The organism is Ramlibacter tataouinensis (genome assembly GCF_027941915.1).
GTDB classification, from domain to species: Bacteria; Pseudomonadota; Gammaproteobacteria; order Burkholderiales; family Burkholderiaceae_C; genus Ramlibacter; species Ramlibacter tataouinensis_C.
The window spans coordinates 2,797,156-2,907,205 of the sequence record NZ_CP116009.1; the positions used below are offsets into that span (position 1 = coordinate 2,797,156).

General features: G+C 69.2%; 117 protein-coding genes and 2 tRNA genes (2 of these 119 running past the window's edge). 82 read left to right on the forward strand and 37 right to left on the reverse strand.

Translation table 11 applies throughout. The annotated features are described in order from the left end of the window. On the reverse strand, positions 1-855 hold the 5' portion of the coding sequence (locus tag PE066_RS13265) for an MBL fold metallo-hydrolase (RefSeq protein ID WP_271233006.1). The gene continues 216 nt to the left of window position 1, outside the view; only the first 855 of its 1,071 coding nucleotides appear in the window; its start codon is at positions 853-855; its stop codon lies beyond the left edge, outside the window. Between the two features lie 113 nt (positions 856-968). On the opposite strand from PE066_RS13265, the gene PE066_RS13270 reads away from it, so the two are divergent. The 14 genes from PE066_RS13270 (at position 969) to PE066_RS13335 (ending at position 13,487) form a co-directional block, all read left to right on the forward strand. Continuing rightward, positions 969-1,382: a MerR family transcriptional regulator gene (locus PE066_RS13270; protein WP_271233007.1), complete on the forward strand. Its 414-nt coding sequence runs from the start codon at positions 969-971 to the stop codon at positions 1,380-1,382. 31 nt (positions 1,383-1,413) lie between these two features. After that, positions 1,414-1,875: a PaaI family thioesterase gene (locus tag PE066_RS13275; RefSeq protein ID WP_271233008.1), complete on the forward strand. Its 462-nt coding sequence runs from the start codon at positions 1,414-1,416 to the stop codon at positions 1,873-1,875. 150 nt (positions 1,876-2,025) lie between these two features. Beyond that, positions 2,026-3,204, forward strand: coding sequence for an isovaleryl-CoA dehydrogenase (locus PE066_RS13280; protein ID WP_271233009.1), 1,179 nt, complete (start codon positions 2,026-2,028; stop codon positions 3,202-3,204). A 117-nt stretch (positions 3,205-3,321) separates the two neighbouring features. Further along, entirely contained in the window at positions 3,322-3,975 is a 654-nt protein-coding gene (can, locus tag PE066_RS13285; protein ID WP_271233010.1) for a carbonate dehydratase, read from the forward strand. Between the two features lie 31 nt (positions 3,976-4,006). Continuing rightward, positions 4,007-5,803 carry a bifunctional isocitrate dehydrogenase kinase/phosphatase gene (gene aceK, locus PE066_RS13290; RefSeq protein WP_271233011.1) on the forward strand — a complete coding sequence of 599 codons (1,797 nt, stop codon included), beginning with the start codon at positions 4,007-4,009 and terminating at the stop codon, positions 5,801-5,803. Continuing rightward, complete coding sequence (locus PE066_RS13295) at positions 5,800-6,288, forward strand: hypothetical protein (protein WP_271233012.1); 489 nt, start codon at positions 5,800-5,802, stop codon at positions 6,286-6,288. The genes aceK and PE066_RS13295 overlap by 4 nt, the downstream gene beginning before the upstream one ends. Before the next feature lie 21 nt (positions 6,289-6,309). After that, a complete protein-coding gene (locus PE066_RS13300) occupies positions 6,310-7,491 on the forward strand; it encodes an acetyl-CoA C-acyltransferase (protein WP_271233013.1) in 1,182 nt (393 codons plus the stop codon). A gap of 55 nt (positions 7,492-7,546) precedes the next feature. After that, positions 7,547-8,215, forward strand: a complete 669-nt coding sequence (locus PE066_RS13305) for an SDR family oxidoreductase (RefSeq protein WP_271233014.1) — start codon at positions 7,547-7,549, stop codon at positions 8,213-8,215. Positions 8,216-8,245: 30 nt separating this feature from the next. Next, on the forward strand, positions 8,246-9,376 hold the full coding sequence (locus PE066_RS13310) for an acyl-CoA dehydrogenase family protein (RefSeq protein ID WP_271233015.1): 1,131 nt from the start codon (positions 8,246-8,248) through the stop codon (positions 9,374-9,376). Beyond that, positions 9,373-10,050 carry an HAD family hydrolase gene (locus tag PE066_RS13315; RefSeq protein ID WP_271233016.1) on the forward strand — a complete coding sequence of 226 codons (678 nt, stop codon included), beginning with the start codon at positions 9,373-9,375 and terminating at the stop codon, positions 10,048-10,050. Before PE066_RS13310 ends, PE066_RS13315 begins: the two co-directional genes overlap by 4 nt. A gap of 62 nt (positions 10,051-10,112) precedes the next feature. Next, positions 10,113-10,799 carry a response regulator gene (locus tag PE066_RS13320; RefSeq protein ID WP_271233017.1) on the forward strand — a complete coding sequence of 229 codons (687 nt, stop codon included), beginning with the start codon at positions 10,113-10,115 and terminating at the stop codon, positions 10,797-10,799. Beyond that, the gene (locus PE066_RS13325) at positions 10,796-12,190 is read left to right on the forward strand and encodes a sensor histidine kinase (RefSeq protein WP_271233018.1); all 1,395 of its coding nucleotides are present in this window, start codon (positions 10,796-10,798) and stop codon (positions 12,188-12,190) included. The genes PE066_RS13320 and PE066_RS13325 overlap by 4 nt, the downstream gene beginning before the upstream one ends. 163 nt (positions 12,191-12,353) lie before the next feature. Beyond that, complete coding sequence (locus PE066_RS13330) at positions 12,354-13,058, forward strand: TerC family protein (RefSeq protein WP_271233019.1); 705 nt, start codon at positions 12,354-12,356, stop codon at positions 13,056-13,058. A gap of 9 nt (positions 13,059-13,067) precedes the next feature. Further along, complete coding sequence (locus PE066_RS13335) at positions 13,068-13,487, forward strand: universal stress protein (protein ID WP_271233020.1); 420 nt, start codon at positions 13,068-13,070, stop codon at positions 13,485-13,487. Between the two features lie 149 nt (positions 13,488-13,636). On the opposite strand, the gene PE066_RS13340 is transcribed toward PE066_RS13335, so the two are convergent. Then, a complete protein-coding gene (locus PE066_RS13340) occupies positions 13,637-14,851 on the reverse strand; it encodes a hypothetical protein (protein WP_271233021.1) in 1,215 nt (404 codons plus the stop codon). Positions 14,852-14,974: 123 nt separating this feature from the next. Beyond that, the gene (locus PE066_RS13345) at positions 14,975-15,574 is read right to left on the reverse strand and encodes a Mut7-C RNAse domain-containing protein (RefSeq protein ID WP_271233022.1); all 600 of its coding nucleotides are present in this window, start codon (positions 15,572-15,574) and stop codon (positions 14,975-14,977) included. A gap of 73 nt (positions 15,575-15,647) precedes the next feature. Here PE066_RS13345 and PE066_RS13350 point away from each other — a divergent pair, with 73 nt between their 5' ends. Next, a complete protein-coding gene (locus PE066_RS13350) occupies positions 15,648-15,986 on the forward strand; it encodes a four-helix bundle copper-binding protein (RefSeq protein WP_271233023.1) in 339 nt (112 codons plus the stop codon). 183 nt (positions 15,987-16,169) lie between these two features. Here the strand turns inward: PE066_RS13350 and PE066_RS13355 are convergent, their stop codons facing one another. Beyond that, entirely contained in the window at positions 16,170-16,880 is a 711-nt protein-coding gene (locus tag PE066_RS13355; RefSeq protein WP_271233024.1) for a TraX family protein, read from the reverse strand. A gap of 1,000 nt (positions 16,881-17,880) precedes the next feature. Here PE066_RS13355 and PE066_RS13360 point away from each other — a divergent pair. Both PE066_RS13360 and PE066_RS13365 read left to right on the forward strand, forming a co-directional pair. Continuing rightward, complete coding sequence (locus PE066_RS13360) at positions 17,881-18,015, forward strand: hypothetical protein (protein WP_271233025.1); 135 nt, start codon at positions 17,881-17,883, stop codon at positions 18,013-18,015. A gap of 107 nt (positions 18,016-18,122) precedes the next feature. After that, a complete protein-coding gene (locus tag PE066_RS13365; RefSeq protein ID WP_271233026.1) occupies positions 18,123-18,629 on the forward strand; it encodes a hypothetical protein in 507 nt (168 codons plus the stop codon). On the opposite strand, the gene PE066_RS13370 is transcribed toward PE066_RS13365, so the two are convergent. Continuing rightward, on the reverse strand, positions 18,571-20,442 hold the full coding sequence (locus tag PE066_RS13370) for an ABC transporter ATP-binding protein (RefSeq protein ID WP_271233027.1): 1,872 nt from the start codon (positions 20,440-20,442) through the stop codon (positions 18,571-18,573). The genes PE066_RS13365 and PE066_RS13370 overlap by 59 nt on opposite strands. Before the next feature lie 260 nt (positions 20,443-20,702). Next, the gene (locus tag PE066_RS13375) at positions 20,703-21,098 is read right to left on the reverse strand and encodes a hypothetical protein (protein WP_271233028.1); all 396 of its coding nucleotides are present in this window, start codon (positions 21,096-21,098) and stop codon (positions 20,703-20,705) included. 130 nt (positions 21,099-21,228) lie between these two features. Here PE066_RS13375 and PE066_RS13380 point away from each other — a divergent pair, with 130 nt between their 5' ends. The 7 genes from PE066_RS13380 to PE066_RS13410 all read left to right on the forward strand — a co-directional run bounded on the left by PE066_RS13380 (position 21,229) and on the right by PE066_RS13410 (position 28,297). After that, positions 21,229-22,860, forward strand: coding sequence for a long-chain fatty acid--CoA ligase (locus PE066_RS13380; RefSeq protein WP_271233029.1), 1,632 nt, complete (start codon positions 21,229-21,231; stop codon positions 22,858-22,860). 192 nt (positions 22,861-23,052) lie between these two features. Continuing rightward, entirely contained in the window at positions 23,053-23,835 is a 783-nt protein-coding gene (locus PE066_RS13385; RefSeq protein WP_271233030.1) for an ABC transporter ATP-binding protein, read from the forward strand. After that, positions 23,832-24,545, forward strand: a complete 714-nt coding sequence (locus PE066_RS13390; RefSeq protein ID WP_271233031.1) for an ABC transporter ATP-binding protein — start codon at positions 23,832-23,834, stop codon at positions 24,543-24,545. The genes PE066_RS13385 and PE066_RS13390 overlap by 4 nt, the downstream gene beginning before the upstream one ends. 13 nt (positions 24,546-24,558) lie before the next feature. Beyond that, positions 24,559-25,428: a branched-chain amino acid ABC transporter permease gene (locus PE066_RS13395; protein WP_271233032.1), complete on the forward strand. Its 870-nt coding sequence runs from the start codon at positions 24,559-24,561 to the stop codon at positions 25,426-25,428. 5 nt (positions 25,429-25,433) lie between these two features. Further along, positions 25,434-26,453: a branched-chain amino acid ABC transporter permease gene (locus PE066_RS13400; protein WP_271233033.1), complete on the forward strand. Its 1,020-nt coding sequence runs from the start codon at positions 25,434-25,436 to the stop codon at positions 26,451-26,453. A gap of 57 nt (positions 26,454-26,510) precedes the next feature. Continuing rightward, positions 26,511-27,719 carry an ABC transporter substrate-binding protein gene (locus PE066_RS13405; protein WP_271233034.1) on the forward strand — a complete coding sequence of 403 codons (1,209 nt, stop codon included), beginning with the start codon at positions 26,511-26,513 and terminating at the stop codon, positions 27,717-27,719. Positions 27,720-27,841: 122 nt separating this feature from the next. Next, a complete protein-coding gene (locus PE066_RS13410) occupies positions 27,842-28,297 on the forward strand; it encodes a MaoC family dehydratase (protein ID WP_271233035.1) in 456 nt (151 codons plus the stop codon). A gap of 165 nt (positions 28,298-28,462) precedes the next feature. Here the strand turns inward: PE066_RS13410 and PE066_RS13415 are convergent, their stop codons facing one another. Together PE066_RS13415 and PE066_RS13420 are read right to left on the reverse strand one after the other, a co-directional pair. After that, positions 28,463-28,924 carry a tRNA (cytidine(34)-2'-O)-methyltransferase gene (locus PE066_RS13415; RefSeq protein ID WP_271233036.1) on the reverse strand — a complete coding sequence of 154 codons (462 nt, stop codon included), beginning with the start codon at positions 28,922-28,924 and terminating at the stop codon, positions 28,463-28,465. Between the two features lie 5 nt (positions 28,925-28,929). After that, positions 28,930-29,631 (reverse strand): ComF family protein, encoded by a 702-nt coding sequence (locus tag PE066_RS13420; RefSeq protein WP_271233037.1) that lies wholly within the window; start codon positions 29,629-29,631, stop codon positions 28,930-28,932. A 27-nt stretch (positions 29,632-29,658) separates the two neighbouring features. Here PE066_RS13420 and PE066_RS13425 point away from each other — a divergent pair, with 27 nt between their 5' ends. The 8 genes from PE066_RS13425 to PE066_RS13460 all read left to right on the forward strand — a co-directional run bounded on the left by PE066_RS13425 (position 29,659) and on the right by PE066_RS13460 (position 35,837). Then, positions 29,659-30,558, forward strand: a complete 900-nt coding sequence (locus tag PE066_RS13425) for a class I SAM-dependent methyltransferase (protein ID WP_271233038.1) — start codon at positions 29,659-29,661, stop codon at positions 30,556-30,558. Positions 30,559-30,625: 67 nt separating this feature from the next. Continuing rightward, positions 30,626-31,105, forward strand: a complete 480-nt coding sequence (locus PE066_RS13430) for a DUF2244 domain-containing protein (RefSeq protein ID WP_271233039.1) — start codon at positions 30,626-30,628, stop codon at positions 31,103-31,105. Positions 31,106-31,153: 48 nt separating this feature from the next. Next, positions 31,154-32,305, forward strand: coding sequence for a cytochrome c oxidase subunit II (gene coxB, locus PE066_RS13435; protein WP_271233040.1), 1,152 nt, complete (start codon positions 31,154-31,156; stop codon positions 32,303-32,305). A gap of 21 nt (positions 32,306-32,326) precedes the next feature. Next, positions 32,327-34,006, forward strand: a complete 1,680-nt coding sequence (ctaD, locus tag PE066_RS13440; protein ID WP_271233041.1) for a cytochrome c oxidase subunit I — start codon at positions 32,327-32,329, stop codon at positions 34,004-34,006. 14 nt (positions 34,007-34,020) lie between these two features. Then, positions 34,021-34,137 carry a cytochrome oxidase small assembly protein gene (locus PE066_RS13445; protein ID WP_271233042.1) on the forward strand — a complete coding sequence of 39 codons (117 nt, stop codon included), beginning with the start codon at positions 34,021-34,023 and terminating at the stop codon, positions 34,135-34,137. A gap of 4 nt (positions 34,138-34,141) precedes the next feature. Further along, complete coding sequence (locus PE066_RS13450; protein ID WP_271233043.1) at positions 34,142-34,744, forward strand: cytochrome c oxidase assembly protein; 603 nt, start codon at positions 34,142-34,144, stop codon at positions 34,742-34,744. Continuing rightward, on the forward strand, positions 34,741-34,917 hold the full coding sequence (locus PE066_RS13455; protein ID WP_271233044.1) for a DUF2970 domain-containing protein: 177 nt from the start codon (positions 34,741-34,743) through the stop codon (positions 34,915-34,917). Before PE066_RS13450 ends, PE066_RS13455 begins: the two co-directional genes overlap by 4 nt. A gap of 38 nt (positions 34,918-34,955) precedes the next feature. After that, positions 34,956-35,837 (forward strand): cytochrome c oxidase subunit 3, encoded by an 882-nt coding sequence (locus tag PE066_RS13460; RefSeq protein WP_271233045.1) that lies wholly within the window; start codon positions 34,956-34,958, stop codon positions 35,835-35,837. 99 nt (positions 35,838-35,936) lie between these two features. Here the strand turns inward: PE066_RS13460 and PE066_RS13465 are convergent, their stop codons facing one another. Continuing rightward, a complete protein-coding gene (locus PE066_RS13465; protein WP_271233046.1) occupies positions 35,937-36,158 on the reverse strand; it encodes a twin transmembrane helix small protein in 222 nt (73 codons plus the stop codon). Between the two features lie 24 nt (positions 36,159-36,182). Between PE066_RS13465 and PE066_RS13470 the strand changes: the two genes are divergently transcribed. The 5 genes from PE066_RS13470 to PE066_RS13490 are packed head-to-tail and all read left to right on the forward strand — an operon-like array spanning position 36,183 to position 40,194. Beyond that, a complete protein-coding gene (locus PE066_RS13470) occupies positions 36,183-36,905 on the forward strand; it encodes an SURF1 family protein (protein WP_271233047.1) in 723 nt (240 codons plus the stop codon). After that, positions 36,856-37,569, forward strand: a complete 714-nt coding sequence (locus PE066_RS13475) for an SCO family protein (RefSeq protein ID WP_271233048.1) — start codon at positions 36,856-36,858, stop codon at positions 37,567-37,569. Before PE066_RS13470 ends, PE066_RS13475 begins: the two co-directional genes overlap by 50 nt. Beyond that, a complete protein-coding gene (locus tag PE066_RS13480; protein ID WP_271233049.1) occupies positions 37,566-38,723 on the forward strand; it encodes a COX15/CtaA family protein in 1,158 nt (385 codons plus the stop codon). Before PE066_RS13475 ends, PE066_RS13480 begins: the two co-directional genes overlap by 4 nt. Then, positions 38,720-39,595, forward strand: a complete 876-nt coding sequence (cyoE, locus tag PE066_RS13485) for a heme o synthase (RefSeq protein ID WP_271233050.1) — start codon at positions 38,720-38,722, stop codon at positions 39,593-39,595. Before PE066_RS13480 ends, cyoE begins: the two co-directional genes overlap by 4 nt. Positions 39,596-39,597: 2 nt before the next feature. Next, positions 39,598-40,194 (forward strand): SCO family protein, encoded by a 597-nt coding sequence (locus tag PE066_RS13490; protein WP_271233051.1) that lies wholly within the window; start codon positions 39,598-39,600, stop codon positions 40,192-40,194. Positions 40,195-40,254: 60 nt separating this feature from the next. Here the strand turns inward: PE066_RS13490 and PE066_RS13495 are convergent, their stop codons facing one another. The 3 genes from PE066_RS13495 to PE066_RS13505 form a co-directional block, all read right to left on the reverse strand. Next, positions 40,255-41,916: a sensor domain-containing diguanylate cyclase gene (locus tag PE066_RS13495; protein ID WP_271233052.1), complete on the reverse strand. Its 1,662-nt coding sequence runs from the start codon at positions 41,914-41,916 to the stop codon at positions 40,255-40,257. 142 nt (positions 41,917-42,058) lie between these two features. Continuing rightward, positions 42,059-42,994 (reverse strand): RNA polymerase sigma factor RpoH, encoded by a 936-nt coding sequence (gene rpoH, locus PE066_RS13500; protein WP_271233053.1) that lies wholly within the window; start codon positions 42,992-42,994, stop codon positions 42,059-42,061. A gap of 186 nt (positions 42,995-43,180) precedes the next feature. Beyond that, positions 43,181-43,642 (reverse strand): Mpo1 family 2-hydroxy fatty acid dioxygenase, encoded by a 462-nt coding sequence (locus PE066_RS13505; RefSeq protein ID WP_271233054.1) that lies wholly within the window; start codon positions 43,640-43,642, stop codon positions 43,181-43,183. Between the two features lie 50 nt (positions 43,643-43,692). Between PE066_RS13505 and cutA the strand changes: the two genes are divergently transcribed. Further along, positions 43,693-44,031 (forward strand): divalent-cation tolerance protein CutA, encoded by a 339-nt coding sequence (gene cutA, locus PE066_RS13510; RefSeq protein ID WP_271233055.1) that lies wholly within the window; start codon positions 43,693-43,695, stop codon positions 44,029-44,031. On the opposite strand, the gene selD is transcribed toward cutA, so the two are convergent. Together selD and ftsY are read right to left on the reverse strand one after the other, a co-directional pair. Continuing rightward, on the reverse strand, positions 44,028-45,080 hold the full coding sequence (selD, locus tag PE066_RS13515) for a selenide, water dikinase SelD (protein WP_271233056.1): 1,053 nt from the start codon (positions 45,078-45,080) through the stop codon (positions 44,028-44,030). The genes cutA and selD overlap by 4 nt on opposite strands. A 10-nt stretch (positions 45,081-45,090) precedes the next feature. Further along, positions 45,091-46,248 (reverse strand): signal recognition particle-docking protein FtsY, encoded by a 1,158-nt coding sequence (ftsY, locus tag PE066_RS13520; protein WP_271233057.1) that lies wholly within the window; start codon positions 46,246-46,248, stop codon positions 45,091-45,093. A gap of 29 nt (positions 46,249-46,277) precedes the next feature. Here ftsY and PE066_RS13525 point away from each other — a divergent pair, with 29 nt between their 5' ends. From PE066_RS13525 to coaD, 4 genes are all read left to right on the forward strand, one after another. Next, on the forward strand, positions 46,278-47,729 hold the full coding sequence (locus PE066_RS13525) for a M16 family metallopeptidase (RefSeq protein ID WP_271233058.1): 1,452 nt from the start codon (positions 46,278-46,280) through the stop codon (positions 47,727-47,729). Further along, positions 47,726-49,087: a M16 family metallopeptidase gene (locus tag PE066_RS13530; RefSeq protein ID WP_271233059.1), complete on the forward strand. Its 1,362-nt coding sequence runs from the start codon at positions 47,726-47,728 to the stop codon at positions 49,085-49,087. The genes PE066_RS13525 and PE066_RS13530 overlap by 4 nt, the downstream gene beginning before the upstream one ends. A gap of 263 nt (positions 49,088-49,350) precedes the next feature. Next, complete coding sequence (gene rsmD / locus PE066_RS13535; RefSeq protein ID WP_271233060.1) at positions 49,351-49,950, forward strand: 16S rRNA (guanine(966)-N(2))-methyltransferase RsmD; 600 nt, start codon at positions 49,351-49,353, stop codon at positions 49,948-49,950. A 36-nt stretch (positions 49,951-49,986) separates the two neighbouring features. Continuing rightward, positions 49,987-50,493, forward strand: coding sequence for a pantetheine-phosphate adenylyltransferase (coaD, locus tag PE066_RS13540; RefSeq protein ID WP_271233061.1), 507 nt, complete (start codon positions 49,987-49,989; stop codon positions 50,491-50,493). A 51-nt stretch (positions 50,494-50,544) separates the two neighbouring features. Here coaD and PE066_RS13545 read toward each other — a convergent pair whose 3' ends face one another. The 8 genes from PE066_RS13545 to PE066_RS13580 all read right to left on the reverse strand — a co-directional run bounded on the left by PE066_RS13545 (position 50,545) and on the right by PE066_RS13580 (position 59,272). Next, positions 50,545-51,243, reverse strand: coding sequence for an alpha/beta fold hydrolase (locus tag PE066_RS13545; protein WP_271233062.1), 699 nt, complete (start codon positions 51,241-51,243; stop codon positions 50,545-50,547). After that, positions 51,240-52,577, reverse strand: a complete 1,338-nt coding sequence (locus tag PE066_RS13550) for a tetratricopeptide repeat protein (protein ID WP_271233063.1) — start codon at positions 52,575-52,577, stop codon at positions 51,240-51,242. The genes PE066_RS13545 and PE066_RS13550 overlap by 4 nt, the downstream gene beginning before the upstream one ends. Beyond that, positions 52,567-54,006 (reverse strand): amidase, encoded by a 1,440-nt coding sequence (locus PE066_RS13555; protein ID WP_271233064.1) that lies wholly within the window; start codon positions 54,004-54,006, stop codon positions 52,567-52,569. The genes PE066_RS13550 and PE066_RS13555 overlap by 11 nt, the downstream gene beginning before the upstream one ends. A 13-nt stretch (positions 54,007-54,019) precedes the next feature. Then, complete coding sequence (locus tag PE066_RS13560; RefSeq protein ID WP_271233065.1) at positions 54,020-55,516, reverse strand: ABC transporter substrate-binding protein; 1,497 nt, start codon at positions 55,514-55,516, stop codon at positions 54,020-54,022. Positions 55,517-55,618: 102 nt separating this feature from the next. Continuing rightward, on the reverse strand, positions 55,619-56,440 hold the full coding sequence (locus PE066_RS13565; protein ID WP_271233066.1) for an ATP-binding cassette domain-containing protein: 822 nt from the start codon (positions 56,438-56,440) through the stop codon (positions 55,619-55,621). Then, complete coding sequence (locus PE066_RS13570) at positions 56,437-57,444, reverse strand: ABC transporter ATP-binding protein (protein WP_271233067.1); 1,008 nt, start codon at positions 57,442-57,444, stop codon at positions 56,437-56,439. The genes PE066_RS13565 and PE066_RS13570 overlap by 4 nt, the downstream gene beginning before the upstream one ends. Before the next feature lie 5 nt (positions 57,445-57,449). After that, positions 57,450-58,325 carry an ABC transporter permease gene (locus PE066_RS13575; RefSeq protein WP_271233068.1) on the reverse strand — a complete coding sequence of 292 codons (876 nt, stop codon included), beginning with the start codon at positions 58,323-58,325 and terminating at the stop codon, positions 57,450-57,452. Further along, on the reverse strand, positions 58,322-59,272 hold the full coding sequence (locus tag PE066_RS13580) for an ABC transporter permease (RefSeq protein WP_271233069.1): 951 nt from the start codon (positions 59,270-59,272) through the stop codon (positions 58,322-58,324). Before PE066_RS13580 ends, PE066_RS13575 begins: the two co-directional genes overlap by 4 nt. 63 nt (positions 59,273-59,335) lie before the next feature. On the opposite strand from PE066_RS13580, the gene PE066_RS13585 reads away from it, so the two are divergent. Next, positions 59,336-59,653: a YfhL family 4Fe-4S dicluster ferredoxin gene (locus PE066_RS13585; protein WP_271236575.1), complete on the forward strand. Its 318-nt coding sequence runs from the start codon at positions 59,336-59,338 to the stop codon at positions 59,651-59,653. Here PE066_RS13585 and PE066_RS13590 read toward each other — a convergent pair. From PE066_RS13590 to PE066_RS13625, 8 genes are all read right to left on the reverse strand, one after another. Next, entirely contained in the window at positions 59,643-60,119 is a 477-nt protein-coding gene (locus tag PE066_RS13590; protein WP_271233070.1) for a hypothetical protein, read from the reverse strand. The genes PE066_RS13585 and PE066_RS13590 overlap by 11 nt on opposite strands. Positions 60,120-60,153: 34 nt before the next feature. After that, on the reverse strand, positions 60,154-60,765 hold the full coding sequence (gene pth / locus PE066_RS13595) for an aminoacyl-tRNA hydrolase (protein ID WP_271233071.1): 612 nt from the start codon (positions 60,763-60,765) through the stop codon (positions 60,154-60,156). A gap of 83 nt (positions 60,766-60,848) precedes the next feature. Further along, positions 60,849-61,499 carry a 50S ribosomal protein L25/general stress protein Ctc gene (locus PE066_RS13600; protein WP_271233072.1) on the reverse strand — a complete coding sequence of 217 codons (651 nt, stop codon included), beginning with the start codon at positions 61,497-61,499 and terminating at the stop codon, positions 60,849-60,851. A 102-nt stretch (positions 61,500-61,601) separates the two neighbouring features. Beyond that, the gene (locus PE066_RS13605) at positions 61,602-62,582 is read right to left on the reverse strand and encodes a ribose-phosphate pyrophosphokinase (RefSeq protein WP_271233073.1); all 981 of its coding nucleotides are present in this window, start codon (positions 62,580-62,582) and stop codon (positions 61,602-61,604) included. A 105-nt stretch (positions 62,583-62,687) separates the two neighbouring features. Then, positions 62,688-62,764, reverse strand: a tRNA-Gln gene (locus PE066_RS13610). Positions 62,765-62,784: 20 nt separating this feature from the next. Then, positions 62,785-63,645, reverse strand: coding sequence for a 4-(cytidine 5'-diphospho)-2-C-methyl-D-erythritol kinase (ispE, locus tag PE066_RS13615; RefSeq protein ID WP_271233074.1), 861 nt, complete (start codon positions 63,643-63,645; stop codon positions 62,785-62,787). 3 nt (positions 63,646-63,648) lie between these two features. Further along, positions 63,649-64,146 carry an outer membrane lipoprotein LolB gene (locus PE066_RS13620; protein ID WP_271233075.1) on the reverse strand — a complete coding sequence of 166 codons (498 nt, stop codon included), beginning with the start codon at positions 64,144-64,146 and terminating at the stop codon, positions 63,649-63,651. Next, on the reverse strand, positions 64,143-65,927 hold the full coding sequence (locus tag PE066_RS13625) for a tetratricopeptide repeat protein (protein WP_271233076.1): 1,785 nt from the start codon (positions 65,925-65,927) through the stop codon (positions 64,143-64,145). Before PE066_RS13625 ends, PE066_RS13620 begins: the two co-directional genes overlap by 4 nt. A 28-nt stretch (positions 65,928-65,955) precedes the next feature. Between PE066_RS13625 and mutM the strand changes: the two genes are divergently transcribed. The 3 genes from mutM to mutY are packed head-to-tail and all read left to right on the forward strand — an operon-like array spanning position 65,956 to position 69,808. Then, positions 65,956-66,768: a bifunctional DNA-formamidopyrimidine glycosylase/DNA-(apurinic or apyrimidinic site) lyase gene (gene mutM, locus PE066_RS13630; protein WP_271233077.1), complete on the forward strand. Its 813-nt coding sequence runs from the start codon at positions 65,956-65,958 to the stop codon at positions 66,766-66,768. A gap of 50 nt (positions 66,769-66,818) precedes the next feature. Then, positions 66,819-68,774 carry a dynamin family protein gene (locus PE066_RS13635; protein ID WP_271233078.1) on the forward strand — a complete coding sequence of 652 codons (1,956 nt, stop codon included), beginning with the start codon at positions 66,819-66,821 and terminating at the stop codon, positions 68,772-68,774. After that, positions 68,771-69,808, forward strand: coding sequence for an A/G-specific adenine glycosylase (gene mutY, locus PE066_RS13640; RefSeq protein ID WP_271233079.1), 1,038 nt, complete (start codon positions 68,771-68,773; stop codon positions 69,806-69,808). The genes PE066_RS13635 and mutY overlap by 4 nt, the downstream gene beginning before the upstream one ends. A gap of 19 nt (positions 69,809-69,827) precedes the next feature. Here the strand turns inward: mutY and rapZ are convergent, their stop codons facing one another. From rapZ to PE066_RS13655, 3 genes are read right to left on the reverse strand one after another with little or no spacing between them, the layout of a single operon-like run. Then, positions 69,828-70,712, reverse strand: a complete 885-nt coding sequence (gene rapZ, locus PE066_RS13645; RefSeq protein WP_271233080.1) for an RNase adapter RapZ — start codon at positions 70,710-70,712, stop codon at positions 69,828-69,830. Beyond that, positions 70,709-72,358: a DNA repair protein RecN gene (gene recN, locus PE066_RS13650; protein ID WP_271233081.1), complete on the reverse strand. Its 1,650-nt coding sequence runs from the start codon at positions 72,356-72,358 to the stop codon at positions 70,709-70,711. The genes rapZ and recN overlap by 4 nt, the downstream gene beginning before the upstream one ends. Further along, entirely contained in the window at positions 72,355-73,251 is an 897-nt protein-coding gene (locus tag PE066_RS13655; protein ID WP_271233082.1) for an NAD kinase, read from the reverse strand. The genes recN and PE066_RS13655 overlap by 4 nt, the downstream gene beginning before the upstream one ends. Positions 73,252-73,369: 118 nt before the next feature. On the opposite strand from PE066_RS13655, the gene hrcA reads away from it, so the two are divergent. The 16 genes from hrcA (at position 73,370) to PE066_RS13735 (ending at position 86,876) form a co-directional block, all read left to right on the forward strand. Next, positions 73,370-74,386, forward strand: coding sequence for a heat-inducible transcriptional repressor HrcA (gene hrcA, locus PE066_RS13660; protein ID WP_271236576.1), 1,017 nt, complete (start codon positions 73,370-73,372; stop codon positions 74,384-74,386). Between the two features lie 55 nt (positions 74,387-74,441). Continuing rightward, a tRNA-Ile gene (locus tag PE066_RS13665) sits at positions 74,442-74,518 on the forward strand. A 197-nt stretch (positions 74,519-74,715) separates the two neighbouring features. Further along, positions 74,716-75,687 carry a tyrosine-type recombinase/integrase gene (locus PE066_RS13670; RefSeq protein ID WP_271233083.1) on the forward strand — a complete coding sequence of 324 codons (972 nt, stop codon included), beginning with the start codon at positions 74,716-74,718 and terminating at the stop codon, positions 75,685-75,687. 133 nt (positions 75,688-75,820) lie between these two features. Next, on the forward strand, positions 75,821-76,579 hold the full coding sequence (locus tag PE066_RS13675; RefSeq protein ID WP_271233084.1) for a hypothetical protein: 759 nt from the start codon (positions 75,821-75,823) through the stop codon (positions 76,577-76,579). Positions 76,580-76,729: 150 nt separating this feature from the next. Beyond that, positions 76,730-77,158 (forward strand): hypothetical protein, encoded by a 429-nt coding sequence (locus PE066_RS13680; protein ID WP_271233085.1) that lies wholly within the window; start codon positions 76,730-76,732, stop codon positions 77,156-77,158. 2 nt (positions 77,159-77,160) lie between these two features. Next, entirely contained in the window at positions 77,161-78,021 is an 861-nt protein-coding gene (locus PE066_RS13685; protein ID WP_271233086.1) for a hypothetical protein, read from the forward strand. A 56-nt stretch (positions 78,022-78,077) separates the two neighbouring features. Continuing rightward, positions 78,078-79,175: a ParB N-terminal domain-containing protein gene (locus PE066_RS13690; RefSeq protein WP_271233087.1), complete on the forward strand. Its 1,098-nt coding sequence runs from the start codon at positions 78,078-78,080 to the stop codon at positions 79,173-79,175. After that, complete coding sequence (locus tag PE066_RS13695) at positions 79,172-80,707, forward strand: DEAD/DEAH box helicase (protein WP_271233088.1); 1,536 nt, start codon at positions 79,172-79,174, stop codon at positions 80,705-80,707. The genes PE066_RS13690 and PE066_RS13695 overlap by 4 nt, the downstream gene beginning before the upstream one ends. Continuing rightward, entirely contained in the window at positions 80,704-81,570 is an 867-nt protein-coding gene (locus PE066_RS13700) for a hypothetical protein (RefSeq protein WP_271233089.1), read from the forward strand. The genes PE066_RS13695 and PE066_RS13700 overlap by 4 nt, the downstream gene beginning before the upstream one ends. 240 nt (positions 81,571-81,810) lie before the next feature. Next, positions 81,811-82,491, forward strand: a complete 681-nt coding sequence (locus PE066_RS13705; RefSeq protein WP_271233090.1) for a hypothetical protein — start codon at positions 81,811-81,813, stop codon at positions 82,489-82,491. Positions 82,492-83,018: 527 nt separating this feature from the next. Next, positions 83,019-83,402 carry a hypothetical protein gene (locus PE066_RS13710; protein WP_271233091.1) on the forward strand — a complete coding sequence of 128 codons (384 nt, stop codon included), beginning with the start codon at positions 83,019-83,021 and terminating at the stop codon, positions 83,400-83,402. A gap of 382 nt (positions 83,403-83,784) precedes the next feature. Further along, on the forward strand, positions 83,785-84,063 hold the full coding sequence (locus PE066_RS13715) for a hypothetical protein (RefSeq protein ID WP_271233092.1): 279 nt from the start codon (positions 83,785-83,787) through the stop codon (positions 84,061-84,063). Beyond that, complete coding sequence (locus tag PE066_RS13720; protein WP_271233093.1) at positions 84,060-84,413, forward strand: helix-turn-helix domain-containing protein; 354 nt, start codon at positions 84,060-84,062, stop codon at positions 84,411-84,413. Before PE066_RS13715 ends, PE066_RS13720 begins: the two co-directional genes overlap by 4 nt. 5 nt (positions 84,414-84,418) lie before the next feature. Further along, positions 84,419-85,435 (forward strand): ImmA/IrrE family metallo-endopeptidase, encoded by a 1,017-nt coding sequence (locus tag PE066_RS13725; protein WP_271233094.1) that lies wholly within the window; start codon positions 84,419-84,421, stop codon positions 85,433-85,435. 2 nt (positions 85,436-85,437) lie between these two features. Further along, complete coding sequence (locus PE066_RS13730) at positions 85,438-86,082, forward strand: C1 family peptidase (protein WP_271233095.1); 645 nt, start codon at positions 85,438-85,440, stop codon at positions 86,080-86,082. After that, the gene (locus PE066_RS13735; RefSeq protein ID WP_271233096.1) at positions 86,082-86,876 is read left to right on the forward strand and encodes a hypothetical protein; all 795 of its coding nucleotides are present in this window, start codon (positions 86,082-86,084) and stop codon (positions 86,874-86,876) included. Before PE066_RS13730 ends, PE066_RS13735 begins: the two co-directional genes overlap by 1 nt. Here PE066_RS13735 and PE066_RS13740 read toward each other — a convergent pair. From PE066_RS13740 to PE066_RS21380, 3 genes are read right to left on the reverse strand one after another with little or no spacing between them, the layout of a single operon-like run. Continuing rightward, positions 86,873-87,547: a uracil-DNA glycosylase gene (locus PE066_RS13740; protein ID WP_271233097.1), complete on the reverse strand. Its 675-nt coding sequence runs from the start codon at positions 87,545-87,547 to the stop codon at positions 86,873-86,875. The two genes, PE066_RS13735 and PE066_RS13740, sit on opposite strands and share 4 nt — an antisense overlap. Continuing rightward, positions 87,544-88,800 (reverse strand): nucleoside triphosphate pyrophosphohydrolase family protein, encoded by a 1,257-nt coding sequence (locus tag PE066_RS13745; RefSeq protein WP_271233098.1) that lies wholly within the window; start codon positions 88,798-88,800, stop codon positions 87,544-87,546. The genes PE066_RS13740 and PE066_RS13745 overlap by 4 nt, the downstream gene beginning before the upstream one ends. Further along, positions 88,769-89,200 carry a DUF4031 domain-containing protein gene (locus PE066_RS21380; RefSeq protein WP_336298425.1) on the reverse strand — a complete coding sequence of 144 codons (432 nt, stop codon included), beginning with the start codon at positions 89,198-89,200 and terminating at the stop codon, positions 88,769-88,771. The genes PE066_RS13745 and PE066_RS21380 overlap by 32 nt, the downstream gene beginning before the upstream one ends. On the opposite strand from PE066_RS21380, the gene PE066_RS13755 reads away from it, so the two are divergent. The 16 genes from PE066_RS13755 to PE066_RS13830 all read left to right on the forward strand — a co-directional run bounded on the left by PE066_RS13755 (position 89,166) and on the right by PE066_RS13830 (position 105,360). Next, the gene (locus PE066_RS13755; protein WP_271233099.1) at positions 89,166-89,435 is read left to right on the forward strand and encodes a helix-turn-helix domain-containing protein; all 270 of its coding nucleotides are present in this window, start codon (positions 89,166-89,168) and stop codon (positions 89,433-89,435) included. The genes PE066_RS21380 and PE066_RS13755 overlap by 35 nt on opposite strands. An 878-nt stretch (positions 89,436-90,313) precedes the next feature. After that, positions 90,314-91,495 (forward strand): M24 family metallopeptidase, encoded by a 1,182-nt coding sequence (locus PE066_RS13760; RefSeq protein ID WP_271236578.1) that lies wholly within the window; start codon positions 90,314-90,316, stop codon positions 91,493-91,495. Beyond that, positions 91,495-92,136 carry a flavin reductase family protein gene (locus PE066_RS13765; protein ID WP_271233100.1) on the forward strand — a complete coding sequence of 214 codons (642 nt, stop codon included), beginning with the start codon at positions 91,495-91,497 and terminating at the stop codon, positions 92,134-92,136. Before PE066_RS13760 ends, PE066_RS13765 begins: the two co-directional genes overlap by 1 nt. Beyond that, positions 92,133-92,753 carry a GTP cyclohydrolase II gene (gene ribA, locus PE066_RS13770; RefSeq protein ID WP_271233101.1) on the forward strand — a complete coding sequence of 207 codons (621 nt, stop codon included), beginning with the start codon at positions 92,133-92,135 and terminating at the stop codon, positions 92,751-92,753. The genes PE066_RS13765 and ribA overlap by 4 nt, the downstream gene beginning before the upstream one ends. A 105-nt stretch (positions 92,754-92,858) precedes the next feature. Further along, positions 92,859-93,818 carry a tripartite tricarboxylate transporter substrate binding protein gene (locus tag PE066_RS13775; RefSeq protein ID WP_271233102.1) on the forward strand — a complete coding sequence of 320 codons (960 nt, stop codon included), beginning with the start codon at positions 92,859-92,861 and terminating at the stop codon, positions 93,816-93,818. Between the two features lie 39 nt (positions 93,819-93,857). Beyond that, positions 93,858-94,868 (forward strand): LLM class flavin-dependent oxidoreductase, encoded by a 1,011-nt coding sequence (locus tag PE066_RS13780; protein ID WP_271233103.1) that lies wholly within the window; start codon positions 93,858-93,860, stop codon positions 94,866-94,868. A 23-nt stretch (positions 94,869-94,891) separates the two neighbouring features. Beyond that, positions 94,892-97,264: a 5-amino-6-(D-ribitylamino)uracil--L-tyrosine 4-hydroxyphenyl transferase CofH gene (gene cofH / locus PE066_RS13785; RefSeq protein WP_271233104.1), complete on the forward strand. Its 2,373-nt coding sequence runs from the start codon at positions 94,892-94,894 to the stop codon at positions 97,262-97,264. An 11-nt stretch (positions 97,265-97,275) separates the two neighbouring features. Beyond that, entirely contained in the window at positions 97,276-97,941 is a 666-nt protein-coding gene (gene npdG, locus PE066_RS13790; protein WP_271233105.1) for an NADPH-dependent F420 reductase, read from the forward strand. A gap of 6 nt (positions 97,942-97,947) precedes the next feature. After that, the gene (cofE, locus tag PE066_RS13795; RefSeq protein ID WP_271233106.1) at positions 97,948-98,709 is read left to right on the forward strand and encodes a coenzyme F420-0:L-glutamate ligase; all 762 of its coding nucleotides are present in this window, start codon (positions 97,948-97,950) and stop codon (positions 98,707-98,709) included. Then, positions 98,706-99,659 (forward strand): 2-phospho-L-lactate transferase, encoded by a 954-nt coding sequence (gene cofD / locus PE066_RS13800; protein WP_271233107.1) that lies wholly within the window; start codon positions 98,706-98,708, stop codon positions 99,657-99,659. Before cofE ends, cofD begins: the two co-directional genes overlap by 4 nt. Before the next feature lie 7 nt (positions 99,660-99,666). Beyond that, positions 99,667-100,296, forward strand: coding sequence for an NTP transferase domain-containing protein (locus PE066_RS13805; RefSeq protein ID WP_271236579.1), 630 nt, complete (start codon positions 99,667-99,669; stop codon positions 100,294-100,296). Further along, the gene (locus PE066_RS13810) at positions 100,293-101,411 is read left to right on the forward strand and encodes a Re/Si-specific NAD(P)(+) transhydrogenase subunit alpha (protein ID WP_271233108.1); all 1,119 of its coding nucleotides are present in this window, start codon (positions 100,293-100,295) and stop codon (positions 101,409-101,411) included. Before PE066_RS13805 ends, PE066_RS13810 begins: the two co-directional genes overlap by 4 nt. Continuing rightward, positions 101,411-101,722, forward strand: coding sequence for an NAD(P) transhydrogenase subunit alpha (locus PE066_RS13815; RefSeq protein WP_440480603.1), 312 nt, complete (start codon positions 101,411-101,413; stop codon positions 101,720-101,722). Before PE066_RS13810 ends, PE066_RS13815 begins: the two co-directional genes overlap by 1 nt. Beyond that, entirely contained in the window at positions 101,719-103,146 is a 1,428-nt protein-coding gene (locus PE066_RS13820; protein ID WP_271233110.1) for an NAD(P)(+) transhydrogenase (Re/Si-specific) subunit beta, read from the forward strand. The genes PE066_RS13815 and PE066_RS13820 overlap by 4 nt, the downstream gene beginning before the upstream one ends. Positions 103,147-103,205: 59 nt before the next feature. Further along, the gene (locus PE066_RS13825) at positions 103,206-104,309 is read left to right on the forward strand and encodes a trans-sulfuration enzyme family protein (protein ID WP_271233111.1); all 1,104 of its coding nucleotides are present in this window, start codon (positions 103,206-103,208) and stop codon (positions 104,307-104,309) included. A gap of 37 nt (positions 104,310-104,346) precedes the next feature. Further along, entirely contained in the window at positions 104,347-105,360 is a 1,014-nt protein-coding gene (locus tag PE066_RS13830; RefSeq protein WP_271233112.1) for a M14 family metallopeptidase, read from the forward strand. Between the two features lie 82 nt (positions 105,361-105,442). Here PE066_RS13830 and PE066_RS13835 read toward each other — a convergent pair whose 3' ends face one another. Further along, positions 105,443-106,264: an IclR family transcriptional regulator gene (locus PE066_RS13835; RefSeq protein ID WP_271233113.1), complete on the reverse strand. Its 822-nt coding sequence runs from the start codon at positions 106,262-106,264 to the stop codon at positions 105,443-105,445. A gap of 121 nt (positions 106,265-106,385) precedes the next feature. Here PE066_RS13835 and PE066_RS13840 point away from each other — a divergent pair, with 121 nt between their 5' ends. The 4 genes in view from PE066_RS13840 to PE066_RS13855 are tightly spaced (at most 7 nt apart) and all read left to right on the forward strand, a layout consistent with a single transcriptional unit that may run on beyond the window. Continuing rightward, positions 106,386-108,617 (forward strand): xanthine dehydrogenase family protein molybdopterin-binding subunit, encoded by a 2,232-nt coding sequence (locus tag PE066_RS13840; protein ID WP_271233114.1) that lies wholly within the window; start codon positions 106,386-106,388, stop codon positions 108,615-108,617. A gap of 1 nt (position 108,618) precedes the next feature. Next, positions 108,619-109,149: a CoxG family protein gene (locus tag PE066_RS13845; protein ID WP_271233115.1), complete on the forward strand. Its 531-nt coding sequence runs from the start codon at positions 108,619-108,621 to the stop codon at positions 109,147-109,149. A gap of 7 nt (positions 109,150-109,156) precedes the next feature. Further along, the gene (locus tag PE066_RS13850) at positions 109,157-110,032 is read left to right on the forward strand and encodes an FAD binding domain-containing protein (protein ID WP_271233116.1); all 876 of its coding nucleotides are present in this window, start codon (positions 109,157-109,159) and stop codon (positions 110,030-110,032) included. Beyond that, on the forward strand, positions 110,029-110,050 hold the 5' portion of the coding sequence (locus PE066_RS13855; RefSeq protein ID WP_271233117.1) for a (2Fe-2S)-binding protein. 449 nt of this gene lie beyond the right edge of the window; 22 of the gene's 471 nt are visible here — the first part of the coding sequence; it begins with the start codon at positions 110,029-110,031; its stop codon lies beyond the right edge, outside the window. Before PE066_RS13850 ends, PE066_RS13855 begins: the two co-directional genes overlap by 4 nt.

A 110,050-nucleotide genomic window follows, 5' to 3' on the forward strand; every position in this document is an offset into this window, starting at 1 on the left:
GTGCTCATGCAACTGGTCGATGCGGCGGTGCAGGCCGGTGAAGGGCTTGCCGTGCGAGGGCAGCACCCGCGTGTCCTGCGGCAGCCGGCGCAGCCGCTCGATCGAAGACAGGAACAGCTGGAGCGGGTTGGACTCCGGCTCCACGTCGTAGACGCTGATGTTGGTGGAAATGCGCGGCAGCACCATGTCGCCGCTGATCAGCAGCTTCAGCTCCGGGCAGAACAGCGAGATGTGCTCGGGCGCGTGCCCGTAGCCGGCGATGCACTGCCAGTCGCGCCCGCCGATGCGGACCTGATCGCCGTCCTGCAGCCGCCGGAAGCTGCGCGGCACGTCCGGCACCATGCTCGGGTAGTAGCTGGCGCGCGCGCGGATCTTCTCGATCGATTCCGGGTCGCTGAGGCCATGCGAGGCGAAGAAATCGGCCGCGGCCGCGCCGCCGAAGCCGGTGGTGCTCTGCGAGGCGACCCGGGCGGCGTTGAAGTCGGTGGCGCTGATCCACAGCCGGCAGGTGTGCTCCGACGTGGTCCAGCGCTGGCACAGCCAGTGCGCCAGGCCGATGTGGTCGGGGTGCATGTGGGTGACCATCACGCGCAGCACCGGCAGGCCCTCCAGCGAGGAGGCGAACACCTCTTCCCACTGTGCCTTGGCTTCGTCGCGGGCGATGCAGCAGTCCACCACGGTCCAGCCGGCCTGCCCGTCCAGTTCGTCGCGCAGCAGCCAGAGGTTGATGTGGTCCAGGGCGAACGGCAACGCCATGCGGACCCAGCGCACACCCGGCGCGATCTCCAGCGTGCGCCCGGGCGCGGGCAGGGTGTCGCCCAGGGGGTAGTTCAGCTCGGCTTCTTGGAGATTCATGGAAAGGGGTCCTGCGGTACGGCGGAATTGACGTTGACGTAAACGTCAGATGTAATCGGCCATTCTAGGGACCCCGGCCGCGGGCCCCTGTCTCCCGCCGAACAGCCCTTCGAATGGCCACCACCTACACCATCAGCGACCTGGCGCGCGAGTTCGACCTCACCACCCGGGCGATGCGCTTCTACGAGGACATGGGGCTGCTGCAGCCCGAGCGCTCGGGGCCGGGCGGGCGCAACCGCGTCTACAGCGCGCGCGACCGCACCCGGCTGAAGCTGACGCTGCGCGCCAAGCGACTGGGTCTGTCGCTGTCGGAAGCGCGCGAGCTGATCGACATGTACGACAGCCCGCGCGACACCGGCCCGCAACTGCGCAAGTTCCTCGCCATCCTGGCCCAGCACCGCAAGCAGCTGGAAGAGCAGCTGGCCGACCTGCAGGCCAACCTGGACGAGGTCAAGGAGCACGAGCGGGAGGCCAAGGCCCTGCTGGGGCGCATCGGCAAAGAGGCGCCGCGGGCCCGGCAGGCATAATTGACGTTTACGTAAACGTCAACTCTTGCCCATGGCCAAACCCGATTTCAAGGCGCCGGATCCCGACTTCGAGGCCCGGGTTCGGGCCAGCTTCGCGCGCCAGAGTGCGATGGAGACGATCGGCGCCCGCATGGTGCGCGCCGAGGCGGGCGAGGTCGAGATCCAGCTGCCGTGGGCGCCGCACGTGACCCAGCAGCACGGCTTCCTGCACGGCGGCATCGTCGGCGCCGCCCTCGACTCGGCCTGCGGCTATGCCGCGTCCACGCTGATGCCGGCCGACGTGGGCGTGCTGAGCATCGAATACAAGGTCAACTTCGTGGCGCCTGCCCGCGGCCAGCGCTTCCGCATGGTCGGCACGGTGATCAAGCCCGGGCGCACGATCAGCGTGGTCGAAGGCCGCGCCTATGCGATCGACGAAGGGCGCGAGAAGCTGGTCGCCACCATGAGTGCCACGATGATGGCGATCAGCGGCCGCGAGGACATCAAGCACTAATGGATCATCCCGAAGCGGCCTTCGGCCGCTCCCCTCAAAGGGGCGCCACCAGCGGCCCGGCAGAGCCGGTTCCGCGGTGGCACGCGACCCGACCGCGCGCAGGCCGAGAACCTCGAAGGGCACGGGAATTTCGAGCAACAGGAGACTGAAATGAATCTGCCAGGGCTGAACTTCCAGTTGGGCGAAGACATCGACGCGCTGCGCGAGGCGGTGCGCGCCTTCGCCGATGCCGAGATCGCACCGCGCGCGGCCGAGATCGACCGCAGCGACCAGTTCCCGATGGACCTGTGGCGCAAGATGGGCGAGCTGGGCGTGCTGGGGATCACCGTGCCCGAGGCCTACGGCGGCGCCAACATGGGCTACCTGGCGCACATGGTGGCGATGGAGGAGATCTCGCGCGCCTCCGCCTCGGTCGGCCTGTCCTACGGCGCCCACAGCAACCTGTGCGTCAACCAGATCAAGCGCAACGGCAGCGAGGCGCAGAAGAGCAAGTACCTGCCCAAGCTGATCTCCGGCGAGCACGTCGGGGCGCTGGCGATGAGCGAGCCCGGTGCCGGCAGCGACGTGATCTCCATGAAGCTCAAGGCCGAGGACAAGGGCGGCTACTACCTCCTGAACGGCAGCAAGTTCTGGATCACCAACGGCCCGGATGCCGACACGCTGGTGGTCTATGCCAAGACCGAACCCGAGCTGGGCGCGCGCGGCGTCACCGCCTTCCTGATCGAGAAGGGAATGAAGGGCTTCTCCATCGCCCAGAAGCTCGACAAGCTGGGCATGCGCGGCAGCCACACCGGCGAGCTGGTGTTCCAGGACGTGGAAGTGCCGGCCGAGAACGTGCTGGGGTCGCTCAACGGCGGCGCCAAGGTGCTGATGTCCGGCCTCGACTACGAGCGTGCCGTGCTGGCGGCCGGCCCGATCGGGATCATGCAGGCCGTGCTCGACAACGTGGTGCCCTACATCCACGACCGCAAGCAGTTCGGCCAGAGCATCGGCGAGTTCCAGCTCATCCAGGGCAAGGTCGCCGACATGTACACCGTGCTGCAGGCGGCGCGCGCCTTCTGCTACACGGTCGGCAAGAACCTGGACATGCTGGGCGCCGAGCACGTGCGCCAGGTGCGCAAGGACTGCGCCTCGGTCATCCTGTGGTGCGCCGAGAAGGCCACCTGGATGGCAGGCGAGGGCATCCAGATCTTCGGCGGCAACGGCTACATCAACGAGTACCCACTCGGTCGCCTGTGGCGCGACGCCAAGCTCTACGAGATCGGCGCCGGCACCAGCGAGATCCGGCGCATGCTGATCGGGCGGGAGCTGTTCGCGGAGACGATGTAGCGCGCGGCGCTGCCTCGGCTCGGAGGCCGGGGCCGCGAGCAAGGCCCCGGGTCCTCGCCATACGCAGAACTCCCTAGCCAGTAGCTTTCAATCCCCCAGCCACTCGAAAATACCCCGATGCCCGATATCAAGGACCTGTTCGCCCACAACCGCGCCTGGGCCGCGCAGATGGAGCGCGAGCGCCCCGGCTTCTTCACCGGCCTGCAGCAGCAGCAGCGGCCCCAGTACATGTGGATCGGCTGCAGCGACAGCCGGGTGCCGGCCAACCAGATCACCGGGCTCGAGCCGGGCGAGGTGTTCGTGCACCGCAACGTCGCCAACGTGGTGGTGCACTCGGACCTCAACGCGCTGTCGGCCATCCAGTTCGCGGTGGAGATGCTCAAGGTGCGCCACATCATGGTGGTCGGCCACTACGGCTGCGGCGGCGTGCAGGCAGCGCTCGAAGACATCCGCGTCGGCCTGGCCGACAACTGGATCCGCCACATCCAGAACGTGCGCGACCGGCACCGCGGCATCCTGGAGAACACGGCGCCCGAGCGGCGCGTCGACACGCTGGTCGAGCTCAATGTGATCGAGCAGGTGGTCAACGTCTGCGTCAGCACGGTGCTGATCGATGCCTGGGCCAAGGGCCAGCCGGTCGCGGTGCACGGCTGGGCCTACGGCATCAACGACGGGCTGCTGCAGGACCTGCGCATGGACGTGGCCGGCCCCGACGAACTGGAGCCGCAGTACCGGGCCGCGCTGCGCGCGGTGGTCGACGCGCAGCGCTGAAGCGCACGGGCAGCCACGCGAACAGGGTCCCATGTTTCCGCAGCGGCTGGACTCCACCCTTGCCTATGACATCGCCAAGGCGATGCTCGACGGCTTCAACCGCCACTACCGGCTGTTCCGGCTGGAGTCGCAGCGCGCCAAGCACCGCTTCGAGACCGCCGACTGGCACGGCCAGCAGCGGGCCCAGCGCGAGCGCATCGAGTTCTACGACCTGCGGGTCAAGGAAGCGGTCGCGCGGCTGGAAAAGGAGTTCAGGGCCGGCGAGCAGCCGATGGAGGTCTGGCACCAGGCCAAGCTGCACTACATCGGCCTGCTGATCGACCACCACCAGCCCGAGTGCGCCGAGACCTTCTTCAACTCGGTCACCACCAAGATCCTGCACCGGACCTACTTCCAGAACGACTTCATCTTCGTGCGGCCGGCCGTCTCCACCGAGTACATCGAGAACGACGAGCCGGCCGCCACGCCCACCTATCGCGCCTACTACCCGAGCCGCGACACGCTGCACGAGAACATCGTGCGCATCATCACCAACTTCCAGCTGCGCCGCCCGTTCGACGACCTCGAGCGCGATGCACGCCAGGTGCTGGAGGCGATGAGCTCGCGGCTGGCGCACGTGAAGCTGCGCGCCAACTTCCAGATCCAGGTGCTGTCGTCGCTGTTCTTCCGCAACAAGGGCGCCTACGTGGTGGGCAAGCTGATCAACGGCTTCAACGAGGTGCCGTTCGCGCTGCCCATCCTGCACGATGAGAACGGCAAGCTGGTGATCGACGCCTGCCTGTTCGGCGAGGACGAGCTGCTGATGCTGTTCTCGTTCGCCCGCGCCTACTTCATGGTCGACATGGAAATCCCGGCCGCGTACGTGCAGTTCCTGCGCTCGCTGATGCCGCGCAAGCCGCGCTCGGAGCTGTACAACGCGCTCGGACTGGCCAAGCAGGGCAAGAACCTGTTCTACCGGGACTTCCTGTTCCACCTGAAGCACTCGAGCGACAAGTTCCGCATCGCGCCGGGCATCAAGGGCATGGTGATGCTGGTGTTCGACCTGCCGTCGTTCCCCTACGTCTTCAAGCTGATCAAGGACTACTACCCGCCGCAGAAGGACACCACGCGCGAGCAGATCAAGGGCAAGTACCTGCTGGTCAAGCAGCACGACAGGGTCGGCCGGATGGCCGACACCTGGGAGTACAGCGAGGTGGCGTTCGACCGCGACCGCTTCGAGGAAGGCCTGCTGGAGGAGATCCGCCGCTTCGCGCCCAGCCAGCTCGAGATCGGCGACCGCGACCGCGACGGCCACGAGGAGGTGGTGATCAAGCACCTCTACATCGAGCGGCGCATGATCCCGCTGAACATCTACCTGCAGGAAGCGCTGGACGCCGGCGCGCACGAGCAGGTGGAGCGCGCCGTCATCGAGTACGGCAACGCGATCAAGGACCTGGTGGCCGCCAACATCTTCCCGGGCGACATGCTGTGGAAGAACTTCGGCGTGACCCGCAACGGCAAGGTCGTGTTCTACGACTACGACGAGATCGAGTACGTCACCGACTGTCGGTTCCGCGAGGTGCCGGCGGCGCGCAACGAGGAGCAGGAGCTGTCCGGCGAGGTCTGGTACCCGGTCGGGCCGCGCGACGTCTTTCCCGAGACCTTCGGCCCCTTCCTGCTGGGCAATCCGGCCGTGCGCGAGGTCTTCATGCGCCACCACGGCGACCTGCTGGACGCGCGCTTCTGGCAGGCCCACCAGCAGCGCATCCGCGCGGGCCACGTGCACGACGTCTTCCCCTATGAACAGGACAAGCGGTTCGAGCACGTCGCCGCTGCCACGGTGGCATGAGCATGCGGGACGCCTGGGAACTGGCGAGCTATGTCGTGACCGCGCTCGGCCTGCCCTTCGCCATCCTGTTCTTCGCCTGGGAGCAGCGCAAGGAACGCGACAACGAGGAAGAGCACCAGTACCAGCTGCTCTCGGATGCCTACAACGACTTCCTGCAGGTGGTGCTGCAGCACCCCGACCTGAGGCTGCGCAGCAACGAGCGGCTGGATAACCCCACGCCCGAGCAGCGCGAGCGCATGCTGGTGATCTTCGATATGCTGATCTCGCTCTTCGAGCGAGCCTACCTCGTGGCCTACAAGCCCCGCATGGGCGAGGACGAGCGCCGCCGCTGGAACAGCTGGGACGACTACATGCGCGAGTGGTGCCGGCGCGAGGACTTCCACAACACCCTGCCGCTGCTGCTGAGCGGCGAAGACCCCGAATTCCAGAGTTACCTGCGGCGCATCGCCTCCGAGGAGCGTGGCGCCATCCTCACGGCCACCTGATTTTTCGACAAGGAGTGAACCATGGCTGAATCCATCGTCATCGTCAGTGCCGCCCGCACCCCCATGGGGGCGTTCCAGGGCGACTTTTCCACGCTGTCGGCCCACGACCTGGGCGGCGCGGCAATCCGCGCCGCCGTCGAGCGCGCCGGCATTTCGGCCGACGCGGTCGGCGAGGTGCTGTTCGGCAACTGCCTGATGGCCGGCCAGGGCCAGGCGCCGGCCCGCCAGGCCGCTTTCAAGGGCGGGCTGCCCAAGAGCGCCGGCGCCGTGACGCTGTCCAAGATGTGCGGCTCGGGGATGAAGGCCGCGATGTTCGCCCACGACATGCTGCTGGCCGGCAGCCACGAGGTGATGGTCGCCGGCGGCATGGAGAGCATGACCAACGCGCCCTACCTGCTGCTCAAGGGCCGCGGCGGCTACCGGATGGGCCACGACAAGGTCTATGACCACATGATGCTCGACGGCCTGGAAGACGCCTACGAGCCCGGCCGCGCCATGGGCACCTTCGGCGAGGACTGCGCCGCCAAGTACAAGTTCAGCCGCGAGGCCCAGGACGCCTTCGCCACCGAGTCGGTCACGCGCGCCAAGAAGGCGACCGAGTCCGGCGCCTTCGCCAGGGAGATCACCCCGGTGACGGTCAAGACCCGCGCCGGCGAATCCGTGATCTCGACCGACGAGGGCCCGGGCAAGGTCAAGCTCGACAAGATCCCGACGCTGCGGCCGGCGTTCAAGAAGGACGGCACCATCACCGCCGCTTCCTCCTCCAGCATCAACGACGGCGCCGCGGCGCTGGTGATGATGACCGAGAGCACCGCCCAGCGCCTGGGCTGCAAGCCCATCGCCCGCATCGTCAGCCACGCCATGCACTCGCAGGAGCCCGAGTGGTTCACCACCGCCCCGGTGGGCGCCACCCAGAAGGCGCTGGCCAAGGCCGGCTGGAAGGTGGCCGACGTCGACCTGTGGGAGGTCAACGAGGCCTTCGCCGTGGTGCCGATGGCCCTGATGCACGAGCTGAAGGTCTCGCACGACATCGTCAACGTCAACGGCGGCGCCTGCGCGCTGGGCCACCCGATCGGCGCGTCCGGCGCCCGCATCATGGTCACCCTGATCCACGCCCTGCAGGCGCGCGGCGGCAAGCGCGGCATCGCCACGCTGTGCATCGGCGGCGGCGAAGGCACGGCGGTCGCGCTGGAACTGGCCTGAGGCGCAAGCTTCCGGCCCGGCGCGGCGAAGATGCGTTTATCCGGGCGAGGGTGATGTGAGCACCGTGCTCGTCCTCGGCGCCTCGCGCGGCATCGGGCTGGAGTTCGTGCGCCAGTACCGCGCCGCCGGCGACAAGGTGATCGCGACCGCGCGCACCGACGAGGGGCTGCAGAAGATCGCGGCCCTGGGCGCCGAGCCCGTGCAACTGGACGTGGCGGCGCCGGCCAGCATCGGTGCGCTGGCCGGGCAGCTCGACGGCGAGAAGCTCGACATCGCGCTGTACGTGGCCGGCGTGTACAGCACGGCCGGCGCGAAAGAGCCGCCGACCCAGGCCGACTTCGACCAGGTGATGCGCACCAACGTGCTGGGCGCCATGCAGGCGATCCCGAAGGTGGCCCCGCTGGTGGAGGCCGCGCACGGCCGCTTCGTCTTCATCAGCAGCGAAATGGGCCACATCGCCGGCGCCCATTCCAGCTTCGGCTGGCTGTACCGGGCCAGCAAGGCGGCCCTCAACATGACCGTGCGCGCGGCCAGCTACGACTATCCCCGCGCCACGCTGGTGGCCCTGAGCCCCGGCTGGGTGCGCACCGCCATGGGCGGGCCCGGGGCGCCGCTCAGTCCCGAGCAGAGCGTCGCCGCCATGCGCCGCACCATCGCCTTGCTCGCCGCGCCGCAGAGCGGCGCGTTCCTCGACCACGACGGCACGCCGTTCGACGGCTGGTAACCGCAACGATCCACACCCAAGACCCTCGAGATGCTGCTGACCCCCGACCAGGAAATGATCCGCGACGCCGTGCGCGCCTTCGCCCAGGAACAACTGTGGCCCCATGCCGCCCGCTGGGACAAGGAGCACACCTTCCCGCGCGAGGTGCACCAAGGCCTGGCGGCGCTGGGCGCCTATGGCATCTGCGTGCCGGAGGAATACGGCGGCGCCGGCCTCGACTACGTCAGCCTGGCGCTGGTGCTGGAGGAAATCGCCGCCGGCGACGGCGGCACCAGCACGGCGATCAGCGTCACCAACTGCCCCGTCAACGCCATCCTGATGCGCTACGGCAGCCGGGCGCAGAAGCAGCGCTGGCTCACGCCGCTGGCGCAGGGCGAGCTGCTGGGCGCCTTCTGCCTGACCGAGCCGCACGTCGGCAGCGACGCCTCGGCCCTGCGCACCACCGCCCGCCGCGACGGCGATGCCTGGGTGATCGATGGCGTCAAGCAGTTCATCACCAGCGGCCAGAACGGCCAGCTGGCGGTGGTGATCGCCGTCACCGACAAGGGCGCCGGCAAGCGCGGCATGAGCGCCTTCCTGGTGCCCACCAATACGCCGGGCTACGTCGTCGCCCGGCTGGAGGACAAGGTCGGCCAGCATTCCAGCGACACCGCGCAGATCCGGTTCGACGGCTGCCGCATCCCGGCCGACCACCTGATCGGCGAGGAAGGCGAGGGCTACAAGATCGCGCTGTCGTCGCTGGAGGGCGGGCGCATCGGCATCGCCGCCCAGAGCCTGGGCATGGCGCGCAGCGCCTTCGAGGTGGCGCTGGCCTACGCCAAGGAGCGCGAGAGCTTCGGCAAGTCCATCTTCGAGCACCAGGCGGTCGGATTCCGGCTGGCCGAGTGCGCCACCCAGCTCGAAGCCGCGCGCCAGCTGATCTGGCATGCCGCCAGCCTGCGCGATGCCGGCCGGCCCTGCCTGAAGGAAGCGGCCATGGCCAAGCTGTTCGCCAGCGAGATGGCCGAGCGGGTCTGCAGCGCCGCCATCCAGACGCTGGGCGGCTACGGCTACGTCGGCGACTTCCCGGTCGAGCGCATCTGGCGCGACGTGCGCGTGTGCCAGATCTACGAGGGCACCTCCGACGTGCAGAAGATCATCATCCAGCGGGCGCTGGCGTGAGGCCGGCGCACCGCTTCGATGCGGTCCTGTTCGACTGCGATGGCGTGCTGGTCGACAGCGAACCCATCACCCACGGCGTGCTGCGCGACATGCTGGCCGAGCGCGGCTGGGAGCTCACGCCGGCCGAATGCATGCGCATCTTCCTGGGCAAGGCGGTGAAGGACGAGCGCGAGCGGATCGAAGCCGCCACCGGCCGGCCGCTCACCGACGATTGGCTGGCCGACTTCCGGCGCCGCCGCAACGAGCAACTGGAGCGCCGCGTCGGCCCGATCGCGGGTGTGCCGGCGGCCGTGGCCGACGTCCACCGGCGCTTCGGCGGGCGCGTCGCCTGCGCCACCGGCGCCGACCGCGGCAAGGCCGAAATGCAGCTGGCCAAGTGCGGCCTGCTGCCGTTCTTCGACGGGCGCGTGTTCAGCGGCCACGAGATGCCCCGCTCCAAGCCGGCCCCCGACGTCTACCTGGCCGCCGCGGCGGCGCTGGCTGCGCAGCCGCGGCGCTGTGCCGTGGTGGAGGACACCGTCGTCGGCGTGACGGCCGGCGCGGCCGCCGGCGCGACCGTGTTCGGCTACAGCCCACCGGAGGCGGGGCACGACGGGGCCGCCGCCCTGCGCGCGGCCGGTGCCGTGCACGTGTTCACGCGCATGGACGAACTGCCGGGCTTGCTCACGGACTGACCGGGCCGGCGCCGTCGGCGGCCCGGCGCGACAATGGCAGGGCAAGCCGACCCGCCCACCCCATGCGAATCCTGCTGGCCGAAGACGACAAAGTGCTGGCCGACGCCCTGTCGCGGGCGCTGGCGCGCGCCGCCCACGCGGTGGACGTCGCAGCCACCGGCGAGGAGGCCGACCAGGCGCTGCGGGCCGCCGCCTACGACCTGGCGATCCTGGACATCGGCCTGCCCGGCCTGAGCGGGCTGGACGTGCTGCGCCGGCTGCGGGCGCGGCGCGCCACCACGCCGGTGCTGATCCTCACGGCGATGGATGCGCTGGCCGACCGGGTGGCCGGGCTCGATGCCGGCGCCGACGACTACCTGACCAAGCCGTTCGAGCTGGCCGAGCTGGAGGCGCGGGTGCGGGCGCTGCTGCGGCGCGGCGCCGCCGCCGTGTCGCCGCTGCTGCACCATGGCCGCCTGACCTTCGACACCGTGGGCCGGCGCGTGGCGTTCGACGGCAAGCCGATCGAGCTGTCGGCGCGCGAACTGGCGGTGCTGGAGCTGCTGCTGCTGCGCGCCGGCCGGGTGGTGAGCAAGGAGAACATCGTCAGCCACCTGTACGGCTGGGGCGACGACGTCGGCCTGAACGCCATCGAGGTCTATGTCTACCGCATCCGCCGCAAGCTCGAGCCGCTGGGCTGCGAGATCCGCACGGTGCGCGGCATGGGCTACCTGATGGAACGCAGCCACGAGGAGGGCGAGGCATTGTGAGCACGCGGCTCAAGGGCGTCCTGCTGCGTTGGCTGCTGGGGCCCTTGCTGGCGCTGCTGGTGCTGGACACCGCGCTGGGCTGGTGGAGCGCCGCCCGGCTGGCCAACCAGGCCTACGACCGCGGGCTGCACGAGATCGCGCGCGAGGTCGCGCTGCACGTGCACGCCGGCACCGACGGGCCGCGGCTGGACCTGTCGCCGGCGGCCGAGCGCGCCTTGCAGGTGGACCAGGACGACCGCCTGTTCCTGCGGGTCTGGGACGCCGGCGGGCGCGCGCTCGGCGGCGACGCCGCGCTGGGGCCCCCGCCGCGATGGCCGCCCAGGGACGGCCGGCCGCTGTTCCATTCGGACCGCATCGCCGGCGAGGACGTGCGGGTCGCCGTCTCCTGGCTGCCCTACGACGCGCAGGATGCCTCCCGCCAGGTGCTGGTGACGGTGGCCGAAACCACCCACAAGCGCCAGCGCCTGGCGTGGGAGATCGTGGCGAGCCTGCTGCTGGCGCAACTGGTGCTGATCGGCATGGCGGTGGCGGCGGTGTACTGGGGCGTGGGGCGCGGCCTGCGTCCGCTGGGCGCCCTCGGCCGGGCGCTGGCGCGGCGCTCGCACCAGGACCTGAGCCCGCTCGACGCCGCCCATGCGCCCGAGGAAGTGCGCCCGCTGGTGGAGGAGGTCAATGCGCTGATGCTGCGGCTGGGCGCGGCGCTGGACGCGCAGAACCGCTTCGTCGCCGACGCCGCGCACCAGCTCAAGACGCCGGTGGCCGGCCTGAAGGCACAGATCGACCTGGCCCTGGGCGAGAGCGATCCGGCCCGGGTGCGGCACTCGCTGGCCCAGTTGCACCTGAGCGCCGAACGGCTGTCGCGCATCGTGCAGCAGTTGCTGGCGCTGGCCCGCAACGAACCCGGCGCCGCCGGCGCCGTGCGCCTGCAGGCGCTGGATCTGGAGGCCTTCGCGCTGGAGATCAGCATGGAGTGGGCGCCGCAGGCGCTGGCGCGGGACATCGATCTCGGCTTCGAGGGGCAGGGTGCGCCGCTGACGATCGACGCCGACCCTGACCGGCTGCGCGACCTGCTGAACAACCTGGTCGACAACGCCGTGCGCTACAGCCGCGAAGGCGGGCGCGTCACGGTCAAGGTGGGCCGTGCCGGCGAGGCGCGCACGCTATCGATCAGCGACGACGGCCCCACCATCCCGGCCGAGGAACGCAGCCGCGTGTTCGAGCGCTTCCACCGGCTGCTGGGCGGCCGCGCCGAAGGCAGCGGGCTGGGGCTGGCCATCGTCAGCGAGATCGCCGCGCTGCACGGCGCCCGCATCACGCTCGGCGAGGACCACGACGGCACCGGCAACACCTTCACGGTGCACTTCCCGCCGCCGGAAGCCGTTCCCCACTGACGGGCCTGTCCGCGGCCGCCGGAATCCTCGGGGCGAGGCGGTCGCCGGCGGCCGGCCGTGTAAGCCTGCAGACAGCTGGCCGAAAAGGCCGCGACAGCGGCTCTTCCTAAGCTCGGATGCGAGCGCAGGCCTCCGCCGGCGCCTCCGCCGCACGAAGGAAGCCATGGCCCTGCTGACCTCCCCCGAGTTCTGGATCGCGCTGATGCAGATCATCATGATCAACATCGTGCTCAGCGGCGACAACGCCGTGGTCATCGCCCTGGCCTGCCGCGACCTGCCGGCGCACCAGCAGAAGAAGGCCATCCTGTTCGGCAGCGTGGGCGCCATCGTGCTGCGGCTGGTGCTGACCTTCTTCGCGGTCTACCTGCTGACGCTGCCCTACCTCAAGCTGCTGGGCGCGGTGCTGCTGCTGTGGATCGGCGTCGGCCTGCTCAAGGGCGACGACGAGGGCGACGAGCTGGCGGGCAACTCCAACCTGGTCGGCGCCATCAAGACCATCGTGGTGGCCGACCTGGTGATGAGCCTGGACAACGTGATCGGCGTCGCCGCGGCCGCCAAGGGCGACGTGCTGCTGCTGGTGGTGGGCCTGGTGATCAGCATCCCGCTGATCATCTTCGGCAGCACCCTGATCCTGAAGCTGATGACGCGCTTCCCGGTGATCGTCACCATCGGTGCCGGGCTGCTGGGCTGGGTGGCCGGCGAGATGGCCCTGACCGATCCGGCCATCAACGTCTGGGCCAAGCAGCAGCACACCCTGCACCTCGTCGCGCCGGTCGCCGGCGCGCTGCTGGTGATCGCCGCCGGCAAGTACCTGGCCCGGCTGTCGGCGCAGCAGGCCCTGGATGGCGGCCGCCGCCCGGCCGGTTGAGCAGAGGCCATGGCCCAGGTGCTGCTGCCGATCGACGGTCATGGCCCGCAGGCGCAGCGCGCCCTGGCCGAGGCCATCCGCATCCACCGCCGCGAGGAGGTGCCGGTCTACCTGCTCAGCGTGCAGCCGCTGGTGTCCGGGCATGTCGCTGCGTTCTTCGGCCCGGGGGAGCTGGCGCGGCTGCAGCACGACGCCGGGCTGGAGGAACTCGAGCCGGCGCGCGCGCTGCTGCAGGCCGCCGGGGTGTGGCACCGGCTGGTGGTCCGGGTGGGGCGCCGGGCCGAGACCATCGCGCGCACCGCGCAGGAGCTCGGCTGCGACCGCATCATCCTCGGCGATGCCGGTGACAGCGCCGGCGGCTGGCTCGGAACCATGGCCGAGCAGGTGCGCCACCTGCTCGCCGGCACGCGCGGCTGCCAGGTGATCTGACCACCCCCGAAGCGGCCTGCGGCCGCTCCCCCTCAAGGGGCGCCACCAGCGGCCCGGCGAAGCCGGTTCCGCGGTGGCACTGGAACCTCAACTCATGATGCATCGCGTGTGTCGAGTGCAACTCAAGTGATGAGCTCTCCAGCGCTGGGTCACCAGCTGGCGGCCATCGAGTCGGGCGAGAAGCGCGGGTCGCGGGTGATGGCGCCGAGGTCGACGAACTCCATGTCGGACAGCGCGATGCCGCGCAGGTCGCGGAACATCTGCTCGCTCCAGCGCGCGTCGGGCTCGCCCTGCACGTAGAAGTCCATGCCGATGTCGGCCACGTACAGGCCGTAGCGCTGGGCCGCGGTGGCGATCGCCTTGGCCTGCGGCGTCCAGTGCGCGGGGATGGCGAAGCCGGCCTTGAGCCGCAGCACGGCGCCGAACGGGATGCCGCCGGGCGTGTCGCCGCCGGCGCCGTGGCGCGCCGGCCAGCTGTAGCCGCGCGACAGCACGGCGTCGCGGAAGGTCACGCGCAGCGCATGGCGGATCTCGCCGCTGCCGGCCTCGGCCGCCCTGGCCAGGAAGGGCGTGATCGGCAGGCCGGCGGCATCTGCGGCGGTCCAGCCGTCCGGCCGCAGCGCCAGCGACTTCAGGTCCCAGCCGGCGCTGGCCAGCGTGTACCACTGGTTCGACAGCTTGTAGGTGGCGAACCCCTCCCACAGCCGGCAGGCGCCCTGCTCGACCACCAGCACGTGGTGGTCACCGCAGGTGTTGGGGTCGTTGCAGGTGCCGCCTTCGTTCTTCAGGCCGCTGCGCGGGAACGGGAAGCGGCGCTCGCCGGCCGGCACCGCGCTGCAGCCGCGCGCCAGCGAGTGGCCGCCGGCGCCGTCGGCCACCGCGCAGTCGCTTTCGTGCGGCCAGCCGACTTCGCTGCTTGCGCCCGAAGGGCGGAAGTCGTATTGCAGGCCGGCCCAGTCCGTGTCGGCGGCGCCGCCGCTCACCACGTTGACCGGCATGCCGTAGTAGGCGTCGCGCTGCGACGGGTCCTCGCCCAGCCACCAGTCGGCGCGGAACGGCGTGGCGGCGCCGATCGAGGCGATCCAGCGCGCGCTCTGCGCATGCGCCGGGAACCGGCTGGTGTCGTCGATGCGGGTGTTGAACACCGCTTGCGGCGGGAACATCTCGCAGCTGCCCAGCACCGGGGCGCTGCCGGCGCCCGCACCGGAATCGCCGCCCGGTGTCGAAACCACGCTGGTGCCGGTCGGGGTGTCGCCGATGGCGCCGGCGGCGCCGCCACCGCCACCGCCGCAGGCCACCAGCCCGGCGGCCACGATGCCCACCCACAGCAACCCGCCCACGGCGGCCCTCGTTCTCGTGTTCATGCCGTCCTCCTGCTCGACAGTTCGGACGGGGCATCTTGCTGTGGCTCAGCCGTTTACAACCGTGTCGAGGTGCAAAGGCTGGGCGGCGCGGCTTACATGCGCCGAGCGCGGCCGGCTTGCGGATCAGGGCTCGCGCCGCAACCAGCCGGGCAGGGCCCGCTCGAGGGCCGCGCGCATGCGGCGGGCGTGCGAGCCGCGCCAGTAGAGGCGGCCGCAACCGGGGCAGTGGCGGGCCGGACCGGGCAGTTCGCGCACGTCGGCCGGCAGCAGGGCGGCCCTCGCCTGCGGCGGCAAGGGGGCCGACAGCGCGGTGTTGCAGACGGTGCACCGGGTGAACAGCTCGGCCGGCGGCGCCAGGGCCAGCTGGCGCACCACTTGCGCGAGCTGCTGCAGCGGATCGTCATGCTCGATGCGCAACGCGCGGTGCGGCCGCAGCTCGCGCAGGAGGTGGCGGTCGCGGGTGAGGAGCACGCGGTCTTCCTGCTCGGCCTGGCGGACCAGCTTGCCGTCGTGCAGCGCGGCATCCAGCGTGGTGTCCCAGCCCAGCAGGCGCAGCCAGCGCGCCAGCCGGGCCAGCATGGCGTCGGCGGCGAAGCGGGGGGCAGTCTCGCCCGTGGCGGGGGCGGCGGAAGGCAGGCAGGCCACCGCGGGATTCTCGTGCGCGGCCGGCCAAGCGCGCGCACTGGCACGGGCGACCAGCAGCCAGGGGGCGCACTTCGGCAACAGCTGTCACCTTCGGCCCCACATCGCCGTGCGGAGCGGTGCCTAAGCTGCCGGTTTGCCCCGGAGCAAGCTCATGTCCCAGGACGCCCTGACCCGCTACCTCGACTGCATCGCCGCGTGCAACGCCTGCGTCGTGTCTTGCCAGCACTGCGCCGCTTCCTGCCTGCAGGAGCCCGACGTGAAGGCGATGGCGCGCTGCATCGCGCTGGACATGGACTGCGCCCAGTTGTGCCAGGTGTCGGTCGCGTTGATGGCCGGTGCCAGCGAGCTCGCGCCGGCGCTGTGCAAGGTCTGCGCACAGGCCTGCCGCGCCTGCGGCGAGGAATGCGCACGCCATCCGATGGACCATTGCCAGCAGTGCGCCGAAGCGTGCCAGCGCTGTGCCCAGGCTTGCGAGCAGATGGCCGCGTGAGGTGATCGCCGTCTTCTGGCTGGACGCGGCCAACGAGTGAAGCCGCAACGGCGCGGCTCTGCATGCTTGGTGGCGAATGACTTCCGCATGACCTTCCCGCGGACGTTGCCAAGCAGCTGCGTCGAGCCGCAGCAAGTCTGTCGGTGCTCGGCGTCTCGGGGCGGCGCTTCGCCGGCCGCGCCGTCACCCGGCCGCCTTCAGGGCGCCGATCACCGCCAGGTGCACCGGGTAGGTCAGGTAGAACAGCCATTGCCAGCGCGGCACCCGCAGCGGCAGCCGCTGCGCCAGCCAGGCCACCGGCAGCGCGGCCAGCGTGCCGAAGAACGCCGGCCAGCCGCCGAAGATCGCGTTCAGCCAGGCGGTGGCGAGCAGCAGCACGATGACCACCGTGGCCAGGCCGCCTCCGCGCCGGATCGCATACAGGTAGGTCGCGGCCACCAGGAATACGCCGCCGGTGCCGAACTCGACGAACCAGCTGGCGGTGGCGATCGCCAGGCAGGCCAGTGCGCGCCAGGCGGCGTGGGCCGGGCTTTCCAGCATCCAGCACAGTGCCGCGCCCAGGCCCAGCGTGAACAGCACGTTCAGCAGGGCGGGGTCGCCGCGCGCCCAGATCGACGGCAGCACCGAGACCGCGCCCCAGGCGAGCAGGCGCCAGGTCACGCGGACGCAGCGCGCGGCCCGATCACCTTCGCGCGCCAGGTTCAGCCCCAGCACCAGGGCGAACAGCGGGAAGGCCAGCCGGCCGGCGATGAAGGCCCAGCTCTCGTGCGGCATCCCGAGCAGGTGGCGACCGATGTGGTCGCAGAACATGGCCGCCATGCCGACCCACTTGAGCGCCTCGAGCTGCCCGTCGGCAAAGCCGAGCGGAGCCTGGGGGCGTAGTGCGGTGGCCATGGACGATGCTAGGGCGTACCGCCCGTGCATGCGTGTCGGCAACCAACGGCTGTGCCAACGCGCGAAGTCAGCGCAAGGCGCCGCCGACGCACGTGTCGGACAACGTCCGACCAGCCCGGCAGATGGGAAACGGGAACATGGCTGCCGGACTGAAAGGCAAACCATGAAAGCTCAGGCAAGCAGGATGGTGGCCGCGCTGCTCGTCACGGCGGCAGCGGCCACTTGCGGGGCGCTGTGGCCGCACCAGGCCTGGGCCAAGGGTGGTGGAGGCGGCGGCGGTGCCGGCGGTGGTGCAGGCGGCGGCGCTGGAGGCGTGGGTGGCGGTGCCGGCGCAGCGGGAGTTGGTGGTGGCGGCGGTGGTGGCGTGGGCGCAGGGGTAGGTGGCGGGGGAGGCGCCCCGGGCGGCGGTGCCGGCGCCGGTGTCGGCGGCGGTAGCGGCGCGAGCGGCGGTGGGGGCGGCGGTGGCTCCGGTGGGCCCGGCGGCTCGGGTGGCTCGGGTGGGTCCGGTGGGTCCGGTGGGTCCGGTGGGTCCGGTGGTTCCGGTGGGTCCGGTGGGTCCGGGGGGTCCGGCGCAGGCGGGACAGGTGGCTCAGGCGGTGCAGGGGCAGGTGCAGGCGTCGGTGTAGGTGTAGGCGGATCGGGTAGCGGTGGGGCCGCCGCGGGAGGCGGCCCAGGCGCTGGCGTTGGCTCAGCAGGAGCCGCCGGATCCGCGGGCGTGGGCGGCGGCAGCGCGGCGGGCGGCACCAGCGGCACGGCCGGAGCCAGCGGATCGCCGACTGCAGCCGGGGCCGGCGCTGGAACCGCTTCGGGCGCATCCGCCGGCGCCGGATCCGCGGCGGTCGGCTCGGTGGGGACTGCGTCCGTCGGGGCCGGCCAGGGCCCCGGCGGCGGCCCCGACGTCGGCCCGACAGCGGCCCCGACTGGAACGCCGCCTTCGGTCGCGGTGATCCGTCGCGCGCCCCCGTCGCCTGTCCTCGCGGCCAGGGTGGGCGAATCGGCGGTGACCTCTCCGGTGACGGCCACCATGGGCGGACCGCCGGAGGTCAGCGCCTTGCCGCCGATGGCGCCGCTGCCGCGGGCGCGCCGCACGGACGAAGCCGACAGCCAGGGGCTGGTGGCTCCATCGGGCCAGTGACGTCCCGCCGTGGCTGACGAGCGGGGCGGCTGCCCTCCTACCGCCGAACCGCAGGCTGGACTGGATCATTCCGGCCTGTGTGCAACTTCCGCGCGGAGGCCGGCGCCATGGGTGTGATCGAGCGGGTTCCGGGGACGGCTGCCTGGGTGCTGGCCGCCGTGCTGGGCTGCGCGGCGGCGACGGTCGCTCCCGCACATGCATCGGCGCAGGCCACCGGCAAGCTGCCCCAGGCGAACGCGTCCGGCACGGCCGTGCCCCCCGCCGTGAAGAAGAAAAAGTCCGCGCTGCGCAAGAAGGTCCGCCCGTCGGGCAAGGCGCGCGCCACCGGCAAGCACTCGCCACCGCGCCTGCAACGGCGCAGCAAGCCGGTCCTGTCCACCCGCGGGCCGCAAACCCGGAAGGCGCCGTCAGCGAGGGTCGGGCGCGCGGCGCCCTCGACGCTGCCGCCACCGGTGGCCTGGACGCTGCCGCCGCTGGGACCCGAGCGCTTCTATCCGAACGGCATCCCGGAGCTGCGGCCGGAATTCCTGCACCCGCTGCCGGGCGCGCCAGCGGTCAGCGCGCAGGCCGTCGCGCCGCGCGCGCCGGGTGCCGAACCCGAGTGGCTGCCTTGACGGGCGTCCCCTTGGACGCCGACCGGAACAGCTGCGCGTAGTAGCCGCCCTGGGCCATGAGTTGTGCATGGCTGCCGATGGCCTCGACCTGGCCGCCGCGCAGCACCACGATGCGGTCGGCATCGACCACGGTCGACAGCCGGTGCGCCACCACCAGCGTGGTGCGCCCGCGCGTCAGGCGCTTGAGGGCCGCCTGCACCAGCGCCTCGCTCTCGTTGTCCAGGGCGCTGGTGGCTTCGTCCAGCACCAGGATCGGCGGGTTCTTCAGCAGCGCGCGGGCGATCGCGATGCGCTGCTTCTGGCCGCCCGACAGGCCGGCGCCGCGCTCGCCGACCACGGTGTCGTAGCCGGCCGGCAGCCGCTCGATGAACTCGTGCGCGTTGGCGTTGCGGGCCGCCGCCTCGGTCTGCTCGCGCGTCGCGCCGGGCGTGCCGTAGGCGATGTTGGCCGCGATGGTGTCGTGGAACAGGTGCACGTCCTGCATCACCGTGCCGACCTGGCTGCGCAGCGACTGCCCGGTGCAGCCGGCCAGGTCCATGCCGTCGATGCGCACGCGCCCGGTGGTGGGCGCATGCAACCGCTCCAGCAGCGACACCAGGGTGGTCTTGCCGCAGCCGCTGGGGCCCACCAGGGCCACCGTTTCGCCGGGCGCCACCGTGAGCGACAGCTCGCGCAGCACCGGGCGGCCATCGCCGTAGTGGAATCCCACGCGCTCGAACGCGACCTCGCCGCGGCCGACCACCAGCTCGCGCGCGCCGGGTGCGTCGGCCACCGGGTCGGGCGCGTCCAGGATGGCGCCGACGGCTTCCAGCGACACGCGCGCGCGGCGCGCCGTGGCATAGACGTTGGTCAGGCCCTGGATCGGCGCGAACAGCCCGCCCACGTACTGCAGGGCGGCCACCAGGGTGCCGACGGTGCCGTGGCCGCGCAGCACCAGCCAGGCGCCGATGGTGGCCACGCACAGGCGGGCGGCGGCCACCGACAGCGCTTGCCGCGACGCGGTGCGGGCATCCAGGCGCGCGCCGCGCTTGACGCGCGCATTGCCCTGGGCCACGGCGCCCAGGAAGCGGCGTTCCTCGGCGCGCTCCATGGCGAAACCCTTGACGGTGCGCATGCCGCCCAGCACCTCGGTCCAGCGGCCGAAGGTGGCCGACCAGTGGTCCAGCAGGTCGCGGTCGCGCCGGGCCTGCTCGGGCGCGGCCCGCATGCCGATCAGGGCGGGCAGCGGGGCGAACACGCACACCGCCAGCGCCAGCCGCCAATCCAGCTGCAGCAGCGCCGCCAGCGCCAGCAGCAGGTAGAAGGCCGCCGGCAGGGCCTTGAAGGCCAGTTCGGCCACCGCGCTGACGAAGCCGTTGATGGAGGTGTTGACCCGGCTGACGGTGCCGCCCACGGTCTGCTGCTGGTGCCAGGACAGCGGCAGCTGGTGCAGGCGCTCGGTGACGCGCTGGCGCAGGGCGAAGTCCAGGTCCAGTCGCACCCGGGCGCTGCGTGCCTCCAGCAGCCGCGACAGCCACACCGGCGCCAGCTCGGCCAGCGCCACCAGCGCCAGCGCCAGCAGGATGGCGCGACCGGTGCCGGGCCCGATCGACTGCGGGTTGGCCGCCACCCGCCCCAACTGGTCGATCAAGCCCATCACGGCCAGCGGCGCCGCGGCGCCGGCGGCCGCCAGCAGCAGGGCCAGCGCCAGCACCTTGGCGATCGGCCGGCCGAACCCCCGTAGCCAGGGCAGGGCGCGGCGCACGAGTGCGCGGGCCGGGTGCAAGGCGGGCGCCCGTGCGCCCGGGGCATCGAGAGTCAGGGAACGCAACATCGTGGGAAGGAAGCCGGCGTGGATCGGCGCGCGGAGGGCCGGGTTGCGGGCGGGCGTACGGTTGGGATGGGAGGTCCGGGTACTGCGGAGGCAGCCTCGACTTTGCCGGCCACGCGACCGTGGCGAAGTGGCCCGGCGCAACGCAGCGCCGATGGATGAGCCGATCCGGTGCCATTTCCCGCGTCCGTGGGGACGCGGCAACACTCGACCGCTTTCGGCAGCCGCGTGCCGAATGGGCGTCGTTGTGCAGGCAAGCCGGCTTACGGGGACAGGATGCTGCCCAGGGGCGCCGCGCACACGTTGTGGCGGTTTTCCAGGCCGGGCGGACAGACCTTGTGCGATCCGGACCGGCGGTCCCAGGCCGGTGGCGTGCCGCTGTTGAGCACGTTCTCCAGCCCGGGGCCGGCCGGATTGGTGCCGAACGAGCCACCGCCGAGCAGCGAGGTGCGCGGGCGGTCGACGCCCGCCACCGGCGCTGCGGCCTCGGGCAGGGGTGCACCGGCCGCCATCGGCGTGCTCGGCACGCTCGGGCGGCTGGGGACCGAAGCACGTTCGGCGGCGCCGTCGATCCGCTCCGCGGCCCCCTCGGGCGCGGGCTGCGCCTGCACCGCCAGCGCCACGGCGGCCACTCCCAGCAAGCTCCAGCGGATCGGCATGGGCGGATGCTAGTGAGCCGCGGCGACGCGCTGTCGCCGGTGTAACCGGATGCAGCAACACCCGGGCCGTTCCGGATGGCTGGCCCGGCCGGCGCCGTCTTAGAGTGCCGGCGTCCTTGCAGGAGACGCCATGAAGACCACCATGATGGAAGTGCCGCTCTCGCTCAACCACCTGCTGGAGCGCGCGGGGCAGCTGTTCGCCGGCAACGAGATCGTCTCGCGCCTGCCCGACAAGTCGCTGCGCCGGCACACCTACGGCCAGTTCCATCGGCGCACCCGCGCGCTGGCCAGTGCGCTGCAGCGGCTGGGGCTGCGCAAGGGCGAGCGTGTGGCCACGCTGTGCTGGAACCACCACGCGCACCTGGAAGCGTATTTCGGCATCCCGGCGGCCGGCGGCGTCATGCACACGCTGAACCTGCGGCTGGCGCCCGAGGAGATCGGCTGGATCGCCGGCCATGCGAACGACCGCTTCCTGGTCGTCGACGACGTGCTGCTGCCGCTGTACCGGCAGTTCGCCGCGCTGCACCGGTTCGAGCGCGTGATCGTGTTTCCGTTCTCCGGCCAGCCGGTGCCGGCGGGGTTCGACGATTACGAAGCGCTGCTGGCCGATGCCGATCCGGAGCGCTTCCAGTACGCGCCGCACGACGAGAACGACCCGGTGGCCATGTGCTACACGTCCGGCACCACCGGGCGCCCGAAGGGCGTGGCCTATTCGCACCGCTCCACCGTCCTGCACACGCTGGTGGCCAGCCTGGGCGACTTCTGGGGGCTGCGCGGCACCGACGTGGTGCTGCCGGTCACGCCCATGTTCCATGCCAACAGCTGGGGCATGCCGTACGGCGCCGTGATGATGGGCGTGAAGATGGTCTTTCCCGGGCCGCACCTGCATCCCGACGACCTGCTCGACCTGATGCAGCAGGAGCCGCCCACGCTGGCGCTGGGCGTGCCCACCATCTGGATGGCGCTGATCCAGGCCTACGAGGCTTCGCTGGCGCCGGACTCGCCCCACCACGGACGCTGGCGCTTGCCGCGCGGCATGCGCTCGCTGGTCGGCGGCGCCGCGGTGCCGGAGGCCCTGATCCGCGCTTTCGACAAGCACGGCATCTGGATCCTGCAGGGCTGGGGCATGACCGAGACCTCGCCGGTCTGCACCATCTCCTACCCGCGGGCCGAGTTGCGCGAGGCCGGCATGGACGAGCGCTACCGGCGCGCCGCCATGGCGGGCGTGCCGGTGCCGCTGGTGGACCTGCGGGTGCAGGGCGACGGCGGCAGCGACCAGCCCTGGGATGGCAGGAGCGTGGGCGAGATCCAGGTGCGCGGGCCGTTCATCACCGGCCGCTACCACGAGGTGCCGGTGGAGCCCGAGAAGTTCACCGCGGACGGCTGGCTGCGCACCGGCGACGTCGCCTCGGTCGATCCGTTCGGCTTCGTGCGCATCACCGATCGCACCAAGGACCTGATCAAGTCCGGCGGCGAGTGGATCAGCTCGGTCGACCTGGAGAACGCGATCATGGCCCACCCGGCGATCGCCGAAGCGGCGGTGATCGCGGTGCCCGACGAGAAGTGGGGCGAGCGCCCGCTGGCCTGTGCCGTGAAGAAGCCGAACCACGCGGTGACTGCCGAAGACCTCAACACGCACCTGCTGGGCAACGGGTTCGCCAAGTGGCAGTTGCCCGACCGCTACGAATGGCTGGACGCGGTGCCGCGCACCTCCACCGGCAAGTTCTGGAAGCTCAAGCTGCGCGAGCGTTTCGCGCGCTGAGGGTTTTCCCGCCGCCGGCGGCCGACCGGGCGTCGGTGCCTCCGGGCAGTGCACCCGCGCCAAGGCGCCGCCATGGATGAGCCCTCAAGGCGCACGTGAGGCGACGAGTTCGCGCCGGGTTAACACGGTTGTTTGCATGGGGGCGGCGGTTCGATAAAGGCGAAAGGACTTCCCCTCTGCCGCGCGCCGACCATGCCCATCGCCGATGACCCGCCGCTGCTCGATGTCCGCGGCGTGACCGTGCGGTTCGGCGGCATCACGGCGCTCGACCGGGTGTCGTTCCAGGTGCGGGCCGGCACCATCGCCGGGCTGATCGGTCCGAATGGCGCCGGCAAGACCACGCTGTTCAATTGCCTCTCGCGGCTGTACGGCTTCAGCGAAGGCTCCATCCTGTTCGAGGGCCGGCCGCTGCAGGAGCACGCCGCCCACCGGATCGCCGCGCTGGGGATCAGCCGCACCTTCCAGAACCTGGCGCTGTTCCGCACCATGAGCGTTCGCGACAACGTCATGGTGGGTGGCCATTGCCGCAGCTCGAGCGGCTTCCTGTCCAACGCGCTGCGCCTGCCGGCGGTGCGGCGGGAGGAGCAGGCGCTGGGCGAGCAGGCCAACCGCATGATCGAGCTGCTGGAGCTGGGGCCGGTGGCGCGCCGTCCCGTGTCCGACCTGCCGTTCGGCACCCAGAAGCGGGTCGAGTTCGCGCGCGCCCTGCTCAGCCGGCCCACGCTGCTGCTGCTGGACGAGCCGGCCGCCGGCCTCAACCACGAGGAGGTGGACGAGCTGCGCCAGCTGCTGCGCCGCATCCAGGCGGAACTGGCGCTCACCATCCTGCTGGTGGAGCACCACATGAACCTGGTGATGCGCGTGTCCGACCAGGTGGTCGCGCTCGACTTCGGCCGCAAGATCGTGGACGGCACGCCGGCGCAGGTGCAGGCCGACCCCGACGTGGTGCGCGCCTACCTCGGGGTGGAAGCATGACCGCGATGCTGCAAGCCAGCAACCTGCACGCCCAGTACGGCCCCACCCGCGTGCTGCACGGCATCGACTTCGAAGTGCGGCAGGGCGGCATCACCACCATCCTGGGCGCCAACGGCGCCGGCAAGACCACCGCGCTGCGTGCGGTGTGCGGCATGGTTCGCGCGCAGGGCGAGGTCCGGCTGGCCGGCGAGCGCATCGACGGCAAGACCACCGAAACCATCGTGCGGCTCGGCGTGGCGCACGTGCCCGACGGCCGCGGCACCTTCCTGAACCTGACGGTGGAGGAGAACCTGCGCCTGGGCGCGTACACGCGGCGCGACCGCGCGCAGGTCCAGGCCGATTTCGACCGCATGTACGGGTACTTCCCGCGGCTGCGCGAGCGGCTGCGCCAGCAGGCCGGCACCCTGTCGGGCGGCGAGCAGCAGATGCTGGCGGTGTCGCGCGCGCTGATGCTGCGGCCGCGCCTGCTGCTGCTGGACGAACCCTCGTTCGGGCTGGCGCCGCTGGTGGTGCAGGAACTGTTCGAGATCCTCGCCGCCATCAACAAGGCCGAGGGCACCAGCATGCTGCTGGTCGAGCAGAACGCCTCGCTGGCGCTGAAGCTGGCCGACCACGCCTACCTGCTGGAGACCGGCCGCGTGGTGATCTCCGGCACCGCCGAGTCGATCCGCGACGACGAGTCGGTGCGGCGCTCCTACCTGGGCTACTGAAGGGAAAGCGCGCGTGGAACTGCTGCTGCACCAGATCCTGGCCGGCCTGGCCACCGGCGGCATCTACGCCAGCGTGGCGCTGGCGCTGGTCATGATCTACCAGGCCACCCACCTGGTGAACTTCGCCCAGGGCGAGATGGCCATGTTCGCCACCTACATCGCCTGGTCGCTGATGCAGGCGGGGCTGCCGTACTGGGTCGCCTTCTTCCTGACGGTCGCCATCGCCTTCGCCGCCGGCGTGCTGATCGAGCGGGTGATCATCCAGCCGGTCGAGAACGCGCCGGTGCTGTCGGTGGTGATCGTCTTCATCGGCCTGCTGGTGATCTTCAACAGCCTGGCCGGGTGGATCTACACCTACACGATCAAGCCCTTCCCGAGTCCGTTCCCCTCGGGCAGCTTGCTGGACAACAGGTATCTGTCCTCGCACGAACTCGGCTCGATGGCCGTCACGCTGGTCGTGCTGGGGCTGGTGTTCGCCTTCTTCCGCTACACGCCGCTCGGCCTGGCGATGCGGGCGGCGGCGCAGAACCCGGCCTCCAGCCGGCTGGTGGGCGTGCGGGTCGGCTGGATGCTGGCGCTCGGCTGGGGTCTGGCCTCGGCGATCGGCGCGGTGGCCGGGATCATGGTCGCGCCCATCGTGTTCCTGGAGCCCAACATGATGGGCGGCATCCTGCTGTACGCCTTTGCCGGCGCGCTGCTGGGCGGCATCGACAGCCCGGGTGGCGCGGTGCTCGGCGGCTTCCTGGTGGGCGTGCTGGAGAACGTGGTCGGTGTCTACCTGGGCACCGAGCTGAAGCTGACCGTGGCCCTGGTGATCATCGTCGCGGTGCTGGTGGTGCGGCCCTCGGGGCTGCTGGGCAAGGTGCACGTGGCGCGGGTATGAGCAGCATGGAAACGCCTCCCTCGGTGCCGGTGATGCCGGCGCGGGCCACCGGCGACCGGCCGCCTGGCGCGCTGTCCGTCGACCGGCAGCAGACGATCGGGCTGGTGCTGCTGGCCATCGGCGCCTGCGCGCTGCCGTTCGTGCTGGGCAACTACCAGGTGTTCCAGATCACGCTGGCGCTGTCCTATGCGATTGCGCTGCTGGGGCTGAACATGCTGACCGGCTACAACGGCCAGATCTCGCTGGGCCACGGCGCGTTCTTCGCCATCGGCGCCTACACCGCCGCGATCCTGATGGAGACGGCCGGCGTCCCGTACTGGGCGGCCATCCCGGTGGCCGGACTGGTGTGCCTGGTCGCCGGCTTCCTGTTCGGGCTGCCGGCGCTGCGGCTGGAGGGCCTGTACCTGGCGCTGGCGACCTTCGCGCTGGGCGTGGCGATGCCGCAGATCCTCAAGCACAAGGCGCTGGAGCACTGGACCGGCGGCTCCATGGGCGTGGTGCTGATCAAGCCCGACCCGCCGGCCTGGGCGCCGCTGTCGCAGGACCAGTGGCTGTACTTCTTCACGCTGGCCTGGACCGCGGGGCTGTTCTGGGCCGGCTGGAACCTGCTGCGCGGCCGCGTGGGCCGGGCGCTGGTGGCGATCCGCGACCAGCCCATCGCCGCCCAGGCCATGGGCGTGAACACCGCGCTGTACAAGTCGCTCACCTTCGGGGTGTCGGCGCTGTACACCGGCGTGGCCGGCGCGCTGGCGGCCATCGCCGTGCAGTTCGCCTCGCCGGATTCGTTCACCATCTTCCTGTCGCTCACGCTGCTGGTCGGCGTGGTGGTGGGCGGGCTGGCGTCGATCTCGGGGGCACTGTACGGCGCCCTCTTCATCCAGTTCATCCCCAACATCGCCGACCAGATCTCCAAGGCGGCGCCGTGGGCGATCTACGGCATCTTCCTGATCGGCTTCATGTACCTCATGCCCTCGGGCGTCGCGGGCCTGATCCGGCTCGTTCGGCACCGGTTGGCAAACCGGTAGCGACCCTCGCGGCCGCTTGTGTGCAAGCGTGACTGTGTGAACTGGAAAGGAAGGACCATGACATCCACCAAGATTCCCCGCCGCTCCCTCGTGCTGGGCGCCGGCGCCGCGGTCGGCGCCTCCCTGCTGCCCATGCGCTCGTTCGGCCAGGCCAAGGAGATCAAGCTCGGCCAGACCATGCCCTACAGCGGGCCGGCGTCGGCCTACGGGACCATCGGCAAGGTCGAGCAGGCCTACTTCAGGATGATCAACGACGGCGGCGGCATCAACGGCCGGATGATCAACCTGGTCTCGGTCGACGACGGCTACAGCCCGCCCAAGGCGGTGGAGCAGGTGCGCAAGCTGGTCGAGCAGGAGCAGGTGCTGGCGCTGTTCCAGACGCTGGGCACGCCGAGCAACTCGGCGATCCACAAGTACGTCAACGCCAGGAAGGTGCCGCACCTGTTCGTGGCCACGGGCGCGACCAAGTGGAACGATCCGAAGAACTTCCCCTGGACGTTCGGGCTGAACCTGAGCTACCAGACCGAAGGCGAGATCTACGCGCAGTACCTGCTGAAGAACAAGCCCAACGCGAAGATCGCGGTCCTCTACCAGAACGACGACTACGGCAAGGACGTGCTGGCCGGCGTCAAGCAGGTGCTCAAGGGGGACAAGGCGAAGATGATCGTGGCCGAGCAGACCTATGAAGTGACCGACCCGACGATCGATTCGCAGATCCTCACGCTCAAGGCCTCGGGCGCCGACACCTTCATCAACATCACCACCCCCAAGTTCGCGGCCCAGGCCGTGCGCAAGGTGCCCGATTCCGGCTGGAAGCCGCTGCACCTGTTGAACAACGTGGGTGCCTCGGTCGGGTCGGTGCTGACGCCGGCGGGGCTGGACAAGTCGGTCGGCCTGGTCACGGTGAACTACTACAAGGACGCCAACGATCCGCAGTGGAAGGACGACCCGGCCATGCTCAAGTGGCGCGGCTTCATGGGCAAGTACTACCGCGACGGCGACGTCGCCGACGCCAGCAACATCTACGGCGTGCTCGCGGCCGAGCTGATGGTGCAGGTGCTCAAGCAGTGCGGCAACGATCTCTCGCGCGACAACATCCGCAAGCAGGCCGAAAGCCTGAAGAACTTCAGGTCGGAACTGCTGCTGCCGGGGATCACCGTCAATACCAGCCCCACGGACCATGCCCCGATCGAGCAGGCCCAGCTGGCCCGCTTCGACGGCAAGCAGTGGGTGCTGTTCGGCGAGGTGCTGGGCGGCGCGCAGTGACGGCTGCGCAGGCGCGCTCGCCCCGCGCCACGCGTCCCGCGCATGACTGCCATGGCCGAGGTCGCCGGTTAGAGTCGCGACCCAGCGGCCCCGAGCCGGCCGCGGATTGCCACTGCCCGCCCATGAGAACTTTCGCCTCCCTCGAAGAGCTGGCCGCCCTGGTCGGCCAGGACGTCGCCGTCAGCGACTGGATCACCATCACCCAGGAGCAGGTCAACCGCTTTGCCGAGGCCACCGGCGACCACCAGTGGATCCACGTCGATGTCGAGCGGGCCAAGGCCGGGCCGTTCGGCGCTCCGATCGCCCACGGCTTCCTGACCCTGTCGCTGCTGCCCCGGCTGTTCGAGAGCGCGGTGCGCATCGAAGGCACGCGCATGGGCGTGAACTATGGGCTCAACAAGGTGCGGTTCACCGCGCCGGTGCCGGTGGGCAGCCGGGTGCGCGGACACATGGCCCTGCTGGCCTGCGAGCCGCTGGAAGGGCGCGGCATGCAGATCACCTGGAAAGTGACGGTGGAGCTCGAAGGGTCCGACCGTCCGGCCTGTGTGGCCGAGTCGATCGCGCGTCGCTACGCCTGAGGCGTCCCCCGAAAAAATGGCCGGCGCACGGGCGCCGGCCACAAGGGAGTGATGATCACGAGCGGCCGCGCGGACGCGGGCCGGCCTTGGACTTGGCTGCCGCCGCGCAGGTCTTCAAGCCCGGCCGCGTGCAACCGTCCTGGGCAAAGTGTGTGGCTTCGCCGCTCAGGCAAAGCCGTTCTGGCGCCAGGCCTCGAACACGGTGACGGCCACGGCGTTGGACAGGTTCAGGCTGCGCTGGCCCGGCCGCATCGGCAGGCGCAGCCGCTGCGCCGGCGCAAAGGACTCGCGCAAGGGCGATGGCAGGCCGCGCGTTTCGGCGCCGAACACCAGCCAGTCACCGGCCCGGAATCCGACCTCGTGCACCAGGCGCGTGCCATGGGTGGTGAGGGCGAAGGTGCGCTGGGGATCGGGCCGTTCCGAGGCGAGCAGGGTGTCCCAGCCGGCGTGCCGCCGGACCTCGGCGTACTCGTGGTAGTCCAGCCCGGCCCGGCGCAGCAGCCGGTCGTCCATGGAGAAGCCCAGCGGCTCGACCAGGTGCAGGGTGCAGCCGGTGTTGGCGGCCAGCCGGATCACGTTGCCGGTGTTGGGCGGAATCTCCGGCTCGACCAGGACGATGTGGAACACGGGCTTCAAACCTCCTCGGTGCGGGCCAGCACCACGGCCGACACCTGCGATGCGCCGGCGGCGCGGAACACCCCGGCCAGCGCGAACAGGGAAGCGCCGCTGGTCATGACGTCGTCGACCAGTACGATGCGGCGCCCGCGCGCCTCGTGCGCCCGGGCCGGCTCCAGCGCGAAGGCGTGGCGCAGGTTGGCCAGGCGCGCCTCGCGGTCGAGCCGCGCCTGCGCCGGCGTATCGCGCAGCCGCAGCGCCAGCGTCGCGTCGGCACGCCCGGGCGCCAGCCGCCGCGCCAGTTCATGGGCCTGGTTGAAGCCGCGCGCCGCCAGCCGCTCGCGCGCCAGCGGCATCGGCACCACGCGATCGGCGCTGTCCAGGCAATCGCGCACCGCGCCGCGCGACAGCAGCAGGCGGGCAAAGCAGTCGGCCCAGCCGGGCTGGCCGGCAAACTTGAACTGCCCGATCAGCCCGGCCCAGGGATAGCCGTAGCTGACGGCGGCGTGGCAGGCATCGAGCACCGGCGGCTGCCCGGCGCAGCGGCCGCAGCGTTCGACGCCGACCGGCAGCGCCAGGGCACACAGGCGGCAGCGGGGACGCGGCTCGGCGAACCGCTCCAGGCACGGCCCGCACAGCGGCTGCGCCGGCCAGGCGCGGCAGGCCTCGCATTGCGCGGGCGCTGCCGCCGAAAGGCCTTGCACGAGCTGCCGGAACATGGCGGTCAATATACTTTGCAGCCTTCCGTGTCCGCCGAACTCCCCCCCACGATCGACCCCGCCGCGGCTGCACGCTGGGTCCGCGCGGCGCCCGCGCGTTCGCCCTGGCTGCACGACGAGGTCGCGCGCCGCATGGCGCAGCGGCTGGAGTGGATCCGGCTGGCGCCGCAGCGCTGGGCGCACTGGGAGCCGGTGCGCGGCGGCCTGGCGGCCCAGCCCCTGCTGGAGCAGCGCTACCCGCAGGCCGTGTGCCTGGCCGTGGAGCCGGACGAGCAGCGGCTGGCGGCGGCGCGCCAGGCGCTGGGCCAGTCCTGGTGGCAGCGCTGGGGCGGGCCGCGGCGCGAACTGGCCGGCTCGGTCGCCGACGCGTCGGTGCAGATGCTGTGGGCCAACATGGCGCTGCACTTCGAGCCCCGTCCGGCCGGCCTGCTGGCCCGCTGGCTGCGGGCACTGCAGACCGACGGCTTCCTGATGTTCTCCTGCTTCGGCCCGGACACGCTGCGCGAGCTGCATGCGCTGTACCGGGAGCTCGGCTGGCCGCCGCCCGGGCCGCAGTTCACCGACATGCACGACTGGGGCGACATGCTGGTGGAGGCCGGCTTCGCAGAGCCGGTGATGGACATGGAGCGCCTCACGCTGACCTGGGAGACGCCGCAGCGCCTGCTGGCGGAGCTGCGCGAGCTGGGCGCCAACCTGCACCCGGGGCGCTTTGCGGCCCTGCGCGGCAAGGCCTGGCGCACGCGCCTGGAGCAGGCCATCGAGCGCCGCCTGCGCAACGCCGAAGGGCGGCTCGCGCTCACGTTCGAGATCGTCTACGGCCATGCGCTGCGGCCCGAGCCGCGCGTGCGCGTGCAGGCGCAGACCGCTTTCAGCCTCGATGACATGCGCGGCCTGCTGCGCGGTGGTGCACAAAAGCTAAATCCGTAGTTCATGCGCGGAATTGATGCACATCAACGGGGCTACAATGCCCTGTTGATTTGTGTCAGTGCCGCCGATGCCGGTTTTTCGTTTCGCGACAGTCCAGGGGCAGGCCATCGTCTGGTTCCTGCGGCGTAACTGCTCGGTCACGCCGACCCAGCTGGGGTGGTTCTATGCCGCCCTGTGCGCCGTCTCGATCGCGATCGCTGCGTACTTCTGGCTGCGTGGCGCACCACTTGCAATGCCTTTTGCCTGGTTCGAGCTCGGTGCGCTGGGCCTGGCCTTCCTGGCCTATGCCCGGCACGCCGCCGACGGCGAGCGCATCTGCCTGCAGGGGCGCCGGCTGGTGGTCGAGCTGGAGAGCGCCGGTCAGCTGCAGCGCACCGAGTTCGATCCCGATTGGGTGCGGGTGGAGCCGCGCTCGGGTGGACGCTCGCTGATCGAGGTCTCGGGCCGCGGGCGCTCGGTGCGGGTGGGGCGCTACCTGCGGCCGGAGCTGCGGCCCCTGCTGGCACAGGAAATCAGGAGCGCGCTGCGCGAACGGGCCGCGGCCTGAGCGGCGCCGGCGGCGGATTGTGTGATTGAACAGACGGAACCAAGAACGATGAAGAGCCTTTCGATCAAGTCCGCCGGCCTCGCGGCCGCGCTGGCGTCCGGCGCGGCGCACGCGGTCAACGACCTTCCCGGCGGGCCCGGCGTGCGCCAGCTCAACCTGCACGAGGCGGCCACCCGCATCGCCGCCGAGATCTCCTGGCTGCACTGGTTCATGCTGATCACCAGCACGGTGATCTTCGTGCTGGTGTTCGGGGTGATGTTCTATTCGATCTGGAAGCACCGCAAGTCGGTCGGCCACAAGGCCGCCAACTTCCACGAATCGGCCACCGTCGAAGTGGTCTGGACGGTGATCCCCTTCATCATCGTGATCCTGATGGCGCTGCCGGCCACCAAGGTGCTGGTCGCCTCCAAGGACACCGGCAACGCCGACCTGACCATCAAGGCCACCGGCTACCAGTGGAAGTGGGGCTACGACTACCTCAACGGCGAGGGGTCGGGCCTGGCTTTCCTGTCCACCCTGGACAGCTCGCACCGCGCCATGTCCAACGCAGGCGCCGCCGGCGCCGTGCCCGACGACTACCTGCTCAAGGTCGACAACCCGCTGGTGGTGCCGGTCAACAAGAAGGTGCGGATCATCACCACGGCCAACGACGTGATCCACTCCTGGGGCGTGCCGGCGTTCGGCATCAAGCAGGACGCCATTCCCGGCTTCGTGCGCGACACCTGGTTCCGCAGCGAAAAGACCGGTGACTTCTACGGCCAGTGCTACGAGCTGTGCGGCAAGGAGCACGCCTACATGCCCATCCACGTCAAGGTGGTGAGCGCGCAGGAGTACACCGCCTGGGTGGCCGACCAGCAGAAGAAGCTGGCGGCCAAGCAGGACGATCCCAACAAGGTCTGGACGCTGGCGGACATCGGGGCCCGCGGCGCCAAGGTCTATGCCGCCAACTGCGCCGCCTGCCACCAGGAAAACGGCAAGGGCGCCGGCCCCATCAAGCCGCTGGACGGCTCGGCCATCGTGCAGGACGCCGACAAGGGCAAGGCGCTCGAGGTGGTGCTCCATGGCCGCGGCGCGATGCCGGCCTGGAAGCAGCTGTCGGACACCGACCTGGCGGCGGTGATCAGCTTCACCAAGAACCACTGGTCCAACAAGACCGGCCAGATCGTCCAGCCGTCCGAAGTGCTGGCGGCGCGCAAATAAGAAAGCACCCGAGGTAACGCCATGAGCGCAGTTCTCCCCACCCCCGGCCTCGCGCACGAGCACCACGACGACCACCACGCCCCGACCGGGTGGCGCCGCTGGGTCTATGCCACCAACCACAAGGACATCGGCACCCTGTACCTGCTGTTCTCGTTCACCATGCTGATGGTGGGCGGGCTGCTGGCCATGGGCATCCGCGCCGAGCTGTTCCAGCCCGGCCTGCAGCTGGTCAACCCCGAGCTGTTCAACCAGCTGACGACCATGCACGGCCTGATCATGGTGTTCGGCGCGATCATGCCGGCCTTCGTCGGCTTCGCGAACTGGATGATCCCGCTGCAGATCGGCGCCAGCGACATGGCGTTCGCGCGGATGAACAACTTCAGCTTCTGGCTGCTGGTGCCCGCCGGCATCGTGCTGATCGGCTCGTTCTTCATCCCCGGCGGCGCGCCGGCGGCGGGCTGGACGCTGTACGCGCCGCTGACGCTGCAGATGGGCCCGTCGATGGACGCCAGCATCTTCGCGATGCACATCATGGGCGCCAGCTCGATCATGGGCTCGATCAACATCATCGTCACGGTCCTCAACATGCGCGCCCCCGGCATGACGCTGATGAAGATGCCGATGTTCGCCTGGACCTGGCTGATCACCGCCTACCTGCTGATCGCCGTGATGCCCGTGCTGGCCGGCGCGATCACCATGACGCTGACCGACCGCCACCTCGGCACCACCTTCTTCAACCCGGCCGGCGGCGGCGACCCGGTGATGTACCAGCACATCTTCTGGTTCTTCGGCCACCCCGAGGTCTACATCATGATCCTGCCGGCCTTCGGCATCATCAGCCAGGTCGTGCCGGCGTTCTCGCGTAAGCGCCTGTTCGGCTACGCCTCCATGGTGTATGCCGTCGCCGCCATCGCGATCCTGTCGTTCATCGTCTGGGCACACCACATGTTCACCACCGGCATGCCGGTGACCGGCCAGCTGTTCTTCATGTACGCGACCATGCTGATCTCGGTGCCGACGGCGGTGAAGATCTTCAACTGGACGGCCACCATGTGGCAGGGCTCGATGACCTTCGAGACCCCGATGCTGTTCTCGGTCGGCTTCATCTTCGTGTTCACCATCGGCGGCTTCACCGGGCTGATCCTGGCCATGGCCCCGATCGACCTGCTGCTGCAGGACACCTACTACGTGGTGGCGCACTTCCACTACGTGCTGGTGGCCGGCTCGCTGTTCGCGCTGTTCGCCGGCTTCTACTACTGGTCGCCCAAGTGGAGCGGCGTGATGTACAACGAGACGCGAGGCAAGATCCACTTCTGGTGGTCGCTGATCTCCTTCAACGTCACCTTCTTCCCGATGCACTTCCTGGGGCTGGCCGGCATGCCGCGCCGCTACGCCGACTACCCCATGCAGTTCGCCGACTTCAACATGTGGGCCTCGCTCGGCGGCTTCGCCTTCGGCCTGGCGCAGGTGTACTTCTTCTTCTTCGTGGTGCTGCCGGTGATGCGCGGCCAGGGCGAAAAGGCCCCGCAGCGGCCGTGGAACGACCCGGACGGCAAGGGCGCCGAGGGCCTGGAGTGGGAAGTGCCGTCGCCGGCGCCGTTCCACACCTTCGAGACGCCGCCCAAGCTGGACGCCAGCGCCACCCGCATCCTGGACGGCCACATCAACCCGCACGCCGCGCCGGGCGCGGTGCCCCACTGAGCATGCCCGCGGCCATGAACGACGACGAGCGCAAGAAGGCCAACCGCCGCCTGGGCCTGATCCTGGCGTCGGTCGCGCTGGCCTTCCTGCTCGGCTTCATGGCCAAGATGATCCTCATGGGAGGAGGCTGAAGCCATGGCCGCAGGCGGGGAGAACCGCAAGATGGTGGGCAAGCTGGCGGTGGTGGCCGCCGGCATGTTCGTGTTCGGCTACGCGCTGATCCCGATCTACAAGCACATCTGCGAGCTCACCGGCATCAACATCCTGGCGCTGAGCGAAAAGCAGGTGCCGGGCGGCTCCACCGCGGCGGCCAACTCGCAGGTCGACCTGGCCCGCACCATCACCGTGGAGTTCGACGCCAACGCGCGCGGCCCCTGGCAGTTCAAGCCGGCGGTCTCCAGCCTGAAGGTGCATCCGGGCGAACTGGCCACGGTGGTCTACGAGTTCCAGAACGTGCAGGACCGCCGGATGTCGGCGCAGGCCATTCCGAGCTACGCGCCGCGCCAGGCCGCCGCGCACTTCAACAAGCTCGAGTGCTTCTGCTTCAACCAGTACACGCTGGAGCCGGGCGAGAAGAAGGAGTGGCCGGTCGCCTTCGTGGTGGATCCCAAGCTGTCCAAGGACGTGACCACGATCACGCTCTCGTACACCTTCTTCGAGGTGGGGTCGTCCACGCCGGCGGCGCCGGCCGCGGTTTCGTCGGCCGGGCCCGAGCCGGCACCCGGAGAGCGGTCATGAGCTTCCTGCGCACGGCGCGCGCGGTGGCCTGGTCCTTCTTCGGCGTGCGCAAGCGCAGCGGGTGGGAAGACGACGCCCGCCGCGCCAACCCCCTGCACGTGGTGGCAGTCGGGCTGGTGGGCATCGTCCTGGTCGTGGCCGGCCTGATCGCGCTGGTCAACTGGGTCGTCTAGGAAATCACACAAGAATCGAAAGCAGGAGTCGACAAACCATGAGCTCAACCGCCGGCGGCAGCCAGCCCTACTACTTCGTGCCGCATCCTTCGCGGCACCCGTTCTTCGCCGCCTTCGGCCTGTTCTTCGTCATCTTCGGCGCCGCCGCATGGATCAACAGCATCGGCTGGGGCAAGTGGACCTTCTTCTTTGGCCTGGTCTGGCTGCTGGTCGTGCTGTTCCAGTGGTTCAGCGACGCCGTGGGTGAAAGCGAGGCGGGCCAGTACAGCCGCCGGGTGGACCACTCGTACCGCTGGAGCATGAGCTGGTTCATCTTCTCGGAGGTGATGTTCTTCGGCGCATTCTTCACTGCCCTGTGGTGGATGCGCGCCCACTCGGTGCCCGCGCTCGGCGGTCTGGAGAACTCGATCCTGTGGCCCGACTTCAAGGCGGCCTGGCCCAGCACGGCGCCGGGCATCACGGCCTCGCCGGCCGGCACGGTGGAGCCGTTCCAGACCATGGGCCCGCTGTGGCTGCCGACCATCAACACGGCGCTGCTGCTGAGTTCGGGCGTGACGCTGACCATCGCCCACCACCTGCTGCGCGTGGGCAAGCGGGCCCCCACCATCGCCTTCATGTGGCTGACGGTGCTGCTGGGCTTCACCTTCCTGTGCGTGCAGGGCTATGAGTACTACCACGCCTACACCGACCTGAACCTGAAGCTGACGTCGGGCGCCTACGGCTCCACCTTCTTCATGCTGACCGGCTTCCACGGGTTCCACGTGCTGGTCGGCATGCTGATGCTGTTCTTCATCACGCTGCGGCTGATGCGCGGCCACTTCACGCCCGATCGCCACTTCGGCTTCGAGGGCGCGGCCTGGTACTGGCACTTCGTCGACGTGGTCTGGCTGGGCCTGTACGTGCTGGTCTACTGGATGTAAGGACTTCGTCGGGAAGAATCGCGTCGCGACTTCTCCCGGCGGCCCGATCGGAAGCGACAAGGCGCCCAGCGGGCGCCTTGTGCATTTTCGCGAGGCGCGTCAGGCCCCGGCAGGGATTCCGGTAGGCTGGATGTAACCCAGCTTCCAGGCGATCAGGATGCAGATGAACAGCAGGATGGAAAAGCCCACCCGGAAGGCCAGCGCGCGCGCCATGCGGCCGGTCCGCGGCCGGCCGTCCTGGCCGTCGCGCATCATGAAGTACAGCGCCGAGCCGAGGCTGCCGATGATCGCCACGAACGCCAGCAGCACGAGGTATTTCATGGCGCCGATTATCGGCGCGCCCCGATGAAGCGGACCCGCTTCTGGCTGCTGACCCTGGCCGCGCTGCTGGGCATCGGCACCACCTTCGCGCTCGGGCTGTGGCAGCTCGGCCGGGCCCACCAGAAGGACGCACTGGCAACCGCGATCCAGTCGCGCAAGGACATGACCGCCCTGGACCAGGCCGCCCTGCTGTCCGGCGATCGGCGCGCGCTGCTGCACCGCCCGGTGCAGCTGCGCGGCCAGTGGGTGCCCGAGCGGACCGTCTTCCTGGACAACCGGCAGATGGAAGGGCGCGTCGGCTTCTACGTGCTCACGCCGCTGCGGCTGGCCGGCAGTGACAGCGTGGTGCTGGTGCAGCGCGGCTGGGCGCCCCGCAACTTCGAGCAGCGCGAGGCGTTGCCACGGGTGGAGACGCCGCCCGGCGAAGTGGTGGTGCAGGGGCGCATCGCCCCGCCCCCGGCGAAGCTTTACCAGTTCGGCCCATCGGGCAGCGGGCCCATCCGGCAGAATCTCGACTTGCTGCCGTACGCTGCCGAGACGGGCCTGAAGCTGCTGGCCGACGTCTCGGTGCAGCAGACCGGCCCCGCCTCGCAGGGCCTGCGGCGCGAATGGCCCGAGACCGGGGGCCGTGGCTCCGAAACCAATTACGGCTACGCCTTCCAGTGGTGGGCCCTGTGCGGCCTGATCGCCTTCCTCTATGCCTGGTACCAGTTCATCCAACCCCGCCGCCGAGCCCGGTCATCTTGACCAGCCGCTGGACCTGACGGTGCATGCGCTGCCCGGTCCGCGCGAGCTGGAACAAGCCCAGCGCACGACGCGTGGGCGCTTCAAGATGCTTGGGGTCCTGCTGATCTGCGCCGCGCCGGTCATCGCCTCTTACTTCACCTACTACGTGGTGCGGCCGGACGCGCGCCGCAACTTCGGCGAGTTGATCCAGGCGCAGCCGACCCTGCCGGCGCTGACCGCTCGCACGCTGGCGGGGCAGCCGGTGGCGCTGCCCTCGCTGGCCGGCCAATGGCTGCTGGTCAGCGTGGCCGGCGGCGCCTGCGACGCGCGCTGCGAGAACCACCTGTACCTGCAGCGCCAGATCCGCGAGGCGCTGGGCAAGGACAAGGACCGGCTCGACTGGGTCTGGCTGGTGGACGATGCCGCGCCGGTGCGACCGGAACTGGAGCCGGCGCTGGCGGCCGCGACGGTGCTGCGTGCGCCGCGCGAGCAGCTCGCGCAATGGCTGCAGCCGGCCGCCGGCCAGGCGCTGGAGGACCACCTGTACCTGGTCGATCCCATGGGTCACTGGATGCTGCGATTTCCCGCCGGACTCGACCGGCCCGGCGCCGCCAAGGCCAAGGCCGACCTCGACCGCCTGCTGCGGGCGTCGGCCGGTTGGGACCAGCCGGGGCGCAACCGATGATGGACCTGGTTGATCTTTCGCCGGCGCTGCACATGATGGCCATGGGCGCCGTGCTGGCGGCCGGCCCGCTGGGCTGGCTGTGGCTGCGCAGCCGCAAGGCCTTGCCGGTGCACCGGCTGGCGCTGCTGACCGGGCTGACGCTGTTCCTGACGCTGGACCTGGTGCTGTTCGGCGCCTTCACCCGGCTGACCGATTCGGGCCTGGGCTGCCCCGACTGGCCGGGCTGCTACGCCAGCGCCAGCCCGATGGGCGCGCATGCGGAGATCAGCGCGGCCCAGGCCGAGATGCCGACCGGCCCCGTGACGCACACCAAGGCCTGGATCGAGATGGTGCACCGCTACCTCGCCACCGCGGTCGGCGTGCTGATCCTGACGCTGGCGGTGGCGACCTGGGTGCTGCACCGGCGCCATCAGCTGCCGGTGGGCCCGTGGTGGCCGACGGCCACGCTGGCGTGGGTCTGCATCCAGGGCGCGTTCGGCGCGCTCACCGTGACCATGAAATTGTTCCCGGCCATCGTCACCCTGCACCTGCTGGGCGGGCTGGTCCTGCTCGCGCTGCTGGTGCGCCAGACCGTGGGCTACCGCCAGGCCGAGCGCGGCGGCGGCCGCATGCGGCTGGATGCCGGCAGCTACGCCCTGCTGGCCGCCACCACGGCAGCGCTCTGGCTGCAGGTCGCACTCGGCGGCTGGGTCAGCACGAATTACGCCGTGCTGGCCTGCCAGCAATTCCCCACCTGCCAGGGCAGCTGGTGGCCGGCGATGGACCTTGCGCAGGGCTTCGAGCTGTGGCGGCCGCTGGGCCTGAGCGCCGCCGGCGAGCACGTGAGCTTCGCCGCACTTACCGCCATTCACTACGTGCACCGGCTCGCGGCCTACATCGTGCTGGCGCTGCTGCTGGCACTCGCCTGGCGGCTGCGGTCTGCCTTGCCGCGGCAGGCCAGGCTGCTGGCGCTGCTGGCCGCATGGCAGTTGCTCAGCGGCTTGTCCAACGTGGTGCTGGGCTGGCCGCTGGTGGCGGCACTGGCCCACACCGGCGGCGCCGCCCTGCTGGTCATGGTGCTGACCTGGGCGCTGTGCGAGGTCCGCATGGCCCGGGCGGCCGAACGAGCCGGTGTCCCGACCGCGGCGCGCACGCGCCAGGGAGCGCGGACATGACCCGCGTGGCCCAGTTCTACGCGTTGACCAAGCCGCGCGTGGTGCAGCTGATCGTCTTCTGCGCGGTCATCGGCATGGTGCTGGCCGTGCCCGGGCTGCCGCGGCTGGAGGACCTGCGCGTCGCCGCGTTCGCCGCGCTGGGGATCTGGCTGGTGGCCGGCGCCGCCGCCGCCTTCAACTGCCTGGTGGAAAAGGGCATCGACGCCAAGATGCGCCGCACCGCCTGGCGCCCCACCGCCAAGGGCGAGCTGTCGGATACCCAGACCCTGCTGTTCTCGGTGATCCTGTGCGCCGCCGGCTCGCTGCTGCTGTACTGGACCGTCAACCCGCTGACCATGTGGCTGACGTTCGGGACCTTTGTCGGCTATGCGGTGATCTACACCGTCGTGCTCAAGCCCCGCACCCCGCAGAACATCGTGATCGGAGGCGCCTCCGGCGCCATGCCGCCGGTGCTGGGCTGGGCGGCCATGCGCGGCGACGTCGGGCCCGAGGCGCTGGTGCTGTTCCTGATCATCTTCCTGTGGACGCCGCCGCACTTCTGGGCGCTGGCGCTGTACCGGGTGGAGGACTACCGCAAGTCGGGCCTGCCGATGCTGCCGGTGACCCACGGCAGCGAGTTCACGCGGCTGCAGATCCTGCTGTACACGCTGGTGCTGGCGGCGGCCTGCCTGCTGCCGTTCGCCATCGGCATGAGCTCCTGGCTGTACCTGGCCGCCGCGCTGGCGCTCAGCGCCGGCTTCACCTGGTACGGGTTCCGCCTGTGGCGCGATTACTCCGATGCGCTCGCGCGCAAGACCTTCCGCTTCTCCCTGGTCCACCTGAGCGTGCTGTTCGCCGCGCTGCTGCTGGACCACTATCTTTTCGTGAGGTGACCATGAACCGCCGCCATGTCCTGCAGTTGATTGCCGCCGCCGCGCTGCCGCCGGTGCTGGCCGCCTGCGGCGAGCGCAAGCCGCAGTTCTCCGCCGTCGACATCTCGGGCGTCGAGTACGCCAGAGGGTTCCAGTTGCCCGATGCCGACGGGAAGGTGCGCAGCCTGCAGGATTTCCGCGGCAAGGCGGTGGTGGTGTTCTTCGGCTACACCCAGTGCCCCGACGTGTGCCCCACCACCCTGAGCGAGATCGCCCAGGCCAAGCAACTGCTGGGCGCCGACGGCGCCCGGGTGCAGGGCATCTTCATCACGGTGGATCCGGAGCGCGACACGCCGGAAGTGCTCAAGGCCTACATGGCCAACTTCGGCCCCGACTTCATCGCCTTGCGCGGCACGCCCGAGCAGGTCGAAGCCACCGCCAAGGACTACAAGGTCTACTACAAGAAGGTCGAGGGCAAGACGGCGGGCAGCTACACCATGGACCACTCGGCCGCGAGCTTCGTCTATGACCCGCAGGGGCGGCTGCGCCTGTACACCCGCTACGGCACCGGGCCGCAGGCACTGTCCGAGGACCTCAGGCAGTTGCTGCAGTCGGCCTGAGGGCCCGCCTGCGAGGCGGCTCCTGGCGCACGGTTCGCGGAAGCGACGACACGGTCGCGGCTAGAAGTTGATCGGCCGGATCTGCTTGCGCGAATCCGGCCGCATCGCCGCCAGCGCCGCCAGCGCCCACTCCAGCGTCTCCGCGGCACTGGCCTGCCGGTCCGGCAGCAGTGCCATCGCCACCTGCAGGCGCAGCGTCAGCCCGCCGGGCAGCGCCGGCGCCGGCCGCAGCCCGCTGGCGACGACCTGCTGGGCGCGGGCGGTGGCCGCTTCCGCCGTCGTCGGCCCCTCCAGCAGCAGCACGAACTCGTGCTCGCCCACCCGCGCGGCCAGGTCGATGTCGGTGGCGGCGCGGCGCAGGTGCGAGGCGGCCACCACCAGGGCTCGCTCCATCGTTTCCCGGCCGAACTCGCCGGCGATCGCGTCGTGGTTGGCCAGCTTGACCAGCAGCAGGGCAAAGGAGTGCTTCTGGCTGCGGCCGCGGGCGGCGGCGGCGTCCATGTGCTGCAGCAGCGTCGAGCGGTCGGCCAGACCGGTCAGCGCGTCGGTGTGCGGCAGCGCGGAGGCGCGCAGCTGCGCCTCGCGCCGCCTGCGCGAGCGCAGGCTGAGCGCATGGAACAGGATGGGCATCTCGAAGGCGGCACCGATCGCCAGCCCATAGCGGGTGAGGACGCTGTTGGGTATCAGTCCGAGCCCGCGCGCCACCGGGAACAACGACATCACGAGCACCGGCACGAACCCGAGCGCGATGAGGCGGATGCCCGGATCGTTGCCCTTGATCCAGACCAGCCCGATCAGCAGGGCGATCAGGACCACGGCGCCGATGGTCAGCACGAGCCGGACGCCGAACAGGGTGCGGCTGGGCAGCCAGGTGTCCACCAGCACCGCCAGCAGCGTGGCCAGCATCAGCACCCAGACCATGCGGTCCAGCAGCCGCGAGAAGCGGGCTGGTTCGGTCACCACCTGCACGAACCAGAGCGCGGCCACCGTCGACAGGCCGGGCAGCAGGAAGGTGGACACGGCGTTCCATTCCAGCCAGGAATCCCACAGGTACTGGGCACCCAACCCGAGATAGGCTGCCTGTCCCAGCGAGAACAGGACCAGGTACATTGCGTAGGCAGTGAAATTGCGGTCGCGGTACGCGAGGGCGCTGGCCAGCGCCACGAAGGCCAGCAGCGCCGCCACGCCGAAATAGCCGCCCATCAGGAACTGCTCGCGCTCGCGCATGGCCAGCAGCGAAGACTGGCTTTGCAGGCCGAGGTCGGCCGCGAAATCGACGCGGTTGTGCTCGATGCGCACCCAGTAGGTGCTGGGCGTGTCCCCGCCGGGCGCCAGTTCGAAGGTCGGCAAGTGGCCGGGCACCGGCCAGCGCGACACCGGCACGGTGTCGCCCGCCTCCTCGCTGACCCAGGCGCCGCCGGCGTCGTGACGGAAGAACTGCACACGGTCGATGCCGGAGGAGCCGACCACCAGGAACCAGGGTTTGCTGCCCCGGACCTCGGCTTCGAACCGGATCCACAAAGCCTTGCCGTCCAGATCGTCTTGCTGGCCCGGCTGGCGCAGGGACCAGGGCAGCCCGGCGGCGCGGGCCTCGACCTCGCCGACGGTGAGGGTGCGGCCCGGCTCTACCCAGTAACTCGCCTTGCCGGCTAGTGCGAAGGACCCGCCCTCAGGCCCCGCCACGATCGGCGAGGTCGCCAGCGCCCACCCCGAGGCGAGCAACAGCAGCCCTCCCAACAACCAGCGAACAAATGATTCGGCAGGCACGCGTGAATTGTCACATCTTTGTTACATCCTGGGGTGCCCACTTCCACAACAAAAAGCCCGGCGAAAGCCGGGCTCTTCTCTTGTCGGGTGGAAAGCGTCAGGCGTACGCCGCCAGCGCCTTGCGCATCTTCTTCATGGCGGCCGCCTCGATCTGGCGAATCCGCTCGGCCGAGACACCGAACTCGGCGGCCAGTTCGTGCAGCGTGCGGCCGCCCGAGCCGTCGTCGTTCACCTTGAGCCAGCGCTCCTCCACGATGCGGCGGCTGCGCTCGTCCAGCCCGTCCAGCGCCGCGGCGATGCCGTCGGTGGCCATCACGTCGCGCTGCTGCGATTCCAGCACGGCGGTGGGCTCCTGGCTGGCGTCGGACAGGTAGGCGATCGGGCCGAAGGCGTCCTCGCCGTCGTCGGCCGGCGCCGGGTCGAGCAGCACGTCGCCGCCGGCCATCCGCGTCTCCATCTCGATCACTTCCTCGCGCTTGACGTTCAGCTCGCGCGCCATCACGTCGATCTGGGCGTCGGTCAGCGTCTCGCGGTGCGTCTGCGCGCCGTCGTCATCCTTGAAGCCCTGCTTCATGGAGCGCAGGTTGAAGAACAGCTTGCGCTGGGCCTTGGTGGTCGCCACCTTGACCATGCGCCAGTTCTTCAGGATGTACTCGTGGATCTCGGCGCGGATCCAGTGCAGCGCGTAGCTGACCAGGCGCACGCCCTGGTCCGGGTCGTAGCGCTTGACGGCCTTCATCAGGCCGATGTTGCCTTCCTGGATCAGGTCGCCGTGCGGCAGGCCGTAGCCCAGGTACTTGCGCGACACCGAAACCACCAGCCGCAGGTGCGACAGCACCAGCTTGCCGGCTGCTTCCAGGTCGTTGTGGTCCTTGAACTTGCGGGCGAACTCCTGCTCTTCCTCGGGCGTGAGCATGGGCAGGCGGTTCACCGCGGAGATGTAGGCGTCGAGGTTGCCGAGCGACGGGACGACGGCCCAAGGGTTGGCGAGGGCCAGCGAACCGCCGGCTGGTCGCGTCGTCGAGGCTGTCATGCCGGGTGCTCCTTTCATGTTGAACTTCATATTAGCACTCGCTTAGAGCGAGTGCTAACGGGCAAGTTCAATCCCGGCCATAGCCGGAACCGACCTCCGGGATGGAGTCCGCCGGGCCGATCAGGTTTCCGGGTGCGGCCCAACGAGCCAGAAACAGCCTGTAGCGCAACCAAAGCGTGCACTAACCTACCAGCGCCAGCCGAGCTTGCGAAAGCCAAGGCTGAGCACGAACAGCGGCCCCACCCACAGGTACTGGATGTCTTCGAAGAACGAGGGCTTGCGCCCCTCGATCCTGTGTCCCACGAACTGGGCGATCCAGGCCAGCACGAAGATGGCGGCCGAGAGGGGCAGCACTCGCGCGCCCATGGCGTGCACCAGGGCCAGGCCCAGGACCGAAACCAGGGCCATGCTCAACAGGAAGGCGGCCGACAAGCGGGCGTAATAGACCATGCTGGCCAGCACGAACCCGTACGCCACCCAGGGGTGCAGGGCGAACAGCAGGCCCAGCAGGCTCAGCATGATCAGGGGAATGGCCACGCAGTGGATCGCCTCGTTGGCCGGGTTGCGGTGGCTCTCGCCGTAGTGGGCCAGCAGCTCGTCCACGCGGCGCGGGCTGGCGGCGGCGGTCGGTTCGCTCAGGGTGGGCATGGTCGTCTCCAGGTTTGGAACAATGGCCGTTCTGCGACGGCTCGAACACCATGGGCGACTTTACAGAAACCGGCATCCTGAGTCTCACCACCACCGTCGGCAGCGCCGATGACGGCCGCCGGCTGGCGCAGGCGCTGGTCAAGCGGCGCCTGGCGGCCTGCGTGCAGGTGGAGGAGGGACTGCAGTCGCACTACCGCTGGCAAGGGCGGTTGTGCGCCGAGGCCGAGGTGCGGCTGACGGTCAAGTCGCTGCCTTCGCTGCTGCCGCAGTTGCAGGCCTTCTTCGCCGAATCGCACCCTTACGAGCTGCCGCAACTGCTCTGGCAGGTGATGCAGGCCAGCCCGGCCTACGCCGGCTGGGTGCGCCAGGAAGTCGGTTCCGCGCCCTAGCGAACCAGCAGCCGCGCCGGTCCTTCCAGCACTTCGCCGACGGCGGCGGCGTCCGCGAAGCCGTGGTTGCGGAAGACCGCCAGCACCTGGGGCAGCGCCTGCGGCGAGCAGGACACCAGCAGGCCGCCGCTGGTCTGCGGATCGGTCAGCAGCGCCCGCTGGGTGTCGGAGAACCCCTCGGGCAACGCCACGTCGGCACCGTACCCCGCCCAGTTGCGGCCGGAGGCGCCGGTGACGAAGCCGTCGGCGGCCAGTTGCGCCACGCCGGGCAGCAAGGGCACGCTGTTCCAGTCCAGCGCCACCGTCAGACCGGCGCCGCGCGCCACTTCGAGGGCATGGCCGGCCAGGCCGAAGCCGGTCACGTCGGTGATCGCATGGACCCCGTCCAGCGCGGCCAGCTCGGGGCCGGGGGTGTTCAGGCGGGTGGTGGTGGCGATCATGCGCTGGTAGCCCGCGGCATCCAGCGCCTGCTTCTTCAGCGCCGCCGACAGCACGCCCACGCCCAGCGCCTTGCCCAGCACCAGCACGTCGCCGGCCCGGGCGCCGGCGTTGCGCCGCACCTGCCGGGGGTGCACCAGGCCGAGGGCGACCAGGCCGTAGATCGGCTCGACGCAGTCGATGGTGTGGCCGCCCGCCACCGGAATGCCGGCGGCCGTGCAGACCGACTCGCCGCCCTGCAGGATGCGGCCGATGGTGGCGGTGGACAGCGCGTTGACCGGCATGCCGACGATGGCCAGCGCCAGGATCGGCCGCCCGCCCATGGCGTAGACGTCGGAGATCGCGTTGGTGGCGGCGATCCGCCCGAAGTCGTACGGGTCGTCGACGATCGGCATGAAGAAGTCGGTCGTCGCCACCAGCGCCTGCTCGTCGTTGAGCTGGTAGACGGCGGCGTCGTCGGCGGTCTCGATGCCCACCAGCAGTTGCGGCGGCACGGGCAGGCGCGAGGCGCTGGCCTGCAGGATCTGCGACAGCACGCCGGGCGCGATCTTGCAGCCGCAGCCGCCGCCGTGCGAGAGGGAAGTGAGGCGGGGCTCGCCCGGCTTGTCCATCGATGGCTCCTCAGCCCAGCAGCGCCTGCGCGAACTCGCGGGCGCTGAAGGTTTCCAGGTCCTGCAGTTTCTCGCCGACCCCGATGAAATACACCGGCACGGGCTTTTCCTGGGCGATCGCGGCCAGCACGCCGCCCTTGGCCGTGCCATCGAGCTTGGTGACGATCAGCCCGGTCAGGCCGAGCGCCTGGTCGAACGCCTTGACCTGGGCCAGCGCGTTCTGGCCGGTATTGCCGTCGATCACCAGCAGCACCTCGTGCGGCGCATCGGGCTGGGCCTTCTGCACCACGCGCCGGATCTTGCGCAGCTCCTCCATCAGGTGCAGCTGGGTCGGCAGGCGGCCGGCGGTATCGACGATCACCACGTCCTTGCCGCGGGCCCGGCCGGCGTTCACGGCATCGAAGCTGACGGCGGCCGGATCGCCGCCTTCCTGGCTGACGATCTCCACCGTGTTGCGATCGGCCCAGACGGCGAGCTGCTCGCGCGCCGCCGCGCGGAAGGTGTCGGCCGCGGCCAGCAGCACCGACGCGCCTTCGTCGGCCAGGTGCTTGGTCAGCTTGCCGATCGAGGTGGTCTTGCCCGCGCCATTGACGCCGGCCACCATGATCACCGTGGGCTGCTGCTCGCCGATCACCAGGGCCTTCTCCAGCGGCTTGAGCAGCTGGGCCAGTGCCTCGTTCAGGATGTTCTTGACCTGCACCGGGCGGGTCGCGCCGGTGGCGGCCACCTTGCGCTTGACCTCGTCGAGCAGGTGCTGGGTTGCCTTGACCCCGGTGTCGGCCAGCAGCAGGGCCGATTCCAGCTCCTCGTAGAGGTTGTCGTCGATCTGCCCGCCGGTGAAGACCTCGCTGATGCTGGTGCCGGTCTTGCGCAGCCCGGCGCTGAGCCGCTGCATCCAGCCCTGGCGCTCCGGCGCCACCGGTGCGGGCGCCGGGACCTCCATCGCCTGCACCAGCGCGCTGCCGATCAGCCCGCCGGCGGCCGGGGCGGCGCTGGGCGCCGGCGTGGCGGCGGGTGAGGGCGCAGGGGCGGGCGCAGGCGCAGGCAACGGCTCGGCCGCGGGGGACGGGGCCGGCGCTGCGACCGGTTGGGCTGGGGCGGCGGGAGGCGGGGGCGGGGCAGCAGGCGCCGGCGTGGCAGCCGGTTTTCTGCGAAAGAAACTGAACATCGAGGGCGTTTCTAGAATCAGTGGATTCTATGAAACAGCTTCTGCGATGCGCGGTGGCGGCCGGCTGGGCCGCCCTGCTCCTGGCGGCCGGCCCCGCTCCCGCGCAAGCGCCGCAGGCCGCCCCCGTCGGCCCTGCGGCCCGGGCGGCGGCCGTGCCGGTCGAGTTCAAGCTGGTCAACGGCATGACGCTGATCGTCAAGCCCGACCACCGCGCACCGACGGCCGTGCACATGGTCTGGCTGCGCGTCGGCGCCATGGACGAGACCGACGGCACCAGTGGTGTTGCCCACGTGCTCGAGCACATGCTCTTCAAGGGCACCGACAAGCTGGCCGCGGGCGAGTTCTCGCGCCGCATCGCCGCCATGGGCGGGCGCGAGAACGCCTTCACCGGCCGCGACTACACCGGCTACCACCAGCAGATCCCGGCCGACCGGCTGGAGGAGGTGATGCGGCTGGAGGCCGACCGCTTCGCCCACAACCGCTGGCCGGACGACGAGTTCCGGCGCGAGCTCGAAGTGGTCAAGGAAGAGCGGCGCCTGCGCATCCTCGACTCGCCGCGTGCCATGCTGCACGAGGTGCTGGATGCGGTCACTTTCACCGTCTCGCCCTACCGGCGGCCGGTCTCCGGCTGGGCCAGCGACCTGGAGGCGATGACGCCGCAGGATGCGCGCGAGTTCTATCGCCGCTGGTACGTGCCGGCCAATGCCGTCGTCGTGGTGGCCGGCGACGTCGATCCCCAGCAGGTGCTGCGGCTGGCGCAGAAACACTACGGCAGCATCCCGGCGCGGGCCGTGCCGCCGCGCAAGCCGCGCGAGGAGCCGGTGCAGGCCGGCATCCGCCGCGTCGAGCACAAGGCGCCGGCCGAGCAGTCGTACGTGGCCCTGTCGTTCAAGGTGCCGCAACTGCGCAGCTTCGAAGCCAGCGCGGCGGCCGACGATGCGGTCGCCCTCACGGTGCTGGCCGCCGTGCTGGACGGCTACCGCGGCGCGCGCCTGGACCGCGCGCTGACGCAGGGCCCCGACCGCGTGGCCGACAGCGTCGGCGCCGACAACGGCCTGTGGGGCCGGGGGCCGCAGACGTTCACGCTCGATGGCGTGCCGGCCGCCGGCAAGACGCCCGAGCAGGTCGAAGCCGCGTTGCGGGCCGAGGTGGCCCGGGTGGCGCGCGAAGGCGTCACCGAGGACGAGCTGCAGCGGGTCAAGACGCGCTGGGTCGCCGCCGAGGTCTACAAGCGCGATTCGGTGTTCGCCCAGGCGCGCGAGCTGGGCAGCTTCTGGGCGCTGGGCCTGCCGCTGGACGCCAGCGAGCGCCTGATGGCACGGCTCAAGGCGGTCACGGCAGCGCAGGTGCAGTCGGTGGCGCAGCGCTTCTTCGGCGATGACCAGCTCACCGTCGGCATCCTGCGGCCGCTGCCGCGCGATCCCGCCGAACCGAAGCGGGCGCCGCCGACGGGCTCGCGCCATGGAGGGGACGTGCAATGAGCACCGCATCGGCGACGGGCCGCATTTCGGCGTGGCTGCGCCTGCTGGCCACGCTGTCGCTGCTGGCGGCCGCTGTCGCCGCGCGGGCGGCCATCCCCATCCAGCACTGGCAGCAGCCCAGCGGCGCCCAGGTGTACCTGGTGGAGAGCCGCGGCATTCCCATGGTCGATATCCAGGTCGACTTCGACGCCGGCGGCCGACGCGATCCGGCCGGCCAGGCCGGGCTGGCCAGCGTGACCGCCTCGATGAGCGGCAAGGGCGTGCGGGCCCATGGCGACCAGCCGGCGCTGGACGAGAACCAGGTCAGCGAGGCCTGGGCCGACCTGGGCGCCGGTTTCGGCGGCCAAGCCGGCAGCGACCGCATGAGCTTCAGCCTGCGCTCGCTCAGCGACCCGGCCCTGCTGGACCGCGCCATCGAACTGGCCGCCCGCCAGTTCGGCGAACCGGTCTTTCCCGCCGCCGTCTGGGAGCGCGACCGCCAGCGCATGTCGGCGGCGATCCGCGAGGCCAACACCCGGCCCGGCACGGTCGCCGCCAAGGCCTTCGACCACGCCGTCTACGGCAGCCACCCCTACGGCGCCGAAGTGACCGGAGCGACCCTGGCGGCATTCGGCGTCGAGGACATGCGCCGCTTCTTCGCTGGCCACGTCCTGCCCTGCCGCGCCAAGGTCAGCGTGGTCGGCGATGTCGACCGGGCCCGGGCTGACGCGATCGTCGCGCGGATGCTGGCCCGCCTGCCGCAACCGGCCGCCGGCTGCCCGCCGCTGCCGCCGGTGCCCGAGGTCGCGCCACTGGCGGCGCCGGCCACCGTGGCGATTCCCTTCGATTCGGCGCAGGCCCACGTGCTGATCGGCGAGCCGGGGTACAAGCGCAGCGACCCCGACCATTTCGCGCTGGTGGTGGGCAACTACATCCTGGGCGGCGGCGGGCTGGTCTCGCGGCTGTCCACCGAGGTGCGCGAGAAACGGGGCCTGTCCTATGGCGCCTACAGCTATTTCTCGCCGGGCCTGCATGCCGGCGCGTTCACCATCGGGCTGCAGACCCGGCCCGACCAGGCCGCCGAGGCGACGGCGGTGGCCCGAGAGGTGCTGGCCCGGTACGTGGCCGAGGGGCCGACGCAGGCCGAGCTGAAGGCGGCCAAGGACTACCTGATCGGCGGCTTTCCCCTGCGCATCGACAGCAACGCCAAGCTGCTGGGCAACGTGGCGGCGATCGCCTGGCACGGCCTGCCGCTCGACTACCTGGATACCTGGACCGCCCACATCGCCCGCGTCACGGCCGCGGACGTCCGCGCGGCGCTGCAGCGCAAGCTGGACCCCGCCCGGGTCGTGACGGTGACGGTGGGCGCCAAACCCTGAGCCGGGCGAGCCGGGGACCCCTGTCAACTCTGACAGGGTCCGGCGGGTGTGGCTGCGGCAATTGCCGAACAATGCGCCACCCGCTGTCACAAAGGGACTCGAAAGGCCGGCCGAGACGACACGGGCCGCAAGTACAGAGAGGTTATTTCGGCGCGGCACCCCCCGGTGCCGCGCCGTTCTTTTCTTGGGGCGGCGCTTCGAGTGCTGCCGGTCGCTGCCTCCCGCCGCCGCTTTCGACCTCACGCCTCACGTAAGCTCGGGACATGGCCCGAGCCCGTCCCGCCGCCCCCAGCCGCTCCCCGCACGAGGTGCGCATCGTCGGCGGTCTGTGGAAACGCACCCGCCTGCCGGTGGCCGACAAGCCCGGCCTGCGGCCCACGCCCGACCGGGTGCGCGAGACCCTGTTCAACTGGCTGGGCCAGGACCTGAGCGGCTGGCGCTGCCTGGACGCCTTTGCCGGCACCGGCGCACTCGGGCTGGAGGCCGCCTCGCGCGGGGCGGTGCAGGTCCTGCTGGTGGAGCAGGACCCGCAGCTGGTGGAGCGGTTGCGCCAGCTCAAGCAGCGGCTGTCGGCGGATGCGGTGCAGGTGCGCCGTGGCGACGCGATGGCGGTGCTGGCGGAGCTGGCCGGCGCCGGCCTCGACCTGGTCCTGCTGGACCCGCCGTTCGACGGCGACCTGTTCGACCGGGCCCTGGCAGCAGCCGTGCCCACGCTGGCGCCGGGCGGTCTGGTCTACCTGGAGGCGCCCGCGGCCTGGAGCGAAGCGCAAGCGGCCCAGGCCGGCCTGGAACTGCGCCGCCACCTCAAGGCCGGGGCCGTCCATGCCCACCTCTTCGGGCGGGGGGCCGGCCCGGCCGCATAATGCCCGGCGGTTGTCATCCCGTCCCCTGCAGCGCCCATGGTCCCCTCCCATCCCGTGATCGCCGTCTATCCCGGCACCTTCGACCCCATGACCCTGGGCCATGAGGACGTGGTTCGGCGCGCCACCCAGTTGTTCGAGAAAGTGATCGTGGCGGTGGCTGCCGGCCACCACAAGAAGGCCATGTTCACCCTGACCGAGCGCATCGAGATGGCGCGCGAGGCCGTCCAGGCCTACCCGCAGGTGGAGGTGGAGAGCTTCTCGGGCCTGCTGCGCGACTTCGTGGTCGCGCGCGGCGGCAAGGCCATGGTGCGCGGCCTGCGGGCCGTGACCGACTTCGACTACGAGTTCCAGCTCGCCGGCATGAACCGCAGCCTGATGCCGGACGTGGAGACGGTGTTCCTCACGCCCAGCGACAAGTACCAGTTCATCAGCAGCACCTTCGTGCGCGAGATTGCGGTGCTGGGCGGCGAGGTCGACAAGTTCGTCTCGCCCGCCGTGCAGCAGCGCCTGGTGGACAAGGTCCGCAGCCTCGGCGGGTCTTGAGCCGGAGCGCACGCGGTCCGCAGCCTCGGCGGACCGTTGAACGGCGCGCGCCTAGGCCAGCACCGTCTTCAGCCAGCGCCGCAGCTCGCGGTTGACGGCGTCCGGCTGTTCCATCGTCAGCATGTGGCCGCAGCGCGGCACCATCGCCAGCTGCGCGCCGGGGGCCAGCGCGGCGATTTCGCGCGACAGCTCGGCCGGCGTGAGCTGGTCGTCCTCGCCGCACATCACCAGCACCGGGCAGCGCAGCGCGGGCAGGTGGACGCGCGCATCGGGGCGGTCCATGACGGCGCGGTTCTGGCGGATCAGCTGGGCGGCACCGGCCTCCAGCACGAAGTCGAGGTAGCGCGCCGCCAGCTCGGTGTCCGTGGCCCGGTCGGGGTGGAACGCCATCGCCACGTTGGGCTCGATCACCTCGCGGGCGCGGCCCTGGGCGAACAGCGCGATGGCCTTCTCGCGCACGGCCCGCATGGCGTCGTCCTCGGGCCGGGCGCTGGTGCCCAGCAGGGCCAGGCCGCGGACGCGTGCCGGCGCCTGGCGCGCCGCCTCCATCGCCACCATGCCGCCCATCGAGGCTCCGCACAGCACCAGTTCGCCGGGGTGGCGCGCCAGCAGGGCGGCGGCCATCTCCGGCAGCGTGTCGTGGCGCATGTGGGCGTCGCTCACGCGGGGACGGAAATCGGCCAGCGCGGCGAGCTGGTCGCGCCACATGGCTTCGTTGCCGGCCAGGCCGGGCAGCAGGATCAGGGTCATAGGAAATGGGCCGCCGCGTCGGCCAGGCCGAGGGCGGCATACAGCTGCGCGGCCTGCCGGCGCAGGCGGCGCGATTCGGGCTGCTGGCGCAGCTGGGGTTGCAGCAAGTTCTGGGCGCCGCCCAGGCGGCCGCTGCGCACCAGCGCATCCAGGTGGATCTGCGCGAACAGGTCGCGCTGGGCGTGGCTGCCGCCGACCTCCAGCATGCGGGGCAGGGCCTGCCCGAGCTCGCGCGCCGCCGGCTCGTGCTCGCCGCGCGCCCAGGCCAGCAGGCCGCGCGCCGCCGGCACGCACACGTCCTGCCAGGTTGCGCGCTCGGGCGGCGGCGCCGCGGCGGCATGGCTTTCGATGTTGCGCAGCAGCGTGTCGGCTTGCGGCCGGCCCGCGCGCGCCAGCCCCAGCAGGTATTGCAGGTCGAGGAAGGGCAGCACCTGGTCGGCCGTGCGCGGCGCCAGTTCGTCCGCCAGTTCCTGCCAGCGACCGCCCACGTCGATGCCGGCCAGCTCCAGGCGCGCCAGCAGCGACACGGCATTGACCTGGTCCTGGCTGTAGTCCCGCGCCACGCCCCAGACCTGCCGGTCGTACAGCTGCAGCACCTCGTCGACGCGGTCCAGCTCGAGCGCGAACAGCGCCTGGTGCCACCAGTTGTGCGTCACCATGAACGAGTTCAGGCCCTGCCAGGTGTCGCTCACGTCCTGCAGGAACGCATGGCCTTCGCTGAGGCGCCCCTGGGTGAGCATCACGTGGGCCAGCGCATGGTGGGCCCAGGGCTCCTTGCGGCACATCGCGATGGCGCGGCGCGCGTGCGTTTCGGCCTGCTCCAGCCCGTGGCACTGCTCCCAGCCGAAGGCCAGCATGCCATGCAGGTAGGGCACGTCGCCGGCCGCCGGCAGCGCGGCGAGCGCCAGCCGCAGCATGCCGGGCGAATCGCCCCGGTTGAACAGGTGGTACTGGCCCAGCTTGAGCGAGGCCAGGTCGCGCGGGTGCTCGCGCGCCTGCTCCTCGTGCAGCCGGATCGCGCGCGGCACATCGCCTTCCACCCAGGCGGCGACCGCCTGGATGAAGCGCTGCTCGCGCGGCGTGGCACGGGCGGCGCCGGCCAGCGCCTGGCCGATGAAGGGGCGGGCGTTGGCTGGCGCCGCGGGCGATTCGGCGAACATGTGCACTGCCGCGATGCTGGCCTGCACGATGGGGGACGGGTCCTGCGCCGCCGACAGTACGTTGACCGCGCGCGCCTCGCTGGCGATGAAGCCCAGGACGAAATCGTCCAGCGCCGCCAGTGCGGCGCCGCCGGCTTCGAGTGTGACCGGATTGCCGAGCGCGTCAGTCGACATGGTCCAGCGCCTCGGAAGGCGGCTGGGGCCAGGGCCGCTGCGGCTCGCGGATCTGCTCGAAGGCGCGCGACACCTGCAGCACCCCGAGGTCGTCGAAGCGCTGGCCGGCGATCTGCAGGCCGATCGGCAGGCCGTCCGAGGTGTAGCCGCAGTTGATCGACGCCGCCGGCTGCTCGGACATGTTGAACGGCACCGTGAAGCCGATGTGCTCCAGCGGCCGCAGCGGGTCGTTGGTGGGCGAGGGCAGCTCGGCCGGGAAGGCCGGCACCGGCGAGGTCGGCGAGATCACGTAGTCGAAGGCGCGGCAGGCGTTCACCGCCGCCACGCGCGTCGCATGGAACTGGCTGAAGGCCTTGAACACGGCTTCGCCGCTCATGCCGGCGGCGCTGTCGCCCCATTGCTGGATGTAGGGCAGCACACTGGCCTTGCGCGCCGGCGGCAGCGCCTTCATGTCCAGGTACGAGCGCATGCGCCAGAAGTGGTCCATGCCGTCCAGCATGCCCTGGGTCATGAACGGCTGCAGCGGCTGCACGATGGCGCCGGCGCGCTCGAACAGGCGTGCGGCGCGCTCGACGGCGGCGCGCACTTCCGGCAGCACCGCCAGTCCGCAGCCGGCTTCCAGCAGCAGGCCGATGCGCAGGCCCTTCAGGCGCTCGGGCCCGGCGTCCGCGTCCTGCCAGGCGATGTCCTGCCAGGGCAGGTTCATGCTGTCGCGCGCATCGGCGCCGGACAACACCTGCATGAACAGGGCCGAGTCGGCCACGGTGCGGGTCATCGGCCCGGCGGCGCGGCCCATGTAGGGCGGGTCGATCGGGATGCGGCCCAGGCTGGGCTTGAGGGTGAAGATGCCGCACCAGCCGGCCGGCAGGCGCAGAGAGCCGCCGATGTCGGTGCCCACGTGCAGCGGCCCGTAGCCGGCCGCCGCCGCGGCGCCGGCGCCGGAACTGGAGCCGCCGGGCGTCTTGCTGCGGTCCCAGGGGTTGCGCGCCAGCGCGTGGAAGCTGGACAGGCCGGAGGACAGCATGCCGTAGTCGGGCATGGTGGTCTTGGCCACCAGCACGCCGCCGCCCTCGCGCACCCGTGCGGCCGGCGGCGCGTCGGCCGGCATCGCCACCGGCTCGACCGCCGCCGTGCCCAGCGGCATGGGATCGCCCTCGGTGGCGATGTTGTCCTTGAGCGTGAGCGGCACGCCGTCGATCGGGCCCAGCGGCGCGCCGCGGCGCCAGCGGTCCTCGCTGGCGCGCGCCTGCTCCAGCGCCCGCTCGGGCCGCAGCAGGTACAGCGCATGCAGGTGGCGCTCCCAGCGCTCGATGTGGCCGAGCACGGAGCGGGTGGCTTCCACCGGGGAGAAATCGCCCCGGCGATAGCCTTCTACGAGTTCGGTGGCCGTGAGTTCATGCAGCGCATGGCCCTGGGACTGCTTCGACATGCGCGGACTCCGGTCAGGCCTTGGACAGGGACGACAGGTCGTTGCAGAAGATCGGCATGTCCTTCCACAGGCCCTTGACGTCCTTGCTGGCCACCGTGACCCACTGCGGCTGGTAGAGGAAGCCCATCGGCGCGTCGTCGGCGACCAGCCGCTGGATCTCGCCCAGCAGCTTCGTGCGCTCCTTGGCGTTGGCCGTGCCCTTGTACTTGCCGTACAGGTCGTTGAACTTGGGCGACTGGTAGTTCCAGTAGTAGCCCGGCCGCGCGAAGTTGCCCAGGTCGAAGGGTTCGACGTGCGAGATGATCGTCATGTCGTAGTTGTGGGCGCCGCCGTAGACGTTGGACAGCCACTGCGCCCATTCCACGTTCTGCAGCTTGGCGTTGATGCCGACCTTGGACAGCTGCGAGGCGATCACCTCCCCGCCCTGGCGCGCGTAGGGGGGCGGCGGCAGCGTGATCGTGACCTCGATCGGGCCGGTCACGCCGGCTTCCTTCAGCAGCGCGCGGGCGCGGTCCGGGTTGTAGGCGTTGACGCTGGTCAGGTCCACGTAGCCGGGCGCGCTGGGCGGGTAGTAGCTGCCGATCGGCACGCCGTAGCCGTCGCCGGCGCCCTGGATGACCGCCTTGTTGTCGATGGCCATGTTCACCGCCCGGCGCACGCGCACGTCGTCGAACGGCTTCTTCTTGTTGTTGATGGCCAGGATGGTCTTGGCGCGCGAGCCCGACACCACCACCTGGAAGCGCGGGTTGCCCTTGAACTGCTCGACGCTGCGCGGCGTCACGCGCGGGAAGGCGTCGACGTCGCCGGCCAGCAGCGCGGCGACCTGCGCCGCCGGGTCGGCGATGAAGCGGAAGGTGGCGCGCTTGAGCTTGATGTTGGCGGCGTTGCGGTAGTCGTCCCACTTGGACAACGTGACCGAGGAGCCCTTGACCCAGTTCTCCAGCCGGTAGGGGCCGGTGCCGGTGGGCTTGGTGGCATTGGTGTCGGCGCTCTTGGGCTCGACGATGATGGCCGTGGCCTGCCCCATGAGGAACGGGAAGTCGGGGTCGATTTCCTTGGTCAGGATCACCACCGTGTGGTCGTCGACCACGCGGGTGGTGAGGGCGGCGAAGGTGCGCTTGTCCTTGTTGGTGCTCTTGTCGCCGCCGGCGCGGTCGAACGAGAACTTGACGGCCTGCGCGTTGAACGGCTCGCCGTTGTGGAACTTCACGCCCTTGCGCAGCCTGAAGGTGTAGGTGGTCAGGTCGGGCGAGACCTCCCAGCTCTCGGCCAGCAGCGGCGTGACGCTGCCGTCCGGGTGGATCTTGGTCAGCGTCTCGTAGATGTTGTACAGGGTGACTTCCGCGATGGAGGAGGCGGCGCCGCCGGTGGGGTCCAGGCCCGGGCTCGGCTCCAGCGCCATGGCCAGCACGATGGAGTCCTTGCGGCTCTGGGCCAGCGCGAGTTCGGGCAGGGCCAGCGGCAGCGCCGCCAGCGCGGCGGAGGAAAGGACGGTCCGTCGATTCAGCATGTTTGTTCTCCAGGGAAGGTCAGGAAACGGGGCGGGCGCGGGCCCACTGCAGAGTGCATCGCATCATCCCCGACATCCGCGACGCAAGGCAATTGGGGTTGCTCAGGATGATGCGGCGGCCGCGATGTGGGGCGGCTCGGCCTTGGGCACGGCATCGAGCAGCGCCTGCGTGTAGGGGTGCTCGGCGGCATGGAACAACCGGGCCGGCGGGCCCTGTTCGACGATGCGGCCCTGCCACAGCACGGCCACGTCGTCGCACAGGTGATTGACCACCGCCAGGTCGTGGCTGATCAGCATGTAGGTGACGCCGAACTGCTGCTGCAGGTCCTGCATCAGGTTGAGCACCTGCGCCTGTACCGAGACGTCCAGCGCGCTGACCGGCTCGTCGGCCACGATCAGCTTCGGCCGCGTGATCAGCGCGCGGGCGATCGCGATGCGCTGGCGCTGGCCGCCGGAGAACTCGTGCGGGTACTTGCCCAGGTCGTTGGTGCGCAGCCCCACCGAGGCCAGCGCCTCGGCGGCGCGCTCGCGCCGCTCCGCCGCGGTCGTGCCGCCCTGCGCGCTGATCGGTTCGGCCACGATGCGCTCCACCGTCTGGCGCGGGTCGAGCGAGCCGTAGGGGTCCTGGAACACCATCTGGAAGTCGCGCCGAACCCGGCGCAGCTCGGCCGGCGCCAGCGCATGCAGGTCCTGCCCCTCCAGCAGCACCCGGCCGGAGGTCGGCCGGTCCAGCGTCATCACCAGCCGCGCCAGCGTGGACTTGCCCGAGCCGGATTCGCCGACGATGCCCAGGCTGCGGCCGGCCTGGATGGTGAAGCTCACGCCATTGAGCGCGTGCACCACGGGCGGGGGCCCGAGCAGCTTCTCGCGCGGCATCGTGTAGTGGCGAACCAGGTTCTCGACCTGCAGCAGGGGAGCGCTCATGCCACGGGCTCCTTGGCGAGGGCGGCGGCCTTGTCGGCCGCGACGGCATCCAGGCGGATGCAGCGGGCCTGCTGGCCCGGCCCGACTTCGCGGGGCGCCGGCACGGTGACGTGGCACTCGGGCCGGCTCCAGCCGCAGCGGCCGGCGAAGGGGCAGCCGCCCGGCAGGTCGACCAGTTCGGGCACGGTGCCCGGGATGGTGACGAGCCGCTCGCCGCGCGGCCCGCCGAGCCGGGGGCGGGCGCCGAACAGGCCCAGCGTGTAGGGGTGCGAGGGGTTGGCGAACACCTGGCCGGTGGCGCCGCTTTCGACCACCGAGCCGCCGTACATCACCAGCATGCGCGAGACGTTCTGCGCCACCACGCCGAGGTCGTGCGAGATCAGGATCATGGCCATGCCGCGTTCGGCCACCAGTTCGCGGATCAGGTCCAGGATCTGCTGCTGGATGGTCACGTCCAGGGCGGTGGTGGGCTCGTCGGCGATCAGCAGGTCGGGGCCGCAGGCCAGCGCCATGGCGATGGTGATGCGCTGGCGCTGCCCGCCCGAGAACTGGTGCGGGTAGGCATCGATGCGGCGCGCGGCGTCGGGGATGCCGACCCGGTCGAGCAGGGCGATCGCCTCCTTGCGCGCCGCCGCGGCCGACATGCCGCGGTGCAGCCGCAGCGGCTCGGCCACCTGGCGGCCGATGCTGTGCACCGGGTTGAGCGCCGTCATCGGCTCCTGGAAGATCATGCCGATGCGGTCGCCGCGCAGCTCGCACAGCTGGCGCTCGGGCAGGCCGACCAGTTCGCGGCCCTCGAAGCGGATGCTGCCCGCCACCTTCGAGTGTTCCGGCAGCAGCCCCATCAGCGACATGGCGGTGATCGACTTGCCGCAGCCCGATTCGCCGACCAGCCCCAGGGTCTGGCCGCGCTCCAGCGTGAAGCTCACGTCGCGCACCGCGCGCGCCGGGCCGCGCTGCGTCTGCAGCACGATGGTGAGGTCCTTGACTTCCAGCAGGGCCATGGCGGTCAGCGCTTGCGCGCGAGGCGCGGGTCGAACAGGTCGCGCAGGCCGTCGCCCAGCAGGTTCAGGCCGAGCACCGCCAGGGCGATGGCCACGCCCGGGAACACCGCCAGCAGCGGCGACTGGAACATCAGCGTCTGCGCCTCGCTGAGCATCCGGCCCCAGGACGGCTGCGGCGGCTGGGTGCCCAGCCCCAGGTAGGACAGCGCCGCTTCGGCCAGGATGGCGATCGCGAAGCGGATGGTGGCCTGCACGATCAGCACCGACAGGATGTTGGGCAGCACGTGCTCCATCGTGATGCTGAACGCGCCCTTGCCGCAGGCGCGGGCGGCGAGCACGAACTCGCGCGCCCAGATGGCGTTGGCCGAGGCCCGGGTGATGCGCGCGAAGGTCGGGATGTTGTAGATGCCGATGGCGATGATCGCGTTGACCATGCCGGGCCCGAACACGGCCGTCAGCATGATCGCCGACAGGATCGCGGGGAAAGCGAAGCCGAAGTCGGCCACCCGCATGATGATTTCCTCGACCCAGCCGCGCCTGGCCGAAGCGAGCAGGCCCAGCGCCGTGCCGATCAGCAGGCCGATGCCGACGGCGACCACGCCCACCACGATGGAGGCGCGCGCGCCCACCAGCAGCAGCGACAGCAGGTCGCGGCCATACGGGTCGGTGCCGAGCCAGTACCCGGGGCCCGGCGGCAGCAGCTTGGCCGACATGTCCACGTCGTAGGGCGAGTGCGGCGTCCACACCAGCGACAGCGCGGCGGCCAGCACCAGCAGCAGGCTGAGCACCGCACCGATCACGAAGCTGCGGTGGCTCAGGGCGCGGCGCCAGAAGCCGGGTCCGGCGGCGGGGGACGCCGCGGCTACGGGGACGGCACTCATATGTCGCTGGCTTTCACGCGAGGGTCGATCGAGGCATACAGCACGTCGACCACGAAATTGACGATCACCACCATCGCCGCCAGCAGCATCACGCAGTTGCGCACCACGATCAGGTCGCGGTTGGAGATCGACTGGAAGATCAGCCGGCCCAGCCCGGGCAGGTAGAACACGCTTTCCACCACGATGGTGCCGGCCAGCAGCTCGGCGAACTGCAGGCCCATGATGGTCACCACCGGGATCATGGCGTTGCGCAGCACGTGGCCCCACAGCGCGCCGCGCTCGCTCACGCCCTTGGCGCGGGCGGTGCGCACGAAATCCTCGCGCAGCACGTCCAGCACCGCCGAGCGGGTGAAGCGCGCCAGGATGGCCGACTGCACCACGGCCAGCGAGATCGCCGGCAGCAGCAGCGCCCGCAGGCCCGGCAGGATGCCCTCTTCCCAGCCGGGGAAGCCGCCGGCGGAGAACCACTTGAGGTGCACCGAGAACAGCAGGATCAGCAGGATCGCGAACCAGAAGTTGGGGATCGCGATGCCGATCTGCGACAAGCCCATCACGCCCACGTCGCCCAGCTTGTTGTGGCGCGCGGCGGCATAGACGCCGGCGGCCAGCGCGATCAGCGCGGTGAGCAGCATCGCCATCACCGCCAGCGGCACGGTCAGGCTCAGGCGCTCGAGCACCAGTTCCGACACCGGGGTGCTGTAGGCGTAGCTGGTGCCCAGGTCACCGGTGAGCATGCCGCCGACCCAGTCGAAGTAGCGCTCCAGCGGCGGCCGGTCGATGCCCAGCTTGTGCGCCAGGGCCTGCACCGCCTCGGGCGACGCATCGGGGCCCATCAGGATCTGGGCCGCATTGCCGGGCAGGATTTCCAGAACCAGGAACACCACGACCGAAGCGCCAAACAGGGTTGCGACCAGGGTGATCAGGCGCTTGAACAGGAACACGCTCATGAAGGCGCGGATAATGCCAGAACCCTTGGGGTGAGAGCTTTTGACTGGCAGGACGACGACAACATGGCCTTGATGATCACCGACGAGTGCATCAATTGCGATGTGTGCGAGCCCGAGTGCCCGAACGAGGCGATTTCGCTCGGCCCCGAGATCTACCAGATCGATCCCGCGAAGTGCACCGAATGCGTCGGCCACTTCGACCAGCCGCAGTGCGTGCAGGTCTGCCCGGTGGCGTGCATTCCGGTGGACCCGGCGCACGTCGAGGATCGGGAGACGCTGTGGCAGAAGTACCGGCGCCTGCAGGCCCAGGCGGCCCCGCCCGAACCCGCTGGCGCGCAGCCCGTTGCCACCGCCCCCGGCGGCAATCCTCCTAGCGCCTGACCGCCAGGGTGCCGGCGCCGGCGCCGCTGCCGGGCTGCGCCGGCTGGTCCGCACCGGCGGATCCCTTGCCTTTGCCCTTGCCCTTCTTCTGCTTCTCCTTGGGCGGCTTGCTTGCCGGTGCGCTGGCGGTGAAGACGTCCAGCTTGCGCGTGGCCTTTTTTTCCGGCGACTTGTGTGCGTGGGGCGCGTCTTCGGGCTTGGGCGGCGGGATATAGAGCGAAGCCGGCTGCGCCTCGCGCTGCACACGGTCCCTTTCCAGGCTGTCGGCCAGCCTGGCGTCACGCTGGGTAGCGGCAGCGGCCTGCCTGCGCTCGGCCGCGGTGGGCGCAGACTCTGGCTCGAGCGCCTTGCCGCCGGCGCAGGGCTGCTGGCTGTAGCTGTCGCCGCAGCGGTAGATGGGCTGTGCCTGAGCGGCTGCCAACGCGGCTGCCATCGACAGTGCGAGCGCTGCCTGGATTGCTCCCATGGTCTCCTCCCTCGAAGGTGGCGCCCGCAGGTCTTCAGCCTGCTTCTGGCGGCCGCGGCGGCTTGGGCCGCGGTGGCTTGCTGGTGTGCACGAGCTGGGTGGCCTTGTCCATCTCGCCGGACAGCAGCGCCGGCACCGCCTTGAGCGTGCGGTCGATGCACTCCAGCAGGGCGTCACGCTGCTCGGGCGCGGGCTTGCGCAGGACCCAGTCCACCACTTCCGACTTCACGCCCGGATGGCCGATGCCCAGGCGCAGCCGCCAGTAGTCGCCCGTGCCCAGCTGGGCGTGGATGTCGCGCAGGCCGTTGTGGCCGGCGTGGCTGCCGCCCAGCTTGAGCCGGGCCTGGCCGGGCGGAACGTCGAGTTCGTCGTGCACGACCAGGATTTCCTGCGGGGCGATCTTGAAGAAGCGCGCCAGCGCCGCGACCGACTTGCCCGACAGGTTCATGTAGGTCTGTGGCTCGAGCAGCCAGACGGTGCGGCCGTCGACGTTGCCGCGCGCGACCAGGCCGTGGTAGCCCTTGTCGGGCGACAGCTGCAGCTTGAGCTGGCGGGCCAGCGCGTCGACCCACCAGAAGCCGGCGTTGTGGCGCGTGCCCTCGTACTCGGCGCCCGGGTTGCCCAGGCCGACGAACAGCTTGATCATCGTTCGATCCTAAGGGCAAACGCGGCGGCGAACGCCCATGAAAAAGCCCGCCGAAGCGGGCCGGGTTCCACCAGGTGAGGGGATTACTTCTTGCCCTTGGCTTCCTTGGCCGCCGGCTTGGCTTCGGCGGCCGGCGCCGCTGCCGCGGCTTCGCCCTCGGCGGCCGATTCCTCGGCGGCGGTGGCCATCACCGACACCAGGACCGGGTTCTTCTTGCCGTGGGTGACGGCGCTCACGCCCTTGGGCAGGTTGATGTCGGCCAGGTGCAGCGACATGCCCTTCTTCAGGCCGGACAGGTCCACTTCGATGAACTCGGGCAGGTCGCCGGGCAGGCAGGAGATTTCCAGGTCGGAGATCACCGGCGTGACGACGCAGTGCTCGAGCTTGACGGCCTGCGATTCCTCGGCCTTGACGTAGTGCACCGGCACCTTCATGGTCAGCCGGGTGCGGGCATCCACGCGCTGGAAGTCGATGTGCTGGACCAGCTGGCGGAACGGGTGCATCTGCACGTCGCGCAGCAGCACCTTGCTGGCGTTGCCATTCAGTTCCATCTCGAGGATGGAGGAATGGAAGGCTTCCTTCTTGAGGGCGTGCCACAGGGCGTTGTGGTCCAGCTCGATCAGCTGGGGCTGGCCCTCGCCACCGTAGACGATGCCCGGCGTGCGGCCGGTGTTGCGCAGGCGGCGGCTCGCACCCGTACCCTGCTTGCTGCGCTCGAAAGCGACGAATTTCATTTCAATCTCCGTTGCGGCAGCCACCGCGACCAGTGTGCTGCCGGTTTCACAAAGGCCCCGGCTGGGGCCCGCTCGGTTGCCGGCGCTGCTTGCGCCGGCGTCTCAGAACAGGTTTTCCTGTTCCGAAAACAGGCTCATGACCGAATCGCCGCGGGCGATGCGCTGGATCGTCTCGGCGATCAGCGGGGCCACGCTCAGCTGGCGGATCTTGCCGCAGCCGCGCGCGCCGTCGGTCAGGGGAATGGTGTTGGTGACCACCACCTCGTCGAGCGCCGTGCCCTTGGCGATGCGCTCGATGGCGGGGCCCGAGAAGATCGGGTGCGTGCAGTAGGCGTACACCTGCTTGGCGCCGCGCTCCTTGAGCACCTCGGCCGCCTTCACCAGCGTGCCGGCGGTGTCGATCATGTCGTCCATGATCACGCAGTTGCGCCCGTCGATCTCGCCGATGACGTGCATCACTTCGCTGACGTTGGCCTTGGGGCGGCGCTTGTCGATGATGGCCAGGTCGGTGCCCAGTTGCTTGGCCAGCGCGCGGGCGCGCACCACGCCGCCGACGTCGGGCGACACCACGATCAGGTTCTCGTAGTTCTTGGTGCGCAGGTCGTGCAGCAGCACCGGCGAGGCGTAGATGTTGTCGACCGGGATGTCGAAGAAGCCCTGGATCTGGTCGGCGTGCAGGTCCATGGTCAGCACGCGCGAGACGCCCACGGTCTGCAGCAGGTTGGCCACCACCTTGGCCGAGATGGGCACGCGCGAGGAGCGCGGGCGGCGGTCCTGGCGGGCGTAGCCGAAATAGGGGACGACGGCGCTGATCCGCTCGGCCGAGGCGCGCTTGAGCGCGTCGACCATGATCAGCAGCTCCATCAGGTTCTCGTTGGTCGGCGCGCAGGTGGACTGCACGACGAACACGTCGCGCGCCCGCACGTTGGTGTTGATCTCGACCGTGACTTCGCCGTCGGAGAAGCGGCCGACGCTGGCTGCGCCGAGCGAGATGCCCAGGTGCTCGGCGATCTCCGCGGCCAGGCCGGGATTGGCATTGCCGGTGAACACCATGAAGTCGGGGTGCGGGAGGGGGGCCTGCATGGGCGAAGCGGAATGAGGGGCGTCAGACACCGGTTTTCTCGTCGATCGGCCCGGGCCCGTCATGGCCCGGCGCTCAAAAAAAAATGCTGCGGCCCCGAAAGGGTTTGGCAGGGGAGGAAGGACTCGAACCCTCGCATGCCGGAATCAAAATCCGGTGCCTTGACCAACTTGGCGACTCCCCTACACGGGTCGGCTGCTGCAATCAGCGGCCAACCGATGAACTGTCGCTGGAAGCCCAACCCGCCAACGGATGGACATCCATGTTGCTGCACTCCCGCACCAGCCAGCCCGGCGGCGCCGGCGGAACCTGATGGCCCGGCGGCAGCGGCGCGAACACCGCGCTGCCCGAGCCTGTCATCCGCCCGGCCAGCCCCTGCGAGGCCAGCCATTCCAGCGCCAGGCCCACATCGGGGCACAGCCGCTGGGCCACGGGCTGCAGGTCGTTGCGACCGAACTGCAGCGGGTTTGCAGCAAAGCCAGAGATTATAGCAGCGCCGCTGTCGCGGCGAAGATCGGGTGCGCGAAAGATCGCTGCCGTGTCCAGGCCGGCCGGTGGCTTGGCCACCAGGAAGCGGCTGGAAGGCAGGTCCACCGGGGCGATTCGTTCGCCGATGCCTTCGACCCAGGCGTTGCGTCCGTGCAGGAAGAAGGGCACGTCGGCGCCGAGCGCGACGCCGATGCGGGCCAGCTCGGGCAGGTCCAGGCCCGTGTTCCACAGCCGGTTCAGGGCCAGCAGGCAGGAGGCCGCGTCGGAGGAGCCGCCACCCATGCCGGCTTGGGCCGGCAAGCGCTTGTCCAGCGTGATGTGCGCGCCCTGGCCACAGCCGGTGGCCGATTGCAGGGCGCGGGCGGCGCGCAGCACGAGGTCGTCGGCCGGCACCGGCTCGCCGATGTCCTCGCGGCTGAGGGCCTCGCCCGGCCGCCGCTCGAAGTGCAGGGTGTCGTGCCAGTCGATCAGCATGAAGACCGACTGCAGCAGGTGGTACCCGTCCTCGCGCCGGCCGACCACGTGCAGGAACAGGTTGAGCTTGGCCGGCGCCGGCACGTCGTACAGGGAATTCACGGCTCAGTGGTCCAGCACGATGCGCAGGTCGGCTTGCGGCGCCGGCTGCAGCCGGCGGGCGCGCAGCCGGCCCTCGCCCAGCTGCGACAGGTCGGGCTGCCAGCCCGGCACCGGCGTGGCCATGCCGTCCAGCCAGTCGAACAGCGCAGCCAGCGGCAGGGCGGCGCCGGTGGCCTGCTCGAGCATGGCCTCGATCGATGCATACCCTTGTGGCGCGGCACCGGGCCGGCGCAGGATGGCGCGCCCGGGCTGCCAGTCCAGCACGGCGATGGTGCCGCCCAGGGGGTTGGTGAGGGTGAGCTCGCCGGCTTGCGGGCGGCCGCGCAGCTCGAAGGCCGCCGAGAAGGATTGGCCGGGCTGGTCCTCGACCGACAGGGCGAGACGGCCGCTTCGCTGTTCGCTTGCCGGGATGACGGCCGGGGCGAGTTGGGCGCAGCCCGCCAGCAGGGCCAGCGCGGCCAGGCCGTGCCCCAGTGCGAGCCGCCGCCCAGCGCCACTCATGGCTTGACGCCCAGCCGCTTGATCGTCTGCTGCAGCGTCTCGTTGTCGCGGTTCAGGAGCAGGCCTTCGCGCCAGATCGCCTGCGCCTTGTCGTGCTGGCCCATGCTCCACAGCACTTCGCCCAGGTGGGCGGCGATCTCGGCGTCGGGCCGGTCCTTGTAGGCCCCTTCCAGGATGCGCAGGGCCTCGGCCCGGTTGCCCATGCGGAACTCGACCCAGCCGAGGCTGTCGGTGATATAGGGATCGCCGGGGGCGAACTCCAGCGCCTTGCGGATCAGTTGGCGCGCCTCGGGCAGCCGCACGCCCCGATCAGCCAGCGAGTAGCCGAGGGCGTTGTAGGCGTGGTGGAAGTCGGGCTTGGCGGCCATGACCTGGCGCAGCAGGCGCTCCATGTCGCCCAGCCGGTCCATCTTCTCGGCCAGCATGGCCTGGTCGTACAGCAGGTCGGGGTCGCCCGGTTCCTTGGCGATCGCCTTGTCCAGCAGGTCGTAGGCGGCCTTGTAGCGCTTCTGCTCGCGCAGCAGCTGCACCTCGGCGCTCAGCTTGGCGCGAGCCTGCAGCGGCGTGCGTTCGGGCAGCGCATGGATCAGCTTGCGGGCCTCGTCCAGACGGCCCTGCTGGGCCAGGATGGAGGCGCGCCGGCTCTGCGCAGCCACCAGGTCCTGCGAGTTGTCGATGCGGTCCAGCCAGGCGTTGGCCGCGGCGAAGTCGCGGCGCTTTTCGGCCACCTGCGCCAGCGCCAGGTAGGCCTGTGCCAGCCCGCGGCTGCGCTCGGCCGCCGAACCCTCGGTCTGTGCGAGTTCCACGTACTTCTTCAGCGACGCTTCGGCATCCTTCAAGCGGCTTTCCTGCACCTGCAGCGTGCCCAGGGCGAGCCAGCCCTGCGCCAGCTCCGGCTTGTCGCGGGTGACCAGCTGCAACTGCTGGGCGGCCTCGGTGTAGCGCTGCGCGTCGATCAGGGCGCGGGCATAGCCCATGCGCAGCTCGGGCAGGGCACGCCCCTGCAGATACTTGCGCACGATCGGTTCGGCCTGGGGCAGGCGCGGGTCCATCAGCTCCAGGGCCAGCAGCACCGGGCTTTCCGATTGCGCGTCGGCCGCCTGCGCGAGCTGGGCCGCAACCAGCGCGCCGGTGTTGTCACCTGCTGCCAGTCGCATCCGCCCGACCGTGGTCCAGGCCACCGCGGCGCTCGCCGGATCGGCCAGCTGCGGCTGCACGGCCTGCTCCACCAGCGCGGCCGCCTGCGGCTTGTCGCTGACGCGGGCGAACAGGCGCGGGATGGCGGTGAGGACGGCGGCGCGGTCGCGCTCGCCCGCCAGGGTCAGCTCGGTGCGCAACGGCTCCATGGCCTCGGGCACCCGGTTGAGCGCCAGCAGGATCTGCAGCACGTAGCGGTTGGCGTCGCGCGACGCCGGGTGGGCCTGCTTCCAGGCGCGCGCCGCCTGCAGTGCGGCGTCGCCGGCGCGGCTCTGGAACGCGATCTCCACGGCGCGCTGGTACAGCGCGGGGTCATCGGTCTTGCGCGCGGCATCCAGCATCAGCGAGAAGGCGGCCGCCGGTTCCGGGCCGCGCGCGTTCAGCTCGCTCAGCAGCAGCTGGTAGAACAGCTCGGCGTCGAGGGCGCTGCTGACGGGGTCGGGTTCGGATGCAGCGGGTCCGGCGCCGGCTTGCGCGGGCGCTTGCGGCGCCGCAGGCCCGGTTTGTGCGCAGCCGGCCTGGGCCAGCGCAATCAGGAGGAGCGCGCCCCAAGCCAGGCGCGAGCTGCGATTCATCCAAACCATAATAATCCAAGCCCCCCAGCCCGCCGCAATGCCTGAATTACCGGAAGTCGAGGTCACCCGCCTGAGTTTTGCCGACCGCATCGCGGGCGCCCGCATCGAGGGCGTGCGGCTGGGCAAGCCGCTGCGCTGGCCACTGGGTTGCGAGCCCGGCCAACTGGTCGGGCGCATCGTGCGCAGCGTGCGCCGCCGCGGCAAGTACCTGCTGGTGGACCTGGACCGGGGCCTGCTGCTGTTGCACCTGGGCATGTCGGGCAGCCTGCGCTTCGCGCCCGATGCGCCCGAGGCCGGCATCCACGACCACTTCGACCTCTTCACCGATCGCGGCGTGCTGCGCCTGAACGACCCGCGGCGCTTCGGCGCCGTGGTGCACGCGCCGCAGGAAGAGTCGCCCGAGGCGATCAAGCTGCTGGGCGGGCTGGGGGTGGAGCCGCTGGACGAGGGCTTCGATCCGGCCGCCTTCCACGCCGCGCTGCAGCGGCGCTCGGCGCCGATCAAGCAGGTGCTGCTGGCCGGCGACGTGGTGGTCGGCGTGGGCAACATCTATGCGTCCGAAGCGCTGTTCCTGGCCGGCATCCGGCCGACGCTCGCGGCGGCGCGCATCAGCCGCCCGCGGGCGCTGAAGCTGCACGGCGCCATCCGCGACGTGCTGGCGCGCGCCGTTCGCCAGGGCGGCAGCACCCTGCGCGATTTCTCCAATGCCCACGGCGAATCGGGCTACTTCCAGCTCGAGGCCATGGTGTACGGCCGCGAAGGCCAGCCCTGCCGGCAGTGCGGCACGCCGGTGCGCGCCATCCGCCAGGGCCAGCGCGCCACTTTCTACTGCTGCAAGTGCCAGAAGTGACACTGCCACGGCTGAGTCCGGGTGCTATATTCAAGCGACACGGGGGATCAGTGGGCGCTTCCTTCAACGAACAGTTCGATCAGCACGCCGCTTGGCGGCGCGAGTTCGCCTTGCGCCTGAAGCTGCTGGCCGAGTGGCTGCGCGACCATGAACTGCTCGATGCCGCCGTCGAGGAGCGCCTGCGCCGGCTCGAGGTGCAGATGCGCTCCGACAAGGTCATGGTGGCCTTCGTCGCCGAGTTCTCGCGCGGCAAGTCCGAGCTGATCAACGCCATCTTCTTTGCCGGCTACAAGCGCCGCATCATGCCGGCCAGCGCCGGGCGCACCACCATGTGCCCGACCGAGCTGGGCTACGACGCCGAAGTGCCGCCCTGCCTGCGCCTGCTGCCGATCGAGACGCGGCTGCGGCCGCAGCCGCTGATGGAGTGGCGGCTCGCCCCCGAGAAGTGGACCCGGGTCGACCTGGACGTGAACGACCCGGCGCAGCTGGCCCAGGCATTCGAGAAGGTCGCCGAGGTGCGCCACGTCAGCAAGGACGAGGCGCGGGCGCTGGGCTTCTGGCACGACGAAGCGCCCGACGACAACCCCATGGTCGGCGCCGACGGCCGGGTGGAGGTGCCGCGCTGGCGCCACGCCCTGATCAACATCGCCCACCCGCTGCTCAGGCAGGGGCTGGTGATCCTGGACACGCCGGGCCTGAACGCGATCGGCGCCGAGCCGGAACTCACGGTGAACCTGATCCCGCAGGCCCACGCGGTGGTGTTCATCCTGGCCGCCGACACCGGCGTCACGAAGTCCGACCTGGCGATCTGGCGCGAGCACCTGCTGCCCGAAGGCGAGGACACGCACGCGCGGCTGGTGGTGCTCAACAAGATCGACACGATGTGGGATGCGCTGAGCACTCCGCAGCAGGTGCAGGCCCAGATCGAGCGCCAGCGCGTCACTTCGGCCGGCATCCTGGGCCTGCCGCACAACCAGGTGATCCCGGTCTCGGCACAGAAGGCGCTGGTGGCCAAGGTCGAGGACGACGCCGCGCTGCTGGCCGCCAGCCAGTTGCCCGTGCTGGAACACGCGCTCAGCGACGGGGTCATGGGCCAGCGCCAGCGCATCCTGCGGGCGGCGGTGGCGGCCGGCATCGCCGAGCTGCGCACCGAGGCCGGCCGGGCGCTGAACATCCGGCGGCGCGACCTGGCCGAGCAGACGCTGGAGCTCAAGGGGCTGCGCGGCAAGAATGCCTCGGTGATCCGCCACATGCGCTCGCGCATCGAGCAGGAACAGCGCGAGTTCGACGTCAGCGGCGCGCGCATCCATGCCGTGCGCTCGGTGCACCTGAAGCTGCTGCGCGAGGTGTTCGACCTGCTGGGCACCGCGTCGCTGAAGGACCAGATGGGGCAGCTGACCGACGAGCTGCGCCAGCCCGGCATCAAGCTGGGCGTCAAGCGCGCCTACGCCCGCACCTTCGAGCACCTGCGCGAGGCCCTGCGCAAGGCGCAATCGACCAGCGACGAGATCCAGTCCATGCTGACCGGCACCTTCCGCCAGCTGAACGCCGAATACGGCTTCTCGCTGCAGCCGCCGAAGGAGCCGGACCTGGCGCGCTACCAGCGCGACCTCGACCTGGTCGAGCGCGGCCACCAGCAGTACCTGGGCATGGGCCATGCGCTGCGACTGGCCCAGCCCGAGTTCGCCGATCGCCTGGTGCGCGCGCTGTCGACGCGGCTGCGCGCCGTCTACGAGTCGGCGCTGGCCGAGGTGGAGCTGTGGAACAAGGCGGCCGCCGCCCAGCTCGACGCCCAGTTGCGCGAGCGGCGGCGCAATTTCAGCCGCCGGCTGGAGGCGATCGAGCGCATTCAGCAGGCTGCCACCGGGCTGGACGATCGCATCGGCGAGATCGAGTCGCAGGACGACGCGCTCGATGCGCTCGACGCCAAGCTGCTGGAGCTGACCGAGCACCTGGTGGCCACCCCGGCGCAAGCCGCCGAGCCTCCCCGACTGCAACGCGCATGACCGCGCAGCCGCGCGACTTCGCCGGCCGCGTGGTGCGCTGGCAGCGGCAGCATGGCCGCCAGGCCCTGCCGTGGCAGGGCACACAGGATCCCTACCGCGTCTGGCTGTCCGAAGTGATGCTGCAGCAGACGCAGGTGGCCACGGTGCTGGCCTACTACCCGCGATTCCTGCAGCGCTTTCCCGATGTCGCCGCGCTGGCCGCCGCCGATCTCGACGAGGTGCTGGGCCTGTGGAGCGGCCTGGGCTACTACAGCCGCGCGCGCAACCTGCACCGCTGCGCGCAGGTCGTCGTCGGCGAGCATGGCGGCCGCTTTCCGGCGAGCGCGGCGTCGCTGGAGCAGCTGCCGGGGATCGGGCGCTCGACGGCGGCGGCGATTGCCGCGTTCTGCTGGAACGAACGGGCCGCCATCCTCGACGGCAACGTCAAGCGGGTGCTGGCCCGCGTGCTGGCGTTCGGCGAGGACCTGTCGCAAGCCGCTGCCGTCAACGCGCTCTGGGCGCGCGCCGGGGAACTGCTGCCTGCGTCGGGCGGCGACATGCCGGCCTATACCCAGGGCCTCATGGATCTGGGAGCCACGGTCTGCCTGGCGCGCAAGCCCTCCTGCCTGATCTGCCCGCTCGAGGCGATGTGCGCCGCGCGCCGCGAGCAGGCGCCCGAACGCTACCCGGTCCGGAGCCGGCGCACGCGGCGCAGCTCGCAAGCGCTGTGGCTGCTGCAGGCGCGCGCCAGGGACGGCTCGGTCTGGCTGGAAAAGCGCCCGGTGCCGGGCGTGTGGGCCGGGCTGTACTGCCTGCCGGTGTTCGATTCGCGCGAGGCGCTGGCCGAGGCGCTGCCGGCCACGGCCCGCCGCCGGCTGGACGATCGGCCGGCTTTCCTGCACGTGCTCACGCACAGGGACCTGCACCTGCATCCGGTGGTGGTGGACCTGCCGTCTGCCGCGCTGCGCGGGCGCGAGGGGGCCTGGTTCGCCGGCGAGGAGTGGCCTTCGCTGGGGCTGCCGGCGCCGGTTCGAAGCCTGCTCTCGCAGGGCTGAAGACCGGGCCGGGCTGGCCTCAGGCCCGCTCTAGCTCGCGGTGCCGCTTGAGCGTGATCCAGTCTTCGCCGAAGGCCGCCGCCAGCCGCTCGACCAGGTAGACCGAGCGGTGCTGCCCGCCGGTGCAGCCGATGGCCACCGTGACGTAGCTGCGGTGGTCCTGCGCCAGCGGCTCCAGCCACTGGCGCAGGAAGCCTTCGATGCAGGCGCGCATGCGCTCGACATCCGGCTGCTGCTGCAGGAAGTCCTCGACCGGCTCGTCCAGCCCGGTGAGGTCGCGCAGCCCCGGCTCGTAGTGCGGGTTGGGCAGCATGCGCACGTCGAACACGTAGTCGGCGTCGACCGGGATGCCGCGCTTGAAGGCGAACGACTGGAACACCAGCGTCAGCTGGCTGGGCGGCGCCGCCAGCAGCGCCTTGACCTGGGCCTGCAGGTGGGCCGGCCGGATGGTGCTGCTGTCGATGACGTGCGACTGCTCGCGCAGGTCGGCCAGCAGCTCCCGTTCCAGCTCGATGGCATCGACCAGCGCGCGCTGGCGCACCAGCGGGTCGTCCGGCTCGGCGGCGACCTGGCTCGACAGGGGGTGGCGGCGCCGGGTCTCGGAGAAGCGGCGCACCAGCGTGTCGGTGGTCGAGTCCAGGAACAGCGAGCGGATGTTCACGCCGCCGGCGCGCAGCTCCAGCAACTGCTGCGGCACCAGCGGCAGCGAGGTGGCGCTGCGCACGTCGATGGCGATGGCCACGCGCTGCTGGTCCTTCTTGGCCTGCTCCAGCGCGACGAAGGACTGCAGCAGCTCGGGCGGCAGGTTGTCCACGCAGTAGTAGCCGGCGTCTTCCAGCGCGCGCAGCGCCACCGTCTTGCCCGAGCCGGACATGCCGGTGATGAGGACCAGTTCCAGGCTCATGGCGCGCTGCCCAGCATTTCCTTGGCGTGCGCCAGCGTGGTGCCCGAGAGCCGCTCGCCGCCCAGCATGCGGGCCACTTCCGCCACCCGCTGCTCGCCGTTCACCGCGGCGACTTCGCTGGTGGTGCCGGCGCGGTCGCTGCGCTTGGACACGACCAGGTGGTGGTCGGCGCAGGCGGCCACCTGCGGCAGGTGGGTGACCGCCAGCACCTGCCGGTCGCGGCCCAGCTGCTTCATCAGCCGCCCGACCGTCTCGGCCACCGCACCGCCCACGCCCGCATCGACCTCGTCGAAGATCAGCGTGCCGGCCGTTCCCAGCCGGCTGGTGGTGACGGCAATGGCCAGCGCGATGCGCGAGAGTTCGCCGCCGGAAGCGACCTTGCCCACCGGTCGCGGCGTGGCGCCGGGGTGCCCGGCGACGAGGAAGGCGACGTCGTCCAGCCCGAAGGCCGCCGGTTGCGCCAGCGGTTCCAGGGCCACCTCGAAGCGGCCGCCCTGCATGCCCAGCCCCTGCATGGCCTGGGTGATGGCCTGCGCCAGCCGGGGCGCCGCCTTGGCCCGCGCCTTCGACAGGGCCGTGGCCGCAGCCTTGTAGGCGCGCGCGCCGTCCTGCTCGGCCGCTTCCAGGGCGGCGAGATCCGCTGCCTGGTCGAGCTTCTTCAGGTCGGCCTTCCAGCCGGCCAGCAAGGCCGGCAGTTCCGCCGGGCCGCGCTTGTAGCGGCGCGCCAGCGACAGCCACAGCGCCATGCGCTCGTCCAGCTGGGCCAGGCGCTGCGGATCCAGGTCGGTGCGGCGCAGCCAGGCGTGCAACGAATGCGCGGCATCCTGCGCCTGCGCCAGCGCCGAGGCCAGCACTTCGGCCAGCGCCTCGAATTGCGGCTCCAGGTGCTGCTGCGCCTGCAGCAGCGCCAGCGCCTGGGAGAGCCGGCTGGTGGCGCCGACTTCATCGCCCTCCAGCGCCTGCACCGCGGCGTCGGCGGCATCCAGCAGCGCCTGGGCGTGCGACAGGCGCGTATGGTCGGCATTCAGCTCGTCCCACTCGTCGGCCGCCGGCGCCAGCTTGTCGACTTCGCCGATCTGCCAGGCCAGGCGCTCGCGTTCGCGCTGGAGCGTGTCCTGCGCCTCGCGCGCCTGGGCCAGCGCCTTCTGCGCGGCGCGCCATTGCTGCCAGGCCTGCTGCACGGCGGCGTCGGATGCGCCGGCATAGGCGTCGAGCAGCGCGCGCACGGCGTCGGCCCGCGTCAGGCTTTGCCAGGCGTGCTGGCCATGGATGTCCACCAGCAGCTCGCCGGCCTGGCGCAACTGGGTGGCGGTGGCGGGGCCGCCGTTGATCCAGCCGCGGCTCTTGCCCTGGCTGTCGACGGTGCGGCGCAGCAGCAGGCTGTCGCCGGCGTCGAAGCCGGCTTCCTCCAGCCAGGCCTGCAGGCCGGGGGCAAGGTCGAACTCGGCGCTGATGTCGGCGCGGGCCGCGCCCTCGCGCACCACGCCGGCGTCGGCGCGCGCGCCCAGCGCCAGCTGCAGCGCATCGACCAGGATGGACTTGCCCGCGCCGGTCTCGCCGGTCAGCACGGTGAAGCCGGCGCCCAGCTCCAGGTCCAGTTCGCGCACGATCACGAAATCGCGCAGTGCGATACGCCGCAGGCTCATGATCCGCCCTCGTTCCAGTGCAGCTTCTGGCGCAGCGTGTCGTAGTAGCTCCAGCCGCGCGGGTGCAGGAAGCGCACCTGGTGCTGGGAGCGCTTGACCAGGATGCGGTCGCCGTGCAGCAGCGAGGCCAGCGACTGCATGTCGAAATTGGCGCTGGCATCGCGACCGGCGACCAGCTCGATGGCGATTTCCACCGAATCGGGGATGACGATCGGGCGGTTGGACAGCGTGTGCGGGGCGATCGGCACCAGCGCGAAGGCCGGGTTGCCGGGGTGCAGCATCGGCCCGCCGGCCGACAGGGCATACGCCGTCGAGCCCGTGGGCGTGGCCACGATCAGGCCGTCGGCCCGCTGGCTGGCCACGAAGTGGCCGTCGACTTCGATGCGCAGTTCCACCATGCCGGAGGTGGCGCCGCGGTTGACCACCACGTCGTTCATGGCCTGGGCCTTGAACACGCAATGGCCGTCGCGCATCACCTGGGCCAGCATCAGGCTGCGCCGGTCTTCCTCGAACTCGCCGCGCAGCATCGGGCCCAGCACCTCGCGGTAGCTGTCCAGCCGGATGTCGGTGATGAACCCCAGCCGCCCCTGGTTGATGCCGATCAGCGGCACGCCGTGGCGGGCCAGTTGCCGGCCGATGCCCAGCATCGTGCCGTCGCCTCCGACCACCAGGCCCAGGTCGCACCGGTCGCCGATGGCCGCCACGTCCAGCATCGGATAGCCCACGATTCCGCACGTGGTGGCGGTGTCGTGCTCGAGGGCCACGTCGCAGCCCTCGTCCGACAGGTAGTGGGCGATGTCCTCCAGCGCGGCCCGGTTCCCGGCGGCCGCGGCCCCGCCAGCGGCGGCGTGGTACTTGCCGATCAGGGCGACGCGCTGGAACAGGGGCTTCATCGGCTCAGATTAAACCACCCGCGGCGGCCCGCGAAAGGGCCGGCTCTCGTCGATCCAGCCGGGCGCGCGGGCGACCGGAGGCCGGGAATCCTTAGAATGGCCGAGAGGCCTGTTGAACATGCTCGATGACCGTGCCAAGTTGTTGCTGAAAGCGCTGGTCGAGCGCTACATCGCCGAGGGGCAGCCGGTGGGCTCGCGCACCCTCTCGCGTGCCTCCGGGCTGGAGCTGTCGCCCGCGACCATCCGCAACGTGATGTCCGACCTGGAGCAGCTGGGCCTGATCGCCAGCCCGCACACCTCCGCCGGCCGGGTGCCCACCGCCCGCGGCTACCGCCTGTTCGTGGACACCATGATGACGGTGCAGCGCGAGCAGTTCTCCGCGCCCAGCCTGCCGGCCGACCAGCCGCAGCGCGTGATCGCCAACGCCGCCCAGCTGCTGTCCAACCTGTCGCACTTCGTCGGCGTGGTGGTGGCGCCGCGGCGCGGCTCGGTGTTCCGCCACATCGAGTTCCTGCGCCTGTCCGAGCGCCGCTACCTGGTCATCATCGTCTCGCCCGACGGCGACGTGCAGAACCGGGTCGTCTTCACCGACACCGACTACACCCAGCAGCAACTGGTGGAGGCGGCCAACTTCCTCAACACCCACTACGCCGGCCTGGGGATCGAGCAGGTGCGCGAGCGCCTGAAGACCGAGGTGGAGCGGCTGCGCGGCGAGATCGTCCAGCTGATGCAGACGGCGGTCGACGCCAGCTCCGAGGCCTTCGCCCAGGCGGACGAGGTCGTGATCTCCGGCGAGCGCAACCTGCTGGAGGTCTCGGACTTCTCCAGCGACATGTCGCACCTGCGCAAGGCGTTCGAGCTGTTCGAGCAGAAGACCCAGCTCATGCGGCTGCTCGACATCTCCAGCCAGGCCGAGGGCGTGCGCATCTACATCGGCGGCGAAAGCCAGATGGTGCCGATCGAGGAGCTGTCGGTCGTCAGCGCCCCGTACGAAGTGGACGGCCAGGTGGTCGGCACCCTGGGCGTGATCGGCCCGACCCGCATGCCCTACGACCGCATGATCCAGATCGTCGACATCACGGCCCGGCTGGTCAGCAACGCGCTGAGCCACAACAAGGGCAGCGAGCGCGGCTGAGGCCCGCCACCGCGCTGCTACCGCAGCCGCGGCTCCCTACAATCCGCCCACGGTCGGGGCGTTAGCTCAGTTGGTCAGAGCAGGGGACTCATAATCCCTTGGTCGCTGGTTCAAGTCCAGCACGCCCTACCAAGCCTCGCGTCAGCACAGGCCTGACGGGGCTCCGTGTGCAGTCCGCCGGTGACGGCGGTGTTCAACGCACCAGGAGCACCTCGATGGTCCATTTTCCTCAGTCCGCCGGTGGCGGCGTCGTGTCTGGCGGCACGGCGCAAGCCGGAACCGCAGCGCCCCACGGGGGCGCTGGCGCAAGCGCGCCCGTTCGCGTGCAGATGAGCCCGCCGGTCTCGGCCTTGTGCCCGTTGCCGCTGCGCGCCGGCAGCTTGCCCACGGGCGAGCTGATCGAGCTGTACATGACCCACTACAGCGGCCGCGACACCACGCGTGGCCACCGCCTGAGCTGGTGGAAAGCGCGTGTGGGTCACCTCGCGCTGCAGGACCTCAGCGACGACCACATCCACGTCGCCCTGCAGGGGTTGTCGCAGTACAACAGCCGCTACTTCGCCGGCCGCGACGCCGACCACAAGCCCATTTTCAAGGCGCGGCCCAAGCCGGTGGCGCCGGCCACCCTCAACCGCTACGCCGCCGCGTTGGCGGCCGTCCTGACCTGGGCCATCAAAAAGCGCATTGCCCCCAAGCACTACGTGCACCCGTGCCGCACCATCGAGCGCCAGGCGGAGAACAACGAGCGCGTGCGGTTCCTTTCGGACGACGAGCGCGAGCGGCTGCTCAAGGCCTGCCAGGCCTCGGGTTGGGACAAGCTGTACCTGATCGTGCTGATGGCGCTGACCACCGGCGCGCGCAAGAGCGACCTGACCAGCCTGCGCTGGGACAACATCGACTTCGAGCGCCAGCAGGCTTACTGCGGCCGCAGCAAGAATGGCGACCCGCGCGTGCTGCCGCTGGTCGCCCCGGTGCTGGCGCTGCTGCGCCAGCACCGCGGCGGCGACGCCGCGCTGATCTTCGGGTCCACCCGAGTGCCGGGCATCGCCTTCGATTTCAAGGACCACTGGAGGCGCGCGCTGGCGGCTGCGCGCATCCGCAATTTCCGCTTCCACGACCTGCGCCACAGCTGTGCCTCCACGCTCGCGCAGCACGGCGCCACGCTGCTGGAAATCGCGGACGTGCTGGGGCACCGGCAGCTGCAGATGACCAAGCGCTACAGCCACTTGACCACTGGGCACAAGGCTGAGCTGATCGAACGGGTCTGGGGCGACCTGCCGGCCGCGACGCCTGACTCGTGACCGTGAAAGCATGCTTTCAGAGCGAAAGGGGCGGCCGTTGACGACCTCGTTGACGACCTGCGTGGGACCCTTGACCGTGTCTAGAACCGGCTTCTAGAGTGGGTGTCTCAGCCATTTTGACGAACGAGGCGCCATGTCCAGAGCCCCCGCCAAAAAAGCCAAGTCCAGCAGCGCGAAGCCGGAGTGGCAGCAGGTCAAGATCCAGTTCAACCCGACGCCCGAGCAGCTGGCCGTGATCAGGCGCACCCAGCGCGTCACGTACTTGGGGCTGGGCCGCGACGGCCAGAAGAAGGTGGTCTTTGAGGGGCTCTTGCCGGGGCCCGCCTACCAGCCCGCGGCCGACGAGTGGAACGGCGCGTTCGACGCCGGCTTCGTCGATCGCGCCCTGCGTGGCGATCCGCACGTCCTGCGCGTGATCGCCACCGCCGAACTGAACCTCAACCGCGAGGCCATCGAGCGTACTGGCGGGGCGCTGGTGATGCGGGCCGGCCGCCACTGCCACAGCTTCGACATCGAGGTGCCGGCGTGGCTGCTGGCTGCGTTCGTCAAGTTCCATGAGCGCGTGGCGCTCTTCGGCTACGACGAGGCCGTCGGGCGCGAGCCGCTCACCAAGCGCTCACGCGAGACGCTGGCCAGACATGCCGCGTTGCGCCGGGCGGTGTCCTTGTCGCTGGCGGACGAGCTCTATCAGGACCCTCACCAGCCCATCACGGACCTCTATGGGATCGTCGGCGAGAAGTTGGGCATCGGCAAGTCCACCTGCTACGACATCTACCAGGAGGCGCTCCAGGAGGGCGGCTACGAGCTGCACGCCTTGCAGCGCTTCCTGCAGGCCTACATGAAGGAAACCCGCAGGAGGCTGCCCATGCCCTCGGTCACGGACGCGGGATAACTACTCCAAGAGCAGACGATTGTCTTTTGCCCAAATCCAGATTTGGGCAAAAAACGCATTCGAGAAGTTTCGGCACCATCCCCCGCGCACTGGCTCACGCAGAGCCAGCAACGGGCCCCCGCCAGGCCTGTACTGACGCAGAAGGACGCAATGGAACTCTCGATTTTCGACCTCGTGCGGGCGGAGACGTACTGGCAGTCGCGCCCGCACGTTTTCCCCTCCAAGGAGTCGTGGAACTGGTACAAGCGCAAGCACCGCGCCAAAATGGTCGAGGCCGGCGCGCTGCTCAAGCTGCGCGGCAGCGACTACGTCCACGCGGGCAACTGCGACATCTTCGTGCTGGCTGCGGCCCAGGCCGCCGCCGGCAAGCCGGGCGACCAGAACAGCTTCGACGCTTACCTCTCGGCTGACGCCCAGACTTGCGGGCAGGCGCAGGTTGTGCGCCAGGCCGAACAGCAGCGCGGCCAGCGCGGCGCGCCGGCCCACTGCATCGCCGTCACGTCGCACCCGGTGGCGGACAGCGACACCGAACTCGATGACCAGGCGGCGGTCGGGCCGCAAGTGCGCGAGGTGGGCTAGTCATGAGCACCTCCGAAGAAAGGTATTCCGTGGTCCGCGCCGGGCCCGATGTGGCCCAGCTCGCGCGCGATTTCCTGAAGGCGGAGCAGCGCTGGCGGTCCGATCCTCAGCCGAGGACCTTCGCGCTGATGAACTGCCGCAAGCTCGTGCTGGAAGCGAGCGTGCTGCACACGCCGGCGCCGTCCGCCAAGAAAGGGGGCATGAAGCTGACCCAACACCCCCCGTCGGCGACCTTCCCGGCCGTGCCTGACGAGGAATGCCAGAAGCTGAAGGACGACATCGGGCTCAATGGCCAGCGTGAGCCCGCGCTCGCGCTGGCCGGCGAGCGCGGACCTGATGCGGTGCGCGAAGCCGGCGTCAACGAGCTGCGCGCCGTCGTGGAGGCCGTGGTCGATGCCGTAGAGCAGTTGCGCGTCCAACGTCGCCAGCTGCAGGCGCGCATCGACGGCGCCTCCCACGCCAACACCGCGGGCGCACCGCCGATCACACCGGCCTCGCAGGGCCGCGAGTCGGAAGCAGCTGACTTTGAGTCGCTCCTGCGGGACGCGAGCCTCCAGCTGCAGGCATTGGGCATTGCCGGCGCCGGCGTCAACGAGGGCCCTCGCGCGAACGCCATGCTCGCGGCGGCGGTCGCCCAACTGTGCCAAGAGCGTGCAGGCAACGGTGTTCTGAAAGCGGAAAACGACGACCTCGTGGCCCACAGCTGCGAGCTCTTGACGCGCATCCATGCGCTGGGAGGGAAGGCGCCGTACGCCCATCCGGCGCTCGTGCGCGCTTACGCGGAGCGCGACTGGGACTTGAACATGCTCGTCCCGGACCTGGACGACGGCGGCCTCGGCCCGTTCGATCTCGGCCCGCCCTGAGGCCGACTTCGACGGCCACAACGCCGGCCAGCGCTGGCCCTCCCCCTGCAACCACCATGGACTCGAACGAAAACACTTCCACCAGCATCAAGAAGCTGAACATCGGCGTGATCCGCATCGACGGCGGCACCCAGGCGCGCGCTGAAGTCGCGAAGGCAGTCGTCGCAGATTACGCCGAGCGGATCCGGGCGGGCGTCAAGTTCCCGCCGGTCGTGGTCTTCCACGACGGTGCCGAGTACTGGTTGGCCGATGGCTTCCATCGCCTCCAGGCGCACCTGACGGCCCAGCGTGAAGTCATCGAGGTGGACGTGCGCGAGGGAGCGCTGCGCGAGGCGATCCTCTTCTCGCTGGGTGCCAACGCCGCCCATGGCCTGCGCCGCTCCAACGAGGACAAGCGCAAGGTGGTGGAGACCATGCTGCGCGACGCGGAATGGGTGCAGTGGAGCGACCGCAAGATCGCCGAGATCTGCGGCGTCTCCCACAACTTCGTGAGCGACCGGCGCAAGGCGATCTGTCCTTCGATGACAGATGGCTCGGCCATCCGCACCGTCGAGCGCGGCGGCAAGACCTACCAGCAGGACACCAGCCGCATCGGCAAGAGGCTGGCCGCGCCGGCGGAGCCCCGGCCTGACGCATGTGAGCCGGGGGCTGCCGAACCCGCTTCGACCGAGCCCGCCCCCGAGTCCGTTGACACCAGCGGTGCGCAAGGTGACGCCCGGCCGCCCATCGACGACATGTCGTCCAAGCCGTTGGCCGAGTGCGCCATGTCCGGTGACGCTGTGGAGGGTGACGGGAGTGAGCCGCATCCGGGCGGCGTCGAGGCTGACGAAGCCGAAATCGCAGCCGAACTCCAGGCCGTGCGCGCCAAGGTGGTGGACCTCACCATGCTCTTGCAGGCGGACGACAAGCTGGTCGCGGCATCGACGCTGGTGGCGGACCTGCGGGTCATGAACAACGTCCTGCAAGCGCGCACGGACGACCTGCTGGCCGAAAAGGCAAAGCTGATCAGCGAGGTCAAGATGCTGCGCAACAAGCTCAAGCAGCGGGAGTTGCGCATCGATGCCCTCGAGGGCGAAGTCGCGAAGCTGCTGGGCGAGAATGGCATGCTTGAGGCCAAGCTGGCCGCCGACTTTCGCCAGGACCAGGCGGCATGAGCTGGTCCAGCGCGCGACTGTTCGACGACGCGACCTGCACGGCCGCGTCGTTCCCGCCGCCGCGGCCCTTCCAGGTCACTGCCCACGAGGCGCTGCGGCAGGGCGCGCGAACGGGTCACAAGAACCAGCTGCTGATGGCGCCCACCGGCGCGGGCAAGACGTATTTGGGCCTGCGCCTCGCGCACGAGGCCATGCTCAAGGGCAAGCGCGCGGTTTTCGTTTGCGACCGCACGACCCTGATCAACCAGACCAGCCAGACGGCGGACCGCTACGGCCTTGCCGCGCACGGCATCGTGCAGGCCAACCACTGGCGACGCGACACCTCCCTGCCGCTCCAGATCGCCAGCGCCCAGACCTTGGCCAAACGGGACTATTGGCCGGCGGCGGACGTCATCATCATCGACGAGGCGCACACAAAGCTGCGGGTCTGGGTCGAACACATCCAGCGCACCGAGGCAGTCTGCATCGGGTTGAGTGCGACGCCTTTCTCGCCCGGGCTGGGCAAGCTGTTCACGAACCTGGTGAACGCTACGACGATGCACGAGCTGACTCAGTCCGGCGTGCTCGTACCGATGCGCGTGTTGTCCTGTACCAGGATCAACATGGACGGCGCCGCCACGGCAGGCGGCGAGTGGACCGACACAGCCGCGGCCGAGCGGGGCCTGGCCATCGTCGGCGACGTCGTTTCGGAGTGGGCCAAGCATGCGCAGCAGCGCAAGACCATCGTCTTTGGCGCCAATATCGCCCACTGCCTTGAGCTGTGCCGTCAATTCGTCGACGCCGGCATCATGGCTGCGGCCTTCACGGCCAATACGAGTTCCGCCGAGCGCGAAGTGCTGCTGCGTGAATACCGAAAGCCTGACGCGCAACTGCGGGTGCTGATCAGCGTGGAAGCACTCGCGAAGGGGTTCGACGTGCCTGACGTGGGCTGCGTGGTGGACTGCCGGCCCTTGCGCAAAAGCTTGTCCAGCGCGATCCAGATGTGGGGCAGGGGGCTGCGCGCGTCGCCGGCCACCGGCAAGATCGACTGCCTGCTGCTGGATCACAGCGGCAACATCGTCCGCTTCCTCGACGACTTCACCGAAATCTACTTCAATGGCCTGTCGGCGCTCGACGCGGGCGAGGACCTGGACAAGGCGGTACGTCGTGACCAGTCGAACTATGAGCCGAAACCCTGCCCGGCGTGCGGCTACGTCCCGTTCTCGAAGCGCTGCATGGCCTGTGGCTTCGAGCGCCAGCCGCTCACGCGGATCTGCGCATTGCCCGGCGAGATGCAGGAAGTCATCGTCGCCGGCAAGAAGCTCGCCGACGACCAAGAGCACCTGTGGGCGCAACTTTGCAGCTACGCGTGCACCCATAGCAGCCCCGACAAGCAGCGGGGGCGCGCCTGGCACTTGTATCGGCAGATCACCGGGTCCGAGCCGCCAAAGGACTGGTCGTTCGACTCCAGTGCCAGCGTGGCCGTCACCGACCATGTGCGCAATCGGATCACCTCGCTCAACCTGCGGCATTTGAAGCGGAGGCGCGCATGAGCTTTGTCGAGTTCGCGCGCAGCCATGGTCTCCTACTCGAGGCCGTGTACCCGTGTGACCGGATCCAGCGCTGCCCGACCGAGCGCAATCCGCGGCGTAAGAACGGCGCCTGGTTCTGGGATGGCGAGCGTGGGTTCGCATTCGCCTGGGACGGTGATGCGGTGGCGCACTGGTACGACCGGCCCGGCGCCGCGCCGTGGACGGCCGCCGAGCGGCAGGCTTGCGTCGCCCGGCAGCGCGAGCTCGCGGCAGAACGCGAGCGCACGCAGCAGGATGCAGCAGCCCGAGCGGCGGCCCTGATCGCGGCGAGCCGCCCGGGCACGCACAACTACTTGGTGATGAAGGGGTTGGCCGACGCGCAGGGCCTCATCACCTCCGACGGCGCATTGCTCGTGCCGATGCGGGACTTCCTGACCGACGCGGTCCAGGGCGCACAGCTGATTCGCTGGCTGGAGTCTGAGGGTCGCTACGAAAAGCGAATGCTGGCTGGCATGAAGGCCAAGGGCGCCGTGCTGCGGCTCGGCCAGGCTGGGGACGAGACATGCCTCGTGGAAGGCTACGCCACCGGCTTGTCGGCCCATGCCGCGCACCGCAGCATGGGCTTGAAGACGAGCGTGCTGGTGACCTTCAGCGACCGCAATCTGGAGTACGTCGCCGGGATGGTCAAGGGCAAGGCCTACATCTACGCGGACAACGACAAGTCGCAAGCCGGCGAGCGGGCAGCGAAAGCGACGGGCCTGCCCTATTGCATGAGCGACGTGGTGGGCAATGACGCCAACGACGATCATCGCCAGCTTGGGCTGTTCGCTGTCTGCAAAAAGCTAACGCAGGTGCGGAAGCTCCTGCGCCGCGACTCCGGGTAGAGCCGCGGCCGGATGCACTGGCTCGTCGGAACTTCTTAACGACAGGGGCCAGCGGCACGATACCCCCACTGTGGGAAGGCGCGGAGGCAGGGGAACCCGGCGGCGAAGTCAGCACCGGGAGCGCCGAGAAGGCTGACGGGTCGCGTGGCTCCGAGGGCGATGCGTGAAGGACCTCCAGGATAAGGCGAGGTCCGTCCACCAAGAACGATCCCAGAAGAGATTACGACACCAAAACCTTTCTTGAAGGCAGAGAACATGGTCATGAAGAGGAAAAATGTGGATTGGTCTGCGCTGGAACTCGCGTATCGAACGGGACGTTCCTTTCGCTCGCTCTCGCGCGAATTCGGGATCAGCAGCACACGCATCAAGCAAGTTGCTGATGAGCGGAAATGGATGCGCGACCTTTCCAGAGTGGTTCACAAGGCGCGCGAGGCCAAGCTGAACGCGGCCAACCTGAACACGAGCCTGAACGGCTCCGCCGACCTCGAAAAAGAGATCGTGGAGGCAACTGCCGAAGTCCAGGCAGACGTGATTACCGCCCACCGAAAATCGATCCAGCGGGCTCGCAAGATGGCAACCGCGCTTCTGGAAGACTTGGAAGTCGCCACGGTGGACTGGCGCCTCAGCCGTTCACAAGGTGGCATTTCTCCAGGATCCCGGCGCAGTACGGCAGACAAGGAGAGGACGATGACGTCCCGGGCCGCGATCCTCAAGATGCTTGCCGATTCGCTCAAGACACTCGTGGGCCTGGAGCGACAAGCGTTCAACATTCTGGAGGGAGTTCCCGGCAAACCGGACGAATCGGCCGGGATGCAGCCTGCGACAAAGGGCCTCGATGAACTTGAAGCCATCTGGGAGCGCGTCCTTGGACGCACACCAGCGGCGAGTTCAGAGCCGACCGCGTCAGAGGAGGCCAAGTAATCATGCAACTCGAAGAACACTCTCGGCGGATGAGCCGCTGGTTCAAACGAGCCTGCGCAAGCACTCATGCGGCAGCCGCCTGGCTGCCCCTCGGCTGCAGTGCGGAAGAGGAGTTTTGGCTGCTGCGCGAGTTCGTCCTCGACCTTTGCGAAAGAGCCGTGTTCAACGCGCACCGGGGCACGTACTCGAACATGCTCTCGTTTTGCGCAGCCCGTCATGTCTGTCCTGACGGGCCCAAGTGGCTGCTAGTCGGTACTGAGTGCGCAGACTTTTACTCGCCAGGGGACTGGGAGGGCCGAGTCAAGGCGGCTTGGAGACGGTGTGCACCAGGGCGTGCTGCTGCCGCGGTTCAAGGGCGCAAGGCGACAAGTACTTTCCTAGATCATATGCAGTCCCGCTGCATTCACTTGGGGAGCACCAAAACAGCACCTGACCTCGCGCTGCCGCAGGCCGGCGTCCCAATGCATGCACCTGTGCCCGGACCTGTGCGGCGGCCCCTTGTGCCAGTAGCGTTCAATACTGATCCTGTGGGTACGCCCTTCTTCGACTGCGGGACGATCCCGCGTTGGGCGGATCGGAGGGTTTGGGTCGCAGACGAGGAGCTGATCGACCGAGGTTTTGGGCTCGCGTTTTACACCTTTGCACCACCTGGCGGCGTGCTATGTGCCGAGTATCTTTTCTTCGACGTTCAAGATCGGTTCCATTGCAATGAACAGCCTTTGCGCGCATGGTCTGGTGAGATCAACTTGCGAACGGAACTCAGAAAGCTGCTGCAGCCAACGGCATTGGTTTACGGAGTGCGAGGGACGGAAGGCATGACGTTCGCGTCGCCGAACGCTCTTGGAGACGCGCTGTATCGAGAAGATGTCGAATGCATGACAGGCGGTGCGACACTCGCGGTCCTGCACTAATTAGCGACGCACCAGCTACGAGTTTGGCGGACACAGGCTCCGCCAAGCGCTTCGAAATGCGCACGCACCTGTAACGCTCGAAAAGGACCTGCAACGTTTCAGGTCCTGCAGGCGTCCCTCCTAACCCATCACAGCCACGGTGGTTGCTGACCGTGTTCACACAGCGGCAGGCGCCCTTGCGTACGTGCGAGCAGGGCGGACATGCGCAGTGGAACCAAAGCGGAACCGGCGAAGTGCTTGGGAAGCCCCATCCCTGTTAGATCTGCCAGCTTGCGACAGGCAGAGCTCAACAGTACCCTAGCCGCACCCGCGGTCGGACTTGCACTGATCGTTTATACAGTGTACGATTTTCATACCAGCATTTCAAGCCGCGAGGACTGCCATGGACGTGACTGTCGCCACCCGACGCAGGATCAGCGAGTTGCTCGAGCAGTTCTGGGACGAGCGTGCTATTCAGATCGAAACTACAGGCACGGTGGAGGACCTGATAGACGAGATCGATTCGCTGTCGGCTGTCGACGCTTTGATCCCCATCGAGGATCTTCTGAACATTGACATCGAGGCTGCAAAAGTCATCAGACGCGGTGGCTACGACAGCAAGGAGCAGTTCGTCAACGAACTGACTGCCAGTGTCGTGCGGTACGCCGAGGCGCTGTCATGAGCGGCGAACCCGATCGTCGGGAGGAGATTGCGCGCCGTCTGCGCGAGGCACGCGAGTACCTCGGACTATCTCAAGATCAAGTCGCCAGGGCCCTGAACTTGTCCAGGCCTGCCATCACCAATCTCGAGAACGGTAGCCGGGAGGTCAAGGCCCTGGAACTTGACGCGTTGTCACGCATTTACGGCAAGTCGGTTACGTACTTCCTCGAAGGTGAATCAGCGGACTTCGTGCGCGAGCAATTGGATTTCGTCGCGCGCCGGCTCAAGGGTCTGTCTGAACAGGATCTGCGCCAAGTCGCCCGTTTCGCCGACTTCCTGCGCGCATCCCCTAAGTCTTCGAAGAAGCGCTGACTGCCATGCTGCCGCGCTCCACCGTTATGGCTGTTCGCAAGCTCGCGGCGCGAGTTCTGAACGACTATCAAGTTAAGCAGTTTATCGAGGAGACAGGACGAACAAGGGTCGATCCGATCGAACTCGCCGAAAAGGCGGGCGTCTTCGTGATGCTTCAGCCGCTGCAGTCCTTGCTGGGCGCGTTCTTGCGAGAAGAGCGCGCCGGCATCATCCTGAACTCCGAGCGGCCGGCCGGTTTAATTCACATGACTTGCGCCCACGAACTGGGGCACTACTTTCTCAATCATTCGACGACGGCAGACGAGAGGGTCGACTACGGCGACGGGGGCTCGCGCCAGGAGCAAGAGGCTGAAGAATTCGCCTATGCACTCCTTACTCCCGGCTGGCTGCTTGCGAGCGTCGTCAACCGACGCGGATGGGGCAGGACCCTGAATGAACCGGCCGTGCTCTATCAGCTCTCGCTGCGCCTCGGTCTGAGCTATGAGGCCACCATCTGGTCCCTCTTGCGCAGCAAGCATCTGTCCCCCGACCAGGCACGTGCGCTCGCCAAGATCCAGCCGGCTGCGGTCAAGAGGCGGATTGCCCCGCCTGACTTCCAACCGCAGCCCGGACGCGACGTGTGGCTTTTGACGGAAGCCGACGCTGGATCGTGGATTGAGCCACGGCCAGGCGATGCAGTCTTCCTTGATTTGCCAAGCCGCATCTCCGCGGGCTTCACATGGTCGCTGGTGGGCGAGTCGGGTCAGGAGTACGCACTCAAGCCCGTCCCGGCGCGCTTGCCACCCAAGCCTGACAGCCCGCTGGACATCGTAGTTGGCGCGCCGGCGCGCATCAACTATCAAGTGGAGTTCGCCGTCGCTGCTGAAAGGCGAAGCGCTCCCCTGAAGCTCGCGCAGAAGCAACCCTGGAATCCGGCTACGCCCACGATCTGGGAACTCAGTCTTACAACAGGCCCGGAACGCATCGAGAAAGGCTTGTCGGACGGCAGCAAAGAAATGCAGATCTCGGAGGCGAGGGAATGACGGTGACAGCAATCGTGGATCTCACGGCAGGACTGCTGCCACTGCGAAATCAGGGAACCCGGCCCACGTGCATGGCCATTGCATTCTCCGAGCTACACCAGTTTGCAAAGGGATTAACCGAGCACCTCAGCGCCGAGTACCTGTATCGCGCGGCAGCGCGACGAATGCCCACTTGGGTTCCTGACGCCGAGGGGCTCTCCTTAGGTTCTGGCGTAGATGCACTCGCGAACGATGGCCAACCAATCGAAGTGGCGTGCCCATACCAGCCCCAAGAGCCGGTGGAAATGCCTCCTGCACTTCCGATCCTTGGGTCAGGCTCGGTCTACACTGCAAATTCCTCGGCTGCCTGGATGGACCTTGACGCCGTAACTGACCGCATCAAAGATGGCAAGCCAGTTGGCGTCTTGGTGCACGTCACCGACACCTTCCTGGATCCGAAGTCCGACATCGTGGCGGACTCGACTTTAGTGCCCACGAGCGGTAGCCACGCGGTTGTCGCTGCTGGCTACGGGACGCACAAGATCAGCAAAGAACCGCACGTTCTTGTGCGGAATTCCTGGGGTCCGAATTGGGGCAAGCAGGGAATGGCTTGGCTGCCTCGTGCCTACCTGCTTAAGCACGGCATTGCGTACTTCGAGGTGCAGTGATGGCCCATCTCATCTCCGAGCAGCGCATCGTTCCCACCTGGGTTGCGGCTATCAGGCTGCTACACAAGCAAGGTCCCCAGCTGCGCAACATCGTCTTGGAGATGGAGTCTCCAACACTCATTACCGACGAGGACCGGACTGTCCTTGATAGCGTTGATTCCGCCGTTCGCACACATGCCGACGTCAGCGTTAAGACCGTCGCTGCGACAATCTTCCCTCAGGCGCTTTATCGCCGCTACGGTCGACCAGGCGTGTACAAGGAGTTGCTGGACGCGCTCGACAAGGGCAAGGCTAAAGGCACGTGGGGGACGTACGCGCAGCGGATGATGCAGCGCAAAGGTCGCGAACAAAAGACCGTGAACCCTCTCGATCAGATTGTGACCAAGCTCGAGCGAGCGGCGACGACTGGCAAGCCGTACCAAGCCGTGTATGAGATGGGAGTGTACGAACCCGCAGAGGACTTGGATGAAGGCAGCGAGCCGTTTTGCGAGCTGCCGCTGTACAACGTCGCGCGCGACGGCGCAATGGTCTCGAACATGCCTTGTCTGAGCCACCTGAGCTTCAAGAAGTCGGGCTCAAACGTTGACCTGACCGCGGTGTACCGGTCTCACTACTACTGCGAACGAGCGCTAGGAAACCTTGTGGGCCTTTCTCAACTCCTGAACTTCGTCGCCAAAGAATCCAAACACGCTGTCGGTACGCTCACGTGCGTGTCCACGCATGCCGTGCTCGACATCAAGGCGTGGGGAAATCAGCGGGGCTTACAGTGCGTGCTGGAAACCTTCCCTGCCTAGAACAGCGCGCGCTGCGCTGCGCTGGAAGCGGGGCTGGTGATAGGGATTCCGTACAGCTCAGAGATGCCGCGTCGGAAGTCGGCAATCCCACCGTAGCTGGGGTGGCGCACGCAAGAGACCTTCACCCCGAACTTCTTGGCGTAGCCGGCCGCGTCCTGACCTATGGCGACGATGTGGCAAACGCCCAGCCAATCGATTAGCGCTGCGTTGAGCTGGTCGACCTGGTCCAGTTCGGCCCTCGTGAACTTGCGGTTGGTGAAGGGGTCTTGTTCTTCGTGTGGGTGGAACGGGAACACGTTCCATAGGAGAGGGGGGCGATCCAGTTGCATGAGAACGGCCCAGATCTCCGCTGCGGTGCGCTCCGTCACTTCGGGACCGTGAGTGGATCGCTGAACCACCGCGCCAGGGTAGGCGCGAGGCATCGCACTGAGGTGTCTTTCATCGGTCAGCGCCAAGCCGGTACGCCGGCCGCCGCGATAGCCGAGATCGCGGCCCATCCAGATCGTGTCCACCTCCAGCGCGAGCGCCGCTGACAGGATCGAACGCAGATTTTTGCGCCTGACCGCCGGGGCATCGCTTCGGTCGTAGACGAGGCATGTGTCGTGATAAGGGTTGAAAACGCTGGGCATCGTCAGGGAGCCAAGCTCCCGAACGAACGTTGCTGCATTCATGCTGTTGCCTCGCTTGGGGAAAGTGGCTCGTACGTCATCGTGTGGTCCTTGAGATTCGCAATGACAACGCCTCCGCGCTTGTCGTAGAGTTGTCGGAACACCTCAAACCCGTTCAGAATCGCGCGCTCCCACTGCCATAAGGGGAGATCCTTGATTTCGAACCCTTGGACCATGCTACGCACCTGACGCAGCAAGCCATAGTCCACCCGGCCGAGTTCCGTGTTTCTGTAGAGATCGTGCGGAGCGTTGTTGAAGATCCAGGTGGCAATGCCTTCTTCGATGATGATCGCCCGAGCGCCATCCTCGTTCTCGTCAAGCCGCTTGTCGCTCTTTCGCTTGAGCTTCAGCAGTGCCCGTATCACTGGTGACCACCCGAGATGCACCGCATAGGCGAGGTGGAACACGTCGTGGAAGCGGTACCCGTCGGGCCGGTGGCTGTTGTCCGTCAGCGGATCGCCGATGTTGAGACCGTGAATCTGCTGCACAACGACGCGGCGGCCGCTCACCTTCCGCTCGATGAACGTCACATGCAGCTCTGGAGGAAACTGCTCAAACGCCTCCCCACCATGCGAAGGCATCTCGTAAGTCGGAACACCGTCAGGCCAACGGTCGAACGTTTTATCCAGGTTTGACTTCGCGACTTCAGACAGCGTGAGGCCGAAACTGGCGCTTAGAATGGCCAAGTGCGCCGTGACTTTCCCGAAAAGTGTGCCGCGGTCACCGGCATCCATTGCACTCAGACGCTCGAAGTCTATGCGCATCAGCTCACCACTAAGGGCTGCAGCCTCCCGCAGGAGTGCCTCCCGCTGCCGTTCCAAGCTGCGGTGGTGCAGGCCACACAAGCTATCCAACTCGTGCCACGTGGTCTCCGTGCTGCGCTTGTGCGCTGCTTCCTGGAACCGCGCACGAAGAAAGTCGTAGGCGTGGGTGCCAAGCAACGTCGGCTCAACACCACCCACACGTGCGGCGCTCACGAGGTACCAGAGCGCGTCGCCAAGTTCTTCGGAGGCGGCCTGCTTCGTCGTGAGTACGACAGCATCGCGCTGCAGCTTCTTCAGAGCGGCGAGCAAGCCGCCCATTTCGCCGAAGAAGCCGAACGAGAGTTTCTCGTAGTGTTCATGAGGCGGGCGGCCCTGGAAACGATCCGTCTTGCGCGCTTGGTCCGCGTACTCGCGCAGGGTTTGCTTCTCGTGCGCTGCACCCTCCATCCCCGCCTCCCCTCTATGTCGCCGCGCCCGCCCGCGCAGCTTCATTTAGCTGCTGCCTGAGGCGCTTCGAGCACTCTACCACCCGGCGTTTGTCAGATTCGACAGCCCCCAACGCGAGCGCCTTCCGCCGCACGGACGCTGTGAGGTCGTAGTGCGGGTAGAGCGTCCGGTGCTGAAACCATTCACGCTTCAGACCAAGCCTTCCAGCGAAGTGGTGAAGCTCCTCCACAGACTCCGCAACCATGTGGCACCACAGCTTACCGCGGTGGCGAATGAGCGCTTGGTCAACGAGTATGGCCATGTGAAAATGTGCAGATAATATGCACATGGTAACGCGAACACGCGAAGGACTCAAGCTGCCTCCTAGGGAGCTCGGGCGCCAGCTGCGGGAGGGGCGCGAGCGGCTCGGGATGACGCTGGAGGAGCTGGCCGAAATGCTGGCCATCCATTACTCTCAGATATCCAAGATTGAGCGCGGTGAGTTCGTCTTCTCGACCGCCAAAAATGTGCAAAAACTGTGCACATTCTTGAGCGTGCCTAAGGATTCTGGGTCGGAGCTGCGGGCTTTGTGCAAGCGACTCGAGCGGGTAGTCGTTACACCCGCTCAGCGCCAGGCTGTCACTGCGCTTCTGGACGCCTTTGAGGAAGTGAACGTCGACCATGAGCCCAGTGCGCCTTAGAACGCGTCAGGCTCAATGTCGGAGCTAGAAGCCGTGATAGTGGCAAGCGCGAGTTCCCTCCGCCCAATCTTTGGCGCTGCCAGGCTACCGGTACGCTCGGTGCCGCCGGCGGATAGGCGGGCGGATCTGCGGCCAAAGAGCTCGCTTCCGCGCTCTAACTGCGGGTTGTGGCGGAGACTAAGTCCGCCAAACTGACAGCCGGATTGCGAGTCCGTCGGTCGACGTCCGCTGTCGATGGAGGGCAGTTGAGCACTGCAGAAGCCACTTCTTGGTCCGGAGCACACTTGGCGCATTCACATGCATGTGAAAGAGGTTGGGCTGAGTGGCAGCTTTCGGGGTCTGAGCTCGAACGGTCACGCCGACTGAAAGCATCTCCCCAAACTTCGGGATAGCCGTACGCGCGCGGTGACCTCCCGGTGGCTCGGTCGACCCGTAAGCAAGTGGGCCGCGCCACCGTGAACGTCAGGGTGCTTTGCACAAAGCGGCGCGCTTTAACTGCCGTATCGCTCCGCGGGCTGTCTTAAGGCCGAGAGCATTCATTCTTGCGCGATCTCAGGGACGCCTCCGGCCACGTCGAAAGACGTTGCCGGAGGGCTCGCCGCTTGGATGGAAAGGAGCCTGCTTTGCGTCAGCTCAACCGGGACGGTACTCCGCTCAACGAGACGCGCGCAGTGGCGTGTTGGATTTCAACGCGCACGCTCAACGCGGACCGCGAAACTCGATAAGTCATGGCGTCTCCTTCTTGCTGCTGGATCTCACAAGCGAAGATCTTGATGCAACCCCTGTTGACGCGCGCAAAAAGCCGGTCCTAGAATCAGCTCGAATTCAGGAACGCCGTCCCGATAATCGGAACGGATAATCGGAGCCGTACTGTGCTGATGAATCGCGCGCTTTTCGAACAAGTCTTGGTCGAGCACAAGCTCGATGGTTTCCTCGGGACGACGGCCGAATCCGTTACGTGGCTGTCGGGATACTGGGCCATGCCACAGTGGATCCGGCGCGGGCCGCAGGCGTATGCGTTCCAGCCTCGCAAGCCTGACGGCGGCTCCTTCGTCGTTACCGGCACCGGCCTGGTGGACCACGTGTCGGAGCAGGAGCTCTGCGTTTCCGATGTCCACCGCTACGGCTTCTTCGCCTACGAGGACTTCGGCGCGGCCGAGGGCCCCGAGTCCGCCCGCCTGCGTGAACTGCTGAAGGCCCCGCAGCACGAAGGGCCGGCCGAAGCGCTGGCGCAGGCGTTGAAGCAGGCGGGCCTGAAGGGCGCGCGTGTGGGCATCGAAGTGGACGGTCTGGCCGCGGGAGTGCTGGAGCGAGTGCGCGAACTGACGCCGGAAGTGGAGCTGGTCCGCTCCGACGCGATCGCCAAGAAGTTTCGCGCCATCAAGACGCCGGAAGAAATCGCGCGGCTGCGCGAATCCGGACGCATCGCTGAGCGCTCCATCCTGGCCGCCCTGGAGGGGCTGCAAGAAGGCGAGAGCGAGGTCGACCTGGCTCGGCGCTTCCACGGCCGCACCGTGGCCGACGGCGCGTTTCCCGTGCTGGGCTGCATCGGCTTCGGCGAGCGGGGGGCGCTGCCGAACGTCGACCCGTCGCCCCACCGCAAGCTGAAGAAGGGCGACACCATCCGCTTCGACGTGGGCGGCCGCTACCGGCACTACCGCGCGGACATCGCGCGCATCGCAGTGTTCGGCGAACCGAGCGCGCGTGCCGTGCAGTGCCATCGCGCCGTGCAGGCCGGCATCGAGCGCGCCTACGAGATCATCCGCCCCGGCCTGCCCGCCAGCACGCTGTTCAAGGAGGTGATGGAGGCGGTGCGCAAGTCGGGCTTGCCGCACTACCGCCGCAACCACGTCGGGCACGGCATCGGGCTCGACGGCTACGAGGTGCCGGCCCTGACCGAGAACAGCACCGACGTGCTGCAGGCCGGCATGGTGATGTGCATCGAGACGCCGTACTACGAGATCGGCTTCGGCGGCTTCCAGGTCGAGGACATGGTGACCGTCACGCAGACGGGGGTGGAGTCGTTCATGACGCTGCCTCGCGACCTGATGCGGCGCTGATGCGGATCCTCGGCGCCGACCTCGAGCCGCTGCAAGCCTACAAGCTGCTGACCGGCGTCGTCGTTCCGCGCCCGATCGCCTGGGTCACCTCGCGATCGCCCGAAGGCGTGCTGAACCTCGCGCCGTTCAGCACCTTCACCTACGTCTCCACCAAGCCGCCGATGGTCGGCTTCAACGTCGGCCGCCGCGCGGGCCACCGCAAGGACACGGCGAACAACATCCTTGCGAACGGCGAGTTCGTGGTTCACGTGGTCGACGAAACCCTGCTCGCGGCCATGCACGAGAGCTCGGAGGAGCACCCGCCCGAGGTGAGCGAAGCCGAGCTGCTCGGCCTGGAGTGGACCGCATCGGAGCGCATTTCGGTGCCAAGGCTGGTGTCGCCTCGTGTCGCGATGGAGTGCAGGCTGCACCAGGCCATCCCCTTCGGCGACACCGGCGCGGAGTTCCTGGTGGGGGAAGTGCTGGTGTTCCACGTGCAGGACCGGTTCATCGCCGACGGCAAGATCGATTCCGCCGCGCTGAACCCCGTGTGCCGGCTCGCGGGCCCCCGGTACGCGACGCTCGGTCCTGTGAAGACGCTGAGGTCGGTGGCGCAGACGCCGCAGAAGTCGATCAAGGCGCGCGAGGAGGAATCAAGATGACGACCATGCCACCCCCGATCGGTGCGGCGGTGACGCACTGCGCCTGCGCGCGCATGCCCACGGCGCACGGCGATTTCGACATGCACGTGTACGTCGATGGCGCGGGCACCGAGCACGCGGTGATGGTGCGAGGTACCGTCCAGGGGCGACAGGACGTGCCCGTGCGAGTGCATTCCGAATGCCTGACGGGAGACGTCTTCGGCTCCTGCCGCTGCGATTGCGGCGAGCAACTGCAGGCGGCGCTGGAGCTCATCGCGGAAACCGGTCGTGGTGTGGTCGTCTACATGCGCGGCCACGAGGGCCGCGGCATCGGCCTGGCAAACAAGATACGGGCGTACGCGCTGCAGCAGGGTGGCCGTGACACCGTGCAAGCCAATGAAGACCTCGGGCTTCCCGTGGACGCACGCGATTACGGCGCGGCGGCAGCGATCGTGAACGCGCTGGGCATCCGCTCGGTGGCGCTGATCACCAACAACCCCGACAAACTGCGCGCGCTCTCGGAGCGTGGCGTGCAGGTCACCCGTCGGATCGAGTCGAGCGCAAAGGTGAACAAGCACAACACCTGCTACCTGCGCACGAAGCGCGACAAGCTGCAGCACGAGCTGATCCTCGTCTGAGCCTCGCGTGAATTCTTGCCCGGCGTTGACACGCCGCCGGGTCGAAACTACAATTTCAAAAACAGGAACAGCGTGCCGATAATCGGAACAACCGAAAGGATCAAGATGATTTCCCGACGCATCCTCCTGCAGCTCTCAGCGCTCCTGTTCGCCGCCGCCGGCGGCGCCGCGCAGGCCGACTACCCCGACAAGCCCATCCGGATGATCGTGCCTTGGGCGGCGGGTGGCAGCACCGACACGACCGCGCGGGCCCTGGCCAAGGCCGCCGAGGCGCACCTCGGCCAGCCGATCGTCGTGATCAACGCACCCGGTGCGTCCACCACGATCGGGATGGCGCAGCTCTCGCGCGCGCCGGCCGACGGATACACCATCGGCACGCTGTCCTCCACCTCGTACAACTTCGCGCTGTCGGGCCAGAAGCTCTCGTACGACCCCATACAAGGCTTCAGCTACATCAGCTACTACGGTGACAACCTAATTGGCGTCGCCGTGCCGGCCAGCAGCCCGTTCAAGACACTGCGGGATCTGGTCGCGCACGCCAAGAAGCACCGGCTCACCTACGGGACCGCAGGTGCCGCGACGACCCAGCATCTGATCGGCGCCGGCCTGCAGAAGGCCACCGACGCACAGATCGACCACATTCCGATGAACGGATCGGCGGGCTCCATCAACGCACTCTTGGGCAAGCACGTGGATTTCTCGATCGAGACCTCGGTCTGGATGCCGCACCTGCAGAGCGGCGCAGTGCGTGTGCTGGCCGTCAACACGCCGGAGCGTTCCAAGCACCTACCCGGAGTGCCGACCCTGCGTGAATTGGGCTTTCCCTACCTGCGCTCGGTGCAGGGAATCATCGCGCCGCCCAATCTTCCCGAGCCCATCCGCGAGAAGCTCGAGACCGCTTTCCGCAAAGCTCTGACCGACACGGCCTTCGTGAACGTCATGGACCGCATGTCTATGGAAGTCATCGACATGTCCGGAAAGGACACCAAGGCGCTCGTCGAGCGCGAATTCCAGCGGGCGCAGCAACTCGAGCGCGAAGGCGCGCTCGGCAGCGCGCAGAAGTAGGCGCACGCGTCCGCGACCACCACGAACCAAGGAGCATCCATGAAATTCAGCGTGTGCCTGTCCACAGGCTTCGAAGGGGTGATGTACCCCATCCCGTTCGCGGGCCCGGACGATTTCATCCGCCAGGCGAAGCGTTGCGAGGAACTGGGCTACCACTCGGTCTGGGGCAACGACCACATCACCACGCAGAACTACGTGCGTGACCTGTTCCCGGGCACGCCGCCGAATTTCTACGACCCCCTGATCGTGCTGGCCGCCATCGCGGGCGCCACCAGCAAGATCAAGATCGGCACCGCCATCACGGTGCTGCCGATGCACGATCCGGTCTACTTGGCCAAGCAGGCGGTCACCCTCGACCAGATGAGCGGCGGGCGCTTCATCATGGCGGTGGGCCTGGGTGCCTACCGCGAGGAGTTCGAGGCCTGGGCGGGCAACCGTTTCCAGAACCCGCGCCGCGGAGACATGATGGACGAGGGCTTGGAGGCGATGCACCGCCTCTTCAACGAGGCCAGGGCGAGCTTCGACGGCAAGTACTACAGCTACAAGGACGTCGAGATGTTCCCGAAGAGCATCGCGCAGCCCTTTCCGATCTACATCGGCGGCCACAACACGGAGGCGATGGAGCGCGCCGTGAAGTACGGCCAGGGCTGGCTGCCGGGCTGGCAGCCGCTGCACGTCATGGAGGACCGCATCGCCACCCTGAAGCGCCGCGCCGCCGAGGCGGGTCGGGCGCCCGGGTCCATCGAGATCGCGCCGCAGCTGTCCTGCACGATCGACAAGACCATGGAGCTTGCCGAAAAGCGCTACATGGAAAGCGGGCTGGTCGCTCATCGCGTGTCGCTGGCCTACACCGGCCGTGACCTGAGCCACCAAGTGACCGCCAACCTGGTGGGTTCGCCCGAGGTGATCCTCGAGAAGATCGAGAAGCTGCGCTCCATCGGCGTGGAACATGTCAGCGCGCTGATGTTCCCCGCCAACTCGGTGGCCGAACTCGACGAGCAGATCGAGTGGTTCGCCCGGGAAGTCATGGCCAAGGTGCCGCAGGACTGATCGTCTTATTTCGGAGCACGGGAATGAACCAGGCGGAATCCGAGCGAGAGCTCCTGCGCGAACCGGTCGCCGAACTCGCGCGCCGGTCGGGCGCCATCGCGCGGCTGGCATGGGGCGACACCATCACGTATTCGCCCAAGGTCTTCGTCCCGCTCACCAAGTTGTGCCGGGACCTGTGCGGCTACTGCACCTTCTCGCGCGACCATTCGGTGGCGCGCGAGAAGCCCTACATGGACCTGGACGAGGTGCTTGCGGTGGCCCGTGACGGCGAGGCCGCCGGCTGCCACGAGGCCCTGTTCACGCTCGGTGACAAGCCCGAGCTGCGCTATCCCCGCGCCCAGGAGTGGCTGCGCTCGCGCGGCTATGCCACCACGGTCGAATACCTGGCGCGCGCCTGCGGCGAAGTCGCCGGCAAGACCGCGCTGCTGCCGCACGTGAACGCCGGCGTGCTCAGCCGTGAGGAGCTCGCGGCGCTGCGCGAGGTCAGCGTGTCCATGGGCCTCATGCTGGAGGTGAACTCGCCGCGGTTCATGCAGAAGGGCATGCCGCACTACCGCAGTCCCGACAAGGACCCGCAGGTGCGCATGCGCATGCTGCGCGAAGCCGGCGAGCTGCGCATCCCCATCACGACCGGCCTGCTGATCGGCATCGGCGAGACGCGCGAGGAGCGCCTGCAGACCCTGCGCGACATCCGCGACCTCCACGAGGAGTTCGGCCACATCCAGGAAGTGATCGTCCAGAACTTCTGTCCGAAGGCGGGCACGCCGATGCTGGACACCGCGCCGGCCCCGCTCGAGGAGCAGTTGTGGACGATCGCCGCGGCGCGCCACGTCCTGCAGCCGGAAGTCTCGATCCAGTCGCCGCCCAACCTGCGGCCCGGCGAGGTGCGGGAGCTGCTCGAAGCCGGCATCAACGACCTGGGCGGCATTTCGCCCGTGACGGCGGACCACGTCAACCCCGAGGCCGCCTGGCCGCAGATTGAAATGTTGCGCGGGCAGCTCGACGCCGCCGGTTTCGTGCTCGCGGCCCGGCTGCCGCTCTACCCCGCGTACGTGCGCGGGCGGAGCGGCTGGGTGAACCCCGCGCACCATCGGAAGCTGCTGATGCCGTCCGACACCTTCGGCCTGGCGCGCGAGGACCGCTGGTTCGCGGGCGGTTCGAAGGTTGCGCCGCCGGCCGTCCCGACTTGCGCGCCTGCCGTGCACACGCCCACCGAGATCGGCGTCATCGTCTCCTCGGCGCAGGACGGACAGCGGCTGAGCGAGCACCAGATCGCCACCCTGTTCCAGGCGCGCGGCAACGACTATGCGAGGGTGGTGCATTCCGCCGACCAGATGCGCAGGGAGCATGCGGGGGACGTGGTGCGACACGTCATCAACCGCAACATCAACTACACCAACATCTGCGCCTACCGCTGCAGCTTCTGTGCGTTCTCCAAGCGCACCGGCGGCAACAAGCCGACGGAGACCCCCTACGACCTGGACGTTGCCGAGGTCGTGCAGCGCGCCCGCGAAGCCGTGGCCCAGGGGGCGACGGAAGTCTGCATGCAGGGCGGCATCCATCCCTCGTACGACGGCAACACCTACCTCGGCCTGCTGTCGGCCCTGAAGGCCGCGCTGCCGGACCTGCACGTGCACGCGTTCTCCCCGCTGGAGGTGCTGCACGGCGCCACCACGCTCGGCCTTAGTACCGCGGAGTTCCTGCAGGAGCTCAAGCGGCAGGGACTGGGCTCGCTGCCCGGCACGGCCGCCGAGATCCTGTCGGACGACGTCCGGGACATCATCTGCCCCGACAAGGTGACGACCGCCCAGTGGCTGCGCATCGTCGGCGAGGCGCACCAGGTGGGCCTGCCGACCACGTCGACCATCATGTTCGGTCACGTCGAGGAGTACGGGCACTGGGCCCGGCACATCCTGTCGTTGCGCGGGTTGCAAGAACGCACCGGCGGCATCACCGAGTTCGTGCCGTTGCCGTTCGTGCACGTCAACAGCCCGGTCTACAAGCGCGGGCAGTCGCGCCGAGGCCCCACCTGGCGCGAGACGGTGCTGATGTATGCAGTGTCGCGGCTCGCGCTCAGCCCGCTGATCCCGAACATCCAGACCTCGTGGGTGAAGCTGGGCCCGTTGGGTGCCCAGCGCACGCTGCAGGCCGGCGCCAACGATTTCGGCGGCGTGCTCATGAACGAGAGCATTTCGCGAGCAGCGGGCGCCGAGTGGGGACAGGGCGTGACCGCCTCCCAGATCCAGGCGCTGCTGCAGGAGATCGGCCGCACGTCCGAGCAGCGCACGACGCTGTACCAGCCGGTCGAGCAAACGCCGGCTCCGGCCAGACGACTGGCGCGAATCCCGGTCGTCATTGAAGGGGCGCAGGCCGCCGGCTGCCCCGCCACGCATTGAAAAGGAATCCCATGACAGAAACGCAACGCACGCTGGCCGTCCTCGGCGGCACGGGCCACGAGGGCAGCGGCATCGCTTATCGGGCCGCGCTGGCGGGCTGGAAGGTGACGATCGGTTCGCGCGACGCCGCCAAGGCAGCAGCCAAGGCCGAGGAGCTCAATGCGCTCGCAGGCTCCCGCAACATCACGGGTGCGGGCCTGCTGGAAGCGGCGCGAGCTGCCGGTACGGTGGTTCTGGCGGTTCCCTACGCCGCGCAGGTCTCCACCGCCGAGCAGGTCCGTCCCGCGCTGGAGGACAAGGTGCTGATCGACGTGACGGTCCCGCTGAAGCCGCCGAAGGTGTCGCTGGTGCAGCTGCCGCCGGAGGGTTCATGCACCAAGGCGCTGCAGGAAAAGCTGGGGAGCGCCGTGCGCGTGGTGTCCGCCTTCCAGAACGTGTCGGCGCACGCGCTCATGGACCGCAGCAAGCCGGTGGAATGCGACGTGCTGGTCTGCGCGGATGACCCGGAGGCCAAGGCGACCACGATCGCGCTCGTGCAGCAGATGGGCCTAATTGCCATCGATGCCGGCCCGCTGGCGAACTCCGTCGTGGCCGAGGCGCTCACCTCCGTGCTGATCCACCTGAACAAGACGTACAAGGTGCCTGCTTCAGGCATCCGCATCACCGGCCTGAAGTAAGCGACCATGCGCCACGTCCAGCTCTTCGGCCTCGCCAGCCCCCGCGAAATCCGGCCCGGGGACGATCTCGTTCGCTGGGCGAGTGAGCTCGCCGTCGCCGAGGGCGTGCGGCCAGGGCCAGGGGACGTGCTGGTGTTCGCGCAGAAGGTCGTCTCCAAGAGCGAGGGGCGCATCGTCCGGCTGGCCGGCATCGAACCCTCTGCTGAAGCGCTGGACTTGGCGCGGCTCACGGGCAAGGACGCGCGCGTCGTCGAGCTGATCCTGTCGGAGTCGACCGCCGTTGTGCGGGCCACGCCGTACGTGCTGATCGTGCGGCACCGAACGGGCGTGGTGCTCGCCAACGCTGGCATCGACCGTTCGAATGTGCTGCAGGAAGGCGAGGGCGAGTCCGTGCTGCTCTGGCCGCTGGACCCTGATGCCTCCGCGATGCGGTTACACCGTCAGGCGTGCGAGCACTTCGGCGCGCATGTACCGGTGGTCGTCAACGACAGCCTGGGCCGTGCCTGGCGCCGCGGCACCGTCGGAACGGTGATCGGCGCCGCGGGCCTAGCCTGCCTGCACGACCTGCGCGGCTGCGAGGACCGCCATGGCTTCCGGCTTCAAACGACCGAGGTCGGAGCGGCCGACGAGATCGCGGCGGCGGCGTCGATGGTGATGGGTCAGGCCAGTGAAGGCATCGCGGTGGTGCTGGTGCGGGGCGCGGCCGTCACGGGCCAGGGTTGCGCCGCGGACCTGATCCGGCCTCAGCGCGAGGATCTGTTCCCGTGATCCACGCGTTCTCCGGCGGTGTCGGCGGCGCCAAGCTCGCCCGCGGCCTCGCCGACGTGGTTCCACCGCAAGACCTGACGCTAGTTGTCAATACCGGTGACGACTTCGATTACCTCGGGCTGCGCATCATGCCGGACTTCGACAGCGTGGTGTATGCGGTGTCCGGGCTCAACGACGAGGAGCGCGGCTGGGGTCGCTCGGGCGAGACCTGGCGGTGCAAGGAGACGCTCGGCAAGCTCGGCGTGGACACCTGGTTCAGCCTCGGGGATAAGGACCTCGCCTTGCACCTGCTGCGCCGCTCGTTGTTGGACGGCGGCGCGACGGTCACCGATGCCGCCACCGAGATCGCGCAGGGGCTGGGCATCACCTGCCGCGTGGTGCCCATGACCAACCATCCTGTGAGAACGATGGTCGTCACCGACGAGGGGGAACTCTCGTTCCAGGATTACTTCGTGCGGCGGCGGTGCGAGCCGCGCGTCCGGGCGTTCCGGTTCGCCGGTGCGAACCGTGGTACGCCTTCGCCGGCCTGGTTCCAATCACTCGCGTCGGGTGCGTCGAGCGGGCTGGTGCTGTGCCCTTCAAATCCTTTCGTAAGCATTGATCCCATCCTGAGCCTGCCGGCCGTTCGCGGCTTGCTGATGCGACGCGAGTTCCCAGTCGTCGCCGTGAGTCCGCTGGTAGGCGGCGCGGCGGTGAAGGGACCGCTGGCCAAGATGCTCCGCGAGCTCGGGCTCGATTGCGACCCGCTCGCCATCGCCGCGCATTACGCCGACTTCCTCGATGGGATCGTGATCGATCAGCGCGACGCGGCGTACGAGGCCGAACTGCGCCGCCGCGGTCTTCGGATTGCGGTGTGCGACACAATGATGGCCGACCGGGATGTCAGTCGCCGGCTCGCGCGCGTGAGTCTGGACCTGTTGACGGAATGCGGAGCCCGACGTGCCGCCTGACGTAGTGGTGATCCCCGCAAAGGGTATCGCGACGGGTAAGTCGCGCCTCGCCCACTGCCTTCGACCAGGCATGCGCGAACGGCTCAACCTGTTTCAGCTCATGTCCACCATCCGTGCCGCGGCCGATGCATTCGGTCCGGAGCGCACCTACGTGGTTTCGCCCTGCGCCGAAGTGGGAGCCGTCGTGCGCTCCGAGGGGGTCCGTTTCATTCGCGAAAGCGTCCCCCCGGGCCTCAACGATGCGCTGGAGCAGGCTAGGACCGAACTGGCCACGCGCGCGCTCACGATGACGGTGCTGCCCGTGGACTTGCCCGGCGTGAGCGCCGAAGCGCTGCGCGACCTTTTCCTGCATTGCGCTCCCGACGAAGCGCTGATCGTGCCCGACCGGGCGACGGACGGCACCAACGTTCTGCGGCTGCCGATGGCCTGCCCCATCCAGTTCAGCTATGGGCCGCGCAGCTTTGCGACGCACGTGCGTTTGCTCGCGATGGCGGGCTTTCCCCCTCGGGTGATCCGTGGCACCTGCCTGCGCGATGACCTGGACGACATCCGCCACCTACGGATGCACAGCCGCTACAGCGAACTGATCGCGGCGGACGAAAACCACAAGAACAGCTGCGAAAGGAGTCGGACTTGATCATCGGCGTACCCGCTGAAACACTGGAGCTGGAAACCCGCGTCGCCGTCACGCCCGAGACGGCCAAGAAACTCGTCGCCCAGGGCCACGCCGTGCGCGTGGCATCCGCTGCCGGTCTGGCCGCCAGCGCCACCGACGAGGCCTACCGCGCCGCCGGCGCCGAAATCACCGACCAGGCCGGCGCGCTGGGCTGCGATCTCGTGCTCAAGGTGCGCGCGCCGCTGGAGGCCGAACTGGCCTCCATGCGTGCGGGCACGACCCTGGTGGGCATGCTCAACCCCTTCGACCCCGCCGGCCTGCAGCGGCTGGCCCAGGCCGGGCTCACGGCCTTCGCGCTCGAAGCCGCGCCGCGTACCACGCGCGCGCAGAGCATGGACGTGCTGTCCTCGCAGGCCAACATCGCCGGCTACAAGGCCGTGATGATCGCGGCCGACCGCTACCAGCGCTTCTTCCCCATGCTGATGACTGCCGCCGGCACGGTGAAGGCGGCGCGGGTGGTCATCCTGGGCGTCGGCGTGGCCGGGCTGCAGGCCATCGCCACCGCCAAGCGGCTGGGCGCGGTGATCGAGGCGTCGGACGTGCGTCCGTCGGTCAAGGAGCAGGTCGAGTCGCTCGGCGCCAGGTTCATCGACGTGCCCTACGAGACCGCCGAGGAAAAGGAAGCGGCCGAAGGCGTGGGCGGCTATGCCCGGCCCATGCCGCAGAGCTGGCTGGAGCGGCAGAAGGCGGAAGTCGCCAAGCGGGTGGCCCAGGCCGACGTGGTGATCACCACCGCCCTGATCCCGGGCCGCGCGGCCCCGGTGCTGGTGACCGAGGAGATGGTCCAGTCGATGAAGCCGGGCTCGGTCATCGTCGACCTGGCGGCGCCGCAGGGCGGCAACTGCCCGCTCACCGAGCCGGGCCGCACGGTGGTCAAGCACGGCGTCACCCTGGTCGGCGAGACCAACCTGCCGGCGCTGGTGGCGGCCGACGCCTCGTCCCTGTATGCACGCAACGTGCTGGACTTCCTCAAGCTGATCGTGAACAAGGAAGGCCAGCTCAACATCGACCTGGAAGACGACATCGTCGCGGCCTGCCTCATGGCCAAGGACGGCGAAGTGAAGCGGAAGACCTGATCATGGAAGTCAGCCACACCATCACCAACCTCATCATCTTCGTGCTGGCGATCTATGTCGGCTACCACGTGGTCTGGACGGTCACGCCGGCGCTTCACACACCGCTGATGGCCGTGACCAATGCGATCTCCGCAATCGTGGTGGTCGGCGCGATGCTGGCCGCGGCGCAGACCGAGACCTGGGCCGGCCGCGCCATGGGCATCCTGGCCGTCGCGCTGGCGGCGGTGAACATCTTCGGCGGCTTCCTGGTCACCCGGCGGATGCTGGAGATGTTCAGGAAGAAGGATCGCAGGGCGGAGGCCGGCAAATGAGCATGAACGTCGTCACGCTGCTGTACCTGGCGGCCTCGGTCTGCTTCATCCAGGCGCTCAAGGGCCTGTCGCACCCGACCACCTCGATCCGCGGCAATGTCTTCGGCATGGCCGGCATGGCGATCGCCGTGCTGACCACCGCCGCGCTGATCGTCGAGCTCTCCGGCAGCGCCGGCCGCGGCCTGGTCTGGGTCCTGCTCGGGCTGGTGGCCGGCGGCGCGTACGGCGCCTGGCGGGCCCGCACGGTCGAGATGACCAAGATGCCGGAGCTGGTCGCCTTCTTCCACAGCATGATCGGCCTGGCGGCGGTGTTCATCGCCGTCGCCGCGGTGCTGGAGCCCTCGGCGCTGCTGAACGGCCTGCCCAAGGGCGAGCCGATCCCGACCGGCAACCGGCTCGAGCTGTTCCTGGGCGCCGCCATCGGTGCCATCACCTTCAGCGGCTCGGTGATCGCCTTCGGCAAGCTGTCGGGGACCTACAAGTTCCGGCTGTTCCAGGGCGCGCCGGTGGTGTTCGCCGGCCAGCACCTGCTGAACCTGGTGCTGGCCCTCGTCACGATCGGCCTAGGGCTGGTGTTCACCTTCACCGGCAGCTGGACGGCGTTCTTCGCCATGCTGGCGCTGTCGTTCGTGCTGGGCGTGCTGATCATCATTCCGATTGGCGGCGCTGACATGCCGGTGGTGGTGTCGATGCTCAACTCGTATTCGGGCTGGGCGGCCGCGGGCATCGGCTTCTCGCTGAACAACAGCATGCTGATCATCGCCGGCTCGCTGGTGGGCAGCTCGGGCGCGATCCTGAGCTACATCATGTGCAAGGCGATGAACCGCTCGTTCTTCAACGTGATCCTGGGCGGCTTCGGCGGCGAGGCCGGCCCGCCGGCGGCCGGCGCGGCGGTGCAGCGCACGGTCAAGAGCGGCAGCGCCGACGACGCCGCCTTCGTGCTGTCCAACGCCGAGACGGTGGTGATCGTGCCCGGCTACGGACTGGCGGTGGCGCGCGCGCAGCACGCGGTCAAGGAGCTGGCGGAGAAACTGATCGAGCACGGGGTCACCGTCAAGTACGCCATCCACCCGGTGGCCGGGCGCATGCCGGGCCACATGAACGTGCTGCTGGCCGAGGCCGAGGTGCCCTACGACCAGGTGTTCGAGATGGAGGACATCAACGGCGAGTTCGGCCAGGCCGACGTGGCCATCGTGCTGGGCGCCAACGACGTGGTGAACCCGGCCGCGCTGCAAAAGGGCAGTCCGATCTACGGCATGCCGATCCTGGAGGCCTACAAGGCCAAGACCGTGATCGTCAACAAGCGCTCGATGGCGGCGGGCTACGCCGGCCTGGACAACGAGTTGTTCTACATGGACAAGACCATGATGGTGTTCGGCGACGCCAAGAAGGTCGTCGAGGAGATGGGAAAGGCCGTGGCGTAAGCGCAATGGACAAGAAACGAAACCTCTCACCGGGCGGCTTCAACAGCCTGGTTCCCGGCGTGTGGCGCGCCTCCACCGTCGTCTTCGACGACATGGCCAGGTTCGCGCGCCGCAAGGAAAACCTGTACGACGGCTACACCTACGGGACGACCGGCACGCCCACCAGCCGCGAGCTCGAGGCGCGCATCGCGGCGCTGGAAGGCGGGAACCACTGCGTGGTGGTCCCGTCGGGGCAGGCCGCCCTGTGCCTCGTGCTGCTGGCCCTCGTCCGCGCGGGCGACCACGTGCTGGTTCCGGAGAGCGCCTATGGCCCGCTCAAGACATTCGTCCGCGAATGGATGCAGGGCTATGGCGTCGAGTTCAGCTTCTACCCGCCCAGCGCCGGCTCGGAAATTGCCTCGCGCATTACGCCGACGACGCGCGTCGTCATGATGGAGTCGCCGGGCTCCGTGACCATGGAAATCCAGGACGTTCCGGCAATCGCCGCAGCCGCGCGTGCCGCCGGAGCGATCTCGGTCGTGGACAACACCTGGGCGACGCCGCTGGGCTTCCAGCCGCTCGCGCATGGCGTCGACGTCTGCGTGGAAGCGGCCTCCAAGCAGTTCGGCGGCCATTCCGACGTGCTGCTCGGCGCCATCACCACCAACGACCGCGGGCTGTACGAGAAGCTGCGCCGCGCGCAGAGCGTAATCGGCCTGCCCGTCAGTCCGGACGACTGCTTCCTGGTGTTGCGCGGGCTGGAGACGCTGAAGGTCCGCGTGCACGCGCAGGGGCGCGCGGCGGAACAGATCGCCACCTGGGTTGCGCGGCAGCCCGAAGTGGCCGAGATGTTCTACCCGCCATTGCCGCAGGCACGTGGCCACGCGCTCTGGAAGCGCGATTTCAGCGCCTGCGGCTGCGTCATGTCGTTCGCGGTCGCGCCTGGCGTGGACGAGCAGGCGATGGGCGCCTTCTTCAATGCACTGCAGATCTTCTCGATCGGCGCGAGCTGGGGCAGTGTCCACAGCCTCGCCGGCTACTACCCGGCCGCGGAGCAGGCCGCGCGCGCGAACCCCGTTACGCGCTCGGCAGTAGTGCGCCTGTCGATTGGCCTGGAAGACCCCGAGGCGCTGATCGCCGACCTCGACTCGGCGTTCCGCGTCTGCCGGGCCGCCCTGCGCTGAACCCGCGAACTTTCTCCCTCAAACAAGGAAACAGGCAATGTCCAAGATCGGTGAATTCCTGAAGGCTTCCGGCGGCGCGAGACTCGAATGCGGCCGCATCCCCGTGGGCAGCATGGCCTCGGGCATGAGCGTGGACCTTCCCTACGTGGCCGTGCGCGGCGCCGAGCCGGGCAAGACCCTGTGGATCAACGGGCAGGTCCACGGCGACGAGATCAACGGGATGATCGCCTCGCTGCGGTTCGCGCGGGCGCTCGACCCGACGAAGATGCGCGGCAACGTCGTGGTCACGCCCACCGCCAATCCGCACGCGCTGGACTTTCGCCGCAAGCGCAACCCGTACGACGAGCTGGACTTGGACCAGAGTTTCCCGGGCAGCGCGAAGGGCCTGATCTCCGAGCGGCTCTCGCATGCCTTGTTCGCGCAGATCCGGGGCGTGGCCGACATGTTGGTGAGCCTGCACACCATGAATCCTCTGTTTGATTCCAGGCTGTACGCCGTCTACAAGGTGCATCCGGACAGCGGCGTCTCCGAGCAGGACCAGCTAAAGGCTTTGTCGGTGTTCAACCCCAACGTGGCGTGTCGGCAGAACGTGGCCGGCGCGGGCGAGCTGCCGGGCAACATCGCGGGCGGCATCGACTACCAGGCGCTCGCGGCGGGTATTCCCGCCTTCATGGTCGAACTGGGCGGGGGCAGCCGGTACGAGGCACACAACGTCGAGGCCGCGGTGCTCGGCTTCCGGCGGCTGGCCGCGGCACTCGACATCCTGCCGGCGGTGGCGGGCGACTGGCCGCCACGCAGCTTGCGCCGCGTCACCAAGCGCCATTGGGTCACGTTTGAGAAAGGTGGACTGTTCACGCCCGAGGTTGAGGCGGGCTCGACGGTCGATGGCGGCACCGTGATCGGCCGCACCATGGATCTGTTCGGCGAGCCGATAGAGTCGTTTGTCGCGCAGGGTCCCAGTGTGGTTTTCGGGCTGCGGCGCGATCCGGTGGTCCATACCGGCGAGCGGGCTGCGTTCGTCGCGACGGAGTGGGACAGCGTGCTGGTCTGAAGCCGGGCGCATGCCGCAGCCAGCCCCGAATCAGCTCGTGACGCACCCGCACGCCAGCCGGCCCTCCGCCGGGCTCGCTGGATCAGGGCGCGCCGAGCGCGCGCGAGATCTTCTGTGCTGCTTCCACGATCGGCCTGGCGAGCTTGGGCGTGTCCGACAGCCGGTGCAGGTGGCGCGGCACCGACCCGCTCAAGGCGGCGATCGCCGCGCCGGAGCGGTCGCGGATGGCCGCGCCGACGTTGAACACGCCGGGGACGAACTCGCCGTCGCCGGTCGCATAGCCCCTCCTGCGGCATTCGGCGACATCGCGCAGGAAGTCCGCGCCCCTGGTGATGGTGGTGGGCGTGAACTGCGCGTAGGGCTCAGGGCCGAGCAGTTCCAGGATGGCGTCGTCCGGCTGATCCGCCAGGATTGCCTTGCCCTGCGCCAGCGTGTGCAGCGGCGCCCGGGTGCCGGGCGCGGAGGTCACGGCGACAGGCGCGGAACTGGTGAACACCATCGTGTAGATGATGTGGCGGCCTCGCATGACGCCGATGAACGCGTTCATCTGGTGTTCCTGCGCCATCGGCTTGACGATAGCCGGAGCGACCGTCTCCAGGCTGTTGTACTTGAGGTAGGTGTTGCCCACCTCGAAGGCCCGATGGCCGATCCGGTAGCGCTGCGTCGCGGCGTCCTGCTCCAGGAAACCGAACTCCGTGAGTGTCTTGACCAGCCGGTGCGTGATCGACGGACTCAGGTCCAGCTGCCGTGCCAGGTCGCGCACGCCGATGCCCTCGTTGTCGCGTCCTAAGTGGCCCAGGATCTGCAACCCGCGCGCGAGCGACTGATTGCCGCCCCCCTTAATCATGTCGCTGGCCCGCGGCTCGTCGGGCGCGACCGCTGCCTGTTTTCTGCTTGTCGCCATCGGTTCTGTTTCCTTCGTGATTGTGCCCGCCCCGACCCGTGCAACCTTGACACGCGGGACACGCCGTCTACAATCTTCATTTATTGGAACGTTGTTCCGATTATAGGATCGAATGAAGCCCTTGCGTGAAGATTTGCTGGACAAGGCGCTTGGACAGGCCCAGTACGTGAGCGACGTCCGCGTGCCCGGCATGCTGCACGCCAAGCTGTTGCGCAGCACCGTGCCGCATGCGCGCATCAGGGGCATCGACGTGTCCCGCGCGCTCGAACTGCCGGGCATCCACGCCGTGCTCACCGGCGAGGACCTGGCCGGCCTCAATGCGCATTGGGGCCTGTACTTGAAGGACCGGCCCGTGATCGCCATCGGCAAGGTGCGTTACGTCGGCGAGCCCATCGCCGCCGTCGCGGCCGACACCGAAGCCGCGGCCGAGGAAGCCTGCGAGCTCATCGAAGTCGATTACGAGCTGCTGCCGCACGTGACGACAGCCAGCGAAGCGCTGGTCGACGGTGCGCCCCTGGTGCACGAGCGGATGGAGACGCTCAAGGATTTCTACTTCTCCGGCCAGACCAAGGCCGAGGAGGGCACCAACGTTTTCCAGCGCTACGCGTACAGCCACGGTGACGTGCAGCGAGCGTTCGAGTCCGCCGACCACGTGTTCGAGGACGAGTTCAGCTTTCCCATGGTCTCGCACATGGCGATGGAGCCGCACTGTGGGGTCGCGTCGTGGGACGGCGAAGGTGTCACGCTCTGGAGCTGCGGCCAGTCGCCAGCGGCGATCCAGAAGGTCGTCTCGCGCGTGTTCGACCTGCCGCTCGCGCGGATCCGCGTGATCACGCCGTTCGTAGGCGGCGGCTTCGGCGGCAAGGCCTCCGTGAAGATCGATCCGCTGGTGGCCGCCATCGCCCGCAAGGCCGGCAGGCCGGTGCGCCTGTGCTTCTCTTCCGCAGAATCGATGCTCACGTGCCGGCGGCTGGACGCCACGGTGCGGCTGAAGACGGCGGTGCGCGCCGACGGAACGATCGTCGCCAAGCAGGCGCGCGTGCTGCTCAATGGCGGTGCGTACGCGGACACCGGCCCGGCCATTGCGGTCAAGGCCGCCAACCGCAGCATCGGGCCCTACCGCGTCCCGAACCTCGAGCTCGAGTCGGTGGCCGCGTACACCAACACAGTGCCCGGTGCCGCCTTCCGCTCCATCGGCGGGCCACAGGCGGTGTGGGCCACCGAATCGCAGATGGACATGATCGCGATGCGGCTCGGGATCGACCCGGTCGAGCTCCGCCGCCGCAACATGATCGCTAAGGGCGAGCACGTGCGGCCGGACCTGCGGCCGATCGACGTGGACGTGCCCCGGATGCTCGACACGGCGCTGACGTCGCTTGGCGACCCGCAGGGCAAGGCGGTCGGCGTCGCCGTGGGCGCCTCCGACCCGGGTATCCTGCCCATCGGCGGCGCGCTGGTCCGGCTGAAGGTGGACGGCTCCGTGCTGGTGTCGTCCGCCAGCGTGGAGATCGGGCAGGGGGTGCGCGGCGTGCTGCGTAAGTTCGCGGCCGACGCCCTGAACCAGCCGCTCGAGTGCATTCACGTGCTCACGCCGGACACGGCGACGGCGCCCTTCGACTGGGGCACCGGGGCCAGCCGCTCGACCGTGATCATGGGCTTGGCGATCGAGGAGGCCGCGCAGGACATCGTGCGGCAACTTGGCGAAATGGCGCAGCTGCACCTGGGCGTGAAGCAGGACGAATTGCGCATCGTGCCGGGAGGAGTCTCCGACGGCACGACGAGCTGGACCTTCGCGGAGCTGATCCACCTCGCCTACCGGGTCGACAGCGGGGAGCTGATCGGTGTGGGCCGCATCACGCCGCAGTCTAGAAGCGGCTCGCTGGCCCAGGCGCCGCTGTTCTGGGAAACCGCGGCCGGCGCCTGCACACTGATCGTCGACGAGGACACCGGCCAGGTCGCGGTTGACCGCTACGTCAGCTGCGCCGACGTGGGCCGGGTCATCAACCGAAGCGCCGCAGAGGGTCAAGACGAGGGCGCGGCCGTGCAGGCCCTGGGCCACACACTCTCCGAGGAGATCGTCTACGAGGACGGCCAGCCGATCAACGCCAGCATGATCGACTACCACGTGCCCACCATCAACGATGTGCCCCGCCACTTTCACACCGTGCTGATCGAGAGCGGTGACGGGCCCGGCCCCGGCGGGGCGCGCGGCATGGGGGAGGGCGCCATCCTGCCGCTCGCGCCCGCGGTGGCGAACGCCCTCTATCGCGCGCACGGCGTCCGCATCCGGGAGCTGCCCATCACGCCGGAGAAGGTGTGGCGGGCCCTGCAAGAACAGAAGAAGGCTGATTGACATGGAATTCAGAGTGGAAGCGGCGATCCCGCGGCCGGCCGCGGACGTGTGGGCCGTGCTGGTGGACATCCCGACCATCGCGAGCTGCATCCCCGGCTGCGAGGACGTGCAGGAGCGCACCCGCTTGGCCGACTACTCGGCTGTGCTCAAGCAAAAGCTGGGCCCCTTCAAGGTGGCGCTGCCCGCCAATATTGGCGTCCACGAGGTGAGCGAGCCCAGCTGGATCAAGGCGGTCGCCTCGGGCACGGAGAAGTTCACCGGCACCCGTATCGACGTCACGCTGAAGATGGACCTGCGGGACACGGAGCCGGGCCAGTCCCTCATGGTGGCCGAGTGCGACATGCAGGTGGCGGGCAAGCTGGCATCGCTCGGCTACTCCGTGATTAAGAAGAAGGCGGAGGAGAACTTCGCCGAATTCCGCTCGCGGCTGCTGAAGGTGCTGGAGGACGGCCCCGCCGTGCAGCCCGAGGGCGCGGGAGTGGTGGAAGGCTCGACAGCGACGCTGGCCGCCCCGGTCGCCGAACGGAACTGAAGCTCGCATGGCCATCCGACCTTTCCAGCTGCACCGGCCCGATTCGCTCGAGGAGGCGCTCGCGCTACTCGACGAGCATGGCGACGACGCCAGCCCGATCGCCGGCGGCACCGAACTCCTGGTGGCACTGAAGGCGCGGGTGCTGCACTACGAGCACTTGGTCGACCTCAAGCGCGTGCGGAGTCTGCGCGGCGTCAGCCTCGATGCCGCGGGTGGCATCGTCATCGGCGCGCTCAGCACGCACCACGAGCTGGCTAACGATCCCCTGATCCGCGAGCACCTGCCCGCGTACGCGACCTTGAGCGACAACGTGGCCAACATCCGCGTTCGCGCGGCCGGCACAGTGGGGGGCAACCTGTGTTTCGCGGAGCCACATGCGGATCCCCCGGCGCTGCTGTGCGCCCTGGGCGCGAGCGTGTTGCTGGAAGGCCGCGGACGCAGTCGCCGCGTGAGAATGGAAGACTTCATCACCAGCGATTTCACGACGGAGCGGGAAGACGGCGAGCTCCTGACTCGGATCGAGGTGCCCCGGCCGGCGTCCGACCGCACCTTCGCCTATGCAAATGTCGGGCACCTAGAGCGGCCGGCCGTGGGTGTCGCCGTTGGTTGCCGTCCGCATGGCGGCGGATATTCGTACGACGTCTGGGTCGGCGCGATCGCTGGCCGGCCCGTGCGGCTCGCCGCGGTAGAGCAGGCCTTGGCCCACGCCCCGCGCGCTGATGCGGCCACGATAGCCCGCCGCACGGCGGAGCAGGCTGCGAGCGAGCTCGAGGCGCACGACGACATCCATGGCAGCGCTGACTACAAGCGTCATCTCGCGGCGGTGCTGGTCGGCCGCATGGTGGACCAGGCCACCCGGGGCCAGGCGAAAGGAAACAAATGACGAGGAACCCGGAGAAGC

Coding starts and splice junctions, on each gene's coding strand:
- PE066_RS13445 (WP_271233042.1), top strand. CDS start 34,021: ATGAACGACGACGAGCGCAAGAAGGCCAACCGCCGCCTGGGCCTGATC.
- PE066_RS13605 (WP_271233073.1), bottom strand. CDS start 62,582: ATGCAGGCCCCCCTCCCGCACCCCGACTTCATGGTGTTCACCGGCAAT.
- PE066_RS13460 (WP_271233045.1), top strand. CDS start 34,956: ATGAGCTCAACCGCCGGCGGCAGCCAGCCCTACTACTTCGTGCCGCAT.
- PE066_RS13680 (WP_271233085.1), top strand. CDS start 76,730: ATGGAACTCTCGATTTTCGACCTCGTGCGGGCGGAGACGTACTGGCAG.
- PE066_RS13685 (WP_271233086.1), top strand. CDS start 77,161: ATGAGCACCTCCGAAGAAAGGTATTCCGTGGTCCGCGCCGGGCCCGAT.
- PE066_RS13755 (WP_271233099.1), top strand. CDS start 89,166: ATGACGCTGGAGGAGCTGGCCGAAATGCTGGCCATCCATTACTCTCAG.
- PE066_RS21380 (WP_336298425.1), bottom strand. CDS start 89,200: ATGGCCAGCATTTCGGCCAGCTCCTCCAGCGTCATCCCGAGCCGCTCG.
- PE066_RS13845 (WP_271233115.1), top strand. CDS start 108,619: ATGGAATTCAGAGTGGAAGCGGCGATCCCGCGGCCGGCCGCGGACGTG.
- rapZ (WP_271233080.1), bottom strand. CDS start 70,712: ATGAGCCTGGAACTGGTCCTCATCACCGGCATGTCCGGCTCGGGCAAG.
- PE066_RS13335 (WP_271233020.1), top strand. CDS start 13,068: ATGGCCCAGGTGCTGCTGCCGATCGACGGTCATGGCCCGCAGGCGCAG.
- PE066_RS13475 (WP_271233048.1), top strand. CDS start 36,856: ATGCCTGGTACCAGTTCATCCAACCCCGCCGCCGAGCCCGGTCATCTT.
- PE066_RS13600 (WP_271233072.1), bottom strand. CDS start 61,499: ATGAAATTCGTCGCTTTCGAGCGCAGCAAGCAGGGTACGGGTGCGAGC.
- PE066_RS13490 (WP_271233051.1), top strand. CDS start 39,598: ATGAACCGCCGCCATGTCCTGCAGTTGATTGCCGCCGCCGCGCTGCCG.
- PE066_RS13505 (WP_271233054.1), bottom strand. CDS start 43,642: ATGCCCACCCTGAGCGAACCGACCGCCGCCGCCAGCCCGCGCCGCGTG.
- PE066_RS13720 (WP_271233093.1), top strand. CDS start 84,060: ATGAGCGGCGAACCCGATCGTCGGGAGGAGATTGCGCGCCGTCTGCGC.
- PE066_RS13310 (WP_271233015.1), top strand. CDS start 8,246: ATGCTGCTGACCCCCGACCAGGAAATGATCCGCGACGCCGTGCGCGCC.
- PE066_RS13545 (WP_271233062.1), bottom strand. CDS start 51,243: ATGACCCTGATCCTGCTGCCCGGCCTGGCCGGCAACGAAGCCATGTGG.
- PE066_RS13385 (WP_271233030.1), top strand. CDS start 23,053: ATGCCCATCGCCGATGACCCGCCGCTGCTCGATGTCCGCGGCGTGACC.
- coxB (WP_271233040.1), top strand. CDS start 31,154: ATGAAGAGCCTTTCGATCAAGTCCGCCGGCCTCGCGGCCGCGCTGGCG.
- cutA (WP_271233055.1), top strand. CDS start 43,693: ATGGGCGACTTTACAGAAACCGGCATCCTGAGTCTCACCACCACCGTC.
- PE066_RS13550 (WP_271233063.1), bottom strand. CDS start 52,577: ATGTCGACTGACGCGCTCGGCAATCCGGTCACACTCGAAGCCGGCGGC.
- PE066_RS13410 (WP_271233035.1), top strand. CDS start 27,842: ATGAGAACTTTCGCCTCCCTCGAAGAGCTGGCCGCCCTGGTCGGCCAG.
- ftsY (WP_271233057.1), bottom strand. CDS start 46,248: ATGTTCAGTTTCTTTCGCAGAAAACCGGCTGCCACGCCGGCGCCTGCT.
- hrcA (WP_271236576.1), top strand. CDS start 73,370: ATGCTCGATGACCGTGCCAAGTTGTTGCTGAAAGCGCTGGTCGAGCGC.
- PE066_RS13405 (WP_271233034.1), top strand. CDS start 26,511: ATGACATCCACCAAGATTCCCCGCCGCTCCCTCGTGCTGGGCGCCGGC.
- PE066_RS13830 (WP_271233112.1), top strand. CDS start 104,347: ATGTCCAAGATCGGTGAATTCCTGAAGGCTTCCGGCGGCGCGAGACTC.
- PE066_RS13340 (WP_271233021.1), bottom strand. CDS start 14,851: ATGAACACGAGAACGAGGGCCGCCGTGGGCGGGTTGCTGTGGGTGGGC.
- PE066_RS13375 (WP_271233028.1), bottom strand. CDS start 21,098: ATGCCGATCCGCTGGAGCTTGCTGGGAGTGGCCGCCGTGGCGCTGGCG.
- cofE (WP_271233106.1), top strand. CDS start 97,948: ATGCGCCACGTCCAGCTCTTCGGCCTCGCCAGCCCCCGCGAAATCCGG.
- PE066_RS13355 (WP_271233024.1), bottom strand. CDS start 16,880: ATGGCCACCGCACTACGCCCCCAGGCTCCGCTCGGCTTTGCCGACGGG.
- PE066_RS13760 (WP_271236578.1), top strand. CDS start 90,314: ATGAATCGCGCGCTTTTCGAACAAGTCTTGGTCGAGCACAAGCTCGAT.
- cofH (WP_271233104.1), top strand. CDS start 94,892: ATGAACCAGGCGGAATCCGAGCGAGAGCTCCTGCGCGAACCGGTCGCC.
- coaD (WP_271233061.1), top strand. CDS start 49,987: ATGGTCCCCTCCCATCCCGTGATCGCCGTCTATCCCGGCACCTTCGAC.
- cyoE (WP_271233050.1), top strand. CDS start 38,720: ATGACCCGCGTGGCCCAGTTCTACGCGTTGACCAAGCCGCGCGTGGTG.
- selD (WP_271233056.1), bottom strand. CDS start 45,080: ATGGACAAGCCGGGCGAGCCCCGCCTCACTTCCCTCTCGCACGGCGGC.
- PE066_RS13780 (WP_271233103.1), top strand. CDS start 93,858: ATGAAATTCAGCGTGTGCCTGTCCACAGGCTTCGAAGGGGTGATGTAC.
- mutM (WP_271233077.1), top strand. CDS start 65,956: ATGCCTGAATTACCGGAAGTCGAGGTCACCCGCCTGAGTTTTGCCGAC.
- PE066_RS13320 (WP_271233017.1), top strand. CDS start 10,113: ATGCGAATCCTGCTGGCCGAAGACGACAAAGTGCTGGCCGACGCCCTG.
- can (WP_271233010.1), top strand. CDS start 3,322: ATGCCCGATATCAAGGACCTGTTCGCCCACAACCGCGCCTGGGCCGCG.
- PE066_RS13775 (WP_271233102.1), top strand. CDS start 92,859: ATGATTTCCCGACGCATCCTCCTGCAGCTCTCAGCGCTCCTGTTCGCC.
- PE066_RS13735 (WP_271233096.1), top strand. CDS start 86,082: ATGGCCCATCTCATCTCCGAGCAGCGCATCGTTCCCACCTGGGTTGCG.
- PE066_RS13725 (WP_271233094.1), top strand. CDS start 84,419: ATGCTGCCGCGCTCCACCGTTATGGCTGTTCGCAAGCTCGCGGCGCGA.
- PE066_RS13555 (WP_271233064.1), bottom strand. CDS start 54,006: ATGTCGAAGCAGTCCCAGGGCCATGCGCTGCATGAACTCACGGCCACC.
- PE066_RS13670 (WP_271233083.1), top strand. CDS start 74,716: ATGAGCCCGCCGGTCTCGGCCTTGTGCCCGTTGCCGCTGCGCGCCGGC.
- PE066_RS13695 (WP_271233088.1), top strand. CDS start 79,172: ATGAGCTGGTCCAGCGCGCGACTGTTCGACGACGCGACCTGCACGGCC.
- PE066_RS13560 (WP_271233065.1), bottom strand. CDS start 55,516: ATGCTGAATCGACGGACCGTCCTTTCCTCCGCCGCGCTGGCGGCGCTG.
- PE066_RS13690 (WP_271233087.1), top strand. CDS start 78,078: ATGGACTCGAACGAAAACACTTCCACCAGCATCAAGAAGCTGAACATC.
- PE066_RS13580 (WP_271233069.1), bottom strand. CDS start 59,272: ATGAGCGTGTTCCTGTTCAAGCGCCTGATCACCCTGGTCGCAACCCTG.
- PE066_RS13590 (WP_271233070.1), bottom strand. CDS start 60,119: ATGGGAGCAATCCAGGCAGCGCTCGCACTGTCGATGGCAGCCGCGTTG.
- PE066_RS13400 (WP_271233033.1), top strand. CDS start 25,434: ATGGAAACGCCTCCCTCGGTGCCGGTGATGCCGGCGCGGGCCACCGGC.
- PE066_RS13565 (WP_271233066.1), bottom strand. CDS start 56,440: ATGAGCGCTCCCCTGCTGCAGGTCGAGAACCTGGTTCGCCACTACACG.
- PE066_RS13300 (WP_271233013.1), top strand. CDS start 6,310: ATGGCTGAATCCATCGTCATCGTCAGTGCCGCCCGCACCCCCATGGGG.
- PE066_RS13675 (WP_271233084.1), top strand. CDS start 75,821: ATGTCCAGAGCCCCCGCCAAAAAAGCCAAGTCCAGCAGCGCGAAGCCG.
- PE066_RS13480 (WP_271233049.1), top strand. CDS start 37,566: ATGATGGACCTGGTTGATCTTTCGCCGGCGCTGCACATGATGGCCATG.
- PE066_RS13465 (WP_271233046.1), bottom strand. CDS start 36,158: ATGAAATACCTCGTGCTGCTGGCGTTCGTGGCGATCATCGGCAGCCTC.
- PE066_RS13850 (WP_271233116.1), top strand. CDS start 109,157: ATGGCCATCCGACCTTTCCAGCTGCACCGGCCCGATTCGCTCGAGGAG.
- PE066_RS13625 (WP_271233076.1), bottom strand. CDS start 65,927: ATGGTTTGGATGAATCGCAGCTCGCGCCTGGCTTGGGGCGCGCTCCTC.
- PE066_RS13655 (WP_271233082.1), bottom strand. CDS start 73,251: ATGAAGCCCCTGTTCCAGCGCGTCGCCCTGATCGGCAAGTACCACGCC.
- PE066_RS13740 (WP_271233097.1), bottom strand. CDS start 87,547: ATGAATGCAGCAACGTTCGTTCGGGAGCTTGGCTCCCTGACGATGCCC.
- PE066_RS13270 (WP_271233007.1), top strand. CDS start 969: ATGGCCACCACCTACACCATCAGCGACCTGGCGCGCGAGTTCGACCTC.
- PE066_RS13450 (WP_271233043.1), top strand. CDS start 34,142: ATGGCCGCAGGCGGGGAGAACCGCAAGATGGTGGGCAAGCTGGCGGTG.
- PE066_RS13420 (WP_271233037.1), bottom strand. CDS start 29,631: ATGTTCCGGCAGCTCGTGCAAGGCCTTTCGGCGGCAGCGCCCGCGCAA.
- aceK (WP_271233011.1), top strand. CDS start 4,007: ATGTTTCCGCAGCGGCTGGACTCCACCCTTGCCTATGACATCGCCAAG.
- pth (WP_271233071.1), bottom strand. CDS start 60,765: ATGATCAAGCTGTTCGTCGGCCTGGGCAACCCGGGCGCCGAGTACGAG.
- PE066_RS13470 (WP_271233047.1), top strand. CDS start 36,183: ATGAAGCGGACCCGCTTCTGGCTGCTGACCCTGGCCGCGCTGCTGGGC.
- PE066_RS13370 (WP_271233027.1), bottom strand. CDS start 20,442: ATGTTGCGTTCCCTGACTCTCGATGCCCCGGGCGCACGGGCGCCCGCC.
- PE066_RS13745 (WP_271233098.1), bottom strand. CDS start 88,800: ATGAAGCTGCGCGGGCGGGCGCGGCGACATAGAGGGGAGGCGGGGATG.
- PE066_RS13575 (WP_271233068.1), bottom strand. CDS start 58,325: ATGAGTGCCGTCCCCGTAGCCGCGGCGTCCCCCGCCGCCGGACCCGGC.
- PE066_RS13390 (WP_271233031.1), top strand. CDS start 23,832: ATGACCGCGATGCTGCAAGCCAGCAACCTGCACGCCCAGTACGGCCCC.
- PE066_RS13380 (WP_271233029.1), top strand. CDS start 21,229: ATGAAGACCACCATGATGGAAGTGCCGCTCTCGCTCAACCACCTGCTG.
- PE066_RS13295 (WP_271233012.1), top strand. CDS start 5,800: ATGAGCATGCGGGACGCCTGGGAACTGGCGAGCTATGTCGTGACCGCG.
- ctaD (WP_271233041.1), top strand. CDS start 32,327: ATGAGCGCAGTTCTCCCCACCCCCGGCCTCGCGCACGAGCACCACGAC.
- rpoH (WP_271233053.1), bottom strand. CDS start 42,994: ATGACAGCCTCGACGACGCGACCAGCCGGCGGTTCGCTGGCCCTCGCC.
- recN (WP_271233081.1), bottom strand. CDS start 72,358: ATGAGCCTGCGGCGTATCGCACTGCGCGATTTCGTGATCGTGCGCGAA.
- PE066_RS13585 (WP_271236575.1), top strand. CDS start 59,336: ATGGCCTTGATGATCACCGACGAGTGCATCAATTGCGATGTGTGCGAG.
- PE066_RS13455 (WP_271233044.1), top strand. CDS start 34,741: ATGAGCTTCCTGCGCACGGCGCGCGCGGTGGCCTGGTCCTTCTTCGGC.
- PE066_RS13365 (WP_271233026.1), top strand. CDS start 18,123: ATGGGTGTGATCGAGCGGGTTCCGGGGACGGCTGCCTGGGTGCTGGCC.
- rsmD (WP_271233060.1), top strand. CDS start 49,351: ATGGCCCGAGCCCGTCCCGCCGCCCCCAGCCGCTCCCCGCACGAGGTG.
- PE066_RS13280 (WP_271233009.1), top strand. CDS start 2,026: ATGAATCTGCCAGGGCTGAACTTCCAGTTGGGCGAAGACATCGACGCG.
- PE066_RS13700 (WP_271233089.1), top strand. CDS start 80,704: ATGAGCTTTGTCGAGTTCGCGCGCAGCCATGGTCTCCTACTCGAGGCC.
- npdG (WP_271233105.1), top strand. CDS start 97,276: ATGACAGAAACGCAACGCACGCTGGCCGTCCTCGGCGGCACGGGCCAC.
- PE066_RS13715 (WP_271233092.1), top strand. CDS start 83,785: ATGGACGTGACTGTCGCCACCCGACGCAGGATCAGCGAGTTGCTCGAG.
- PE066_RS13835 (WP_271233113.1), bottom strand. CDS start 106,264: ATGGCGACAAGCAGAAAACAGGCAGCGGTCGCGCCCGACGAGCCGCGG.
- ribA (WP_271233101.1), top strand. CDS start 92,133: ATGACGACCATGCCACCCCCGATCGGTGCGGCGGTGACGCACTGCGCC.
- PE066_RS13330 (WP_271233019.1), top strand. CDS start 12,354: ATGGCCCTGCTGACCTCCCCCGAGTTCTGGATCGCGCTGATGCAGATC.
- PE066_RS13620 (WP_271233075.1), bottom strand. CDS start 64,146: ATGAGTGGCGCTGGGCGGCGGCTCGCACTGGGGCACGGCCTGGCCGCG.
- PE066_RS13525 (WP_271233058.1), top strand. CDS start 46,278: ATGAAACAGCTTCTGCGATGCGCGGTGGCGGCCGGCTGGGCCGCCCTG.
- PE066_RS13530 (WP_271233059.1), top strand. CDS start 47,726: ATGAGCACCGCATCGGCGACGGGCCGCATTTCGGCGTGGCTGCGCCTG.
- PE066_RS13430 (WP_271233039.1), top strand. CDS start 30,626: ATGCCGGTTTTTCGTTTCGCGACAGTCCAGGGGCAGGCCATCGTCTGG.
- PE066_RS13570 (WP_271233067.1), bottom strand. CDS start 57,444: ATGGCCCTGCTGGAAGTCAAGGACCTCACCATCGTGCTGCAGACGCAG.
- mutY (WP_271233079.1), top strand. CDS start 68,771: ATGACCGCGCAGCCGCGCGACTTCGCCGGCCGCGTGGTGCGCTGGCAG.
- PE066_RS13275 (WP_271233008.1), top strand. CDS start 1,414: ATGGCCAAACCCGATTTCAAGGCGCCGGATCCCGACTTCGAGGCCCGG.
- PE066_RS13350 (WP_271233023.1), top strand. CDS start 15,648: ATGTCCCAGGACGCCCTGACCCGCTACCTCGACTGCATCGCCGCGTGC.
- PE066_RS13820 (WP_271233110.1), top strand. CDS start 101,719: ATGAGCATGAACGTCGTCACGCTGCTGTACCTGGCGGCCTCGGTCTGC.
- PE066_RS13765 (WP_271233100.1), top strand. CDS start 91,495: ATGCGGATCCTCGGCGCCGACCTCGAGCCGCTGCAAGCCTACAAGCTG.